Genomic DNA, 113110 nt, shown 5'->3' on the forward strand with positions numbered 1-113110 from the left:
GTCGGTAGAGCAAAGGACTGAAAATCCTTGTGTCGGCGGTTCGATTCCGTCCCAAGCCACCATTTGCGGATGTAGTTTAGTGGTAAAACCTCAGCTTCCCAAGCTGAAGTCGAGGGTTCGATTCCCTTCATCCGCTCCAGCGAAACCGGGCCTATAGCTCAGCCGGTTAGAGCGCACGCCTGATAAGCGTGAGGTCGGTGGTTCGAGTCCACTTAGGCCCACCATGTATTCCGCAGTAGCTCAGTGGTAGAGCAATCGGCTGTTAACCGATCGGTCGTAAGTTCGAGTCTTACCTGCGGAGCCATTTGGAGAAGTACTCAAGAGGCCGAAGAGGCGCCCCTGCTAAGGGCGTAGGTCGGGTAACCGGCGCGAGGGTTCAAATCCCTCCTTCTCCGCCACTTATTGGCCCCTTGGTCAAGCGGTTAAGACACCGCCCTTTCACGGCGGTAACACGGGTTCGAATCCCGTAGGGGTCATCAAGAAAAAAGCAGCCATCCTATAAATATAGGGTGGCTGCTTTTTTGTTTGCGGTTTGCTTATTCCCGGTCAAGGTGTTCGCCGGTATAGCTGTCCACCGCTTTATCCGGGATGTCTCCGATAGGGGACTCGAGGTCCATGTCATCGAGGCCTTCCTCATACTCATCCATTGTATCCGAGCGCATGAAGCCTTTTACGCTGCCGGTTTCATCCGTGCTCGCGAACTCTTCATAGGTTTCAGTTGTGCCTTGTTCCATCGGATCCTTGTATAGATCATTATAGTCATCGTGATCGCCGCTCATATCTGACGGGGTTTCAGATGTACCATATCGGGCGACTTCCTGGAAGCTGTCCTGATAGTCCTCGATGTCGCCTTCCTTGCCGACTTCGAATGAATCAGGCTGCACGGGTGCGGCCACATCTTCCAATACATCTTCCTCGACGGGGCGGTCATCCGGAATCTCGGTATCCGCATGCTCAATGCAACGATTCGTATACGGAATGGCTTCAAGGCGTTCGAACGTGATCTCTTCCCGGCAAATCTCACATATTCCATAATTGCCTTCACGCATCGCTTTCAGCGCTTCCTCGACTTTGTTGAGCTCGTCTTCTGCATGGTTTTCCAGCGCCTGGTCCCGCTCCCGGTCATACAGTTCCGTTCCCATATCGGCAGGGTGATTGTCCGCAAAGGAAAGTTCCCCTGAGTCATCCCTCATGCTATCATCACGATCCCGCTCTTCGCTTGTCTGACGGTATTGCTGCTGCATCTCAATCAGCTCACGCTTAAGGATCGTTTTTTGCTGTTCTGTCAACATGGCTGTCACTTCCTTATCGTATTAAATGATGGATGGTCTGTATTTCATGAGTACATGAATCCTGCCATTGTCCCTCATCTTTTCCTTTTTGGCCTGAACGATAAACCTTGGTTCGAACAACAAAAAACCGCCTGCGATAGAGCAGGCGGTTAAACGATTCATGAATCAGTTGATCCAATATCCGAGAAGGAGGCCGATGCACAGAAGGAAACCGAAAATCGTATTGGTCTGGGCGGTCGCTTTCATGGCCGGCATGACTTTTAGCGGGACGTTCTCTTTCCTGAAGATTCGGATGGCGCTGATTGGCTTTCCAATGCTCAAGAGGACCAGCAATGCCCAAGGCGTCAAGGTTCCGGTAAGTACCAGGGCGAGAATCCACAGGTAAGATACCGCGAAAAACAGGAAAAGGATTGTGACCGCATTTTCTCTTCCTGCCAGGATGGCAAGTGTTTTGCGTCCGCCTTCTTTGTCACCTTCAAGATCGCGGATGTTGTTCGACAACATAATCGCCCCGACGAGGATCATACTCGGTACGGAAAGGGCGATTGCCCATCCGCTTACATGGCCCGTCTGGATGAAATAGGAGATGAGCACGATTGCCATTCCCATCGTGACACCGGAGAACAGCTCTCCCAGGGGTGTATAGGCAATTGGAAGCGGTCCGCCGGTGTATAGGTATCCGATGGCCATGGCTGCGCCACCGACCGCCAGAAGCCACCAGGAAGTGTTTCCGGCGATATAGAGGCCCATCAGTGCGGCGGCCCCGTAAAGCGCCAAAGCAAGGCCGAGAACAGTAGAGGGACTCACGCCGTTCCGGACGATGGTTCCGCCGATGCCGACGGACTGTTCATTGTCGAGACCGCGTTTGAAATCGTAATATTCGTTGAACATATTGGTTGCCGCCTGAAGGAACAGGGTGGCAAGCATCATGAGGATGAACAGCGTGATGTCCGGACGGGTTTCTCCGAGCGCGATGATGGTCCCGAGAAGCACCGGCACAAATGACGCAGTGAGCGTATGTGGACGGGTCAGCTGCCACCAGATGCGCCAGCCTTCGTCAGCTTTTAGTGTTTGCTGCATATGGTTCTCTCCCTAAAATTCTTTCCGCTCATCATTATAACGGAGAAAATAGGGAAAGGACAGAGAAGCTGCGCGGAATCGCGCGGATGTTGGCGAATCGAGCATTGTGGTAAAATAAATGTGCAAGGAAAGACTGTAGCGAATAAGTTGGAGGGGTCTTGGATGAAACGGAAAATGACTCCGGATTTAATAGCGGAGACAGGCCGCATGATGGACGGGCTCCGGTTCTACACGGAGACGGTCGAATCGGGCAGACTGTCACCGCAGGCTTTTTTTGAAGCGGGAGAGACAGAGTTTGCCGGTCGCCGCTTTTATTGGGAGAACCGGGAAAAGACCCGGAAGATGGCGGGCATCGGGCATGCAGCCCGCCTGACCAGCACAGATGGAGATGCACGCTTCGAAGATATCCGTACACAATGGCAGCGTCTCTGTTCCGTCATTGTAAAGGAGGAGGGGGACCAGTCACCGGTGCTGTTCGGCGGGTTCTCATTCGATCCGAAAAATCGGCGTGAGTCGGAATGGGATGGCTTCCCGGCCGCCCTTTTCGTGGTTCCGCAGATCCAGCTGGTCGAAAAAGAAGGGCGTTCTTTTGTGTCGATCAACCTGATATCCGAGGAAGAGGCCGTGGCATCCGATTTTGACCGGCTGCGGGTGATCCGGGACAGACTCATCCACGAGGCACAGGTGAAGGAGCGGGATCCTGCCATTAAGCCGGATGTGCTCCGCATTCATGAATATGCCAAGTCGGATTATCTCCGTGCCGTGGAGGGCGTGCGTGATGGAATTTGTGCAGGCGGGCCGGAGAAGGTTGTCATTGCACGTTCTGTCGGCCTCGATTTCGAGGTCCCGGTCCGTCATTCGGAGGTACTGGAACATCTTGCGGCCGAGCAGCAGGAAAGCTATCTGTTCGGCCTGGAGAACAGCGAAAGCTTCTTTTTTGGAGCGACGCCGGAACGTCTCGTGAAAATTGAAGGGGGCAGGAGCCTGACTGCCTGTGTGGCCGGTTCCATCCGCCGGGGAAAGACCGCGGAGGAAGACAGGATGCTCGGTGAAGGGCTCCTGAAGGATCTGAAAAACCGTGAGGAGCACCAGTTCGTCGTCCGGATGATCGGCGACGTGTTCCGGAGCTTCTGCAGCGAAGTCCGGATTCCGGCCGGGCCGCGGCTGCTTAAGGTGCGGGATATCCAGCATCTGTTCACCCCCATTGAGGGGATGCCGAATTCTGGAACAGACTTGCTGGATCTCGTCCATGCGCTGCATCCGACACCGGCTCTTGGGGGAACGCCCCGCGGTGAGGCGCTCAGGATGATCCGGGAAAACGAGAAAATGGACAGGGGGTTCTACGGTGCACCGATCGGCTGGATGGACACGGAAGGCGACGGGGAGTTTGCGGTGGCCATCCGTTCCGGACTGCTTAAGGGCGACCGGGCCCACCTGTATGCCGGGGGCGGCATAGTGGCCGGCTCGGTCCCGGAAGAAGAGTACGAGGAGACATGGGTGAAGTTCCGTCCGATGATGCGGGCTCTCGGAGGTGTCCTCCATGGATGAGCGGAAGGTGCTGACGTCATATGTACTGAGGATCAGGGAATCCTTGATCCGGGCGGGTGTCCGCCAAGTGGTCGTGAGTCCCGGTTCCCGCTCGACCCCGCTTGCCTATGCGTTTGCCGAATCGGGAAGTGTCCGAATGCATCTTCAGACCGATGAGCGCTCCGCGGCATTCTGCGGGCTTGGCATGGCCAAGGCATCCGGTGAGCCGGTCGCCGTTCTGTGCACGTCCGGGACCGCCGCATCCAATTATATGCCGGCGGTCACCGAGGCCAAGTATGCCCGTGTTCCGCTGATCGTACTGACGGCAGATCGTCCGCATGAACTCCGGGAGGTGGGAGCTCCGCAGGCGATTGACCAGCCGGGGCTGTACGGCAGGATGGTCAAGTACAGTGCTGATTTTCCGATCCCGGAAGAGCGGGCGGAATCATTGGAGTATATCGGCCGTCATGTGCAGCGCGCAGTGTCGATTGCGACGGACGCACCGGCGGGTCCGGTACATCTGAATATTCCTTTCAGGGAACCTCTTCTGATTGAGTTCGGGGCGGAAGATCCCGGGATCTCTTTCAGGAGCGTACGCAGGGGAACGATGATACCGGATCCGGAAATGGTGCATTGGTTCACAAAAACGGCTGCGGACGCAAAACGCGGCCTGATCATTGCCGGTGAACTTCCTCCCGGATTTGACAAAGAGGGTTTCTGGAAGTTCGTCCGTTCCCTCGGCTGGCCTGTGCTGGCCGACCCGCTTTCGGGACTGCGGAGCAATATTTCCGGGGATGCGGAAGGTCTTTGCATCGATCTGTATGATGCCATTCTGAAAAATGAGAGGTTCAAGAGGGAGATGGCGCCGGACACCGTGATCCGTTTTGGTCCACAGCCGGTATCCAAACCGCTCACTCAGTTCCTGAACGGAAACCGCCCGGACGTCTATATCGTCGTGGATGAAAGCCCGTCATTCCGTGATCCTTATCACCTGGCGACAGACCATCTCCAGTGCATGCCGGAAATGCTTCTCGGCATCCGGGCGGAGAATGGCCCTTCCGGGTATGCCTCACTCTGGTCCGAAGCAAACCGTATTGCAGCCGAGGAAACCAGGCGCTCTGTCCATGAGGGAACCGACGAAGGTGCCATGGCAGGCGTCCTGTTTGCCGAGATGCCCGACGGCAGTGACCTGTTCGCAAGCTCCAGCATGCCGATCCGGGATGTCGATACGTTCTTCATGAACACGGAGCGGGATATCGGAATTTTTGCCAACCGCGGCGTAAACGGCATCGACGGGGTCGTATCGACCGCCTTCGGCGTGCAGGCGGCAAGAAAACGGCCGGCTTATCTGCTGATCGGAGATCTTGCGATGCTGCACGATATGAACGGACTGATAGCAAGCCGCTTTGACGAAACAGACCTCACCATCCTCGTCATGAACAATGACGGCGGCGGCATTTTCTCGTATCTGCCTCAGGCGGGAGCCGGGCGGTATTTTGAAGAGTTGTTCGGAACGCCGACCGGGCTGAAATTCAGGAGCCTGGCCGACATGTACGGCTGCCAGTACGACGCGGTGGAATCAGCCTACGGACTCAGGCAGGCCCTTCTTGAACCAAAACAGACTAATGTCAGGATCATCGAAGCCTTCAGCGACCGCCAGGTGAATCTTAATGAGCACCGTAAGCTGTGGCAGGCGGTCGGTGAAAGGCTGGATGCAGAATGGAACCGCTGACGGCGATGGTCCGGGGAATCCGGATCAGCTACCGGGAGGCGGGGGATCCGCACGGAGAGCCTCTTGTCCTGCTGCATGGATTTACTGGAAGTTCATTGTCATGGACCGCATTTGCCGATGAGTTTGGCTCATATCGGCTCATCATGCCCGATATGACCGGCCACGGTAATACAGATGCGCCTCTAGGGTCTGACCGCTACACGATGGATGAACAGGTGGCGGACCTGGATGCGCTCTTCACGCAGCTCGGGCTTGAGCGGTTCAGCCTTCTTGGCTATTCGATGGGAGGGCGTATCGCAATCGGGTTTGCGGCAGCGCATCCTGAGAAAATCAGCCGGCTGATTCTTGAAAGTACATCACCCGGTTTGCGTACAGAGGACGAACGGAAGTCGCGCCGGGAATCCGACGGGAAGCTTGCCGCTTTCATCGAGCGGGAAGGCATACGCGCCTTTACCGGCCGATGGGAGAACATCCCGCTGTTCGCCTCTCAGAAACGGTTACCGGAAGACGTCCGGGATCGTGTCCGGAGCGGCCGCTTAAGTAATGATCCTACAGGCCTGGCAGGAAGTCTGAGAGGCATCGGAACGGGAAACCAGCCTTCCTACTGGGATTGCCTGGAGCAATTCGGAATGCCGGTGACACTGATCACCGGAGCGCTGGATGAGAAGTACGTGAAAATTGCCGGGGACATGGCCCGGCGGCTGCCGGATGCTCATCATGTTACTGTTCCGGATGCCGGGCACACCGTACACGTGGAAAATCCGGCACGCTTTGCTACAATAGTAAAGGAAGCTTTAAAGCCATAGACAGGGGAGGAACCACATGACACGCCAATGGGAAACGATCCGTACATATGACGAGATCAAATACGAGAAGTACAACGGCATCGCCAAAGTGACGATCAACCGTCCGCACGTGCGCAATGCCTTCACACCGAAAACCGTAGAGGAAATGATTGATGCATTCTCCAGGGCACGTGATGATGACAGCATCGGCGTCATCGTCCTGACAGGCGAAGGCGATATGGCCTTCTGCTCCGGCGGGGACCAGAAAGTCCGAGGGCACGGCGGCTATGTCGGCGAGGACCAGATTCCGCGCCTGAACGTGCTGGATCTGCAGCGCCTGATCCGAGTGATCCCGAAACCGGTCGTCGCCATGGTGGCAGGTTATGCCATCGGCGGCGGGCATGTCCTGCACGTGGTATGTGACCTGACCATTGCCGCAGACAATGCCATCTTCGGCCAGACCGGCCCGAAAGTCGGCTCGTTTGACGCAGGATACGGCTCCGGCTACCTGGCTCGCATCGTCGGCCATAAGAAAGCCCGTGAAATCTGGTACCTGTGCCGCCAGTACAACGCACAGGAAGCATTGGACATGGGTCTGGTCAACACGGTTGTTCCGCTTGAACAGCTTGAAGATGAAACGGTCCAGTGGTGCGAAGAAATGCTCGAGAAGAGCCCGACTGCACTCCGTTTCCTGAAGGCAGCGATGAATGCCGACACAGACGGACTTGCAGGCCTTCAGCAGATGGCAGGCGACGCGACACTTCTTTATTACACAACGGACGAAGCGAAGGAAGGCCGCGATGCATTCAAGGAAAAGCGCAAGCCGGACTTTGGCCAGTTCCCTCGTTTCCCTTGATCGCTAATTCAAAGAGCCGCCTTTCGGGCGGCTTTTTCTGATGGGAAGGTGATTATATGAATACGCCGAACTGGATCTTGCAGCGGGCCCGGCTGACACCGGAGCGCGTTGCCATCAGTTGGGGTGAAGAGCAATGGACATTCCGTGAAGTGGCGGAACGATCGATGGACATCGCAAGGAAGATGAGGGGGACCGGCCTGAGGGAAGGCGACCGTGTGGCGCTTCTTACGTCCGGGGGTCCTGAGACTGTCTTTCTGATCCACGGCGGGCTGCTTGCGGGCTTTGAGCTGGTCATGCTGAACATCCGCCTGACAGAGGCCGAGCTGGCTTACCAGATTAAAGACTCGGGAGCGGAGGCCGTGTTCACCGATGATCTCCTGCTGGACCGTGCCCCGGACAGCACGGCCGTCAGCCGTCTGCTGGCCGGGGAAGGGACGGACTTCGAACCGGCCGCACTCTGGGAAGAAGACCGGACGCTGACGATCATGTATACATCAGGGACGACCGGGTTCCCGAAAGGCGTCCGGCAGACGGCCGGGAACCATCTGTCTAGCGCTGTTGCTTCCGTCCTCAATATGGGCCTTCAGGAAGGCGATGTCTGGCTCTGCGCGATGCCGCTGTTTCACATCAGCGGATTCTCGATTCTTTGCCGATCCCTGATCTATGGAATGACGGTGCGCCTGCAGACAAAATTCGATGCTGAAGCGTCTGCCAAGGAAATTGCGGAAGGAAGTGTGACCACGATGTCCGCCGTCTCGGCGCAGCTTGTCCGGGTGCTGGACATCCTGGAATCACAGAACCAGAAGGCATCAGGCAACTTCAGGCAAATCCTGGCCGGTGGAGGACCGGTTCCATCACCCTATATCCGCCGGGCGGAGGCGCTGGGCATCCAGATTCTCCAGACGTACGGCATGACAGAGACTTCCTCTCAGACGGCAACGCTGGCGGCGGAAGACGCACTCAGGAAAACCGGATCGTCGGGCAAACCGCTTTTCTTTAACCGCATCCGGATCGACGGAGCGGAAAGGCCGGGAGACGAGGGAGAGATCCTGATCAGCGGCCCCCATGTGACGCCGGGCTATGTCGGACGATTTGGCGACAGGCCCGCCCAAGAAGACGGCTGGCTCCATACAGGCGATATCGGAAGGGTGGATGAAGAGGGATTCCTCTATGTGCTCGACCGCCGTTCTGACCTGATCATCTCGGGAGGGGAGAACATCTATCCGGCTGAGATTGAACAGGTGCTCGCGGGTCATCCCGCGATTGCGGAGGCGGGCGTTGCCGGAGTGGAAGATGAACGTTGGGGGCAGGTGCCTGCCGCCTTTATTGTGGCACGGAAAGACGTTACAGCGGAAGAGCTTGAAGCCTACTGCCGGGAGCGGCTGGCCCCGTATAAGGTTCCGAAGTATTACCGGTTTGTCGGTGAACTTCCGAGAAACGCATCGAACAAGCTGCTGCGACGCGAGCTCAGGGACAAATTTGAACTGCAGGAATGACAAAAAGCCATCCGGATTACCGGATGGCTTTTGATGTTGACTCAGGGATTCAAAGCCTTGCCAAGCCGTTCAATGTTCTGTTTCATGAGAGTAAAATAATCTTCGCCGTTTTCGATATCCTCTTCCGAAAGGACACTCAGATTATGGAGGGTATCGGAATCTGCTCCGATCTCATTCACAATCACCTGGGTGAGTTTCGATGTGATGTTCTGTTCAAAGAAGATGGTGGTTGCCTGCTTTTCGCGGGCGAGGTCGACAATCCTCGCCAATTCTTTCTGCGAAGGTTCGCTCTGCGGGTTCAGACCTGCGATCGAGATCTGCTCCAGGCCGTATTCATCGGCGATGTAACCAAATGCGGCATGGGAGACAAAGAAGGTTTTCATCTCCGCGTTTTCGGCCATGTTGCGGAATTCCGCATCCAGATCCTTGAGCTCAGCTGAAAGCTCTTCATAACGCTCTGTAAACTCGGCTTCTTTCTCCGGAAGTTCTTCCGAGAGTGCGTCCTTGATAGTTAGTGCGAGCCGGTCGGCAAGGACAGGAGAGAGCCAGACATGAGGGTCCGCGCCGGAATGGTCATGGCCTTCATGGCCTGCGTCTTCTTCATGTCCGTGATCCTCTTCATGTCCATGGCCTTGTAGAAGCTGGTCATCGGAGATGGACGCCGCCGCTGCAACCAGCCGGACACCTTCGCCTGAAAGAGTCTTTTCGGCTTTGCTGACAAAGCCCTCCAGCCCGAGACCTGTATAGATAAACAGATCACTTTCTGCCAGGCTGATCATATCTTTTTGAGTCGGTTCGAATGTATGGCTGTCCGCTCCGGGAGGATAAACGGAAGAGACGCTCACGGAGTCCCCGCCAATCCGTTCCGCGAAGTAGGCGAGCGGGTACACGGTCGTCTTGACAGCAAGTTCCCCGTTTGTCGCCTTTTCGCTTTCTCGTCCCTTATCGGAACTATCGTTGCCGCCGCATCCGGCTAGAACAAGCAGGGATGCGGACAGTATGAATATCAATCGTTTCATGGTCCACCTCTAAATCGGAATGAGTACGATTTGTATCATACCTCACCAGAGGCTTGCTTGGCAACCCGGAACTTATTTCTCCGTATTTTTTCTTTCTGGCCACTTGTCCGGTACCGGATCAAATCCGCCTTCATGGAATGGATGGCATTTGGATATCCGGATGACGGTCATCAGGAAACCTTTGGCGGCTCCATGCTTTTCAAACGCTTCGAGACCATATGAGGAACAGGTTGGATGAAAACGGCAACTTGGGGGCGTGAATGGTGATATGGCCTTTCTGTAGAAGCGGATGATCCATATAAAAAGATGTTTCATTAAAAAACACTCCAATCGCAACGCATGTTTATTGTAGCGCGGGGTGGGGAAGATGAACAGAAGAACGATTGATTATGAAACGGAGTGTTGACGGATGTCTAAAGAGTTGCTTGATGAATTGAATGTCCAGGTGGCGACCTGGTCGGTATTTTACACGAAGCTTCACAATTATCACTGGTACGTGAAAGGCCCTCAGTTTTTCACCCTTCACGAAAAGTTCGAGGAACTCTACAATGAAGCGACCCTACATATGGATGAGATTGCTGAACGTATGCTGACGCTCGGCGGACAACCGCTCGCCACGCTGAAGGAGCACCTGGAAAGCTCCGTGGTGGAAGAGGCCAGCGGAAAGGAATCCGCGAATGCAATGGTCAAGCAGGTGACTGAGGACTTCGACAAGATCATGGACTCCCTTAAAAAAGGCATGGACCTCGCCGCCAAAGATGGGGACGATATGACCGAAGACCTTCTGAACTCAATCTACCAAAGCATCGAAAAGCACCAGTGGATGCTCAACGCCTTCCTGGGTGAAGAAAATAACTAATCAGAAACCCTGCGGGCTAAGAAAGCGGATAGATCAGTTCCGGGATATATCCCTTCGGAACTGATTTATCTTTTTTAGATTGTGGAGCTGAGATTTGTTGATTTCCGTTTTAGTTGCAGCGGAAATCCAGAGGATTTTCCAGTTGGACATTCCCTAAGAGCCTTTTATGCATGGAACTTTCGAGGAAGACCATCCTAATGGGAAACGATTAACCAGGAGGATGGCATGAAAAACAAATTGTATGTATCGATTCTCCACAGACAGGTGTATCCGGCCCCTAATCTGGCGCCTTGGGAGTTTGCCATCGAGGCAGACGGCCGTGTGGAAGAAGCGTTCAGCCGGCTGTTCAGCCAGATCAGCGATGTGGAATTGACAAACTTTGTCCGGTCTCACCTGCCTTTCGTTCCTTACCATTTGGACAAGGAGAACCACCAGATCGACCTGCGCACGATGAAACTTTATGCACTTGTCCACGAATTCGGGGATGAGGAGTCCAAGAAGTTCGTTGAGAGCCTGCCGTATTTCCGTTGAAGATCCGGCACCCTGTCCGCTACACTTGGTAAAGGAGGGGTGCCGATGTTTACATACAAAGACCGTGCGGGACAGCAGATCGACCTGTACTGGGAAAAGGACCAGACCAGGATGGTGCCGACCCATGTGATCGTTGCTATTTTTGATGGCAGCCGGTGGCTGATGACGATCCATCCCGGCAGGGGACTGGAGTGGCCGGGCGGCAAGGCGGAGCCCGGAGAGACGATTGAAGAGGCTGCCCTCAGGGAAGTGTACGAAGAGACCGGTGTCACCGCCGGTAATTTCACATTTGTCGCAGACTATATCGTCCATGCCGATCCGCCTTTCTGCAAAAGGGTGTTAGCTGCGGATATCCTGTCCGCAGATGAAAAATTCCCGCTCCGCGAAACAGAAGGAGCGGCTTACCTTGCGGAAACGGACTGGGAAAAGTCTGCGGCAAAACTGAGCCGGCATATGTCGGACGAAGGAATGGACAGGATCCGGAAGAAGGTGCTGGCTGATGAAAGACGATGGAATCATTGAATACACGAGGACTTACCCGTCTCCCAATCCGAATGTGCGTCTGACCGAAGTCACCTACTGGTCGACAGGATACCGGGTGAAGGGATTGCTTGCCGAACCGGAGGCGGAAGGTATCTATGACGGCATCGTTTACTTGCGGGGCGGCATCCAGCATGTCGGGATGGTCCGGCCGTCCCGGATCGCCCAGTTTGCACAGCAAGGATTCATCGTCTTTGCCCCATACTACCGTGGAAATCGGGGCGGCGAAGGGTTTGACGAATTTGGAGGCAGTGACCGGTTTGATGCGGTTAACGCGGTAGATGTGCTAAAGCAGCATCCAAAGACCGACACAACGAGAATTCATCTGTTCGCCTTTTCAAGAGGCGGCATCATGGCACTCTGGACGGCGATCATGAGGGATGACATCACGTCCGTCGTCGACTGGGCGGGTGTATCGGATATGATTTTCACCTATAAGGAGCGGAAGGAACTCCGCAGGATGATGAAGCGGGTCATCGGGGGAACGCCAAACAATGCCCCGGAAAAATATCGGGACCGCACGGCGCTTTTTCATGTGGATGAAATTCATGCGCCGTTCCTGCTGATTCACGGACGCCAGGATGAAAACGTATCGATCGAGCAGTCCCTCATGCTGGAAGACGCAATGAGGGACGCGGGAAAACCGGTGGAGACCTGGTACTTTGCCGAGTTCAATCATCATTTCCCGCCCGCGGAAGCCGCCCGGGTCACCCGGGATTTGTGCAACTGGATGAAGGGGAAAGGGAACTGAACCTTTTTGCAGCAAAAGAAAAAGCACCTGCGCAATCATACATGCGCAGGTGCCTCTATTTGGCCGATCAGAGGATCGGACCGCCTTTTTCTTCAAACTCCTTGGAGACCGAACCGAATTTCTTGAAGTTTTCCCGGAAAGCCGCTGTGAGTTCTTTTGCTTTCGCATCGTATGCTTCCTTGTCCGCCCATGCATTGCGTGGATTGAGAACCTCGGAAGGAACGCCTTCGATTTCAAGCGGCATGTTCAGGCCGAACACAGAGCCTTTTTCCATTTCTACATCATCGAGCTTTCCTTCGATCGCGGCACGGACCATGGCACGCGTGTAGCTGAGCTTCATGCGCTGGCCGACACCGTATTCACCGCCGGTCCATCCTGTATTGACGAGGAAGACATTGACGTCATGTTCATCGATCTTCTTGCCTAGCATTTCCGCGTAGACTGTCGCATGGAGCGGCAGGAACGGAGAGCCGAAGCAAGTCGAGAACGTCATCTGAGGAGAAGTGATGCCGCGCTCCGTGCCCGCAAGCTTGGATGTGAATCCGCTCAGGAAGTGGTACATGGCCTGTTCCTTCGTCAGCTTCGAGATAGGGGGCAACACGCCGAAAGCATCCGCTGTCAGGAAGAGGATCGTTTTCGGATGGCCGGCTACCGATGGGATGACACTTCCGTCGATATACTCGAGCGGATAGGCCGCACGTGTGTTTTCGGTGAGGGAGCCGTCATCGTAGTCCGGCTTGCCTTCCTCATCAAGCACGACGTTCTCAAGAACCGATCCTTCACGGATGGCTCCGAAGATCTGGGGCTCCTTCTCTTCGGAGAGATTGATGGTTTTTGCGTAGCAGCCGCCCTCGATGTTGAAGACACCATCTTCCGACCAGCCATGTTCATCATCGCCGATCAGGCTCCGGTTCGGATCTGCGGACAGAGTTGTCTTGCCTGTCCCGGAAAGTCCGAAGAAGAGCGCAACGTCGCCTTCTTCACCGACGTTGGCCGAGCAGTGCATAGACAGGATGTCCTGCTTGGGCAGCAGGTAGTTCATGATGGAGAAGACGGATTTCTTCATCTCACCCGCGTATTCAGTGCCGCCGATGAGGATGATTCCGCGCTCGATCGAGATCATGACGAAAGCCTCTGAGTTGGTTCCGTCGACTGCAGGGTCAGCCTTGAAGGTCGGCGCGGAAACGATCGTGAATTGCGGCTCATGATTTTTGAGTTCATCTTCCGTAGGGCGGATGAACAGCTGCTGGCCGAACAGGTTGTGCCAGGCGAACTCGTTAACCGTACGGATGTGAAGGCGGGAAGCAGGGTCGGCACCCGCGAAGCCGTTGAACACATAAAGTTCATTTTTAGCGCCGAGGTGATCGAGCACTTTGGTATAGAGCTTTTCGAACACTTCCGGCTGGACCGGCTTGTTCACACTGCCCCAATCGATGTCTTCTTTGGAAGGAGACTCTTCCACGATGAAGCGGTCTTTAGGAGAGCGGCCCGTATATTTTCCGGTCGTAGCGCGGACCGCGCCTTTGTCCGTCAGCACAGCTTCGCCGCGTTCAACAGCGATCTGCGTCAGTTCCTCGACGGAAAGCTGAGTGCGGATCGAACCTCCTGCCAGAAGATCATTCAGTTTATCGCTCAGTTTAGAAGACATCATCATCTGTACCACCCTTGTCTTGTAATCCCGCCCGGAAGCGGTTTGATTATGATGTGAATTAGTATAACACATTTTGTTTATTAGTCTATACTAATTCGCCGTTTCCGTGAAAACGGCCAAAAATCGTCATGATGCACTGAAATTCATCATTTAGTATTTGACATAAAGTGCGCAATTCATTACTATGAAAAATTGTACGGATACTCTTATCCCGAGCTGGTGGAGGGACAGGCCCTATGAAACCCGGCAACCTGCCGTTCTCCTTATGGAGGCCGAGAAGGTGCCAACCTGAAGCAAGGCGTCTGCCTTGGACGATAAGAGTGAAAGGTGTCAGCGAATCCGGGCCTTTCCTCATGAATGTGAGCGGAAGGCCCTTTTTAAATGGATTGACCACAACCTCAGTAAGCCCAAAACGGCTTGGAGTTCAACCCCGCGGGGAACGGACTTGACAGGGGAACGAGTACCGTAACACTTTCCGGCATCCGCCGGAGCGGAGGAGGAAAACCAATGACCAACCGTCGCCTGTTCACATCCGAGTCGGTCACCGAAGGCCACCCGGATAAAATCTGCGACCAGATATCAGATGCCATCCTGGATGCCATCATCAAAGACGATCCGAATGCCCGCGTGGCATGCGAAACGACTGTGACGACCGGCCTTGTCCTAGTTGCCGGCGAAATCACGACCACCACTTATGTGGATATTCCAAAAGTCGTCCGTGACACGATTAAAGAAGTCGGCTATACACGCGCCAAATACGGCTTTGACAGCGAGACCACTGCCGTTCTGACGGCGATTGACGAACAATCACCGGATATCGCTGCAGGTGTCAATGAAGCGCTTGAGTCCCGCGAAGGTACGATGACCGATGACCAGCTGGAATCGATCGGGGCGGGAGACCAGGGGCTGATGTTCGGCTTCGCCTGCGACGAAACGCCTGAACTGATGCCTCTTCCGATCAGCCTGGCACACCGGCTGTCCCGCCGCCTGACCGCAGTACGCAAGGAAGAGATCCTTCCGTATCTCCGACCTGACGGCAAGACCCAGGTTACTGTTGAATATGATGAAAACAGCAAGCCTGTACGTGTGGATACAATCGTCATCTCCACACAGCATCATCCTGAAATCACGCTTGAGCAGATCCAGAAGGATATCCGGGAGCAGGTCATCGATGCCGTCGTGCCTGCTGAACTGATTGATGCAGAGACTAAGTTCTTCATCAACCCGACGGGCCGCTTTGTAATCGGAGGTCCCCAAGGGGATGCCGGACTCACCGGCCGCAAGATCATCGTCGATACCTATGGCGGTTACGCACGTCACGGTGGCGGCGCGTTCTCGGGCAAGGATCCGACGAAGGTCGACCGTTCCGCAGCTTATGCAGCCCGCTATGTTGCAAAGAACATCGTCGCAGCCGGACTCGCTTCCAAGTGTGAAGTCCAGCTTGCCTATGCGATCGGTGTTGCCCAGCCGGTCTCGATTGCGATCGATACATTCGGCACGGGCAAGGCAGACGAAGCCGATCTCGTAGAGTGGGTGCGGGAACTGTTTGATCTTCGACCGGCCGGCATCATTAAGATGCTGGACCTTCGCCGTCCGATCTATCAGCAGACTGCAGCGTACGGCCACTTCGGACGCACCGATATCGAACTCCCTTGGGAGCGCACCGATAAGGCCGACGAACTGAAAGACAAAGCTGCCAGGTAATCCGGCAGCCGAAAAAATAAAGGGAATCCGCAAATAGATGCGGATTCCCTTATTTTTATCTGTTTGAAGCAGCTCACTTTTGCAGGCTTTTGTAATACTGGCCTTTCTCGGCGTATTCCCGGACAATGCGTTCCATATCCCGGATATCATCGTCATTCAACTCCCGGACGACCTTGGCCGGAGAGCCGAAAGCCAAAGTCCCGGGCGGGATCTTCTTGCCTTGTGGGACGAGGGAACCTGCGCCGACAAATGCGCCTTCACCGATTTCGGCGCCGTCCAGGATGATCGATCCCATCCCGATCAGTGCGTTTTTCCGGATGGTGCAGCTGTGGAGAATGACATTGTGGCCGACCGTCACTTCATCTTCGATGATGAGCGGAAAGGCCGGGCTCTGGTGAAGCATGCACAGGTCCTGGATATTCACTTTCCTTCCGATGCGTGTGGCGTTCACATCGCCGCGGATCACTGTATTAAACCAAACGGACGAGTCCGGTCCGATTTCGACATCACCGGTCACTGTCACGTGGTCAGCAAGGAAAACGGACTCGTCAATCTTCGGCTCGAGGCCGTTGAACGGATAAATCATCGGAAAAACCTCTCTTCCATCGAAACTTGTAGTATCATAATCGTACTACAAAACCCGTTTCCGATGTTCCGGAAGCGGGAAAAAGAAACGAAAGGGCAAGATCCGGAAAGGGGGAGCCGCCATGTGGAAATGGGAAGCGGACGGAAAGGCGACGGCTGTCGTCGTCCTATTGCACAGTGCCTATGAACATCACGGACGACATGCCTGGCTGATCGAACGGTTCAGGACTGCAGGCATGCATGTCATTGCCGGAGATCTCCCGGGCCATGGTAAACGTGGCGCGGAAGTTCACGATGAAGGATTTCATGAATATCGCAGATATGCAAAGGAACTGATCCGAACAGGCATGGCGGAGAATCTCCCGCTGTTTGTCCTGGGCCACGGTCTTGGCGGGGTCCTGGCTGCGGATATGTCCAGGAATGACAGCCTGGCATGTGCAGGGCTGATCCTCACTTCGCCATGGTTCCGTCTGAAGCATTTGCCGCCCAGAATGAAAGGGCCGCTATCAGGGCTCGGGAAAATCGCCGGCGGTCTCAAGTTTAACCACCAGGTTAATGAAGAGATGCTGACGCAAAACCCGGATCCCGGCATGGCCGATTCGGAAAACCTTTATCATTCGGTCGCGACTGCCGCGTGGTTCCGCGAACTGAACTCATACGTCAAGGAAATCAGCGAATCTGTACCGAAACCCGGATCGCCTCCGGTCCTTCTCCATGCCGCAGGGCATGATGAACTGGCAGACCAGGATGCGATGCACGCCTGGCTGACGATGAAAGGACGGGACGAATTTCAGTACAAGTATTGGAAAAATGCCCGTCATGATATTTTCCGCGAACCGGAGCAGGAGGAAGTGTTCTTATACACCGAATCGTTCATCAGAGGAGTTCTCCGCTCGCTCGGCTACGTGGCCTGACTGTATGAGGGGGATGGGGCTTGAAAGAAGCGATGACCCGGGGGTCTGCGAGGGGATCACGGCCATCCTTGTTTTTGTGGCGGGTAATCCTGCTGCATTGGGACTGGATTCCGCCTTTCCCCGTGTAACTTTCCCGAACGTCTTCCCGTCTGTTCCGGCAAGGAGTGGATGAGGCATGAGCAAGATCATGATGGCACTGCTGGCAATTCTTTTTCTTTCGGCATGCGGTACGGAATCGGCAGGCCCGCCGGAGCAGGACCTTCCGGAACTGACCGTCGGGCTTGAGGGAGAAGATCACACGGCAGCACATGGCAGCTACTGCTGGACAGAGGGAGGAACGTCCACATGTGCGGACGCCTCCGGCAATCCGTTTGACTATGAACCATTCTCCGGCATCATTTCCGCTCGGGCAGGGGCTGAAGCGGAACTCGTATTTTCGACTACGCCTCAATCGGCAAGGATTAGCATTCAGCCGGATGGTCATACGGATGCCGAAAAAACCCCGGGGCTTTTCAGGGTTCCGGATAAGCCGGGGCGATACGGCTATACAATATTTGCACAGTGGCCCGAGGGAGACGTCAGCTACTTTTTCATCATTGAGGCTGAGTGAGCGCCCGGGTTAAGAGCGGGGATCGGTGGGTATAGTAAGGGCAGACCGATCAAGATCCAAGGAGGGACTCCCGTGACTGAACACAACAGCAGAACCCCAGAGCAGATGGCCAAGTCCTCTGCGGAAGCGATGAACAAAAGCCAAGAACAGCAGGAATTCATCTCCAGGAAGTCCGGTGGCACCGTGACGGGCCAGCCCGGCAGCGCTTACTCCGACAAGGGACGGAAGACGGACCAGGTGGCCGCTACGGAATATACGGACGGTGACGGCGGATTTGATGAACGGGATAAACTTGAAACCGGTGAATAAAGAAAGGGCCGCGGCATTGCGCGGCCCTTCTTTTTTTGATTAGAATGAATGGATGCGAACAATGGAAGGAATGGATGCAATGGACTTTTTCGAGCGCAAGCGTACGGAGACGGGTGTATCGCTGAATGACGTGCAGAAGCAGGTTGTCCTGAAGACGGACGGTCCGCTGCTCGTGCTGGCATGCCCGGGCTCGGGAAAGACGACGACGATGATCATGCGGATCGGCTACATGATTGCGGAAAAGGGAATCCCCCCGACACGAATCAAACCGATCACGTTCAGCAAGGCCGCCGCAGCCGATATGCGCGACCGATTTACAAAACTCTTCCCCGGGCTGCAGCCGCCGGCATTTTCCACGATCCACAGTCTGGCATTGGATATCGTCCGCCGCCACCTCGACCATATGGGAATTGAATGGGCGCTGATCGAAGGAAAGACGGAACAGGTTCCGCCAAAGCCGGTCCTTCTGAAAAGGAGTTTCCGCGAGGTCACCGGGGAAGATCCCACGGAAGATGAACTGAAATCGATCGGGACATTCGCCAGTTTCGTGAAAAACAGGCTCATTCCCCAGGAAGAATGGACCGGACTTAAGGGGCCGGTCGAGAGGGCGGGAGAGATTCTCCTGAAGTATGAGGCGCTCAAGCGGAGCCGCCGAAGGCTAACGCTGCTTGATTTTGACGATATGCTGACGATTGCCGAAGAAGCGCTTCGCACAGACCCCGACCTATGCATGCGGATGCAGGACCGTTTCGATTATATGATCACCGATGAAAGCCAGGATACATCGCTTGCCCAGCATCGGATCGTGGAGCACCTGGTCCGCCGTCATGTAAATCTCTGCGCCGTCGCTGATGACGATCAGTCAATCTATACATGGCGCGGAGCGGATCCGCAATACCTCATGGATTTCAGGAACCACTATCCGCACGCAGAGATTCTCATGATGGAGACCAATTACCGGTCATCCGAGGAAATCGTGCAGACGGCCGCCGGTTTCATCAAGAGGAACAAAGAGCGGTACGAGAAAGGGATGGTGCCGGTAAACGGCAGTGCCGGCCCTGTGAATCTGAAGAGGTTCCATGACCGCGACGAGCAGGTGCGCTATGTCATCTACGAACTGCTGGCGATGGAAAATCCGGGAGAGGCAGCAGTTCTCTTCCGCAATAACTCCTCTTCGACGGCATTTGTCTCCGAATTGCACCGCCGGGGAATCCCTTTTTATATGAAAGATGCCGACGACCGGTTTTTCGATCATTGGGTCGTCGAAGATCTCCTTAACTTCATGAGGCTGGCTTATCTGCCGGAAAGAAAAGATCTGTTCGCCAGGGTAGCGCTCAAAATGGATCTGTTCATCAGCCGCGCCGCAGTCGAGACATTCGTCAGGAGTGGTCCTGAAGGGAATGTCTTCGACGCTTTTGCACGCTCGCACGCTAATCTGAACGATGACCAGCGCCGAAAACTGACCGCCTACCGGTCGATCTACGACGGACTTAAAGACCGGCGACCAGCAGATATCATCCGGACGGTACGGGAGAATCTGGGGTACGGGGCTTCGCTGAAAAGCCGCTCGGAAAAATTCGGCTACCGTATCGATACACTGACCGGCATGCTGGATACGCTCACTGTCATCGCGGCGCCGCTCCGGTCGATGACTGCATTTGCGGAAAAGCTCGCAGAACTGAAAGAGGCCGTGTCGCAAGCCAAACGGACGCCCCAGGAAGGCGCGGTTACGCTTTCGACTTTCCACAGCGCGAAAGGGCTTGAGTTCAAACAGGTTTTCATGGTCGACCTGAACGAAGGCACCATCCCGGCTTCTGAGGATCTGAAGGATCCGGACATGATGGAAGAATCGAGGAGACTGTTTTACGTCGGGATGACAAGGGCCAAAGAACGGCTTGAACTGCTCAATTATTCCACGGACAACGGCAAAGACCTGACGGAGTCCCGTTTCATAAGTGAAGTCAGGGGACTTCTGGCGATCGGACGGCCGGTGGGCGAAATACCGGAGATTCCCAGGAAATCTGTCCGTAAGCGGACAGCGGTGATTCATGGCCCCGATACGATTTCTGACAGTGGGTCGCTTGTCCCGGGAATGCAGGTAAGGCATAAAGTGTTTGGCAACGGCGAGGTGGAGCAAATCCGGGAGGACCGGGTCCTCATCAGATTCGCAAAGCAGGAAAAAGAGCTGGACCTTGGCATGTGCATCAGCAGAGGACTGCTTGAGGAAAGGGGCTGAGCCGCATGAAGGAATGGATGGCAGTCGGGCTGGCCGGCATGGCGGGTGCCGTCTCAAGAACGGCGATCTCACATGTAATCCCGCATACCGGAGGCATTCCCTATCCGACACTTCTCGTGAATCTGTCGGGCGCTTTCCTTTTGTGCGCACTCATTGCGGCCGCACCGTTCCGTTCGCCTTGGAAGGCTGCGGTCCAGACCGGCTTTCTCGGCTCATTCACGACATTCTCTGCACTCAGCGCGGAACTGTCGGGAATGATGGCTGACGAACAGTGGGGGACTGCTTTCATTTATGGCCTGTTGTCGGTGGGCGGAGGTCTGCTGTCGGGTCTTGCAGGGCAAAGGTTCGGGAAGGGCAGAGTGAAGCCATGACCATCTTCTATTGGCTGTCTGTCGCTGCCGGCGGGATGATCGGAGCGGTCATCCGGTACTTGGTGAGTGGGAAGCTCAACCGTGAGGGAGGATTTCCGGCCGGGACGTTCGCCGTCAATATGGCCGGTGCTTTTCTTGCGGGTGTGTTTTCCGGGCTGGTTGCCGGCAGTCCTGCACAAGCTTTTGTCATCTCCGGCTTAATGGGGGCCCTCACCACCTTTTCAACATGGATCTCCGAAATCCTGTTGATGTGGCAGCAGGGGAGACGGGCGGCTTCCGTCCTGTATGCCGTTTCGACCATCATCTGCGGCATTGTTTTTTATATGGTCCCCTATATATATGTAGGTTCCTGAATTGTAAAATTCCATCCAGTTTATCTATTTTCTCCAGGGGAAGAGTGAAACAGAGCATCCCAGATAAGGAGGATCATAATGGATAAACGACAACAAGGAAAGCGGACCAGCAAGGATCTCCAACTTGACCATTTCAGGACTGACGACCGGAACAAGAAACTCACGACGAACCAGGGCTTGAAAATGGCGGAGGATGAGCATTCCCTAACTGCGGGTGACCGCGGGCCCACACTCATGGAGGATTTCCACTTCCGGGAGAAGATGACCCACTTCGACCATGAGCGGATTCCTGAGCGAGTCGTGCATGCCAGGGGCTTCGGCATGCATGGCGAGTTCGAGGCATACGAGTCGATGGAAGACTATACGAAGGCGGCATTCCTCTCCGAGAAGGGGAAGAAAACTCCGGTTTTTGCGCGGATTTCAACGGTGGTGGGCCAGCGGGGTTCAACCGATATCCCACGTGATGTCCGGGGCTTTGCCGTGAAATTCTATACCGATGAAGGAAACTATGACCTGGTAGGCAATAACATGCCGATCTTCTTTATCCAGGACGGCATTAAATTCCCTGATCTGGTTCACGCAATCAAGCCGGAACCGCATAATGAGATTCCGCAGGCAACCGGGGCCCATGATACGTTCTGGGACTTTGTCGCAAACAACCAGGAAACGGCGAACCAGGTCATGTGGCTGATGAGCCCGCGTGCGCTCCCGAGAAGTTACAGCATGATGGAAGGGTTCAGCATCAACACCTTCCGCTTCGTCAATGCGAAGGGCGAGGCACGCTTTGTCCGGTTCCACTGGAAACCGGTGCTCGGGGTCCACTCCTTTGAATGGGATGAAGCACAGAAAGTGACCGGGAACGACCCTGACTTTAACCGCCGCGAGTTATGGACGAACATCGAAATGGGCAATTACCCGGAATGGGAGCTCGGCGTCCAGATGATCGAAGAAAAAGACGAATTCAACTTTGACTTCGATATACTCGATGCGACAAAGTTCTGGCCGGAAGAGGAGATTCCGGTCAAGATCATCGGCAAGATGACGCTCAACCGCAATGTCGATAACTTCTTTGCGGAGACGGAACAGGCGGCGTTCCACCCGGGCCATGTCGTACCGGGCATCGATTTCTCGAATGACCCGCTTCTGCAGGCGCGCCTATTCTCCTACACGGATACACAGCTGATCCGATTGGGAGGGCCGAATTTCCACGAGCTTCCGATCAACCGTCCTGTCTGTCCGTTCCACAACAATCAGAGGGACGGCTATGGCCGCCAGACGATCAATGTCGGAAATGTTTCCTACCATAAAAACTCACTTGCGGATAACACTCCTTCGCCTGCTTCGGAAGAAGAGGGCGGCTACGTCCACTATCAGGAGAAAGTGGAGGGCAGAAAGGTCCGTGCACGGAGCGACTCGTTCAAGGACCACTTCTCGCAGGCGCGGATGTTCTGGAACAGCCTGGCCGACTTTGAGAAGATGCACATCATCGAGGCATTCAGCTTCGAGATCGGAAAAGTGAAAAATCAAAACGTCCGCCAGCAGGTGATCGATATGTTCGCCAATGTAGACCGGGATATGGCCATGGCCGTTGCAAAGAATATCAACGCCAATCCGCCTAAGGGGAACCATGTACAGTATGATAAAAAGTCCCCTGCAGTCAGCATGGCGGACACTGTCAGAAAACCGCAGACCCGCCGTGCGGGCATCATAGTGGGTGAAGGCTTTGACGGCAACGGCCTCGGTGACGTGCTGGACAAGCTGAAGGAAGCGGGCATCACCGCTGACTTTATCAGTGAACGCCAAGGCACCATCAAAGGGCAGGACGGCTACAAGGCCGAGGCGAATCAGACATTCACAACGACAAATGCCGTGCTTTATGATGGCCTCATCATCGCAGGCGGTACAGGCGAAAACGCGATGAAGTTCAAGATGAATGCTTCAGAGTTTATCAATGACACATTCAAGCACTACAAGACCGTCGGGGTCACCGAAGGAGGCAAGGAGCTGTTCGCCCAGTCGATGGCCCAGGAAGGGCCGGGTGTCATCATGGCAGGAGCCCGTGGAGATTTCGGTAAAGCTCTGGTAGAATCCTTCGCCCGATATAAACATTACGAACGGAAGTTTTAAATCCGGACATATGCAGTGCAGCGCGGCACCGAGCAGGGTGCCGCGTTTCCCGTTGTCGGCGACTGAGCCAGCCGATACAATATAGTCCGGAGGGAGAGTTGCACGATGGTAAGGAGAAAAACGAAGAGCATGTGGTATAGTCCGGCGGGGGCAGTTGCTGCCCTTCTGCTGATTGCGATCATATATTTTATAGCGGAAGATTTTTCCGGTGAAGGCGGACAGGATAGCTCGATGGAGACTGGCCAACAGATTCCGGCAGATGCTCCTGCAGAGGGGCTGATTCCGGTAGAACTTGTCAGGACGATTGATGGAGACACGATCAAAATCCGGTACCGCGGAAAGGAACAGAATGTCAGGTATTTGCTCATTGATACGCCCGAGACGAATCATCCCCGTCTCGGGAAACAGCCGTTCGGTGATCAGGCGAAGGAACGGAACCGGGAGCTTCTCGCGGACGGCGCGGTCGCCATCGAGTTTGATATCGGACAGCGCACCGACAAGTACGGCCGCCTGCTTGCATACGTCTATATAAACGGGGAAAGCGTGCAGGAAAAGCTGTTGGAGGAAGGGCTCGCAAGGGTCGGATATGTCTATCCGCCGAGCACCCGGCATCTCGAACGTTTTGAACAGGCGGAAAAGAGGGCAAAGGATAAGGGAATCGGAATCTGGTCGATCGAGGACTATGCGACCGATCGGGGGTTTGATGCGGAGAAAGCGGAACAGACCGAAAAAGGCGGGCAAAAGACGGAACATGCAGGTCCGTTCGCCAATTGCAAAGAACTGCGTGCGGTTCATCCGAAAGGCGTGAAGAAGGGTCATCCGGCTTATTCAGAACAGCTCGATGGAGACCGTGACGGCATGGCATGTGAAGCTTCATAGGAGGGACGGATATGGAACTGGAGGATATATGGAAAGGAACAGTCGAGTCAACTGCTGACAAAAATAGGTTCAAGTATCATCAGATCGTGACCGGGCCTGATTTCGCGGAAAAAGCTGACATCGCACTGATCGGCTTCTGTTGTGATGAAGGGGTCCGCAGGAATAACGGACGGGCCGGAGCGGCCAAGGCGCCGGATGCGATTCGTGCGGCGTTGGCCAAGATGCCCTGGCACGGAAAAGAGGCTGCACTGTGTGATTACGGTAATGTATCATGCCAGGATAATCGGCTGGAAGAGGCGCAGGACGAGCTGGCCGAAAAGGTGTCGGAGGCCTATGGCCAAGGATCTCACACCGTTATTCTTGGCGGGGGACACGAAACCCTTTACGGCCATTACTTAGGATTGAGACTTCATCTGGGGTCTGAGGCAAGCATCGGCATCCTGAACATTGATGCGCATTTTGATCTGCGCCCTTTTGACGTGGAGTCCTCATCCGGCACGATGTTCCGGCAGATTCTGGAGGAAGACCAGAATGCCGGTTATTTCGTCATCGGCATCCAGCGCTTTGGTAATTCGCGTTCCCTGTTTGAAGCGGCCGGCGAGTTTGATGTGGACTATCTGCCGGAGGAAACGGTCCGGCAGTCGGATCCCGCCCAGCTGTCCAGAAGAATCCAGTCCTTTCTCGGCCAGTATGATGCGGTCATCGTGACACTTTGCATGGATGTGCTGGACATGGCAGCGGCACCTGGTGTCAGTGCACCTTCACCGTTTGGCCTGGAACCCGCATCCGTCAGGGCAATCATCCGCGCCTCCTGCTCTCACCCGGCTGTCCGGTCTTTCGATATCTCTGAAGTTAACCCTGATGTGGATGAGGGGGGCAGGACAGTACGCCTCGCGGCGGCATTGACGAATGAAGCGATCCTTTCGTTCCTTGGCAGGGCACCCGAAATGTAAAATGACCGGACCGGAAAACATTGACGTTTTCCGGTCCGGTTTCTTTATTCAGGATGTCCGGCCGCTTCCCGGGCCGAACCGTTCGTTATAATCGGTCACATCCCGTAGAGCCCGTTCTTCCGCAGGGATCCGGACGGACAGCATCCAGGCGTTCAGGGCCATGAAAATCACGGCTGTAAGATAGGCCTGGAAGATGAGCGGCAAGACGAGAAGTTCGGTGGTGACGATGACATAGTTCGGGTGGCGGAGCCACTTGTATGGTCCGCGCTTCACCACATTGGCACCCGGCAGGATGATGATCTTCGTGTTCCAGAATTCTCCGAGAGATGCGAGGCACCAGACCCGCATTACTTGCATGGCGAGGAATACGGCAAGAAGCACCGGCCAGAGGGTGGACAAGGGACGGTCTGTCAGGAGAACTTCCGCAAGCAGGAAGATGAAGAACCCTGAATGCATGGCGACCATATACGGATAATGGGAGGCGCCTGCCTCGAATGCCCCGCGGCTTTTCAATTTCTGTTCATTGCGCTTCGCAACTCGGAGTTCGACAAGGCGCTGAATGATGACCAGCCCGATCAGAATCCAAAAAAGCATCATGCGGCCTCCTTACTGCCATTCCAGAAGAAGCAGTTCTCCCGAAAATCCCGGTCCGAGGGCTGCCATAAGCCCTTTTTCGCCGGCTGCCTGCTGCTTCTTCATAAACTGCTCCAGCACGAACAGCACCGTCGGGGAAGACATGTTGCCATATTTCCGGAGCACCTGCCTGGAGACTTCGGTCATGCCGGGCTCAAATCCGAGTGCTTCCTCATAAGCCAGCAGCACCTTTTTACCCCCGGGATGTGCCACGAAATGCCGGATATCAGACTGTGAGACCCCCTGATTCCCGAGGAATTCATGGACAAACGGACCGAGCCATTCGGTGATGACGGATGGAATGCTTTTTGAAAAGATCACGTGGAGGCCCGTGTCATCCACGTCCCAGCCCATGACGTCTTCGGAATCCGGCATCAGTTTTGACAGCGTGGAGCGGATGGACGGGACAGTCCCTTGTGAGCGGTGGGCCACTTTGTCTCCGGCCACAACCGCACAGGCCACTCCGTCTGCGAAGAGGGAGGCACCGACCAGATTGCTTTTCGTATAATCTTCCGCCTGGAAGGTGAGGCTGCATAATTCCACGCATAGCACCAGCACGCGGTGATCCGGGTGGGCGAGGCAGTAGTCGAATGCCCGGCTCATCCCGGAGGCTCCTCCCGCACAGCCGAGCCCCCAGACAGGAATCCGCTTGACGTCATCCCGGAAAGGAAGATGGTTCATGATGCGTGCTTCGATGCTTGGTGTCGAGATGCCGCTGCTCGATATGTAGAAGATCGCATCGATCTCTTCATAACTGATAGGCTCCCCGAGCAGTTCGCGATTTTGCAGGCAGCCTGTAATCGCCTCGGAACCCAGGTGTATGGCGTGTTCGATGTACAGATTGTTGCGCTCCCCGAACGGGTGGGATTTCCCATACCAGTCAAGCGGCATGGCAATATAGCGGGTGTCGATGTCGCCGTTGTCAAAAACCCGCAGGAGCCGTTCCGTATCCCTGAACTTTCCGCTGAACAGCTGTTTGGTCAGGCCGGCTGCATCACTCTGGCCGATTTCATGGTCGGGAGTGAGTGTATAGATCGATTCAATGACAGGCATTCCGTTTCCTCCTCGATTCATCTTCCATCTCTATACCCTTGTCCTCCCAAGATATGCGGCAGGGATGCGGTCTATCAGTCCATCAAAGTGGGTTCAGTGAATTCCTTTTTCTTCTCGAAAGCGACAAGAAACGGGGGATGGCCTTTCTGATTGATCAGCTCATACCGGGCCACGTCGACTTCTGCTTCCCGCAGCCGGCGGGCGTAGGAAAGAAGCGCGTCGCGCTCCCGGTCGCCGCCTTCGTGGCCGTCGTACACACAAACCGTGATCAGGCCGCCTTTTTTCAGCAGTCCGAGAAGGACGTGGACCGCCCTGACCGTCGTTTCCGGACGGGTGATCACCGTGCGGTCTCCTGCATTCGGAAGAAACCCGAGATTGAACATCGCGCCGCCGACCGGGCCTTCGACATAGTCCGACACCCGGTCATGGCTGTCCAGGATCAGTTCTGCGCGGTCCGCCAGATTCCCGAGGCGGACCCGTGTCGAATCGAGTGCATCCTGCTGGATATCAAATGCAAGAACACGTCCCTCAGGACCGGCCAGTTCTGCCAGAAACAAAGTGTCATGGCCGTTTCCCGCAGTTGCATCCACGGCTGTCTCTCCGGGCCGGATAGTCCGTTCCATCAGTTTCCTCGCATGCGCGAGTGTGCGTCCGAGTTCCATAAAATCATCTCTCCTCCAATGTCTGGTTCCTCTATCGTATCACCGCAGAAGGCAGGGCTCCATTGCGCAATAGATTGACAATGTTCGGACATAGGGCGTCCGTATTGAAATACCGCTTTGTCGGGAATACAATCATTGAGATGAAATTGAAATAACAGGAGGTGGGGACATGCCAAGAAGCGTCTGGCTGCTCGTCATCGGAATGTTCGTCAACACTGTCGGCAACTCGTTTATCTGGCCGCTCAACACCATCTATCTGCACGACCATCTCGGGAAGTCGCTGTCCGTCGCGGGGCTTGTCCTCATGGCCAACTCCGCAACGGGCATCGTCGGAAATATGCTCGGCGGCTTTCTTTTTGACCGTATCGGCGGGTATCGTTCCGTGCTGTCCGGTATTCTGATCTCGCTTGTTGCACTGGTAGGCCTCGTCTTTTATCACGACTGGCCGCATTATGTCTGGCTTCTCGCATTGCTTGGTTTCGGGGGAGGCATTGTCTTCCCGAGTATGTATGCCATGGTCGGCACCGCCTGGCCAGAGGGCGGGCGGAAAGCATTTAATTCGATCTACCTTGCAAACAACGCAGGCGTCGCGATCGGTCCGGCACTGGCGGGACTTGTCGCTTCCTATAATATCGAATACATCTTTGTCGCCAACACCGTGATGTATGTTCTTTTCCTTCTGATTGCGGCTATTGCCTACAGAGGCTTCAAGATTGATCCTGCGACACACACTTCGGTCATCAAGGAAAAGCGGACGATCCGCGAAAAGGCGCCGCTCTACTCCCTGACGATCATGCTGTCCGGGTTCTTCCTGACATGGCTGGTGTATTCGCAGTGGACGACCACGCTGTCGACCCATGCCATCGACATCGGCATTTCGCTCGGTGAGTACAGCCTGCTCTGGACAATCAATGGTGCACTCATCGTTCTCGGCCAGCCGCTGATCCGTCCGATCATCAAGCGTTTCGAGGACAGGCTGAAAGTCCAGATGCTGATCGGCATCATCATTTTCACCGCATCTTTTGTCGTCGTGGGCTTCGCAGAGTCATTTGCCATGTTCGTGACATCCATGGTCATCCTCACTTTTGGAGAGATGTTTGTCTGGCCGGTCATCCCGACGATCGCCAACTCACTGGCACCGCCGGGACGCGAAGGCTTTTACCAGGGAATTGTGAATAGTGTCTCGACGGGAGGCCGCATGGTCGGGCCGGTCGTCGGCGGCGTCCTGGTCGATCTGTACGGAACGCATGTCATGCTCATCATCCTGACCGCCATCCTCAGCTTCGCCATCCTGACGAGTCTTTTCTATGATATTCCCCTGAAAAGGGAAGCGGCCAGACAGTCGGTCACGCATCGGCCATAAATTATCTCAGCCCGTCAGCCTGCTGCTGCCGGGCTTTTTGATGTTCGCATGGTAGGGTTCCGACCGAAAAGTTCCGATTCCATTGCAACATTAGCAGTGTTCTGATTAAATGAAATTAGCAACGCTTTCATTTAAAGAGGACCGGAGGGGGATTTTATGAAACAGATCTATAACCGGGCGGCCGAGGCTGTCGCGGATATCAAGGACGGATCCACGCTCATGGTCGGCGGCTTCGGCCTGGTCGGGATTCCGGAACAGCTGATCCTTGCGCTTGCTGACAGCGGCGTCAAGGACCTGACTGTCATTTCCAACAACTGCGGAATCGATGATTGGGGTCTCGGCCTGCTGCTGAATAACCGGCAGATCAAGAAGATGATCGGCTCTTACGTGGGCGAAAACAAGGAGTTCGAGCGCCAGGTGCTCAGCGGCGAGCTCGAAGTTGAACTGACGCCACAAGGGACGCTTGCAGAAAAGATCCGTGCAGGCGGAGCAGGCATCCCTGCTTTCTTCACACCTGCGGGAGTCGGTACGCCGATCGCGGAAGGCAAAGAGACCAGGACCTTCAACGGAAAAGAATATGTTCTTGAAGAAGCGCTGACGGCGGATTTCGCACTTGTGCGGGCAGCCAAGGCGGATAAACTCGGAAACCTGATCTACAACAAGACCGCCCAAAACTTCAACCCGATGATGGCTGCGGCCGGCCAAGTGACGATCGCCGAAGCGGAAGAAATCGTGGATGCGGGTGAACTGGATCCGGCAACGGTCCATACGCCTAGCATCTATGTGCAGCGGCTGATCCAGGCAGAGCAGGAAAAACGCATCGAGCGGCTCACAACCCGCTGACGGAAAGGGGAGAACGAGATGGATAAAGCACTGATGAGGGAGCGCATTGCACGACGCGCCGAAAAGGAGATCCACGACGGGGACTACGTCAACCTCGGCATCGGCATGCCGACGCTCGTGGCGAACTATATATCCGACAATAAGACGGTCATTCTCCAGTCTGAGAACGGACTGCTCGGAATCGGTCCGTACCCGGAAAAAGACAAAGTAGACCCGGATCTTATCAACGCCGGGAAGGAAACCGTGACCGCGATTGATGGAGCGGCTTACTTCGACAGCGCGGAGTCGTTCGCAATGATCCGCGGAGGGCACGTCGACGTCGCCATCCTCGGCGGCATGGAAGTTTCGGAAAATGGGGACCTCGCAAACTGGATGATTCCCGGAAAGATGATCAAAGGGATGGGCGGCGCGATGGACCTGGTTCACGGCGCCAAGAAAATCATCGTGATCATGGAGCACGCCGCCAAGGACGGTTCCGCGAAGATCAAGAAAGAATGCTCGCTGCCGCTTACCGGCAAAGGAGTCGTCGATATGATCATCACCGAGAGGTGTGTGATCGAGGTGACAACGGAGGGACTCAAGCTGAAGGAAGTGTTTGAAGGCTTCACGGTCGACGACATCCTCGCCTCCACCGAAGCGGAGCTCGACATCAGCGAAGTAAACCAAAAAGCATAAAAGAAGCCGGAAAAGGAGACTTTTCCGGCTTTTGTCTTCGAAAGGGGTGGAAAACTCGTGCATGACATCAAGTTGCTGGAAGATATGAAGCAGACTGTCGGTCAGCTGCTGTTCGAGAAGGAACAAGAGACGGAGCTGATGCTGACCGCACTTGTGGCAGGGGGACATGTGTTGCTTGAAGATGTGCCGGGCACCGGGAAAACCTTGCTCGCCAAGACGATGGCCGCGGTCATTGATGCCGAATTCAGCCGGATCCAGTTCACGCCGGATGTCCTTCCGGGTGATGTCACCGGCATCCGGTTCTTTAATATGAAAACACAGGAGTTCGAATATCGGGATGGGCCAGTCATGACAAACATTCTGCTGGCCGATGAGATCAACCGGGCGACCCCCCGGACCCAGTCAAGCCTTCTTGAGGCCATGGAAGAGGGACAGGCGACCGTCGACGGGGAAACACACCGGCTTCCGGAACTGTTCTTCGTCATCGCGACACAGAACCCGATTGAGTCCGCACAGGGAACGTTCGATCTGCCGGAAGCTCAAATGGACCGGTTCCTCATGAGAATTCGGCCGGGCTATCCTTCGGAAGAAGGAGAGCGGGCGATGATCCGCACCTATATGCACGGCAGGCCGGCAGTGGCAGAGCGGAAAACGACAGTCGGGAATATACTGGAAATCCGGAAACAGGCCCTGCAGGTTGCAGTCAATGAAGCAGTGGAAAACTATCTGCTCGCAGTGGTCCGGTCAACGCGGGAGCACATGGATATCGAAACAGGAGCGAGCCCGAGAGGGACAATCGCTCTCATGAGGGCAGTGCAGGCACGGGCATTCCTCAGGGGCCGGAACTATGCCGTACCGGATGACGTACGCGCGCTTGCGGTCCCCGTGCTTGCCCACCGCATCGTGCTGTCTGTAGAGGCATCGATGAGAAAGACAGCCGATGAGACCATGGAAGAACTGCTGGACAGGATAGAGGTACCGGTGGAGGAGGTACCGCCGCAATGATGACCGGTGCATTTTTGAGTGCAATATTGGCACAAGCGGTTCCCGTTCCGGAATCCGGTGCCCGGCCTTCCGGGGGGAGAGACCGTTGAATCACGAGTTCCATCACGAGTTGATCACGAAAAAAGGGAGTCTCGCCTATGTTTCGATTTCATCGGTCATCGGGTTGCTAGCCATTCTGGGGAAAAACGTATCGCTCGGAGTCCTTGCCGTTCTGATGTTGGTTTTGTATGGGCTTAATGTGGTGTATGTGCAGAAGGCGGCAAGAAACATCCGGCTCAGGAACGGGCACGAATTCGTCCGGCTGTTTCCCGGTGAGGAAGGTGAACTGACATTTGATTTTATCAATGTGGGAAAGCTGGCCGTCTGGAACGTCCGCTGGGAAGTTTCCGTCCTTGATCATGACGGTGCCACGGAGATCCAGGCGGGAAAAATACCCGGAATCCTTTTCCCCTCTTTTTTCCTTCCCGGAAAAGGAAGTGTCAGGCATCACATCCGTTTTGCCGCAAAGAAGCGTGGCCTTGCAAGAGCCTCCGTGCTCACGCTTCATATCGGTGACCTGCTTGGGGTGTTCCGGATTCGCCTGACATACCAGGGCTATCTGCAGAAAGCAGTCATCGTTTATCCCGGAATATCCGGGTTCAAGCTGCCTTCCCGCCTTGCCGGGCAGTTTCCCGGTGTGACTCCCGCACCCATATCGCTTTTTGAGGAACGGACCAGGCCCCGGGGCACCAGGGAATATGCCGCCGGTGACCCGTTTTCATCGATTGCTTGGAAAGAGACGGCGAGGACAGGGGGGCTGCGGACAAAGGATTTTGACCGGGTGGTCCTCCAGAGATGGATTTTGGTCGCAGATCTCCGAGGCAGCCGGCCCGGGGCGGCGGATCATGTTCTGGCGGAAAAGGTCTTCAGCCAGATCGCCCATGCCGCCATGGCTGCCGAGAAAAGAGGAATCGAGTTTGAAGTCAGGCTGAACATGCGCACTGCGGCAAGGGACGGTCATCTCCATATCCCGCCGGACCATGGCCGTGCTCAGCTGTCAGGGGTGCTGAACCGGCTTGCCAGGCTTCCCGCTAATTCTCCGGTCAGCCCGCCGGCAGGAATGTACCGGTCGATTGCCGTAAATGCCATGCGGGGCCATGTCCTGTTTCATTTCGGGAAGCAGGGTGGAGAGTTCTCAGGACTGGCCGCGCTGCTCAAGAAAAGAGGCGTTACAGTCATACAGGTTTCTGCGGACATGGGGGAGGATGCTGGATGAAGGACCGGAAATCAGAGGCCGTCAAACTGGCAACTCTGCTGTTGGAAGTGAGTGTCATCTATGTGCTTGCAGCACCGCCATACGTGGTGAACGGAAGCTTGCCGCCGGTCCTGCCTCACTTGCTCGCCATCATGGCCGGATATGGGGCCGCCTGTCTGGTGTCCGGCAATGCCGGCATGACGGCGTCCGCAGGGCTTGCTCTTTTCGTAGCCTGGGCAACCGGACTTCCGCTTGTCCATTCCGCGGTTCTGGGCACATGGATCGGGTGGCGCATCAAGTCACTTTCGGAGCGGGAGTCCGGCGGTAAAGAGTGGCTGGCAGTCCTCATATCCATCGCATATACGTTAGGCGTATTTATGATGATCCTCCCGGGGAAAGCAGGGCATATCGTTTATACTCTGCTTGTCTTCCAGTTTGCATCCGCTGTGCTGCTGCGCAATGCAAGGGTCCTTTACCGTCAACCGTTCAGGAGGAAGGAACAGGACAGGGCTTTTCTTCAGCTTTCTGCAGGCCTGCTCGGCATGACAGCTTTGCTGATATTTATCAAGCCGCTTATCGCCTGGGCAAGCGGGCTGGCCGGGAAGTCGCTGGGGAATGTATTTTATAATTTCCTCACCGGGATTACCGGACCGGTCTGGGGACCGCTGGAGCGGTTTTTCCTTAGACTTTCTCAGGAGGACGAGTTGGAAGATAAATCGGGCGAGGGGGGAGCCGGAGAGGAAATGCCGATTATGGAGGCAGCGGAAGGGATCCAGTGGGGGCCGGCGGTATTGTTCGCTGTCCTGCTGCTGCTGGGGGCTGCCGTACTGATCAGTATTTTCAGGAGCCGCTACATGAAGGAACATAATCAGCCGGTTTTCGGGACAGCTGAAGGATTTTCTGATTTTCCAATGGACGCGATGCAGACATCAGGCAATAGCCGGACCGCAGAAATCCGGCGAAACCTGGTCCGGAGGGAGGTATTCCGGCTCGAGCGGCGGATGAGGCGGGCAGGGTTCGGCCGGAATCCTGAAGAGTCCTTCCCGGTATGGCTGGGTCGGTTAGGCCTGGATCCGGAAAACCGCATGCTGTTAGACCGTTTGTATGCCAGAGTCCGCTATGCGGAAGAAGAGATCGGAACTGAAGAAGCGGAATTGTTCCGCCGCATCGTCCGGTCCATCCGTCCTCCGGCGAGTGAGGAGAGCACAGGAAAGAATGGCAAATAAAAGCAATGCCCCGCGATGGCGGGGCATTGCTAGTTTAAGGCAGTTCAGGGGAAACCGGAACGGTTTTCTCATCCCGGCCTGCTTTCAGTCCGGCCAGGCAGAGGAGGACGATCGTCACAATGAACATCCAGAGGGATGCTTTCCAGTTTCCGGACAGGTCATGGAAAGCACCAAACAAGACGGGGCCGGCTGCCGCAAGCAGGTAGCCGATCGACTGGGCCATCCCGGAAAGCGAGGCGGCCTCGGATGGCGTATTCGTCCTAAGTGTGAATAACATCATCGCAAGGCCGAATGAGGCACCTCCGGATATCCCCATCAGGATCATCCAGAGCGGGGCGGCAGTCATGTTTCCGGAGAACAGCCCACCGTAGCCGATCAGATAAATGACCGTGATCAGGATGACAAGAAGCCGCTGGTCCTTCATCCGCCCGGCGATGATCGGGATCATGAACGTGAACGGAATCTGGGAGAACTGGACGAGGGAGAACATCCAGCCCGCCCGTTCCGCATCCATCCCGCGGCCCGTCAGAACTTCCGGCACCCATGCGGCTGTGGTGAAGAACATGACCGATTGAAGCCCCATAAAAAAGGTGACGCCCCATGCAAGCGGTGACTTCCACAATGGCCGCAGGGCAGGTCCTTTGGCAGGACCGGAAGCATCAAGCACCGGCCGCTTGGCCACTTGAGGCAGCCAGACAATGGCTGCAATTATTGCAAGCATGGCCCACACACCGAGCGACAATCTCCAGCCAAGGGATGTTGTAGAGGCGAGCGGTGCACTGACGCCGGCAGCCAATCCGGCGAACAGGTTCATGGAGACGGTGTAGATACCGGTCATCAGCCCGACCTGCATGGGGAAATTCATCTTAACGAAACCGGGCAGCAGGACATTGCCGAATGCAATGGCCACTCCGAGAAGGAAAGTGCCGAAAATCAGAAACCCGATTCCGCCGGAAGAACGGATGATAATACCGATGGTCAGAAGGAGAAGGGCGATGAAAAGGCTCCTCGCCATGCCGATCCTGTCCGCGATCTTCGGCACGACGGGTGAAATGGCTGCAAACGCCAAGAGCGGAATCGTGGTCAGGAATCCGGCGACCGTACCTGAAATCGAGAGGTCCTCCATGACTCTTGAAATAACGGGACCGACCGATGTCAGAGGGGAGCGGAGACTGAAGGCGATAAATATGACGCCCAGGAGAAGGAGGAGCGTAGCAGGTTTGAGATCCAGTTTTTTCGAGCGGTACGACGGAATGTTTCCGTTCAAGCTAAGCGCCTCCCGACTGTTTAGTGAAGATTTTGGCAAAACTGCCCATTGCACATTATCGTACCACCCGGCATCCATATAGTAAACGGCTCCAGGCACTTGCGGCACAACATGGCTTTCGGGTACAATGATGGCAATACTCAAGGGCGTCGAAGGGGAATAGTAGGCGGCCCGATCCTTCCAGAGAGCCGGCGGTTGCTGAGAGCCGGCAGGATCGGTCTGCCGAACTCACCCCAGAGTCTGCATCACCGGCACACAGGTTGCCGGGCGGTGCCGTTTTCCGCGTTAAGGATGAGCTGGACGGCTTGCCGTCAATGTGGGTGGCACCGCGGGAGAATCGACTCTCGTCCCTGACTTTTTTGGGGACGGGAGTTTTTTCATTTCAGGAGGGAGACAAAAGGCATGAGTTACAATCATCGAGAGATTGACAGCAAGTGGCGGAAGTTCTGGGAAGAAAATAAAACATTTAAAACGGTCGATGAGCCGGAAAAACCGAAATTCTACGCGCTGGATATGTTCCCTTATCCATCAGGCGCCGGCCTGCACGTCGGTCATCCGCTCGGCTACATCGCGACTGATATTCTGAGCGGATTCAAGCGGATGCAGGGATATAATGTGCTGCACCCGATGGGCTGGGACGCATTCGGCCTGCCGGCTGAGCAGTATGCGCTCGACACGGGAAATGACCCGGCTGAATTCACCGCGAAAAACATTGCGACGTTCAAGCGCCAGATGCAGGAGCTCGGCTTTTCCTATGACTGGGACCGCGAAATCAATACGACCGACCCGGAATACTACAAGTGGACACAATGGATCTTCATCCAGCTCTATAAAAAAGGACTCGCTTATGTCGATGAAGTGCCGGTCAACTGGTGCCCGGCACTCGGGACGGTACTAGCCAACGAGGAAGTCATCGATGGCGTTTCGGAACGCGGCGGCCACCCGGTTGAGCGGCGCCCGATGCGCCAGTGGGTGCTGAAGATCACGGAATACGCCGACCGGCTCCTGGAGGACCTAGACGACCTCGACTGGCCGGACAGCCTCAAAGAGATGCAACGCAACTGGATCGGCCGCTCGGAAGGCGCCCAGATCACGTTCCCGATCGACGGGACCGATTTGTCTTTCGAGGCATTCACAACACGCCCGGACACGCTTTTCGGCGCGACGTATGCCGTCCTTGCACCTGAACACAAGCTCGTGGGCCAGATCACGACTGACGGGCAGCGGGCAGCGGTGGAAGGCTATCTTGATAAGATCAAGACAAAGAGCGACCTTGAACGGACGGATCTTGCCAAAGAAAAGACCGGCGTCTTCACAGGCGCATACGCCATCAACCCGGTCAGCGGCGAAAAAATGCCGATCTGGATCGCGGACTATGTCCTCGCTTCATACGGTACAGGGGCCATCATGGCTGTTCCGGCTCATGACGAGCGCGACTACGAGTTTGCCAAGGAATTCAACCTCCCGATCGTAGAGGTCGTGGCCGGCGGTAACATCGAGGAAGAAGCCTATACCGGCGACGGGGAACATGTGAACTCCGGGTTCCTGAACGGCCTCGGCAAAGAAGAGGGGATCACGAAGGCGATCGAGTGGCTCGAGGAAAACGGCAAGGGCGAGAGGAAGATCACATACCGCCTGCGTGACTGGCTGTTCTCCCGCCAGCGCTACTGGGGAGAGCCGATTCCGGTCATCCATTGGGAAGACGGTTCCATGACGACCGTTCCGGAAGAAGAGCTCCCGCTCATGCTTCCGAAAACGGACAACATCCGCCCGAGCGGCACCGGCGAATCACCGCTTGCCAATATCGAGGAGTGGGTGAATGTCACGGATCCGAAGACCGGCATGAAGGGCCGCCGCGAAACGAACACGATGCCACAGTGGGCCGGCAGCTGCTGGTACTACATCCGCTACATCGACCCGCACAACTCCGAGCAGCTGGTAGATCCTGAACTGGCGGAACGCTGGCTTCCGGTCGACATCTACGTCGGCGGCGCTGAGCATGCCGTGCTCCATCTCTTGTATGCACGGTTCTGGCATAAGGTGCTTTACGATATCGGTGTGGTCAAGACGAAGGAGCCGTTCCAGAAGCTCTTTAACCAGGGCATGATCCTCGGTGAGGGCAACGAGAAGATGTCGAAGTCGAAGGGGAATGTCGTCAACCCTGATGATATCGTCGAAAGCCACGGCGCCGATGCCCTCCGCCTGTATGAAATGTTCATGGGGCCGCTTGATGCATCAAAAGCCTGGTCGACAAACGGGCTCGACGGCTCCCGCAAATTCCTCGAACGGGTATGGCGCCTGTTCACAGAATCGGACGGTACGCTAGCATCGAAGATCACCGAAGAAAATGACGGTGCACTCGAAAAGGTCTACAACCAGACGGTCAAGAAAGTGACCGAGGATCTTGAGAACATGCACAACAACACGGCCATTTCTCAGATGATGGTGTTCATCAATGAAGCGTACAAGGCCGACAAGCTTCCGAAGGAATACGCGGAAGGCTTCGTCAAGCTGCTGTCGCCGATCTGCCCGTTCATCACGGAAGAGCTATGGCGCGTCCTCGGCCACAATGACTCGATCAAGTATGAATCCTGGCCGACTTATGACGAGTCGAAACTCGTCGACGATGAAGTGGAAATCGCCGTCCAGATCAACGGCAAAGTCCGCTCGAAAGTCGTCGTTCCGGCAGATGTCACGAAGGAAGACCTCGAAGCGGCCGCACTTGCGGAACCGCGTGTCAAAGAGCTCACGGAAGGAAAGGACATCAAGAAAGTCATTGCCATCCCTGGCCGCCTTGTGAACATTGTTGCGAAATAAGTTGTACATGAAGAGAACCCGGAGCGGAATGGCTCCGGGTTCTTTTGTTGGCATGGCATCTTAATGAGGTGAGCGCGCATAGGAAGCAGGTAAGCGCGCATAGAAAGTCGTTGAGCACGCATAGAACTGGCAGAAGCGCGCATAGAAAGTCGTTGAGCGCGCATAGAACTGGCAGAAGCGCGCATAGAGCCACGCAACCATACCAAAACCGCCCGCTGAATCTCAGCAGGCGGTTTCATAGTTTGATATCATACTTCTCTCCCGGCAGCCAGTTTGCCCGCGTTCATGCCGGCGATCCTGCCCGTGACGAGGGCGGATGTGATGTTGTAGCCGCCGGTATAACCATGGATGTCGAGTACCTCACCGCAGAAGAAGAGGCCTTCCTTTTTCTTCGAGGCCATTGTTTTCGGTCCGATTTCTTTGACGGAAACGCCGCCTCCTGTGACGAACGCTTTCTCGATCGGCTGGGTACCGTTTACGGTCATTTCAAACGAATGTAGGGATAGCGCAAGTTTTCTGAGCTTGTCGTGGGCGATCTGTCCGGCGGGAGAGGCGGGATCGATATCCGCGCGGTCCATAAGGAACAGGAGCCAGCGTTCGGGGACAAGGCCTTTCCAGAGATTCTTCGCCGCTTTCTTCGGCTCTTCCTTGCCGGTGCGGACAAGCTGTTGGAAGGTTTCTTCCGTATTTTGGTCAGGCATTGCATCAATCTGTACTGTAACTGGCTTGCCGCCGTTTTTCTTCCGTTCCTTCACGACGAACTGGCTGCACCGGAGGATCGCCGGGCCGCTCAGGCCGAAGTGGGTGAACAGCATGTCCATCCGATGGGTGACGAGCGTCTTGCCTTTCTTGTTCAGGACGGAAACAGCCGTGTCGCGAAGGGCCAGTCCCTGCAATTCCCTTGAACGGATGAATGATTCATCGGAAAGCAGGGGAACTTCCGTCGGATACAGCTCGGTCACAGTGTGGCCTGCCCGCTCCGCCCACGGATAGCCATCGCCGGTCGATCCGGTCTGCGGGACGGCTTTGCCGCCGGTCGCAACGACGACCGCCTTGGAACGGATCTCTTCCCCGTTTTCCAGACGGACACCGAGGGTGTGCTCGTCGTCCATAAGGAGTTTGGCCACACGTGCCCCGAAACGCACCTTTACTCCGAGTTTGTCCAGTTCACCGGTCAGGGCATTGACGACATCCATCGCCTGGTCCGACACCGGGAACATCCGGCCATGGTCTTCTTCCTTAAGCGGAACACCGAGACCTTCGAAAAAGCGGATGATGTCCCGGTTGTCGAAAACGGAAAACGGGCTGTAAAGGAATCGCCCATTGCCGGGGATGTGCCGGATGATCTCATCATATTCGAGGTTATTCGTCACATTGCAGCGGCCGCCGCCGCTGATGGCGAGCTTCTTGCCCAGTTTGTTTCCTTTTTCGATCAGCAGCACGCGTGCGCCTTCAGCACCGGCGGCTGCGGCGGCCATCAGGCCGGATGGCCCGCCGCCGATCACGATTACATCTTGCATATGGAAATGCTCCTTTCGGATGCTCCGTTCTGTTTAACTTGTATATGAATTCTATACCCGCTATGGCCCTTGGCCCGGCCACTATTATACACGGTTTTCTTCAAAAGAATTTGAGATATTGGGCGGGGCGGAGTAAACTGGTCTTTAGCTTATAAGAATGGAAGGGTCACATGTCATCGAATTTAGTCAAAGGGACGGCGATTTTGTCGATCGGCCTGTTCCTGTCCAAGGCACTCGGTCTTTTGTATGTCATTCCGCTCTATGCGATGGTCGGAGAAGAGAATCTTGGCCTCTATCAGTATGCCTATATTCCCTATAACATCATGCTTTCATTTGCAATTTCGGGCATGCCGATCGCCGTTTCAAAATATGTATCGAAATACAACGCGCTTGGTGATTATCAGGCGGGGAGGAAACTGCTTAAATCCAGCCAATGGATCATGATCGGCTCGGGGATCGTTTCATTCCTCCTGCTGTTCTTCCTGGCGGAACCCATCGCGCAGATTGTCCGTGCCGATGATGAGCAGGCGTTCACTGTCGATGAGATCGCAGGCGTCATCCGTCTCGTCAGCTTCGCACTGATCGTGGTTCCGTTCATGAGCCTTACCCGCGGCTTTTTCCAGGGATATCAGCAATTCACACCTACAGCGGTTTCCCAGCTGATCGAGCAGATTGTAAGGATCCTGTTTGTCCTTGCCGGCGTGTATATTGTCCTTAACTTCACGGAAGGCTCAGAGAAGACCGCAATTTCTTTTGCGGTATTCGCGGCATTTGTCGGAGCAGTCGCGGGCCTGGCCGTCCTGTACTTCTACTGGAGACGTGAGAAGCCGGAGATGGACAGTCTTCTTGCCGAAAGCTCCGGCAGTGGAGACGTCCGGCTGAAGGATATGTATCGTGAAATGCTCGTCTATATTTTCCCGATCGTCCTGGTCGGGCTGGCAAACCCCCTGTTCCAGTTTGTCGATATGCTTACATTCAACCGGGCGATGGCGTCAATCGGGCTCGCATCTGTATCCGATGGCCAGCTCGGCATGCTGAACTTCTCGACTCACAAAATCGTCATGATTCCGGTAATGATCGGTACCGCATTTTCGATGGCGATCATCCCCATCGTGACCGGCTACTTTACAAAGGGCGACCGGCTCGGCATGACCCGGTCACTTGATCAGGTGTTCCAAATCACTGCGTTCATGACGCTGCCGATGATTACGGGACTGATGATCCTATCGGACGAGCTGTATCATCTGCTGTTCGAACAAAGCCGTGTCGGGGCAGACATCCTGAGGACATACGCGCCTGCGTCGCTGCTGTTTGCGCTCTATTCGATTTCGGGATCGATTCTCCAGGCAATCGACCGTCATAAATGGATTGTCCTGAACCTGATGGTCGGGCTTCTCCTCAAGCTTGCCCTGAACATTCCACTGATCCGGCTGTTCGAAGCCGAAGGGGCAATTTATGCCACCGTGATCGGATACGGCGTGGCAGTGGCAATGAATATCGGCGTGGCCGTTCATACTCTCCGCTACCGGTCCCGCATGGTCATCCGCAGGCTATTCCTGATCCTGCTGTTCAATGCGGTCATGGGTCTGGCTGCCTGGGGGGTCCTGCGCGGACTTTACCTCTTCGGAGAAGCAGACGGAAAAGGGGATGCTTTCCTCTATATCCTGATCACCGGGATTGCAGGAGCGGTTGTATATGCCTACCTTGCTTTCCGTTCGGGACTTGCACAGAAATTGTTCGGTGACAGGCTTAAGCGAATTACGAAAAAGTTTGGAATGTGAGGTGTGTGGTGATGAGGCTTGATAAATTGCTTGCCAACTCGGGATATGGTTCGAGAAAAGAGGTCAAAGCCCTTCTCAAGCAGGGAGCGGTGTCAGTGGACGGAGACCCGGTGAAAGACCCGGCATTCCACGTCGACCCGGAAATCCGGGAGGTGACCGTGTTCGGAGATCCTGTTGACTACAGGGAATTCATCTATCTGATGATGAACAAGCCGCCCGGCGTCATCTCGGCGACGGAAGACACCCGGGACCGGACGGTGGTCGATCTTCTCCCGTATGAATATCGCCGATTCAAGCCGTTCCCTGTCGGCCGGCTCGACAAGGACACGGAAGGGCTCCTGCTGATCACCAATGACGGGAAGCTCTCCCATGAACTGCTGTCCCCGAAAAAGCATGTCGGGAAAAAGTACTACGCAGTGATAGAAGGGGAAGTGACCGATGCGGACGGTGAGGCGTTTAAGGCGGGGGTAACGCTTGACGATGGCTATGTCACCAAACCGGCCGAATTGAGCATTCTGAGGAGCGGGCCCGAATCCGAAATCGAGCTCATCATCACCGAAGGGAAATTCCACCAGGTAAAGCGGATGTTCGAAGCAAGAGACAAACGCGTCACTTATCTGAAGCGCCTGACGATGGGACCTCTTGGACTGGACCCGGATCTCGCGACAGGGGAATGGCGGGAACTCTCGGATGAGGAACTTCTTGATCTGAAAAACAGATGAATATTTTTCTGCAACAGAAAAGGACGGCACCCGTATCCGTGATCGGGGACCGTCCTTTTCGGTATGTGTACACACTTATGAAGACAGCTTCACTCGTTTGTTCGTCGTTGTCCATTTGCCCCGGCTTGGACTGCTTACCAGGCCATTAAACGCAAGCACGCTCAAATCTCGTTGCACCGTGCGCGGAGTGATGCCGAATGCATCGACCAGATCATCGGTCGAAACGGTGCCCTGATCACGGATGTACATGTACACATCCTTAATGCGGGTCAGCATCCGGTCGGTAGTCGGTTTCAAATCGTAACCACTCCTTCATCATATTCTCCATGTCAAGACCAGCGGACGACCTAAAGCTTCGAGCTCTGCTCGATACTTTTCGGCTGAGGGCGTACACATCCTTTTTTCAATTTGAGCTTTATCGGCTCGCTATCATTATACAATAATAGTTTGACTATTCCAATGCATCTAACATTTTTTACATCTTCTTTACAGGAGTGTTACAATGGGCGGCCAGCTTTCAATTTTCTGCCGAGTGTGTAGAATGGCAGTAAGAAAAGGGAGGAAAGAGCCGAATGGACTGGAAACAAAATGCGGAACATATTGAACAGCAGATGATATCGGATCTGAAGTCGCTCATCTCCATCAAGAGCGTTCTGGATGAATCGGCCTCAACCGAGAATGCGCCATTTGGTCCCGGACCGAAACAGGCATTGGACTGGCTTCTCGACCGCGGCAGGGAAGCGGGCATGTCAGTCAAAGAGGTCGGTGGTGCAGCCGGCCATATTGAAATCGGCGAAGGGGACGGCCTTCTTGGCATTTTGTGCCACGTGGATGTTGTGCCGGCCGGAGACGGATGGGAGACGCCGCCATTCGAAGGCCATGAGCGCAATGGAAGGTTGTATGGAAGAGGTGCCATCGATGACAAAGGCCCGACAATTGCGGCCTTCCATGCGATGAAAATGATCAAGGAATCCGGGATTGCTCTCAATAAACGGATCCGGCTGATTGTCGGCACCGATGAAGAAAGCGGATTCCGATGCATGAAGCGCTATTTCGAGACGGAAGAAATGCCCGGGATCGGATTCGCACCGGATGCCGACTTCCCGATCATCCATGCGGAAAAAGGGATTGCGGACCTTGTCTTTTCACAGTTGCCGGGAAAGGATGCGGGACTGCTCCACTCCTTCCGTTCAGGGGACAGGACGAACATGGTCCCTGACGTTGCCCGGGCTGAGATTTCGGTTCCTGAAACCATATCCGGCCTTGAAGATGCGTTCCGTTCATTTTTGGAAGAGACCGGGGCATCGGGTGAAATCATAAACCATGGCGAGTCTTGGGTGATCATCCTCAATGGGAAAGCTGCACATGCCATGGAACCGGAAGATGGGGTCAATGCCGGTGTCCTGCTTGCAAGGTTTCTCGATCCATACATGGAGGGGGCTTCCGCACGCTTCACTTCCTTTGTCACGCAGGCATTTGGTGACGCGTCCAGGGGACATGCGCTCGGATTGGATTTTTCCGATGAAATTTCCGGAGAGACCACACTCAATGCCGGGATTCTGACGTATAATGGGTCAAAGGGTGGCGAGGTCTCCGTCAGCATGCGCTATTCCGTCACTTTTCCGAAAGAGGAAAAGCTGGCCGCATGCCGGGAAGCCCTTGAAGGCTCCGGCTTCACTCTTGATATCGTGTCCGACTCTCCGCCCCATCATGTGGACGCGGGCGACCCGCTGATCCGCACGCTCAGTGAGGTGTACGAACGGCAGACCGGCGAAAAGGCAGAGCTCCTCGCGATCGGCGGGGGAACTTATGCACGAACACTCGAGAAAGGTGTCGCCTTCGGCATGCTTTTCCCGGGAAGGCCGGATGTCGCCCATCAGGCGGACGAGTATGTGGATATCGAGGATCTCGTGAAGGCAGCCGCAATTTATGCGGATGCCATTGCATCCCTTGCAGGTGAACAGCCAACGGACAATAACAACTAATTCGTATGAAAGAAGGATTAAAAAATATGTCCATGTATCTGATGAATGACCGCTTTGTGAAAGACGATGAAGTGACCGTTTCGATTGAGGACCGCGGCTATTATTTCGGAGACGGCGTGTATGAAGTGATCCGGGTGTACGGCGGTGCCATGTTTACCGCGGAAGAGCATATCGGACGTTTGTATGAGTCTGCGGATAAGATCCGGATCCAGATTCCGTACGGTCCGGAAGAGATGATCGGGAAACTGGCACGGCTTGTTGCGGACAACGGTGTGAAGGAAGGCCATGTGTACATCCAGGTCACACGCGGGGCTGCTCCGCGCGTTCACCAGTTTCCGGGTGAAGGCGTTGCCCCCGTCATCACGGCCTACACAAAAACCTATCCGGATGACGCCCCTGCAGCTGAACCTGCCAAGCTCAAGTCTGTGGCAGACATCCGTTGGCTGCGCTGTGATATCAAGAGCCTGAACCTTCTCGCCAACGTCATGGCAAAGCAGGAAGCTTATGATGAAGGCTGCTATGAAGCTCTTCTTCATCGGGACGGCACGGTCACGGAAGGCTCATCCTCAAATATGTTCGGCGTGAAGGATGGTGTCATCTACACTCATCCGGTATCGAACTTTATCCTGAACGGAATCACACGCCGTGTCATCATGCAATGCTGTGAAGAACTCGGGCAGCCTGTGAATGAGGAGCCGATGGCGCTTGAAGCCGTGTATTCGATGGATGAATTCTTCCTGTCCTCGACAACAAACGGCATCTTGCCGGTGAGTGAAATCGACGGCCGGAAGATCGGTGACGGCCGGCCGGGACCGGTAACCGAACGGCTAATGGCCGCTTTCGAAACAAAGCTTCCGGAGCCGGTCGCCACACGCTGATCAGATGAAGGCGGTCTTCATTGTCAATCCTGCCGCAAGGGGCGGAAAAGCCCTCGGAAAGTGGGCGGAATTCAGAAGAACTGTGGCATTTCCCTATCAGGAATTTATGACGATTGGCCCCGGGCATGCCAAGGCAATAGCCCGGGGCTTTGCCGCACAACCGGGACAGGAGAACATTCTTCTCATCGCATTCGGCGGTGACGGTACTGTCCATGAGATCATCACGGGAGCTGCCGGGGCCGGGCATGTTGTGGTCGGCTCGGTTGGCGCCGGTTCCGGAAACGATTTCGGCAGGGGCTTCAGTTCTTTCGGCAATGCGGAGGAGATCGCGGCCTATCTGGACTTGAGGCAAGACACACCGGCCCTGGACCTGGGTCATGCCGGCTTCAAGGGAGGGCTCATTTTCGTCAATAGCTCAGGAATAGGCTTTGATGCGGAAATTTCCAGAGGCACCGGAAGGTCTTCGATGAAGCCTCTCCTGAACAGGATGGGACTGGGTAAATTCGTCTACGCCCTCTATACAGTGCGGGCACTTTTCACGTTCCGCACATTCAGCCTGGAAGTGATGCATGACGAAGAAAGGTTGAGCTACCGGGATGTCTGGTTTGCCACTGTCAGCAACCAGCCGTATTACGGAGGCGGCATGAAGATCTCGCCGCAGTCTGACCCGGCCGATGGACTTCTGGAACTGACAGTCGTAAGCCGGCTTTCCCGTATGAAGCTGCTGGCTGTCTTCGGAAGTGTGTTTTTCGGTGCCCATACAGCCTTCAGGGAAGTGGATTGCAGAAAAAGCCGCTCGTTTTCCCTGAAGGCGGACCGCGCAGTGCCGCTGCATGCAGACGGCGAAGATGCCGGCGACATCGAACCGGGAAGCCCGGTCGTCTTTACGGTTAAGCAAAAAGCTTGGCGGCTTGCGGGACAACAACGAACAGGAAGGTCAGGGATCAAACATGAGAGCACGCCATAAACCATGGGCGGAATCGTATATCAATGAACATCCGGATGTGGTCATCCAGGAGCCCGAGCGGCTGAAAGGCCGCTGGGCGGAAGAATTCGGCAACGGGCATCCGATCCATATTGAGGTCGGCACCGGCAAAGGCCGGTTCATCACCGGAATGGCGGAAGCCAATCCTGATATCAACTATATCGGTATTGAAATGTTCCGTGACATCATTGTCACGGCAGTCCAGCGGGCGGATGAGGCGGGCAAACCCGCCAATCTCCGCCTGCTGAATGTCAACGCTGAGAGGCTGGAGGATATCTTTGCTTCCGGCGAGGTCGGCCGCGTGTACCTGAATTTCTCTGATCCGTGGCCAAAGGTGCGGCACGCAAAGCGCCGTCTGACACATGACAACTTTCTCGGACGCTATGAGAGGATTCTGCCTCCGGAAGGAGAAGTACATTTCAAGACGGACAACCGCGGACTGTTCGAGTATTCCCTTATGAACGTGACGGACTATGGCATGCGTTTGGTCGATGTATCGCTCGACCTTCATGCTGACAAACCGGAATGGAACATCATGACGGAGTACGAGGAGAAATTCTCCTCCAAAGGCCAGCCGATCTACCGGCTGGAAGCCGCATTCAGGAACGAAGGGAAGTAAGTATGAAAAGGGGGAAACAATGATGGACAACTATCAATTTCACGGTATCGAACTGAACTGGCTGGACGGGGGATTCAACAGGCTGGACGGGGGCGCGATGTTCGGCCCGGTTCCGAAGGTGCTTTGGTCGAGGAAGTATGAAGTGGACGGCGACAACAAGATTCCTCTGGCTACTGAGCCGATCCTTGTGCGGACGCACGGGAAAAATATCCTGATCGAAGCGGGACTCGGATCAGGGAAATTGACGGAAAAACAGATCCGCAATCTTGGTGTCACCCGGGAATCAAGGATTGAAGAAAGCCTCGGAGAGCTCGGCCTGACGCCAGAGGATATCGACATCGTCCTTATGACGCATCTGCATAATGACCATGCGGCCGGACTTACTCGCCGAGAAGGGGAAGGGTACGCATCCGTCTTCCCAAATGCGGAAATACATGTCTCCCAGATCGAGTGGGATGAAATGCGTGAGCCGAATATCCGTTCACGGAATACATACTTCCGGGAAAACTGGGAGCCTGTCCGGGACCAGGTGAAGCCATTCGAGGAACGGGTGGAAGTCGTCCCCGGAATCGAAATGATCCATACCGGAGGCCACAGCGCCGGCCACGCAATCGTCAAGATCACCAAAAATGGGGAGACGCTGATCCATATGGCAGACCTGATGCCGACCCATGCGCACCAGAACCCGCTATGGGTCATGGCATTTGACGATTATCCGATGGACTCCATCTATTCAAAAGAGCGACTCATGAAAGAAGCGCTTGAGAACGGATACCGTTTCATCTTTTATCATGATGCCGTCTACCGTATGATCCAATGGGATGAAAACGGTAAGGAAATCACGGACAGCCTGGAGCGGACTCCTTTTGAAACGCCGGTGGGAGCAGCAACCGAGCAGGAAAAATAATAAACAAAAAAAGCTGCAGACCATCCGGTCTGCAGCTTTTTTATAGCCTGTGAAAAACGTTTACTCTGGAATCAGCCATTGCCAGCTTCAGCGCCCGGCAACTAGCAAACTTCGCTCTTCTCCACTACGATAAGTCAACATCGGTTCATTCCTCACCGTGTTTTCTTTATCTCATTGCGAAGTGCTCCAGTTTGTACGCTGCTGAACGGGCGCTTGCGCTTTTGGTTCAGATTTTGTTGATTTCAACCACGGTGCCGGTACGCGCATCCGCAGCAAATTCGTACTGTTCATAGGAACCCTCGATTTCACGGGAAAGGCCGCCCCGGTACACGTCCATTTCAACGGCTTTCTGGCGGAACGGTTCAGTTTTCATGACGATCCAGGCCCCGTCAATCGGACCTTCTTTTTTGAATGCATTTTTCACATCTTCAAGCACTTTATCCGGCGAGACATTGCGATCCGCGCGGTTCACTGCTTCCACGACGGCTGCGCCTGCCACGGCACCGGCAACTGCCCCAATGGCAAAATCACGAACGTTCATCCCATTTCCCTCCTGTAGACCGCATTTTCACCAAGTATAACAACCGGGGCAGCGGTTGAGCAAGTTTTCATCCAAGAGCCTCTTCGGATTCCGAAAGATTTTCTATGGAAACCCCGGCCCCCTTCGTCTACAATTGGGAAGACAGCAGACTGAAGGGGAGGGCCACAAACATGCAAAATGAAACACTGACGATGTTCAAGACACTGACCGAACTGCCTGGCGCACCGGGCAACGAGCACGCCGTCAGGAAGTATATGCGGCAGGAGCTCGAGAAATACTCAGACGAAGTGATCCAGGACAGGCTCGGAGGGGTATTCGGTGTCCGACACGGCGGTGAAGGGTCCCCGAAAATCATGGTTGCCGGTCATATGGATGAAGTCGGATTCATGGTGTCCTCGATCACGGACAATGGCATGATCCGCTTCCAGCCCCTCGGCGGCTGGTGGAGCCAGGTGCTGCTTGCCCAGCGGGTTCAGATCATTACGGATCAAGGCCCGGTGATCGGTGTGGTCGGCTCAATTCCGCCGCACCTATTGAGCGACAAAGTGCGCAATAAGCCGATGGACATCAAGAATATGCTGATCGACATCGGTGCCGACGACAAACAGGATGCCAAGAAGATCGGCATCCGTCCGGGCCAGCAGATTGTCCCGGTCTGCCCGTTCACGCCGATGGCCAATGAGAAAAAGATTCTTGCAAAAGCATGGGATAACCGGTACGGCTGCGGACTGGCCATCGAACTTCTTAAGGAAGTGAAGGGGGAGGAACTGCCGAACACCCTATACTCCGGTGCGAATGTCATGGAGGAAGTCGGCCTCCGCGGTGCACAGGCGGCTGCCAACATGATTAATCCGGATCTCTTTTTTGCACTGGATGCCAGCCCGGCAAATGATGCATCCGGAGACAAAAATGAATTCGGACAGCTCGGAAAAGGGACCCTTCTTCGCATCTTTGACCGTTCGATGGTGACCCACAGGGGGCTGCGTGAATTCGTACTGGATACTGCAGAAACAAATCATATTCCTTACCAGTACTTTATCTCTCAGGGGGGGACCGACGCAGGCCGCGTCCACCTCTCCAACGAGGGCGTCCCAAGTGCGGTCATCGGCATCTGTTCGCGCTATATCCATACGTCGGGATCGATCATCCACACGGACGACTATGCGGCGGCGCGTGAACTGCTGGTTAAGCTGGTCCGTTCGCTCGACCGGACGACTGTCGAGACGATCCGCAGCAATGCATAAATCCTGAAAGGGGCCGAAGCGGCCTCTTTTTTCTGCATTTAATACGAATTCTGGAGGGCAAAATATGAAAATAATCGTCGGCTCGACCAACAGGGCCAAAATCATTGCGGTACGGGATGCGTTTGCATCACTCGGAATCCAGGCAGAAGTGGAGGGCATTGATACTGATTCAGACGTCTCATCACAGCCTTTCGGGGACAACGAGACGATGGCGGGAGCCAGGAACCGTGCCGTCTCGGCAATAAAGACCGGCAACCATGACCTCGCCATTGGCCTCGAGGGAGGCGTAAAGGAATTGGACGGCCGACTCTACATTTGCAATTGGGGAGCGCTTGCCCTTCCGGACGGCAAGGTGTTCACGGCAGGGGGCGCACAGATTCCGCTTCCTGAGGAAGTGGCACAGCCGGTGCGGAGCGGGAAGGAACTTGGTCCTGTCATGGAAATATTCACATCCAGAGCAGACATCCGGCAGACCGGAGGCGCAGTGGGGGTTTTCACGGATGGAACGGTCAGCCGCTCGGATATGTTCAGTCATGTCGTCCTGCTGCTCGCAGGGCAGTGGCAGTTTGCCGCAGGCAACCACGGGCGTCAGGGGCAGTGAGTTGCAAGCAGGCAAGAACAACTTTAGAATGATGGAGATGAATATACGGAAGCGGGGGGACGAGTATGGGCATGAGACTCCGCCTCATTGCCGGATTCACTCTTGCGGCAATGCTTGCAGGCTGTTCGGCGACAGTTGAAGAGCGTACTTCTGAAGGAATAGAGGAAGCCGGCAGGGTATTCACTGATCAAACAAAGAATCCGAACACCGAAGTCGGTAACGCCAGTTTCTATAAACCGTTCGGATTCAAGGTGCAGGAAGGTTCGGATGAGCAGAATATCGTTCTTGAAAAAGGCGGCGATACCTATGTGCTTTTCATCAATCCGAATGAGGGCAAAGACAGCCGTCTGTTCTACGATCTTCTCTATGCGGACCCTGCAAATGAGATTTTGGAAACCGGCACTTATGAACGCCATGACATGTTCGGATTTGCCGGAGCCACTAAGGTTTCCGAAGAGCGTGTGGAACTGGTTGCGGGAAGCGGCGGCCGGAAAATCACCACTTTCTCTGATAAGGGAGAAATCAAAAAGAACCTGAAGACGATGATGGAAATTGTCCGGTCCGTAAATTATGAGGACGGGGCGGTAGCGAAAGAATAAGACGGGACAGGGGGACGTCCTGTCCGGAAGGGAGGAGCGTCCATGAAAGCATCAGAATTGGTGCGGGAACTGAAGCACCGCCTGGGGGAAGACCGCTTTTCCTGGGATTTCGACCGACAGAACAACCGGCTGAAGATGAAGCACCAGACACTGGGAAAAGGCCTTGAACTGAGCCTGTCTCCGCTTCTGGCCAAAATCCAGAACAATCCGGACACCGCTCTGGATGAAGCTGTCTACACGATCAACGAGACGTTCTCCGCAATGGAGCGCGAAGTGGAAGAAGGGTTCAGCGGAGAAGGCCGGATCTATCCGGTCATCCGTTCGACATCATTCCCGGTGGAATCGAAAGAAGGAAACCGTTTTATCACCTCGGATCATACGGCTGAGACCCGGATTTTCTATGCGCTGGACCTGGGACAGACCTACCGGCTGATTGATGAATCTATGCTGGATAGTCTGGGGCTGACAGACCAGGCCCTGAAGGAATCAGCGCGATTCCGTGTCAGGCAGCTGCCGACCGATGTCAAGACTGACGAAGTCGCCGGCAACATCTATTACTTCGTGAATAACAATGACGGCTACGATGCAAGCCGGATCCTGAACGAGCCGTTCCTGAAAGAGATGGAGCAGAAAATCGAAGGGGTCATGACAGTCTCTGTCCCCCATCAGGACGTCCTCATCATTGGCGATATCCGCAATGATACGGGCTATGATGTCCTGGCCCAGCTGACGATGCATTACTTCACAGTCGGACGTGTTCCGGTGACATCATTGTCCTTCATTTATGAAAACGGAGAACTCGAGCCGATATTCATCCTTGCTAAAAACAGGCCTGAAGGAAAGGAAGAAAAAGAATGAATGCATTTTACAACAATCAGGGCGTCGGCGATGTGCTGATGGTGCAACTGGTGCCTGGTACGCCTGAAGAGATAAAGCCAGAAACAATCGGCGATATCACCCTCATCCGTGACGCGGCTTCCGGCGAAGTGGCCGGTTTTAATCTGTTCCATGCTTCTGAATATGTGAAGCCGGAAGGCCAGGGTAAGATTGAGGCCGATGAAGCGTTCCTCGATCGGCTGAAGGAAGCCTTCTCTAAAAACGGCGCGGAATTTTCTTTTGAGGTGGACCTTTCTCCAAAGTTTGTCGTGGGCTATGTGACTTCCAAAGAAAAGCATCCGAATGCGGACAAACTCAGTATCTGCAAAGTCGATGTCGGCACGGAGACGCTTCAGATCGTCTGCGGCGCACCGAACGTGGACGAAGGCCAGCATGTCGTTGTGGCCAAGCCCGGTGCCGTCATGCCGTCCGGGATGGTCATCAAAGATGCCGAGCTCCGCGGAGTACCGTCCTCCGGAATGATCTGTTCCGCGAAAGAACTTGCCCTGCCGGATGCACCGCAGGAAAAAGGGATTCTTGTCCTGGAGGGCAAGCAGACTCCCGGCGAACCATTCCGGTTCTGAAGTACTATTTTAATTGGCAGGATCAGCCTTTAAACTAATCAGCAGCGGTACCGTGAGCCTTTCAGACAAAGGCCTGCGGGCACCGCTGTTGTTTATTTCTCATCAATCCTTAGCGAATTGTGTGATGGGGGACTGTTTGATTGAAACCCTCCATGCTGATAGAATAAAGTGATTGACGGTGGAAAGAGTGATATCTATTGAACTGGTTTAAACGACTTCTGAACAAAGTCACCGAAGAAGAACAGACGGAAGATCTCGGAAAAACCGATTACATAGAACGAACTGAACCTGCGGAAAAAGCGGATGTCGGACGTCCGAAGTTCCGCTTCCCTTTGATACCCGATGAAGAAGATATGATTGAATCGGACCCACTTCCTCTCCCGGAGCCACCTCAGCTGAGAGAGGACCGCACAATACGCGAACCATTTGCACCTGCCGGCGGCCGCTTGCCGTTGCCGAAACATCTTCGGGCAGGCAGTCAGGAAAGCTGGAAATCCAGGGAGGATCGTTATTCACCGGAGACTCCTGTCCGGCGACAGCCAAGACTGCCGAATTCCTGGGAGGGTGCGTCCCCGATAACATCCAAAGCTCCGGGTTCCAGTCTGGACGAGCGTCCACAGCCTCCGAAACGGGTACGGGGATTTATGCCGTCCGACGTTCCTTCGCCGGTTTACGGCTATAATAAGCCGGTTGCACCGCCAGCTGCTCCTGCCAAAGTCGAGCATCCCGAAACAGGGCTTGCCGACCTGATCAGGGATCGTGAAGATGATAACGGGTCCCGCAGTGCGGATGAAGTGATCGAACAGCATCGTCCCGATACCGCATTGCCGCTGCCGAAATCCGATAAAGAAAAACAAATCGTCCGGAAAGAAAGACTCCAACCGGATGAACCCGTAAATCAACCCGCAGAAAATTCGTCAGAATTGCCACCAGCTCCTGAAGAGCTTGTGATCACTCGAGTTTCGGATCTGAAAAATCACAGTGAACAGGAAACGGCTGAGCAAAAAACGGCAGCAGAAGAATCCGGGTCGGCTGAAGCCTCTCCTTTGAAGGAAACCTTACAGGAACAGGTGGAAGTGGCCGAAGAAGTTCCTGTTTCAACGTTGCCGGAGGAAAGGCACGAAGAAGAACCGGAACAGCCGGAACAGAATTCGGAAAATGCCATTTCCGCGCCGGAAAAAGAGGCGCCAAAACAGAAGGGCGGAACGCCTTTCAATGTCGTCATGCTGAAATCCGACCGCCAGCGGCTTGAACAGCTGGAGCGTCTAAAAGGACTGAAGCCTCCGGCCATCCCGGCAGTGGATCAAAAGCCGTCCGGGATTTCCGAAGAGCGCAGGCCGGTCAAGTCTGTCCGCGAAAAGGAACCGGAAAAGGCAGAAGCCCGGGTTCAGAACGTCAGCGAGTCTGCGGATATCATCAAAAAAGAAGAACCTCCTGTCCGGCAATACCAAGAAAAGATTTCCGAACCGGTACCTGATGTTGCAGATGAACAGTTGCCGCACTATGTATTTCCTGACAGGGAATTTCTCATCGAGCCCGAAGATGAATTACAGGATTCGGAATGGATGGAATCCCAGGCGGCCAAACTGGAAGAAGCGCTGTCCTATTTTTCGGTCAAGAGCAAGGTGATTGGCATGGTCCAGGGACCGGCGGTCACACAGTTCGAACTGAAGGTCGGGCATGGAACGAAAGTGAGCAAAATCCGGAACCTGCAGGATGACCTTAAGCTTGCACTTGCAGCAAAGGATATCCGGATTCAGGCACCGATCCCCGGCAAGAGTTCGATCGGCATCGAAATTCCAAACCGGGTATCCCGCGCGGTCAGGATTTCGGAAGTGATCGGTTCTCCGGCATTCGATGAATCGGATTCCCCGCTCGAAGCGGTACTCGGTTTGGATCTGGCCGGCAGACCTTCGACCATCGATCTCAGGAAAATGCCCCACGGTCTCATAGCGGGTGCGACGGGATCAGGAAAGTCGGTCTGCATCAATTCAATTCTCACGAGCCTGCTTTATAAGGCTACGCCAGATGAACTGAGGTTGCTGCTGATCGATCCGAAAATGGTCGAACTTGCTCCATATAACCGGATTCCGCATCTGGTCAGTCCTGTCATCACGGACGTCAAGGCAGCAAATGCCGCACTGAAGTGGGCAGTGGAAGAAATGGAACGGCGCTATGAGCTGTTTGCCCATGGAGGCGTACGGGACATCGCCAGATATAATCAGAAGGCGGAGGAGCACAGGGAATTCAGCAAAAAGCTGCCGTACCTACTGATTGTGATCGACGAGCTTGCGGACCTGATGATGGTCGCGCCTGCCGAAGTGGAGGAATCGATCTGCCGGATCGCACAGAAAGCACGAGCCTGCGGCATCCATTTGGTGATTGCGACGCAGCGGCCGTCAGTGGATGTAATCACAGGACTGATCAAGGCGAATGTACCGACAAGGATCGCTTTTTCGGTATCTTCACAGGTGGATTCCCGCACGATCATTGACGTGCAGGGGGCCGAGCGGCTTCTCGGGAAAGGGGATATGCTGTATCTTGGAAATGGCATGTCTGCACCCACACGGCTACAGGGGACGTTCGTCACCGATGATGAAATTGAGCGGGTCACGGAATACGTGCGTCGCTCGGGAGAGCCGGATTACCTGTTCCGGCAGGAAGAACTGATCAAGAAGGCGGAGTCTCACGAATCCGAAGATCCGCTTTTTGAGGATGCCTGCCGGTTTATCGCGGAAGCCGGAAGCGCATCGACTTCGATGCTGCAACGAAAGTTCAGCATCGGCTACAATCGTGCTGCCCGTCTGATCGATATGCTGGAAGACAGGGGATTCGTCTCCCCGCAAAAAGGCAGCAAACCCAGGGACGTATATCTGACCCAGGAAGCAGCAACGGCAATCGAACAGCCGGGCGGACCCGCGCATACGATATGAACGGATGGAAAAAATAACACAAATGGCGTTCCGGAAGGGCACGCGTTTGGTGGTATAATCGGAGTATGGCCTTTTTGCGCCGTACACAGGGATTTCAATCCCGGGAGGTTTAGCATGACAGTTTATCATTTCACCGGAATCAAAGGGTCGGGCATGAGCTCGCTCGCCCAGATCCTGCATGACACCGGCTACGAAGTTCAAGGCTCTGACGTCGACAAATATTTCTTCACTGAAGAACCCCTGAAGGAACGGAATATCCCGGTCCTTCCGTTTGATGCGGCAAATATCCGCGAGGGACTGACAATTATTGCGGGCAACGCGTTTCCAGATGATCATCCCGAATTGGTGAGGGCACATGAGATGGGGCTGGATGTCATCCGCTACCATGAATTCCTCGGAACGTACATCGATTCCTTCGTTTCGGTAGCAGTGACCGGTTCACACGGGAAGACATCGACGACGGGCCTTCTCGCCCACGTTCTGGCCGGTTATGGCCCGACGTCCTACCTGATCGGGGACGGGACAGGGAAGGGAGATCCCGATGCGAAGTTTTTTGCGCTCGAAGCTTGTGAATACAAGCGTCATTTCCTTGCCTATGATCCGGACTACGCGATCATGACAAACATCGATTTTGACCATCCTGATTACTTTGCCGATGTCGACGATGTTTTCGACGCATTCCAGGAAATGGCCTATAAAGTGAGGAAATGTATCATCGCATGCGGCGACGATGAACAGCTCCAGCGCATCCAGGCCAACGTTCCGGTCGTCTACTATGGTTTCTCACCGGAAAATGATTTTGTTGCACATAATCTGCAGAGGAGCGAAACAGGAACGACGTTTGACGTAAGAGTCAGAAATGAAGCCTATCAGTCGTTCCATGTACCACAGCCGGGCGACCATGCAGTGCTGAATGCGCTGGCTGTCATTTCGCTCTGCAAGTATGAGAATATTCCCGCAGACATCATCCAGGACCGGCTGGATACATTCGGCGGAGTCAAGCGGCGATTCACCGAGTCGGTGATCGGCAGCAGAGTCATCATTGATGATTACGCGCACCATCCTACCGAAATCCGGGCAACCATCCAATCGGCAAGGCAGAAATACCCCGGACGGGAGCTTGTTGCGATTTTCCAGCCGCATACGTTTTCAAGGACTGCGAAGTTCATGGATGAATTTGCGGATAGTCTGAGTACAGCGGATGAGGTCTATATTGCTGAGATTTTCGGATCTGCCCGTGAACAGAACGGAGACTTGAAAGCAGAAGACCTTGCAGAGAAGATTGATGGAAGCCGGGCGATCCATGTGGACGAAGTCGATCAGCTTCTTGCCCACGAAAACGCGGTCCTCCTGTTCATGGGAGCCGGTGACGTACAGAAATATGAAAAAGCCTTCACTGAACTTGTGAAGGATGGAAAGACTGCCTGAACCACGGAACCAGTCTTCAAAGCCATCTCTCCGGATTATCGGAGTGATGGCTTTTTTTATAATGGAAAGCAAATCCGTCAGTACGCTGTCACCTGATCCAAGTTCCCCAATTCCCCGGATTACCGCTTGGCATGCCCTATTTGCGGACAGTTCCGCCTATTCATATCCGGCAGGCAAATTCGCTGTTTAGGAAGGAGTCGCAGTGGTGTATGTTGAATAGGGGGAAGGAGCGTTTATTCCCAATGGGACAGGGGTACAACGTTAGTATGAAACAGGCTTCATGAATAGGAGGAAATGGCATGGAAAATTTGTTGTACATCGCGGCGATCGTAGCGGCCGTTGCTTTTCTGATCTTATGCATCGCCCTGGCCGTGACCCTCAATTCCGTGAAAAAGACGCTGAATAACGTCGCGTCAACGGTTGATGGTCTGGAAGGCCAGATTCAGGGGCTCACAAAGGAATCAACAGAATTGCTTCACAAGACGAATCTCCTGGCGGAAGACATCCAGGAAAAGAGCCAAAAGCTTAATACAGTCGTCCAAGCCGTTCAAGGCGTCGGCGAGTCGGTCGGAAACCTCAATTCTTCCGTCCGCCGGATCACATCATCCGTAGCAGCCGAAGTAGAGCGCAATGAAGACAAAATTGCCCAAGTTGTTCAGTGGAGCAATGTAGTCATGGAGATACGTGACAAGTGGAAAGAGCGTACAGGCACGGGCAAGGACAAGGACGGCTGGAACCGATATTCCGTCCCGGAGCAGAGACGGCTTCCGGAACCTGAAAGAATTGAATCCTGACAGGCAACCGGTGGGCTGCAATAAATTAATCATTATATTAAGGGAGGAATCAACATGAGCAAAGACAAACACCTGAAACCGAACTACAATGAACCCGGCATGAACCATGATTACTACGAGGCACAGGAACAGACGGCGGCATCCGGCGTCAATACGGACTATGCAACAGATTATCCGGGCAGCAAGCCGGCCACCTATGACATGTACAATCCAAACCAATATGATTACAGCTATCGTAACAACTACAGTGATTCCTTCTATCATGAGGGACAGGAAAAAGAGGACAGCGGCGGCGGATTTATCGCAGGCGCACTGATCGGAGCGCTGATCGGTGCTGGTGCAGCACTCCTTCTTGCGCCGAAGACCGGAAAGGAAATGCGCAATGATGTGAGCAGCCAGGCCGGAACCATCAAGGAAAAAGGGATTGAGCTGACAAACGTCGCAAAAGACAAGACGTCCAACATCACCGGCACTGTGAAGGAAAAGACGGGCGACATCACCAAGAAGGTCCAGGACCAGACGAATAAAGTTGTCGATAAGGTGAAGTCGAAAAAAGGCCAGAACGCGCCTATGGATGACGGTACCGCTTCTTCCGAAGGGGAAGAACCGATTGAGCTCATCGATACAGTAGCTGAAAAAGTGGAATCGGCGATCGAAACCGGGCAGGACAAGGTCAACTCGACAGCAGAAGCACTCAAGACAGCAGTCGAGGAAAAGGAAAGCCAGGCCAAGGATATGGCAAAGAAAGCTGAAAAGAACAGCAAGTCTGCCAAGAATTCCAAGAAATCCGGCAACAGCAAAATGCCCGATACTACTGCCAATGACACCCCTAATGATCCGAGTACGAAGGATCAGCACAGCGGCAATACCCCATACAGTTACGACAACTCCGAAAATACCGGTGACAACAAAGTCATGGCGATGAATCACATCTCCAAAATTGAAAACGACAAAAAAGACAACAAAAACACTTAAATGAAAAGCCCGCCTTGGCGGGCTTTTCATTTATCAGGACATGTAATCGCTTACATCTGAAAAGAATTATTATTCAGCAAATAAGACGTGACAAAACAGTGCATCCTCTACTATAATGGGTTCATTATCTGTAAAAGGCGACTCAATGCCGCCACAGTTAATCCAATAAGAGAGGGGATACGGGAATGGGCCTGAATGATCTTGAAAGCCTTCGGGGCAAGGTGGACGAATTGAACCTGGAAATCCTGCGCCTGATCAATGAGCGTGCAGAAGTAGTCCAGGAAATCGGTAAAGTTAAGGAAAAGCAAGGTGTCAACCGTTATGACCCTCTCCGTGAGCGCCATATGTTGAACCTTCTGAAAGACAACAACAACGGTCCTGTGCCGCAGTCGACTGTTGACCATATTTTTAAAGAAATCTTCAAAACGGCACTGGAACTCCAGGAAGACGATCACCGCAAAGCGCTGCTCGTTTCCCGTAAGAAGAAACAGGAGGATACGATCGTTGAGGTGAACGGCGCTCGCATCGGCAAAGACGTGCCGACGTTCATCTTCGGGCCTTGTGCCGTCGAATCCTACGAGCAGGTGTCAACTGTAGCGGCTGCACTTGCGGCAAAGGGACAGAAACTGATCCGCGGCGGAGCTTACAAGCCACGCACTTCGCCATACGACTTCCAGGGACTCGGCCTTGAAGGTCTGAAAATCCTGAAGCGCGCGGCCGATGAGAACGGTCTCGCAGTCGTATCTGAAATCGTTACGCCGGGCCATCTTGAAGAGGCACTCGACTATGTAGATGTCATTCAGATCGGTGCCCGGAACATGCAGAACTTTGAACTTCTGAAGGCTGCCGGCCAGGTGAATAAGCCGGTCCTGCTCAAGCGGGGGCTCGCCGCGACCATTGATGAGTTCATCAATGCCGCAGAGTACATCATCTCCCAGGGCAATGATCAGATTATGCTTTGTGAGCGGGGCATCCGTACTTATGAGAAAGCGACCCGCAATACGCTCGACATCTCGGCGGTCCCAATCTTGAAGCAGGAAACACACCTTCCCGTATTTGTCGACGTAACGCACTCCACAGGCCGCCGCGACCTGCTGCTTCCGACAGCCAAGGCTGCAATTGCGGTCGGTGCAGATGGCGTCATGGCGGAAGTTCATCCGGATCCGGCAGTGGCTCTATCGGATTCCGCTCAGCAAATGAACCTTGAACAGTTCGACGAATTCTACGGGGAACTCCAAAAATTCATGAAAACCCATGCCGTTATGGCATAAAGGGGAGCCGGAACGAAAAGTTCCGGCTTTTTCGTTTAAGTTCAAGAGAATCTGTCGTAAAATGAAAGAAATAAGAAGCGTTTTCATCGGAGGGATCTTTTCATGACAGTGACGATTTATGATGTGGCGCGGGAAGCCAATGTTTCAATGGCGACCGTTTCCCGGGTGGTTAACGGAAACCCGAATGTTAAGCCGGCAACAAGAAAACGGGTGAAGGAAGCCATCGAGAAGCTCGGTTACCGCCCGAATGCGGTGGCACGGGGTCTTGCGAGCAAAAAGACAACGACGGTCGGCGTGATCATCCCGGATATCTCAAAAGGGTTCTATGCGGAACTGGCCCGCGGGATCAGTGATATCGCCACAATGTACGAATACAATATCATCCTGTCGAACTCCGACGAGAATGAGGACAAGGAGATTCGCCTGATCGAGACGATGCTCGGCAAGCAGGTGGACGGCATTGTGCTCATGAGCGATCAGATCTCTCCGGGACTCAGGGAAGAAATCAGCCGGTCAACGGTACCGGTGGTCCTGGCAGGTACGATTGATGAGACAGGCATGATTCCGTCCGTCAATATCAATTATCGGTCGGCTGCACGCGAAGCAGTTGCAAATCTGCTCGGGAATGGACATAGGGAAGTGGCGCTTGTCACCGGCCCGCTGGATACGACCATCAACCGTGACCATCTTCTCGAGGGGTACAAGGATGCCCTCCATGACTCAGGAATCGATTATGATGAAGGTCTAGTGTTTGAGGTGGAAGATTCGTATGACGCCGCACTTGAGGCGTGGCATGCGACCGATCGGCGACCGACTGCCGTGTTTGCAGGCAGTGATGAGCTGGCTATCGGGGTCATCCACGGGGTGATGGATGCCGGTCAGAAAGTGCCGGAAGACGTGGAAGTCGTAGCATTCGAAAACACGAAGCTCTCAAGGATGGTCCGCCCGAGGCTCACTTCGGTCGTTCTTCCGCTATACGATATCGGGGCCGTCTCAATGCGTCTCCTGACGAAGTACATGAGCAATGAAGAAGTCGGGGACCCGACCTTCATCCTTCCGCACCGAATCGAAGTTCGTGAATCCGCAAAATTCGATAATTGAACCAAAAAGGAGTTGCCCATGCCGGCAACTCCTTTTTCATTCATTTTTTCTCGCTTCGGATAATGTGCAGGGCTTTTTCCATCATCAGCCGGTTTTTTTCCTCGATTTCCGATTTGCGGGGAATCGGCTTGTAAAGCGGATCCGGATCTTCCCAATCCGGCATCAGCGGAACAGGTGATGCCTGGCTGTATTGTTCCAGCCACTTTTCCGGCAAAGGGCCCGTAGGGATTTCTGTTTCATTCATTGTGAGCCAGATAAGCGCCCACGCCCTGGGCACGACACGCCATATATCATAACCGCCTCCGCCTACAGCGATCCATTTGCCGCCGCAGTATTGCTCTGCAAGTTCCATGGCCACTCTCGGGATTTCACGGTAGGTCCTCATGGTCGAGTGCAGATGAGTGAGAGGATCAAAAAAATGGGCATCCGCACCGTTCTGCGTAAGGATGACATCGGGTTTGAAAAACTCGGCAATCTCCCTGACAGAAGTCCGGTACACCTCTAGAAAAGAGTCATCTTCAGTAAATGCGTCAACAGGAAAGTTAAACGAGGTTCCGTAGCCCTGGCCGCTTCCGCGCTCGGTGATCGAGCCGGTACCGGGAAAAAGATAACGGCCTGTTTCGTGGATGGATATCGTGCAGACATCCGGGTCGTCGTAGAAGCTCCACTGAACACCGTCTCCATGGTGGGCGTCGGTATCGATGTACAGGACACGTGCACCGTATTTTTCCTGCATGTATCGGATGGCGACCGAGCTGTCATTGTAGACACAGAAACCGGATGCCTTGCCGCGGAAACCGTGATGAAGGCCACCGCCAAGATTGACAGCCCGTCTGGCACGGCCTTCCATCACCTCGTCCACGGCGGTCAGCGTGCCGCCAACCAGCTGGGCACTCGCTTCATGCATATGCGGGAAAATCGGTGTGTCTTCCGTGCCAATTCCGTAATTCTCCGCGATTACCGGATCAATATCCCCATTTCCGGCCTTTTTTACGATTTCAATATATCGTTCGTCATGGATCAGTGCCAGTTCCTCATCGGTCGCCGTCCGCGGCTCGATGATGGCTGAATCAGGAAGGGCGTTGATGGAGCGCAGGAGATCGGTTGTCAGTACGAGCCGTTTCTGATTGAACGGATGCGTCTCCGAGAACTTATAGTCGAGCTGCCCCTCGGAATAGACGAAGGCGGCCCGTTTCATTGCTGCATTCCGGGTAGATTCGGCCATAGCACGTCATATCCTTCCTTGCGCAGTTCTTCGATGATTGCGAGCGGGTTCATCGTCTTGACCCGGATAACAAGGATTTTATGATCCAGTCTATCTTTATCGGGGTAGACCAGTACGCTCAATACGTTAGCATTGTGCTCGTAAAACACTTTCGAAACGCCAAATAGGACCCCGGCAACATCCGGGACGCGCACTTCAATCTGAGAACCCGGTTTGCTGGCGCCAGTAAGCTCGATATAGCGGTAGAGAAGGTCGGTCTCTGTGATGATGCCGACCACTTTTCCGGATGATACGATGGGCAGGCAGCCGATGCCATTTTCATAAAAGATCACCGCAGCCTCCTCGACGAAATCGAGCGGGTGCCCGGTCAGAGGATCTTTCGTCATGATCTCGGAAAGCGGGGTTTCATAGACGGACAGATCCTGTTTGCCGATGAGTGATGACGGGATGGCTTCCTTAAGGTCGCGGTCCGAGATGACACCGACGATGCCCCCTTCGTCATCAACGATCGGAAGGTGCCGGATTTTTTTGTCTTCCATCAGTTCACGCGCTTCTCGTATGGTGTGGCCGGGACCGAGTGTCACGACCTCCGTATTCATCATTTCCTCCAAAATCATCCCAACAACCCCCTTGAGTGAGTCAGTACATGAACCGGTTCATGAACCGGAGCTGGTCAAACTGCTGGACGGATTCCTGGTCCACGCGGTTGCCGATCCTTGCCATCAGACAGTTTGCAGGATGCGAGCTGATTTCAGGGTCGTCCGTTGCATAATAGGTGAGCCCACCGGCATTCATCATCTTTTCCATCACCTTGCGGTACTCCCATACATTCAGTTTTGTTCCCTTGAGATCCCAGTGCCAATAGTATTCTGTCGTGATGACGATGTAGTCTTCCATCTGGTCATCCATCATTGAGACTTTCAGCAACTGTTTGCCGACGCCACCACTCCGGAAGGCAGGGATGACTTCAATGGCCCCGAGTTCGATCAGGTTTTCCATTTTGCCTTCCGACCAACGCTCCAGCGGATCAGGATAAAGGAATGTCACATAGCCGACAATTGTGTTTTCATGGCGTGCTATGATAATCCGCCCCTCGGGCAGTTTCGAGATACCGATAATGGCCCGGTGCTGCTGTTCCGGCTGGCGGAAGGCAACCAGGTCTTCGTGGAATTCAAGCGATTCCAATGTTTCGGGAGAGATCGGCCCCTCGATGATTAAATCTCCAGACGGATGGGCCAGCTCCGACGAATAGTAGGTTTTCACATGTTCCAAATTGTCACCGCCTCATTATAGTGGCTATTACAGATTATACATGAATGCGCTCACATGATGGGGGAGAATTTTCTCATTTGTGTGACCACGGCCTGTACTGCGGACCAAAGATCCGACAAAAATCCTATTCCCTCTAATAGACGGCAGAATCATCATGTTGACGCTTTCCTATTATTTTAATATTCTAAACATACCGTCCGGTATGTACAATACATTGTCCGATGATGCTTATACCGGAAGGGCTTGATCGAGAAAAAGGGGAAGAGGTGCATGAAAGATGAGTGTATTGGATCTGTTCAGGCTTGACGGAAAAACGGCGATTGTCACCGGGGGAGGCAGGGGGCTCGGTGCGCAGATTGCGGAAGCCTATGCGGAGGCAGGGGCGAATGTGGTCGTCTGTTCACGGAATCTGGAGGCCTGTGAAGAGATGAGCCGAAAGTTGAGGGAGAGGGGGACGGACTCACTTGCTTTCCGCTGTGATGTCACGGACCCCGAAGAGGTAAGGGGTGTCGTGGAAGGAACTCTCGAACATTTCGGCAGAATCGATATACTCGTCAACAATAGTGGAGCCACATGGGGAGCGACCGTTGAGGAAATGCCGATCGAGGCTTGGGAAAAGGTGATTAACGTGAATGTAACAGGAACGTTCCTCATGAGCCAGGAGGCAGGAAAAGCAATGATTTCCCAGAAAGGCGGGAAAATCATTAACATCGCGTCCATTGCCGGATTTGGCGGGACACCGCCTTTTATGCAGACAATCGGCTACAACACAAGCAAAGGCGCGGTCATGACATTCACAAAAGACCTTGCTGTGAAATGGGGACGGCATGGCATTAATGTCAATGCCATCGCACCGGGCTTTTTCCCGACCAAGATGTCAAAGGTGCTGATTGAAAGAGGGAATGATGCCATTATGCAGAATACGCCTCTCGGTAGGCTGGGCAGTGACTCCGATCTGAAGGGAGCGGCTCTATTCCTTGCATCACCGGCCTCAGACTACGTTACGGGGGATATTCTCACAGTAGACGGCGGCATGCATGCTATGTGACCGGAGGAAGTTATAGACAAGTGATACGGTTCACTCAAGCACTCGGGGAGAATGACCGATGAAAGAAAAAATCATACGTGCAAGCATTACGCTTTTTGAACAGAGAGGGTTCAGTTCCACATCTGTCCAGGACATCGTCGACCTGATCGGAGCCACTAAGGGGACCTTTTATTATTATTTCAAGAGCAAAGAACAACTGCTCATGGACATTCATAGGGAGTATATTTCTGACCTGCTCAGACGGCAGGAGGTCATTCTGGAAAACGGTGATTGGTCATCTGGACAGAAACTCTCTGCCATGGTCGACATGTTAATCTCGGATATCCGAAAAAATGGCCCGAGCGCCAGAGTGTTTTTCCGCGATATCCGGCATCTGTCGGAAAAAAATATCCGCATCATTACCGAAGACCGTGACCGTTTCCGTCTGAATTTCGAAGAAATCATCCGTAAGGGGGCCGAATCCGGAGAATTCCGGAAAGACATCAGGCCCGATATGGCAGCGTTTGGAATCCTTGGACTGGCGAACTTCAGCTACAATTGGTTTGATCCGGAGGGTGAAGTAAATCCGGAAGAGTTGGCGGTTATCTATTCAGTCATGATACTTGAAGGGATCGTTGCCCGGAATTGACGACAACGCGCCGGAGGTTGGGAATCAGTGCCGAACGACCGACGCACGGGCTTGCCCGGAAACCAATAGTCCTCTCCAAGAAAGGAAGTAAATGATTCGTTCAGGTCTCTTTCCAAAGGCCCAAAAGTTAAAAGATTGCCACATATGACTCTTTTTCATGTAGAATGGTAGAGTATTCGTATAACGAAAGGGTGATTTTATGGCAACAATGGAAAAGAGCATCATGCCGGTTAAAGAGGGGGACTTTAATCTGGCGGACTATGAAAAGACCGCTAAAGAGTTCCGTTGGGAAGATGCCGAAAAGGAATTCAGCTGGTACGAGTCGGGCAAGGTGAATATCGCCTATGAAGCTGTAGACCGCCACGCCGAATCCTTCCGGAAAAATAAAGTCGCACTCTACTACAAAGACCAAAAACGGAAAGAAGCGTATACGTATGGCCAGATGAAGCGCATGACGAACAAAGCTGCGAACGTGCTGAAAGCGCATTCAACGCTTGAGATGGGTGACCGTTTGTTCATCTTCATGCCGCGCTCTCCGGAGTTGTACTTCGCACTTCTCGGAGGCCTGAAGCTGGGCACAATCGTCGGCCCGCTGTTCGAAGCTTTCATGGAAGGTGCAGTGTTTGACCGCCTGGACGACTCAGAGGCAAAGGCGATTATCACGACGCCAGACCTGTTGGAGCGGATCCCAGTCGATCGCCTTCCGAAGCTCGAGAAGGTCTTCCTGGTGGGTGAAAATATCGACGAAACCGACAAGATTGTCGACTTCAATAAACATCTGAAGGAGGCATCGGTCCACTTCGAACCGGTATGGCTCGGCAAAGAGGACGGCACGGTCCTCCACTATACTTCCGGCTCGACCGGACGCCCGAAAGGCGTGCTGCATGTCCAATACGCCATGGTCCAGCAGCTGCAGACTGCAAAATGGGTGCTGGATCTGAAAGAAACGGATGTTTATTGGTGCACGGCAGACCCGGGCTGGGTTACCGGAACTGCTTACGGGGTGTTCGGCCCGATGCTGGCCGGCGCGACGTCGCTCATTGTCGGAGGACGTTTCAAGACTGAGGACTGGTACCAGGCGATCGAGGACTATGGCGTAACAGTCTGGTATTCCGCGCCAACTGCGTTCCGCATGCTGATGGGTGCCGGGAATGAGCTGATCAAGGACTTTGATCTTTCATCCCTCCGGCATGTTCTTTCGGTCGGCGAGCCGCTGAACCCGGAAGTTGTGAAGTGGGGACTTGAAGTATTCGATAAGCGCATCCATGATACTTGGTGGATGACGGAAACAGGTGCCCAGATGATCGTCAACTTCGGTTCGATGCCGATCAAACCGGGTTCGATGGGCAAACCGGTACCAGGCATCGAAGCGGCGATCGTCGACGATCAGGGCAAAGTGCTCCCACCTAACTCTATGGGGAACCTCGCGCTGAAAAAAGGCTGGCCTGCGATGATGAGGAAAATATGGAACAACCAAGAAAAGTATGACTCGTACTTCCTGAACAACGAGTGGTACGTTTCCGGAGACTCCGCCTATATGGATGAGGACGGCTACTTCTGGTTCCAGGGACGTGTCGATGATGTCATCATGACATCGGGCGAACGGGTTGGTCCATTTGAAGTCGAGAGCAAGCTGATCGAGCACCCGGCGATCGTGGAAGCCGGTGTCATCGGCAAGCCGGATCCGGTGCGCGGTGAAATCATCAAAGCGTTTGTCGCCCTTTATGACGGCTACGAGCCGACGGACGAGCTAAAGGAAGATATCCGCCAGTTCGTCAAGAAGGGTCTCGCTGCCCATGCGGCACCGCGTGAAATCGAATTTAAGGACAAGCTTCCGAAAACCCGGAGCGGCAAGATCATGCGCCGTGTGCTGAAAGCCTGGGAGCTCGACCTTCCGACAGGCGACCTGTCGACAATGGAAGATTAAAATCACCATCATCAACATCATAAAAAGCAGGCAGGGATTTTTCCTGCCTGCTTTTTATGATAGGGAAAACGGGGAGTGGTGCCCCGCTTAACCTGCCTCCATAAAATGTCCGATACCCAGAAAGGTTCCTGATGCATAAAAACCCGGCATCCCTTTTCGGGATGCCGGGAAAATGATGGAGAATCAGTCGCCATTTCCGTTGTTTTCATCTTTCGGTTTTTCTTCTTTTTTCTCTTCTTTCTTGTTGTCTCCATTTTCTTTGCCGCTATCGGAATCGCCGTTTCCGCTTTGGTCGCCGGATTGGTCTTTTTGGGGTTTCTTCTCTTCTTTGTCTTTATCCTTGTCCTTGTCTTGAGGCGGTGTGTCGTTCCCGGAATTGTTATCGCTGTTTTTATCAGCCGGCTTCTCGTCTTTGGGTTCACCTTTTGGTTCAGGCGCATCAGCCTTGATGACGTTTGACGGGCCTGACAGCTGTCCGGTGATATCAACGGCTCGGACGCTGTAGGTGCCAGGTGACGATGCATTTACACTATAGGATCCGCCATATGCCACTGATGCAATTTTCTTGTCATCTTTGTAGACATAGTAGCCGACCACATCAGCGGAAGGGGAGTTGCTCCAGACGATGTTACCTCCCGAGCGTGAGGCGCCGGGTGCGACCGGAGCGCCGTCAATGCCGCTGTAGCTGCGTGCGGAGACGATATTGGTTCCGAACTTGGACCCGTTCGGGAAAAGTCCTGCCGGGTCACCGCCGTAAGGCGATAGCATGCGGTCCACGAAATCTTTGTTGATTCCTGCAGCACCGCTCTGGACGAATTCCTTCGGTGTCGACGGGAGGGCCTGATAGCGGGTTCCGCCTGCTATGACAAAGGAACCTCCTCCTGCACCGAAACTGTCGTCCGGCTTGTTCGGTACGTAAGTGTGGGCGTTGAACAGGTCAGAACGTACGAGCCCGGCCTTCTTGCAGGCCTCGGATGGTGCAAGGCCCGAGATTCCGCAGAAGGAGCGGGTAACGACACCTTCCGGTTGCTGGAACCGTTCGCCTGCCGCCACAATGTCCGGAGCTACTTCATTCATGCCGTTCATGAGCCGCGCGAACAGCTTGTTCACCCGAGTGCTCGGCTGCAGGTCGCCTGATGTCATTCTTCCAAGGTTATACTTCTTCTCGTTATCATAGCCGAGCCAGACACCGAGCGTGACATTCGGGTTGTATCCCATCATCCAGACGTCTCTATAGTTGTTGGTCGTACCACTCTTGGCCGCGAGATCGGATCTGAAATTCAGTTCGCGTCCCATGATGATGGCCGTACCGGATGATACCGTATCTCTCAGCATGTCAGTGACAAGATATGCCGTCTGCGGGCTGAATACGTCAACCGGCTCCGTCTTGTGTTCGTAGACCAGGGTGCCTTCGCTGTCTTCGATTCGCTCGATGATGTATGGCTTCACGAACTTTCCGCCGTTGGCAAGGGTTGAGAACCCGCCGACGTTCTGTTCGACGGATGCCGAGTAGACACCGAGCGCGGCGGAAGGGACGTTCCGCTGCGTATCTGCTATTTTGTTGAAATTCATCTTGTCGAGGAACTGGGTCGGGTCTTTGTCCGCGATCTTACCGAGTGTCCGGACGGCAGCCAGGTTATAGGATTTGGAAAGCGCCTCACGAGCAGGAACAATCCCGTATTGGCGGGCAGCGAAGAAGTTCTTCGGCTCCCAGCCCCCGATATTGGCCCAGACGTCCACGACCGGGCTGCCCGCGCCGATCATGCCAAATTCAATCGCAGGTCCGTATACAAGCAGCGGTTTGACGGATGATCCTACCTGCCTGAAAGCACTGGTCGCATGGTTGGTCTGCTCAATCTCATGGTCACGGCCGCCCACAAAGGCGAGGATGCGGCCGGTGCCGTTTTCCACAGCCATGGATCCGACCTCGACGGGATTGAGCTCTTCGACCGATTCGCCGGTCTCGTTGTCGACTTTTGTCTCGGTCAGCGTAGGCCCGTAATACTCAAAGTTGTTCTTGATTTCCTGGAAGCGGTCATACAGGTCCTTTTTGATAGTTGAGTGGATCCGATAGCCGCCGCTTTCCAGGTCCCGTGCCGCCAGCTGCATATACTTGGCAAGGAGTTCAGATTCTTCGTCGAGCCTTGCCGGATCGATCCCATCCTTTTCAGCGAGGATCCGGGCGATGATCTCTTTTGCACGAGCCTGGATTTCAGGGGTCAGGAACGGATAACGTTCCGTTGCGCGCTGCTCCGGCTGTTTGAAGTCCTTTGTGATGTCATAGACGACAGCCTGTTCATATTCTTCCTGGGTGATGTAGCCGGTCTCCTTCATCCTGAACAGGACGGTTTTCATCCGCTCGATGCCCGGTTCAAGCTCTTCCGGTGTCTTCATACCCCGCTGGCCCGAATAAAACGGGGTGTAGAGGAATGGGGCTTGGGGAAGGCCGGCGATATAAGCCGACTGAGGAAGATTGAGTTCCTTCGGAGTGATGCCGAACAGCCCCTCCGCAGCTGTCGCGACACCGGCGATGTTCTGGCCTGATGCGTTGCGGCCATAAGGGATGATGTTCAGGTAGGCCTCTAGGATCTCATCCTTATTCATGAATTTCTCGAGGCGCATCGCCAGGAGAATCTCCTTCGCCTTCCGCTCGTAGGACACTTCGTTCGTCAGGATCTGGTTCTTGATCAGCTGCTGGGTCAGCGTCGAGCCCCCTGTCTGGGAGTCGGCGTTCGTCACGTCCTGGAACAGTCCCCGGAGAATCGCTTTAGGAACGATCCCCTCGTGTTCGCCGAAGTATTCGTCTTCGGTCGCAAGCACCGCATTGATGAGGTGAGGGGAAACGTCGCCGAGCTTGGTCTCCCTCCGCTCGATATCCGCATTGACTTTGCCGAGATAGACCCCGTCGGCAAAGTACAATTCGGACGTTTCCTCATAGGTCAGAACGGTCTGCCGCATTTCGTCCTTTGTTCGGAGAGGTTCTTCAACAACAAGCGAAGCGAAATAGCCCGCTCCGACAGAACCGGCGAAGATTCCGAGCAGAACCCCCGTGACCCCGAAGAGGAGAAGAAGATTCCAGGCAACGCCCGATCCGATTCTGAGCCGCCTGCCCCATTGCGTTTCCTGGAACTCCGCGACTTTCTCTTCAATATATTTAAATGGATTTTTTGATTCCACAGGATCCCCCCTTAAAATCTCGTCATATTATACCATAATACAACGTGGTTCCGGGAACCTATTGGCAGCACTGGCTCGGCGGCCGATCGGCGTATGGGCTCCCCCAAAATCTCCCCCAATTCATAGATTTAGGGCGTTTGCGAACAGGGTGACGGACTCTTCTTTCAAGTCATCAATAGCATGTCCATAAATCTTCATAATCATTTCGGCAGTGTTTCCTAAACGTTCAGCGACATCATGGACCGGCAGACCCTGGGTGAGTAGCAAGGTGGCATGGGTATGACGCAACCCGTGAAGGGTGATGTTTGGTATCCCTAAGTCGTGGCGCCTCAGAAAATCTTTTAGGTAACGTTGGCAGGCGGAAGCGCTGATCGGGACGCTTTGAGTTGAGACAAAGGCAAAATCACTTTCGGAGTGACCTTTCCCATGCCGCAGTTTTAGAGCCTTGGTCCAAAGCTTGTAGCTCACCAGCATGTCGATGATTTGGCTATCAATCATAATGGTTCGCTGACTGTTTAGCGTCTTCGGGGACCGGACCCCTTTGGTGTCCCGCGTCCTGTTCACTGTGATGGTCCTTTTTTGTGCGTCGATATCCTCCCAGGTGAGACCAAGCGCTTCACCTAACCGCAATCCAGAGTATGCCAGAAGATGAAAGAGGGCGCTATGGGTGGGCAGCGCATGATCACTGACCGCCTTTAAGAAAGCATTTAACTGCCTTGCATCGAGAAAGGCGGTCTTTTTCCTCGTCTCATCGACGGACATCCCACTAAACCGATTCCTCGGAAGGTATTCGTCGTCAACGGCTGCATTCACCACGATCATGAAGGTCTGATGATAAAGGTGAACGGTCCGTTGAGCCAGCTTCTGATGCAGGACATTAAGAAATTCTCGTTCATAGGTGGTCCTGTCGAGAGAGGATAACTTATATCTTCCTATTAAAGGCTTAATATAATTATTAATTATACCCTCCCGATGATCCCGTGTGGATACCTTCCATTTATGTTGTTTCGTGTCGAACCAGATATCTACCCATTCGGATACCGTCATGTTCGATTTTTCGATTTGCCGAGTCTCTCCGTTAAATATGGATGCCTTTACTTCAAGTAGGGCGCGAATGGCCGCATTTTCCGAAGGCAGTCCCTGTTTCGACTTCTCCCGCCGTTTGCCAAGGGCATCGTAATATCGCATCCGGTAGCCCCACTTCTTTTCCTTCTTGCCAGTGTAGTAATAGAAAACTTCCTTCTCCTTCTTCGATGGGAATCGTTCCATCTCATTGATCTCCCTTTCTTTCGCGTGGACAGACGCATGTGGGGGAGGGGACGGAAGTGTTGACATCACCCCCTTTCTGGATACCTATTCATTCGTCATCATCGATCTGTTTCCACCGGCGAGTAGTCGGATCAATCCATTTCTCTACTTCGACAAATGATCTACCGTCCAAGTCTTTAAAACGTCCGAGAATAGGCAAGAGGCCAATTTTATACTTCGGATGCTCCTGGAGTTTTTCGAACTCAACAAATTTTGATTTCTTTTTCAATGGACCCAGCTCCTTTGTAGGTGGTTTCTTATGTACTGGTGCAGTCGTCGACGGGCAAATTCGGGTTCGACGCAAAACGTCGAGCACAGCATATCCACTGCGGCCGCCTCGTGGTCCGGGAGATCCAATTGCATGAGCATGGACGTCGGGATGCAGGCGTGCCGCGCGAATATCTCTGCCTTCTCTTCCTGGTAATCCCGGAATGGGGGAGGCAGCTGGATTTGATTACCGACATGCCAGAGGGCGTGGCAAAGTTCGTGGTTAAAGGCTTGCCATTGTTCAGGTTCAGAAAGTCGCTCGTCTACAGTGATTAAACCATCCATGTAGACTGACGGGGCAGGGGTGTACAGAATGCTCAGGCCAAGCCGGGCGGCGATTGATTCAGGATCGAGCTGGACAGGACGATAAATATCTATGGATTCATACAAGACATGCACGTAATCCTCGATGGTGGTATATGTATATCTCATCGAGATCACTCCTTTTGGGAACGTATGTTCTATTTTAGGTTTAAAAGAAAAGCCCGAAAACGGGCTGGAGAAAACTTACTTCAAATCGATAGTAACAGGATGGTCTTCTGTGAAATCCATATCATCCCATGAGAAAACATGGAGAACCATTTCGATATTTTCTTCTAATGAAGGAAGATCACCTTCGTAGTTTTCGATAGTTAGAACAGCATCGGCTAGCTTTCCACCTGCTACTTCTTGACTCATGTTCAGCATCATATCGTCCACCATTTTGCCGTCTGCAGAAACTTCATTCGCTTGGAATTCAAGAGTATCGTCACGCTTATTTTCTACTTCAAATGTGACGTTGAATTTTTCTTCGTCCCATTCTTTATCTATGATATGTTCTGCTTTCACAAGTGTCGCTTTAATGTTTTCATTATCGACAATTACTTCGTTGTACTCCTTGGAGAAAGCCTCATCAGCTTTATCTTCGGTAGCTTTTTCGTCAGTAGCTTCTTCTGCAGGGGCTTGTTCTTCAGATGCATCGTTTTTGTTAGCTTCATCCTCGGAGCCTTCCTCAGTTGAGCCGCAAGCCGACAGAGTTACGGCGCTACCCATGAGTAATGCAATCAACCATTTGTTCATTTCTATCTCTCCCCTTTAGGTGTTATCTCCTAAACTATACACAATTTGCACCAATTCTTCTATATTCCAGTCACAATTTATCCTTTAGCTTCTCATAAATCGGCGCATACTTCGGAAGTTCTTCTACTATATCCTCTGGCCGGTCATGGAACGCCAGGTCCTTCCGCTGAAGGAACCAGTCGAGAACCTTCTGATAGTACGGAGTAAGTTCCTCATACTTTTCATCCGGAATGCCCATTCGGACGTGCAGCGGGACTTCTTTTGGCTCCGCTGGTTTGCTGCCGGCCATCTCAGGAATGTCGGTGCGGCCCAGGAGGTAGTCGGTAGAGACGCCAAAGTAATCAGCTATTCTGGCCAGGGTTTTGTTGTCTGGCTCTCTATTCCCTTGTTCGTACATGGCATAGGTTGTGCGTGCGACACCAACCTTCTCGGCCATTTGAGCTTGGGTTAACTTTTCTTGGTTTCTTAATAATTTCAATCGTTTAGTCAGCAAGTCGTTTTCCCCCTGTACGACTATTATACCTACACAATATGTGTATTAAATAGATTTACACGAAATGAGTAAGAAATAGTTGACATTACACATAGGGTGTATTATGATTCTATCAACAGCTACACAGACCGTGTAAAAAAGGAGGTGCAATGATGAGAGAGTGGCTGAAAGAGAAGCGAGAAAAGAAAAATCTCACCCAAGAACAGGTCGCTATAAAAGTCGGGGTCGCACGCACCACTTATGCGATGTACGAGCAGGGTCGGCGCAATCCTGATGTGGGTGTGGCTGTTAGAATCGGTGATTTACTCAAATTCAAGTGGACGCTTTTTTTTGAAGAAGAAGTACACGAAGCGCGTAAAAAGCAGGAGGTTTCCTGAACATTTAAGACTGGATGAGGAGGCGAAACAATGAACGAACTGATTCCAACTCAAGAGACCAACGAAGGTCAAATCATCGTGAGCGGTCGTGATCTTCATGATTTCCTGGAAGTAAAAACCGAGTATCGTAAATGGATCGGTCGGATGATCGAGTATGGATTCACAGAGAATGCAGATTTCATAAGGGTGACCCAAAAATGTCCGACCCCTGGTGGTGTACAAGAAATAGCCGATCATCATATCCGCCTCGACATGGCGAAGGAAATCTCCATGCTCCAAAGGAACGAGCGCGGGAAGATGGCCAGACAGTATTTCATAGAAATCGAACGCCGTTGGAACAGTCCGGAAATGGTCATGAAGCGAGCCATGGATTATCTGAACGCTCAGGTTCAAAAGCTGACCACTCAAAATCTCGTGCTTGAACAGCAAGTGAAAGAGTTCCAGCCAAAAGCTAGTTACTATGATTTGATTCTGCAGAATAAGTCGGTGATCTCAGTAAGTCAGATTGCTAAGGATTACGGGATGGGCGCGCCAACACTCAACCGTAAACTCAAGGACCTAGGCGTTCAATACAAGCAGGGCGGTGTGTGGCTGCTTTACGCAAAGTATCAGGACAAGGGATACACCAGCACCAAAACCCACGCTATAGATAGTGAAAAGTCAAAACTTCATACCTATTGGACTCAAAAAGGACGGTTGTTCATCTACGACCTGCTGAAAAGCCAGGGTATCTTGCCGGTCATCGAGCGAGAACAAATTAGCTGAGGGGAGGGGTTCACATGGGTTTGGCTCAAGTCCAACTGGATGAGCAGGAGATCCAGCGACAGATCAATGAGCGCCTGGATCAAATATTCCGAGACACTCTAATTTTGTGGGACATCAATGAGATGAGCAAGCGGCTCTGCATGAGCAAGTCATTCTTGGAAGAGAATATTCTGCACGATCCTCGGATGCGGCTGCTGGAACGCCGGAAGCAAAACGGGAAGCGCTTCTGGTACTACGAACAGTCGGTGCAAGTCATTAAGCAAATCATGGATGAATGGTGATTAAAAACTAAGCGTGGACAGACGTAAAAAAAATGGGGAGGGGGCCGGGAAGACCGGCCATAAGAGGAGCCATGAGAAGAGTGAGTCTTTCGGGGCGTGTGGGAGGTACAACTTTAGATTACATCGTATGGCACTCGCTCACCATTCCATTTTGGAATAAGGGGGTGAGGAGAGATGAAATACGGAGCCATTTTAAAAGCGGCCAGGGTCCGTTCGGGCCTCAGTCAAGAAGAGTTGGCACACATGCTGCACATCAATCAGTCGGACGTCAGCAAATACGAGTCAGACCGCAAAGAGCCACACATGAGCCTGTTCCGAGACTGGACAGCACTCACGCAGGCGCAAGACGTCATGGTGGCCTTTATATGCGGTATGGACGGACTGACGATCTTACAAAACATGATGTCGGTTGTCACGGGATTCATAGGAGGGTGGTTCATTTGATCAAGCGACTTGCAGAAGAGTACGGATTCGTAGCCGCCGGGATGCTGATGATTTTTGTGGTCTTATGGATTGCACTTTGAGGAGGGATGAAGTGGACGAACTAATAGCGGCCAAGATTCGGATCCTGCAAGCGATCCGGATCGCCAAGCAAGAAGACCAATTACTAAGAGAAGCACTCGAACTAATCGACAGACAAATAAAAAAGCGGCCTGACGTTGCACCGCCAGAACCGCCAAAGCCTGTTTTGTAACTCAAGTATACCACGGGAGCTTGGCTCCCATCAAGAAGCGTCGGGGTGCCACATTCCCCCAATAGATGCCTCGGCGTTTCTTGATGGGGTTCAACCATCAGAGAGGAGAGACAACATGCCAAAGATCATCGATGCCCGCATCGCCTATTACACCCGCAAGGTGGCACAGCACTTCGGCCGTAAACAACAATGGTCGCCGGAAAGGATAGCGGCCCGACATGGCCGACTGATGCACTATAAAGCGGCGATGCACAAACAAATTGAAAAGGAGGCACCAGAATGGATCACCCAACCGTATCTCAAATCATGACAACTGGCTACCCGTCACAGACCTACCTCACCTACGAGGACCGGCAGTGGAGCGCTATCGATCACGCCGTAGTCGCGGACCATCCCATCGAGGACATGTATGGCGATGAGGTCCGAACAGGAGACAAGTACTTCATCGATGACGCCGGCCGGATTGTGCTGCAGGAGAACTTCAGGGACTACCTGATAGACCAATGTGGCGCAGTGTTTTACGAAACAAAATAAGCCCGCTGCAGCAACAGCGGACTTCGGGCTCTTCGATATAAGTTCACCTTAAGTATACCCGGAGAGCCCGTCCTAATTCAAGAGGAGGGAAAAAGATGCAAGCTGAATCACTGAAGAATGTGTTGCAGATGGACCGTTCGGAATGGCTTGAGGAACGACGCCGTGGAATTGGAGGTTCGGATGCCAGTGTGATTCTGGGCGTGAACAACTGGAAGTCAAAGTTCCAGCTGTATCTCGAGAAGACCGGTGAATACACCGAGGAAGTCAACAATGAATATATCTACTTCGGAAATATTTTGGAGGATATCGTCGCTCAAGAGTTCGCACGACGGACCGGTAAGAAAGTCCGCCGGAACAACCGGATGCTCGTTCATCCAAAGCACGAGTTCATGAGGGCAAACCTTGACCGGGTCGTCGTCGGGGAGAAAGCAATCCTCGAATGCAAGACGACAAGCGCCTGGAACGCTGATCAATGGGAGGGCGAGGACATCCCGGCCTCTTATATCTGCCAGGTGCAGCATTACATGGCAGTGACCGGTTACGAGAAAGCCTACATCGCTGTCTTGATCGGCGGCAACCGGTTCGTCTGGAAGGAAATTGAACGGGACGAAGAACTGATCGACATCATGATCGAGCGTGAAGCGGATTTCTGGTACAACCACGTGCTCGCCGGTGTACCGCCTGAGATTGATGGCAGCCCAGCGGCCGGCGAACTGCTCGCGAAGCTTTACCCGAATGACGATGGGGAGACGATAATGCTCACTCAGTCCGACGATGAACTGCTCGATGCTCTGGAATCCATCAAAGCCGAATTGAAAGAGCTCGAAACGGTCAAGAAGCAATACGAGAACCGATTGAAACAGACCCTCGAGAACAGCCCTCACGGCGTCTCTCCAAGGTTTGAAGTCACTTACAAGTCACAGGTCCGGAACACCATCGACTCTAAGCGTCTGCGTGAAGAGTTGCCGGATATCGCACAGAAATTCACCAAGGAATCGAAGGCCCGCATTCTGCGGATCAAGAAGCTCGAGGAGGCTAACTGATGGCAACTGTAAACGAACTAAAGAAGCAAGTTTCAAAGGCACCTCAACAGGCTCAGAAGCAGCCGAAGACAATCGAGGACTACCTGAAGCAGATGGCGCCGGCGATGGCCGAGGCGCTGCCGAAGCACATGAATATCGACCGGCTTACGCGAATCGCACTCACCACCATCCGCACGACTCCAGATCTCCGACATGCCGACCCGGCAAGCTTGCTCGGCGCTGTCATGCAGGCTGCACAGCTTGGATTGGAGCCTGGCCTTCTCGGCCACTGCTACCTGCTTCCGTTCAAAAACAGCAAGAAGGGCATCACCGAGGTTCAGTTCATCATCGGCTACAAAGGGATGATAGACCTGGCCCGCCGGTCCGGCCATATCGAATCCATTTACGCCCATTCGGTTTACGAGAACGACGAATTCGAATATGAGCTCGGACTGGATCCGAAGTTGGTCCACCGGCCGACGATGGACGTCAACAAAGGCCAGTTCATTGGCGCCTATGCCGTTGCCAAATTCAAAGATGGCGGCTACCAGATGGAATTCATGAGCCGCGCGGACATCGAGCAACGGAAGAAGCGTTCAAAGGCTGCCAACTCGAGCTACTCACCTTGGACCACAGACTATGAGGAAATGGCTAAGAAGACGGTCGTCCGGCACATGTGGAAGTACCTGCCGATCTCCATCGAGGTCCAGGAGCAGGTCGAGTACGACGGCGGCACAGGGCGCAGTATCAAGGATGTTACACCGGATGATGGAATGTTCCTCGAGGCTCCGGACTACGAAGTTTTGGACATGCCTCAAACGGCTGCTGAGGAGCCGGAGAAAGAGCCGGTACCGGTCGCAGAGGAGAAACCCGGCAAACAGAAGGCCGCTGAAGCTTTAGGGAAACTGGTGTGATGTGAGGGGCTAAAAGCCCCCTCCATCATCAGAAAGGGATGAGCTTTGAATGAGTGGATGGATAAAGTTGCATCGGCAGATTTTTGATAGCGACCTATGGAGTGATGTTGTCGCCTTCCGACTCTTCACATACCTGCTGATGATGGCAGCGCATCAGGATGGTATCAAAATCAACGGTATTGAGTTGAAGCGCGGACAGTACATCAGATCCTACCGAAACCTCGCAAAAGACCTGGGTTATGTAGAAAAAAGAGGGGTCAAACAGCACTCGATTAGCACCATTAAGCGGAACGTCGAAAAACTTGTTAAGTCCGGTAGAGTGAACGCCATCGAAACGGATTACGGAACGCTGTTCACCATCGTTAACTACGATAAGTACCAGGGTTCAAGGGATGCTTCAGAGGATAAACGGAACACCCAAAACGAGTTTTACGGAACGTCATCGGAACGACAACGGAACGCGATTGGAACGTTATCGGAACAAGAACAAGAATGTAAGAACTTAAGAATGCAAGAAGATATATCTACTACACCTACAACAGGCGACGGATTCGTCGAAGCCTACAACTTTATCAATTATCAAATTGTCGGGCTGAATGATTTTCAAAGGCAGGATCTTGAATGCTGGTATGACGATTTCAACCAAGACAAAGAGGTCCTGATGGAGGCCGGTCGGATAGCTGCTGACCGTAACCGTAAAAATTACGGGTTCATCAAAGGGCGCTTAAAAGAGTGGGCTGACAACAAGTGTAACAGCATTCAAGACGTTCGCTTGTATGAGCAGAACAAGTTCAGTAAGCAAACAAACGTCCGTCAATTCGCGCCTCGCAATAAGCAAGCGGTCGGAGGGTCCTTGTACGACCCATCACCCGAAACACTGGAACGCCAACGCCGAGCCATAGAAAACTTCAATCCTCAACAAATCACTGACGACTCTGATCTTCCGTTCTGAGGAGGGACAACATGCAAGCGATAAACGAGGGCACGTTCACCTTCATGGGTCTCCGCATGGTCGACATCTTCTTCAAGGTCCGGCCGGAGATGATTGAACGTGCTGAGGAAGTCGAGATGGGAACCATCACTTGCCCGAGCTGCAAAGAAAAGTCGCTGGATGCCTGGATCTACCTGGAGAACGGGGAGTGGCAGGCAGAGAAGGTCTGGAGTATCTGCAAGCCCTGCCAGCAGGAGGCCCTTTCGAAAAAGATCACCCGAGACCTGATGAAAAAGCGTCAGGAGGTCATAGAGGGCAGCTAGTACCACGTTCCGGATAGTGACGAGTCGGGCTTCAAGAACTTCGAAGCACTCGACGAGCAGACGCGGGTCGCTCTGGAAAACGCCAAAGCATTCGCCCGGGTCATCGCCGCTGGTGGGGTCGGTAACCTCCGAATCGCCGGATCGACCGGCACCGGTAAGACTCACCTTGCCAAAGCAATTGCCCGGACGGCCAAGCATGCTGGCATTAACGTCGCTTTCATCGAAGCTGCCAAGCTGTTCGAAATGATCAAGGCCACATTCGGCAACGATTACGAGCGGCGGAGGTTGGACGAGCAGTTTGCCGGGTTCGACGTGATGGTGATTGATGACATCGGCGTCGAGACCAAAAAGCGGGACGAAATCTCTTGGACCAGTTCGGAATGGGTCAAGCTGATCGACATGCGCAAGGACAAGAGCACGATCTACACCACCAACTTTGATGACGATTCACTCCGCAAGGTGATCGGTGCCCGGGCAGAGTCCCGGATGAGTGTGAATGCCGTAACCATCGACCTGTTCACCAGCAAGGACTACAGAAAACGATCACAGGGGGAGCAATTATGAACCAAATCGAGAAGCAAGCCGACGCCGTCCTGAACACACCGGAATACCTGGCGGGCGCCCTAATCATCGCGGTCGGCCAGTGGAACGACTCCGGCCAGCAGGACGAGCAGCTGGAGCGCGTGGCAACCGAGTACCTGGAAAGGCTGCAGGCTGCACTTAGGACGGATCGGGACGGCGCGGTGGCGTATCTGCTAGGGATGGAGGTGCAGGCGGCGTGAGGGCGATCAAGTTCAGTGCTATCTATAAGCCAACCGGAGAGCATTTTGTTCCTTGGAAGATTGATTTTAATAATCAGTCGGTAGTGGGCAGCTTCGATGGACAAGAAGGTGATTGGTGTAATTTTTCACTGGATGGCAACAGAGGGGATGCGATTTTGCGTCAATTCACCGGGCTGCACGACAAGAAGGAGCGGGAGATTTATGAGGGGGATGTGTTGCACTGCTTTGGCTCTTTCGGCACCAAGCACAAGTACGAAGTGAAATTCGGACTGTACGAGCAGGACGGTAGTGGCGGTGAGTACGGACCAAGTATTTGCCTTGGCGTTTATGCGGAATCTCTCGAGAAAGACAAACGGAATGAATATGGATCGCTCGTAATTCATGAGGAAGATCATACCAAGTCGTTACTCGAGTTTGAAGAATACGAAGTCATTGGCAACATCCACGAGAACCCAGAACTGCTGAACGGCTAATTTTTTTCACCAACTCTATCAATCTCAAAAATTACTAGGGGGAGAACCGGCATGCAAGTAGAGCACAAAGACTGGGCGGCAATCGAAAGCAGGCAAGATCGGTACCGGCCGAATCAACGTTTTTCCAAAGAGGACCTTGCTGCCGCTCGGCTCCACGGAATGAATTATGCCCAGCTCTATTACCGGGTCGCGGTATTGGGGTGGACAGTTGAGCAAGCCATCCGGACGCCGAACGGCGCCAATCGTTGGACAGCTGAGGAAGACGATTTGCTACGGCAGTTACTTCAGCGAAAATACAAGAGCACGCAAATCAAGCGCCGGTTCCCAAACCGGACCCACGCGGCCATAGCTGCTAGGTGCACGATTATCCGCAAGCAATTGCGGGAGGAGGGTTTGCTTCGATGAGTTACGCTACCGACTTCATCCCGAAGGTCGTTAAGAAACGCGCCGATGGCTCCCTGCAGAAAGTCATCTGGGCGGCGACGGATAAGCGACTGGACAAGCTAATTAAAGACATGGTCAAGGGCGGGTGGCGCTTGTCCGGCGAGCCATTCCGCCGAGACCGGCAGATTGTCGCTGTGATGATTCATCCGGGCAACCGAACGAGCACTGTAACACGACCTGGATGGCAGTGACCTTATAGTTTTTTCTCACTGCGGAAATCATGCCGAATTTAGCGGTTTCTGGACGATATACAGGCGTTAAGTACCGGAGATGAACAAAGACTCGCGGAAAAATAGAACGGCTCTGAGAGGGCGAGAGGGCTGTTCAAGAGGGAGATGGATGGTTGGTGGATTGGAATCGAGTAAGAGCCGCACTGGCGCAAGTGGGAAGAGCCAAAAACATCGACGACACACGAAAGCAGATTTATGAAGTCTCCAAGATGTTGCCGGTAGACGAGGGCTACGAACTGCTAAAGAAGTTCGACAGTGCCATTGAATCTGCGAAGCAAATCACGAGAAGGGCGATAGAGGCCGAAAGGGATAAACGAGATGAATCTAACAAAACTGTTTGAAGCACAGAAAGCACTCGACGAACGAATCACCAAAGAAAAGGGGCTGCACGGGCAGGATCTGCTGCATAAAAAGATTCTGGCATTCAATGCGGAGCTCATGGAATGTGCAAACGAGTGGCGCGGATTTAAATACTGGAGTGAGGATCAGGAGCCGCGGACTTCTTTTATACACGAATGTCCGGACTGTGTGGAAGGAAGCGGTTGGGCATATCAAAACGTTGAGATCGAAGGGCCAGAAGGACTTGATTATCATTCGGTGGGTTTTAAGTGCCCTACCTGCAAAGGGACAGGAGGAGCCGGTGAAACCAATCCACTTCTCGAAGAATACGCAGACGTCGTGCATTTCGCACTATCGCTCAATCTGTACGTTTGGAACGGTAATCCCGGCACGGTAAATGCGATGCCAAGAGTATTCGACACCATTGAGCAACAGTTCATAGAGATTGGCGGAGAGGCCTACAAGCTTTATGAAAACGCAGATGTATTCATGCATTCGGGACTGTTGCTCGCCAATGTCCTTGGGCTGGGCCAAGTGCTCGGATTCACGGAGGACCAGATCGAGGCCGCCTACTTTGCAAAGAACCGGACCAATCACAAAAGACAAGCAACTGGCTACTGAGGGAGAGAAGGAACACATGAGCACGGAACAATTCATGGGACTGGCCCTGGGGATGGTGGCACTCATCGTCCTGCTGGCGGTCCTTACGGGAGGGAGCCTGTAATGAGCAACTGCAAACGTTGCAACCGGCCGCTGAAGACCACCCAGAGCATTGAGAGGGGGTACGGTCCGACTTGCAAGAAAAAGCATGACGAGGCCGAGGCGGAGTTTCTTAAACGGCAAATCACCATAGACGAGTATGCCGAGTACGAGGCGAAGGCGGTGGGACGATGAGACAGCGACAAAAAGGCGCCCGGTCCGTCCGGCAGCCGCGGCAATTCGTCTCCAAGATGGTCACGGTGGACGGCATCGAGTTCGACTCAGCAACCGAGGCCGCCTACTACAAGCTGCTGAAAAAGGATCCTGCGGTTAAGGACATCGAGGTCCAGCCGCAGTTCCAGATAATCGAACGGTACAAGGTCGCGTGCAAGCGGTGCTCCGGTACCGGCCGGCAGGTCAGCATCAAGACTGGTAATGCAATCAAGTGCTCCCTGTGCCGCGGGATAGGCGAGCGTGAGAAACCGGGTGCGGTCTATACGGCGGACTTCCGTGTGACCTTTCTCGACGGATACGAGGAAATTCTGGACGTTAAGGGCGGACCGGTTACAAGGGACTTTCCACTTCGCCGTAAGTTGCTGGAGCAAGCGATTGGCAAGGAGCTCATAGTGGTGCGGCTGAAAGGCAAGGAATGGGTGCGGGAGTGATGAAAGGGGGGAGGAGGATGGAAAAGGAGAAGACAATCCTGTTTTATCTTTGCGGCGAGTGCAAGGCAGTCAACATCATCCCTGGCATCGCAGAGACCGCGCTTGATCGCTTGACCTCTCTACGGTGCAACGAGTGCGCGGACGAGCTGACTGCTCTCCAGATGAGGAGCCTGCGAGCGTACTCCAAGTGGACGAGGCTACACCAATGAGCCGGACGAAGTGGGTGCTGATGCACCGGACAGAGTGGATCGATGGCCAGAAGCAAAAGGTGTGGGTCTACGAGCCGGCCGTGCCTGCTGAGGTCGGCCGAAAGAAGCAGAAGGGATGGAGGGTGGAAGCATGGCAGAGGCAAGGCAGATGAGCTTGTTTGGAGTGGATAGGAGTCACGAAAAGGAGACGGATAGGCTTTACACGGTCCTCCTCTCCAATCTCAGCAAGTGGCAGCCCGGCAAGTACGCCGAGGACAAGCCCAATGGTTTCAAGGACGAAAAATTCACGTCGCTGTCCGTGATGTACCTTATGCAGGATGCCGGGGAGAGCTGCACATTTTCTGAGCGACGCGTACTTATAAAGCGCCTGGAGGCCGAGGGGCGGTGTCCGACGGCGTGGTAGGACGAACAGTAAAACAGGCAATCATCCAAGATGCACTGGACCGCATTACGGACTGGGTACTGTCCGGCGGGAGGCTGACTGACCCTTATGTGCAAAGGCAGTACGCATTCGTTCAGGAAGTATTGGGGAGGGAAGATTTATGTGGCGCATCCGTAAGAAAGGAGAGCGGTTCCGTCCGATTGTGACGGTGCTCAAAACAAAAAAGGATGTCCCGACGGTGATCGAGGTGTCCGGCTTCAGGTATGTGCTCAAGCATGAGGACCACCATCGGGGAGGGCGGAAGAAATGACGCATGTCCTTTTCGAAGACCGGAACGTCCGGTGGGTTTACAAGGACAGGGAGATTCAGCATTTCCGACAGCTTTGGAATGATGGTGTATCGCTCAAAGGCATCGCATTTGCCATGAGGAGGACGCAACTGGACATTACGTTGCTGATCATCGACCAGGCGGAAGATGGAAAGATTGGACCGAGGGAGACAGGCATATTCGGGGAGGAGACGGCATGAACATCAAGAAAGACGAGAACGCCGTCTACATCGTGAAAGACGGAAAGGTTAAGAAAGTGGAGGGGCCGCCGCACGGATTTGGAAAACAGACCGTGACCTGGCAGCACGGGAAGCCCTCACACGTTGAACTGAACTATAGCGAAAAAGTGGACTGACGTTATCGGACAAACCGAGACGCTGATCGAACCTCTGGGGAGGGGTATCGAGCAGCGTCTTTTCATTTTCTTTGAAACGGGAGGGGTCAAGATGGAGAAAGAACAGCTGGAGCAATTGCTGAAAGACTACTCGTGGATGATCAATAGTGTCCGGATGAACCGGGAAAGCCTGAACGACATCGCAGAAGGTTTGACAGCTGCCTATGGAACCGAAGCCGCGATGCCGAAAGCCGTCGGCGCTCATAGTGATCCCGTCTTCCGTGAGTACATCCGGCGAGAAAAGCGATGGAAACGAATCAGCCACTATGAGAAAAAGATCATGGCCGTTCAAGAACGGATCTGTATAATCACCGATGATCGGGAGGTCGAAGTACTTCACTGGCTGCTGGAAGGGAAGTCCATGCGATGGATCGGTAGGCACATGGGGCTGTCTCACACGAACATCCAGCGGATCAAAGATTCCATCGTCTCAAAGATGGTAGGTTGATGTGCCAAAAGTGCCACACCTGCCATAGTTTTTTAAAAGCTCATTTCCGGGTATACTGGGAGGCAGGTCGGCGCGGCAGGTAGTTCGGGCAGTTTATCCCGCCGTGCTATGTACATAATGCGAGCGTTCTAGGCACCCATGGCGGTGCCTTTTTGCGTTCATTGGAGGGGGTCAGTAATGGTCAGTAATGGAGACCATCTATGAGAATCCGTTACTTACGACGTGGTTCATCTTCTCGATTGGCTTCTGGCTGGTGGTAGCAGCTGGGCAGATTCACCCGAGAAAATGACAGAATGTTGAAGGATTCCTTTCCAGAGATGGAGAATATTGTCGGAAAGGGGGTGGAGAGATGACACAGGGCATCTTTGTTTTGCAAACGTTAGTCGAGAAGATTCGTAACTCATATCATGGTGCAAACACAGCTCACAGTATCCTTGTAGATTCAGAACACTATACTGAGGAAAAGCCATATGAGCTTGCGATGGCCATGATGAACAATTCAGCGATCTATATTACGGCAGCTCAAGCGTACTATGATCAAAATGAAATTGTACATGGCTTCAGTGAAATTACAGCTTATTTTGATGCGTTTTTCGATTTACAGAATGAGTTATTTGAAGTTCTTGAGGTGAAAGAGCGCAATCTATCTTGGTTCCAATCTAGATATGACAGATTTAGCAATGCCATAGGAGACATTGAGCAACTAATGAAAAGGGAAAATGATAATTTTCAAGTATTACAAGAAGAAAAGAGAACGAATTCAAAAGCTTACAAAGAAAATGCACACAAATTTATTTCAAAAGGAAAATAGGGTTTTCAAGGCATCCTACGGGGTGCTTTTTTGTATTTCAAATCATCATTGGAATTCATTCCTGAAATAGGTAAAATGATTTCAGGAGGGATAACGATGAAAAAGCTAATCTTAATTCTACTGGCAGGAGTTTTTCTGCTTGGGGCTTGTAGCTCAACACCAGAACCAGACTACACAACCGAACAACTTGAGTCCGCCTTGAATGATGGCGAAAATCCTGAAGGGAAAATAGTTTCGGTCAAAGTCGATGAATTGGTTCCTGACAGCGCATTTGGTTATAACATTCAAACGGGTGAGCATTTGAACTTTGTTTCGAGTGAAAACCCAGATGTTAAAGTAGGCGACGAAATCGTTGTTAAGGTCGAGAAGGTCGAAAGCCTAATGGGTTCATACATCATTACTTACGAACAGCAATAATCGTTTTCGAAGGCATCTGCGTTTTGGATGCTTTTTTTATGTCACAAAAAGGGATTACCTTGATGGGGGTGGTGATGTGAAGTGAAACTGACAGAGAAACAGAGACGCTTTGCAGATGAGTATATTCGGTTAGGGAATGCAACTGAGGCTGCGCTGAATGCTGGCTATAGCAAAAAGACAGCTAGAGCGATTGGGAGCGAGAACCTGACCAAACCTGACATTAAAGCATATATCGATAAACGGCTTGACGAACTGAAGAAAGAATCCATCGCCGAACAAGACGAGATCCTTCAATTCCTCACTAAGGTACTTCGTGGCCAGGCAAAAGGAACAGAGCTAGTCGGTCTTGGCATGGGCGAACAGGCAGTCGAGCAAGTCCCTCCAACTGTATCCGAACGAACCAGGGCAGCTGAACTTCTCGGCAAACGCTACATGATGTGGGCAGACAAGCAACAGGTCGAGGTTGTGGTTCCGACGTTTATCGAGGACGTGCCGCAAGATGACGACTAAGGTAACCGGCCCGGTCAGCATTCACAGCCTCATAGGGAAGGGCTATAACCGTTTCTGGCATGACCGCTCATTCTACCGAGTCGTGAAAGGATCCCGGGGGTCAAAGAAGTCCAAAACGGCAGCCCTCAACTTTATCAGCCGCATTATGAAATACCCGTGGGCGAACTTATTGGTAGTCCGCCGGTACTCGAACACGAACAAGCAGTCCACGTTTACGGATCTAAAATGGGCAGCGAACAAACTGGGCGTCGCTCACTTATTTAAGTTCAACGAGTCCATGCCGGAAATCACATACACCCCGACGGGACAAAAGATCCTGTTTCGGGGTCTTGACGATCCTCTCAAGATCACCTCGATCACCGTGGACATCGGTATTCTGTCCTGGCTATGGGTCGAGGAGGCCTATCAACTTGAGTCAGAGGATGCCTTTTCGACGCTTGTGGAATCCATCCGGGGGAGTCACGATGACCCGGAGTTCTTCAAACAAGTCACGATTACATTCAACCCGTGGAGTGAAAGGCATTGGCTCAAGGCGGCATTCTTTGACCCGGAGACAAGGCGGGCGAATACGTTCGCAACCACGACCACTTTCCGGTGCAACGAATGGCTCGACGAGGTGGACGTTCAACGCTATATGGATCTATACGAAACCAACCCACGACGCGCCAGAATTGTTTGCGACGGCGAGTGGGGAGTTGCTGAGGGTCTTGTTTTCAATAATTTCGAGGTGCGCCATTTCGAGCCAGTGGAGGTCATCCGGAAGGTACGGGAAACGACGCACGGCCAAGACTATGGGTTCACGAATGACCCGACCACTCAAGTCTCCTCGGCCGTGGATCTAGAAAATAAGGAATTGTGGATATACGACGAGCATTATGAGTACGGAATGCTAACGGACGATATATTCAACATGGTTCGCGAAAAAGGACTTCTCAAAGCGTCCATAACAGGGGACAACGCAGAGCCTCGAATGATTGAAGAACTACGCAGAAAGGGACTCAGGCGCATCCACGGGGCCATTAAGAAACCGGGCAGCATTAAGCACGGGATTCAGTTCTTGAAGGGGTTCAAGATTTATATACACCCGTCGTGCGAGAACGCGATAGAGGAATTCAACACCTATGTATACCAACGCGACAAGGAAGGAAAATGGCTTAACGAGCCGGAGGATGCAAACAACCACATCATCGACGCCCTACGTTATTCCATGGAGAGGTACCACCTGGGAACACGCCAGGACGCACATGACAAAGCCCGTGCAATCAAATCGCTGGGCTTGTAAGGAGGGATGACCGTGACGACTGACATCAATGAATTTGAAACCGCAGCTGATGAAACGTATACCAGTCCGATTTATAAAGGTGCCGGTGTGCAGTTCAGCGCCGAGGCGAGGATGCACTACACCTACCCGAGCATTGAAGAACTTCTCGCTAATCCAAAAGATTTATCCGATATGCTTCAGCATCACCAACAGCACCAACGGCATCGGCTCGACATTCTAGACGATTACTACGAGGGAGAGAACAGCCGGATCACGCAGGGGCGGCGTCGCCGCGAGGAGCATTTAGCCGACCACCGGCCACCGCACAATTTCGCGGAATACGTGAGCCAGTTTATTCAGGGATACATGACGGGCGTGCCAATCCGCGTTACCTATCCGGAAGATGAGGCGTTAAATAACCTTCTGCTCGACATCAATCGGGAAAATGATGCGGATGCACATAACTCAGAGTTGATTCTCGATCTGTCCATCTACGGACGGGCCTATGAGCTCCTGTTCCGCGATAAGAGCGATCTGGTTCGATTTGTCCGACTGGATGCGTTGCAGACGTTTGTGATCTATGACGATACGGTGGAGAGGAACCCAATTGCCGGTGTCCGGTACTTCAAGCGCGGAGTCGGACAGGACCGCCCTTACACAGTGGAAGTCTATACAGACAGAGACATTATCACGTTTGAGACGAAGAACTTTCTCTCCTCTGAACTCGTGGAAAAGAAGCAAGAGGCACATTATTTCAAGGGCGTGCCGCTGATTGAATACGAGAACAACCGCTTCCGGCAGGGAGATTACGAAAAGGTGCTGCCGCTGATTGACCTGTACGATGCTGCACAGGCCGACACGGCCAACTACATGACGGATCTCAATGATGCTATGTTGAAGATTGTCGGGAACGTCGCTATGCCGGATGCGAAGGCGATGAAAGACGCCAATATTCTACTACTGCAAACGGAAATGTCTGCTGACGGGAAGGAAGGATCCGCAAACGCCGATTACATTTATAAAAAGTATGATGTGGGCGGCGTTGAAGCGTACAAGAGCCGGATAGCGAATGACATCCACATGTTCACGAACACCCCAAACATGAATGACGAGAAGTTCGCCGGGAACGCCTCAGGGGTCGCTATGGTGTATAAGCTGTTCGGGCTTGAGCAGAAGCGAGTCACAAAAGAGCGCTTTTTCAAGCGGTCACTCATGGAACGCTACCGCCTAGTGAATAACGTCCTGAGCGCCGCGCAGGAGGGTTCTTTCGATGTTTCGATGCTGGATATCACCTTCACTCCGAACCTGCCTAAGAACGTCAAGGACGAGCTTGAAATGTTTAGTCAGAACGGCGGCCGGCTTTCGAACCGAACACTTCTGGAACTTCTGTCCTTTATCGACGACCCGGCCGAGGAAGAAGAGCGCATTGAGGAAGAGGAGGAGTCAAAGCGGATTCCGTACGACTTTCCCTCAGATGATGAAGAGCAGCCGGACGCGCCGGCAGTAAAGGATGAACCGAATGGCTGATAACTATTGGGTGGAGCGCGAACAGGAGAACATGAGAAAGCTCCAGAAGTCTGATGCTGAAATCGCTGCCGAACTTGAGGAGGAGTACAACCGGGTCCTTGAAGAGATCCAGAAGCAAGTGGACCGCTTCTACTCCTGGTACTCGGACAAAGAAGGTATCAGCCTTGCCGACTCTCGTATGCGTGTGAAGAAGTTGGAAATCGAAAAGTACTCGGAGCTGGCCAAGCGGTATGTGAAGACAAAAGATCTCACACCGACCGCTAACCGGCAGATGCGTCTTTATAATCTCACCATGAAAATCAATCGACTTGAGCTTCTGATGGAACACATCCGTCTGGAGCTTATTTTATTGTCCAGCAAAGAGGAGAAGATCCTGAGAGAGTCGGCAATGAAGGAAGCGCGCCGGGAGTTTGAACGGATGGCTGGTATTCTTGGGCAGTCGCTTAATGCAAACGAGAAGTTGTTCCGGACATTAGTCGATGCCTCTTTCCATGGGGCGCATTTCTCCGAGAGAATCTGGAACAACCATGAAGAGCTAAAGTCGACCCTTAACCAGGTGTTACATGCGGGTGTTATTCAGGGCAGGAGTTCTAGAGAGATTGCGAGCGAACTAAAGCATCGATTCAACGTGTCTGTCTTTAATGCTAAACGACTTGCACAGACCGAGCTGGCACGGGTGCAGATTGCAGCCCAGGAATCATCATACAAGCGCGGGGGCATCGAGAAGTATGAATATCTGGCGTGGATTGACCAACGGACCACACAGAAATGCAAGAGCCTGAACGGGAAAGTTTTCAACGTGAAAGATATGCAACCCGGCGTGAATGCGCCGCCTATGCACCCGTTTTGTCGGAGTTCGACCATTCCAGTAGTGGAGGGATGACATGAACGCATCAGAGGAAATGAAAGAATTGGAGAAAGCATGGCGACAAATGAAACAGGCCATCACGCAGATATGGGAGGCCTTCACAGAGGCGCTCGGAAAGAGGCTCCGTGGGATTATCTTTGGCGAGGAAGAACATCAGCCCGATAACAGCCGCGAACGCTTGCGGGCTTCCTGGATGATCGATAAGGACACTCGCCGGCCGCACCAGGTCATGATGAGACGCCCTGTTCATACGCCGAGAAAAATTATCCCGTGAAGGAGGCGGTCCGCTTTGCTTTACGCTATCCCCGCGACATGCGGAGAAAGGGCATGGTGATCCAGACTATCTCCGGATCGGCCGCCCGGTAATGCGGCCGGTACATGTTTGAAGGAACAAAGCTGTGACCGGCAAGTCGTTAAACTGCAGACCACCTCACCACTAAATCAATCGTGCGCGGGCACGGAAGGAAGCGGAATACAACCAATCAGGACAGCACTGGACGGGCCAATGGGCGTGGACGGGGCTGTTTTCTGTTTGTGCGGAAACGTAACCGGAAGAGCGTGCGTGGGATAAGGAGAAATGGACATATGAAATTCAAAACGAAATGGCCTTTGCGCCTTGACATTCAATTCTTTGCTGAAGATCCACCGCCTGCTGACCCTCCTGCCGATCCGGGTAAAGGCGATCCGGAAGAAAAGCCGGCAATCTTCACGCAATCCGAAGTGGACAGCAAGATCTCAAAAGCGGTGGACAGCGCCCTCGAAAAGGCGCGGAAAAAGTTCGAGGACGAAAAGAAACAGGCTATTGAGGACGCAAAGAAAGACGCCGAGGACTATGCCAAAATGTCCGCCAAAGAGCGCGAAGAGGCGGAGATCCAAAAGCGGCTGAAAGCCATTGAGGAACGAGAGCGTGAGCTTAATGAGAAGCAGCTTCTGTCCGAAATCGAATCAGACCTTAAGGAACAGGCACTCCCGCTGTCATTTGCTCAGTCTCTCCTACGTCTTGGAGAGAACGAGGAAATCAAGAAGGCAATTACGAGCATCAAGAAAGATTTTGACGCTGCCGTTAATGAGCGCGTCAAAGAAGAGCTCCGACAAGAAACGCCGGGCGTAGGGTCCGGCCGAAAACAGACACACTCCGCATCAAGCATGGCGGAGAAAGCACGTAAACACCGACTCATTAAATGATTGGAGAGATCAATTTGAAAACTTACCGAAAAATGAAGGCACCACTCCGCCTGAACATCCAGCATTTCGCTGACACGAAGTCCGCAACTTTCAACCCTGACAATGTTGTGATGTCCGACTTCCTTGCAGGGGAAATCCCTTCTGAGTTCCAGGAGGTCATCGTAGAGGACATCATGGCGAACTCTGTGACTATGCAGCTGGCGCAGTATGAAGAAATGAATCAGCAGCGCAAAGAATTCACCTACCTGACTGGTCCGGTTGGCGCTTACTGGGTTGGAGAAGGTAAGAAGATCAAGACGACCAAGCCAACTGTCGTCCGTGCCGTAATGGAGGCCCACAAGCTCGGCGTTATCGTCCTGGCTACTCGAGAGGCCCTGAACTACACGGTCCGTCAATACTTCGAGCAGATGCGTCCCCAGATTGCCAAGGCTTTCTATATGAAGTTTGACGAGGCTGCCATTCTAAACGTCGACAATCCATTCCCACAGTCGCTTGAGCAGTCCGTAGCAACGGCAAAACATGTCGTCACCGCTGAACAGCTGAATCGCATTTCTGCCGGAGATTTCTTTGCACTGACTGACCTGGTCAACGACGAAGGGTATGACGTGAACGCTTTTATTTCGCGTACACAGAACAAGTCGCTACTGCGCGGTGTGGTCGATGGTGCCGACACGACAGACCCAGTTCGCCTGTACAACCGCGCGGCAAATACACTTGATGGCCTGCCGATCGCAACGCTTGATTCTGACTCGATGAAGAAAGGAACGCTTTACGCGGGAGACTTCAACTACCTACGTTACGGCATTCCGTTCAACCTGAATTTCAAGATTGCAGAAGAAGGCCAGATCTCCACAATCGTTGATGAGAATGGTGATCCGATCAACCTGTTCGAGCGTGAAATGATCGCCATGCGCGCAACGATGGATGTCGGCTTCATGGTTCTCAAAGACGACGCTTTCGCAAAACTTGAGCCAGCGGCAGAAGTGCCAGGAGCATAAGGGAGGGTTTCTGAATGACCAAATACAAGGTTGTCGCTGATTTCCGTGATCTCCAAGACGGAGATCACATTTACCGTGAAGGACACGTCTACCCTAGGAAGGGTAAGCGGCTCGACGAAGACCGGGTTGCTGAACTTGCCGGATCAGATAACGCTCAAGGAAAGCCCCTTATCGTGGCTGTCAGCGACGAGGGTGAGCAGGAGACTTCAGAGGGTGAGGTTTCTGTCGATTCGACGCGCTACCCGAAACATAATGGTGGCGGCTGGTATGAGCTGTCCAACGGCGAAACCGTGCAGGGCAAAGATGCAGCCATTGATGCTGAGGCCAAACTCCAGAAATGAGGTGAGCCTGCATGGATAAAAACCAAATCCTGATGCGGGTGCGCACGCTACTCGACATTAAGGACGGCCTGCAGGATGATGCGCTCGAAGAGATAGTCGGAAGCCGGATCGAGCACCTGAAATTGGAGCTTGAATCGGATACGGTGCCCGAGGCGCTCTCCTTTATCATCGTCGAGCTGGCTGTCCGGCGCTTCAACCGACTCGGCAGCGAAGGGATGAAAGGGGAAAGCGTGGAAGGCCACTCGGTCAACTTCTACGGCTTGGAGGATGAATTTAAACCCTACCAGCGTCTGATTGACCGGTTCCGTCCGAAAACACAACACCCTCCCGGTCGTGGGAAGGTGTTTTTCTTATGAGATATTCCGACCGAGTAACATTCATCCGAAACACAGAGGGCTATTATGATCCGGATCTCTCTGAATATGTGGAGGGAGCCGAGGAACGTGAGACGCTGCCATGTAACCATTCTTATCTCGGCATCGATCGGCAGCGGGAGCTTTTCGGCCGGGTTGACCGGACCACTGCGGTAGTGCGCTTGATGCGGCCGTACAATCTCCCATTTGACTACGCCGAGATAGAAGGGCGCCGGTATGAACTCCTTCGAGAGACGCCGCTTCGCTCCGAGTCCGTTTTCTATTTCGAGGAGGTGGCCCAGTGAAACTGAAAGGTATGAATCCGCTGTTAAATAAACTGAACAGCGCCCAGAACATTCAAGGACCGGTTCGGCAGATTGTCAAAAAGCACTCGACCAATATTAACCGACACGCACAGAAACAGGCTCCTGTGGACACAGGAGAGCTCAGGCGTTCCATCCGCACTGAATACCAGGACGGAGGGCTCACCGGAGTCACCAGGGCGGGGGCGCACTATGCACCGTATGTTGAATACGGGACACGATTTATGACCGCACAGCCGTTCATGCGTCCCGCATTCTACAATTTTGCATGGGATTTTAAAGAGGATCTCGAGAAGTTGGTGAAATGATGAAGTCGCCACAACAGACGATTTATGACGCCGTATTCAAAGCATCACTGGACGCGGGGTTCCGGACGTTCGATTTCCTGCCTGCGAAAGATGAGGCTTATCCTTTCGTGTTCATCGGTGAGCAACTCGATGGTGACCGGATTCTAAAAACCGCCGTTCTGGGAGAAGTACGGCAGACTATTCACATTTACCACAAGCACACGGAACGGGGCGAACTCTCGGCAATGGTCCACGAGTTGCGCCGCCGTATGTGGAATTTAGGCAAAACCGAGGGGAAGCCCTTTCGGTGTACAGCAGCAAGCGGCCAGATGATACCGGACAACACGGCGGGATCCCCCCTGTTGCACGGAATCATTGAGGCCGTTTTTGAATTCTGATAAAGGAGGCAGCAAGTATGAACCCAATCACTGAATTTCAAGACCAATATGCCTCCATCCTGACCGATACGGCACTGGATGGAGTGATTCACGGGAAGGACAAGATTCTCCTGTTCCGCCTGTTGGGTGATACGGATCCGGCGACGAAACTGGCATTCCAGACCACTCACACATTCACATTCTCCCCTGACCGGGAAATCATCAAGACGAAAGACGGGGACGTGACCCGTAATAACGGCACGGGCACTGAAGTCTCCATCGAAGCGATTCAGAAGCGGGGAGACAAGCTACTAGGCATGTTGACGGTGGCAGCTATAGAAGACCTTACCGTTGAAGTCTGGGAGGTCACAGTTGACGAGGGGCTGAAAGACGAAGCCGGCGCTTACCCGGCCGTCTACGCTCGCGGAAAACTAGACTCCTGGGAGCTGCCTGCCGGAGCAGAGGAAGAAGCAACGGTCACATCCACACTCACGGTAGAAGGTAAACCGAAATTCGGCTATACGCCGCTTACAGCAGATCAGGAGGCGGCAGTAGACTACGCCTTCCGGACGGCTGAAGCAATTCCGTCGGGGGTTTAAAACAGTCGAGGGGGCAACCCCTCTTTTTTATTTGCTTTCGATTGATCAATAAGGAGGAAATCACCCATGAAATTCACGATTAATGGCAAGGAATTCGATCTCAGGTTTGGCATGTTGTTTCTTCAGGAGCTGGATAACCGCTACACGATGAAGGTGCAGGGCGGCATGGAGTTTTCAATGGGTATGAAGTTCGCCATCCCATACCTCAAAGCCGGCAATATCACAGCGCTCTGGAACGTCCTCTCAGCGGCTCTCAAGTCTCATGGCATCAAACCCCAACAGGTGGAGAAAGAGATCGAGCGCATCGCTGAGGCGGACGCCGAGGAAGGCACAGACAAGCTCGGGGAGCTTTTCGAGGAGCTGCTGGATGAGATGGGAAAGCAACCGCTGTTGAGGAAGGAATTCTCCCAACTGGAGGCGGCAGAGGCTCAAGTGAAAGCCGAGCAGAACGCCTAACCCTCGACAGGATTGTCATCAACTGTTTCCGCTATCTCGAGGTTCGGGATATGCGCGAAGTGGAGGAGATGACATTGAGGGAGTATCTTCTCCGGATGCATGCCTATCGCCTCAAAAGGATTGATGAAAACCGGAACATCCACCTGCAAGCCTGGCTCAATTTTCTCGCTACGTCGACGAAGGAGAAAGGATCTAAGCAGGTGCCGGTCTATCCGAAATTCGAGGACTTCTTTGATTACGAGAAAGAGCTCAAAGAGGTGGAAGGCGTGAAGAAAAATCCGAGAAATCTCCGCCTCGCAAACCTTGCCGCGAGTGTGAACGGGTGAGAAAGGAGGTCACACTATGGCCCAAACTTACGCGGTGGAAGCCATACTCAAAGCGAATACTACAGGTTTCGAGCAGGGTTTTCGCGCCGCCGCGGAAGCCGCCCGGAATTTCCAGTCCTCAATAGATAGGATTAGCACCGCTGGCATCGAGAGGGCCGGACGGGAGTTCCAGACAGCAGGGAACAACATGAAATCTGCCGGAAAGAGTGTCATGGGTATCGGTGCCGGCTTGACTGCTGGTCTGACCGTTCCGATCGTCGGTGCGGCTGCAGCCGCTTCTAAGCTCGGCATGGATTTCGACGATTCAATGGCTCAAGTATCGGCGGTCTCGGGAGCCACAGGGAGTGACTTGGACAAGCTCAGGGGTCTTGCCCGGGAGATGGGAGCTACGACTCGATACTCCGCTTCCGAAGCCGCTGAGGGTCTGAATTACATGGCAATGGCGGGCTGGAAAACGGATCAGATGATGGCCGGACTTCCGGCAATCCTGAATCTCGCCGCTGCTGCCGGTGAGGATCTTGGCGTTACTTCGGATATTGTGACCGACGCCTTGACCGGGTTCGGGCTGAAGGCAGAGGATGCCGGGATGTTTGCTGACGTTCTGGCCGCCGCGTCGTCGAACGCCAACACCAACGTCGCTATGCTTGGGGAATCGTTTAAGTACGTTGCTCCGGTTGCGGGTGCACTCGGTTACTCAGCTCAGGACGTAGCGGTTGCCCTCGGGCTGATGGCGAATGCGGGCATTAAGGGGTCGCAAGCTGGTACGTCTCTCAGAACGATGATGACAAACCTTTCGGCCCCGACAAAGCAAATGCAAGAGGCGATGGACGACCTCGGAATTTCCATCACCGACTCAAGTGGAGAAATGAAGCCGTTCGCGACGCTGATGGAAGAGCTTCGGACTAAATTCTCCACGCTTGACGAGGCTCAACAGGCTCAATACGCATCTACCATTTTTGGCAAGGAGGCAATGGCCGGCGCGCTCGCCATCATCAATGCCTCATCTGACGATTATGACAAGCTGACCACAGCTATCAACGAGTCAGAAGGGGCAGCGGCAAAAATGGCTGCGATCATGGAGGGGACACTCGGCGGAACGTGGCGAAGCATCCGGTCAGCGGTCGAGGAACTGGCATTGAAATTGTATGAACAACTCCGGCCGGCTTTGCAGGCTATATCTGACGCTATCCTCACTTTCATCAATTGGCTGAACACAGCATCGCCGGCCGTGCAGAAGGTCGCAGTTGCGCTCGGAATCTTCCTTGCAGCCATCGGTCCTCTTATTGCCGGGATTGGACTATTAATCTTTATCGCTGGCTCATTGATTGGAAATTTCGGGGTGCTCGCTACGAAGTTTGCGCCACTCATTGCGAACTCTGCTCTTTTGCGCGTCGGGTTCGCCGGTATTTCACGGGCCATCAGTTTAATTTTCGGGCCTGTAGGCGTTCTGATCGCGGTCCTGTTGTCGCTCATTCCGGTGTTCGTCCGGCTCTACCAAGAAAATGAGACCTTCCGGAACGTGGTGCAGACGGTCTGGTCTTTTATACAAAATATTATCACCCAGGTAGTTTCCGCAGTGGTCTCTTTCGTGATGGATTTGTGGGGCCAATTGGTCGCTTTCTGGAACGAAAACGGACAAATGATCCTGCAAGCGACACAGAACGCATGGTCTGTTATTTCATCGGTGATTTCCGTGGCGCTATCCGTTATTGCCGGGGTTTTCCGCGCGGTCTGGCCTGCATTGCAAATTATAGTATCTGTTGTCTGGTCCGCCATAAAGGGCGTGATTCAAGGAGCGCTAAATATCATTCTTGGATTGGCGAAAACTTTTGCCGGCCTGTTCACCGGGAACTGGTCGAAAATGTGGTCCGGAGTGAAGCAATTATTCAGCGGCGCCCTTCAATTCGTCTGGAACCTACTGCAACTGACCTTCCTCGGCAAGATGATGGGGGCTGTCCGGACGTTCGCTGGCCTGTTGCGCGGCGGGGTTAGTTCAATGTGGTCCGCGGTGCGTGGTATTTTCACCTCAGCGCTCAATTCTATTCGGAGCTTTTTCTCTAATTCATTCAACACTATGAAAAATATAGCGAATACGTCGCTCAGTACCATTCGCTCAACCGTGAGCAACGTCCTATCCGCTATTCGGAGTGTTTTCTCCTCATCACTATCGACTATTCTTTCGACGGTGCGGTCAAAGTTTCTCCAGATGGTTTCTGCAATACGAAGCGCACTATCAACTGCAGTTAGCACGGTGCGCTCGATGATTACCAACATGATAACCGCCGTCAAATCCGGAGCATCTCGGATGGTAACAGCCGGGAAGGATCTGATCCGCGGTCTCATCAACGGTATCAAGAACATGGGAGCTGCAGCTATAGGGGCCATTACCCGAGTCGTGGATGGGGTCATCAACAAGGCGAAAAGCCTGCTGAAAATCAAGTCTCCGTCCCGGGTATTTCGACAGTTCGGGGAATACACTTCGGAGGGATTGGCAATCGGCGTAAGTTCCGAGGCTGGAGCCGCTATTCGTGCAGTGTCAGACATGGCGAGCGGCATGACTAAGGCGTTTGTTCCAGACCTTGCGATGCCGGAGGGTGACTATGCAAAGCAGATTCGCACAATCAACAGTCAAGCCGAGCGACAGTTGACGGCACAATTTGATAGCGAACTAAGCGTCAGCCGTCAGCCAGCATACATCAGTCTCAGGATCGGAAGCGGTGACTTTGAGGCTTTCGTCGAAGATATTTCAAGATCACAGGACCGTATGACCTTCCGACGGCGGAGACGACCATGAGAGGGGAGGGAAACCTATGTATGAATTTACGAAAGTCTCAGAAGTAGCATCAGAAACAAGCAACAGTCTAATGACCATCTTTAACGGAGTGAACCTGGACACTGAACTTTCGGATTCAGCCGGTTTTTTCAGGACTCTCTCCGTTTCAGGGCGAGGCGTGTCGAGCAGGCGTTTGCTCATGAGTGAACAAAGCCTCCGACACGGATCTCGGGAAAGGGGATACTCGCTGGACGTTAGGGAGATAGTAGTCCGCTTTCAAATTAAAGACCGAACATCGGAAGGTCTGAGAGAAAGGTTCAACAGACTGAACGGCCTCCTTATCGGTAGCAAAAAGGAACTCCGATTCACTGATGAGGAAGCTTATTTCATCGGAACTCTTTCAGGGGGTGAAACTCCAGAGGAAACCTCGAATGACATTATTGGTACGCTCAATTTCATCTGTTCAGATCCCGTTAAGAGAAAGGCTCAAAAAGTCCTGCCAGTCACCACCACTTTTTCACCGTTCACCATCACCGGCCAGGATAAGACGCCGTGGATCAGCCGCACAACCTTCCCGGCTCCGGCGTCTTCTTATGTTCTCGAAACCAACAAAGGCGGCCGCATCGAACTGAAATACTCGTTCATTGCTGGAGACGTCCTGGAGATCGATTACGAAAAACGGAAGATCACGCTCAACGGGAAGAACATCCAGACCGCGATGCAGATCGTGCCGACGCGGTGGTTTATGTTGGTGCCGGGGGCAGTGGAGATGAAGGCGAGTCATGCGACTACGGTTGAGTACACGGAACGATTTTATTGAGGAGGGATTGGAATGAGTGAAAAAGAGGTTAATTACGAACCAATTCGTAGCGATATTTACATCGGATCTAGAAATGCAGATGTAGTTTGGTCAAGGGCAGAGGAGACAACAAAGCTGGACCGCATCGAGCGGAAATTGGATAAGCTCCTCAACCTTGTGGAAGGCAAAGAGCTTTCAGTGAAAATTGATGGTGCCGAAATCATTGATGCTATCACAAAAGCTGACCGTCTAAAACGAGCCCGGATTTAAATAATCAATTAGGAGCTCCAACTTGCCGAATCCATGGAGGAACGAGTGGAGCTCCTCGTTTTAATCTAGGTATGGAATCTAGGTGTGGAAAGGTTACAAGAGTGAATTAATTAATGACAAATTCGATTGATCTGATTTCGTTTACTTTTAGCGGGATCTGACCGTTAGAACCATAAACAACAACATCAGAATTATTTGCTTGAGTTGTTTTTAATTTTTCGAAAAAATTCTTATCGAAATAGTCTGGAACTCCGTCGATAATTATCGATTGTCCATTTTTTAAATTCACCCGGGTCTCTATTTTCATTATGTCTGACCACCTTTTCATTTTTATTGGAGTGAGTTGAATGATAAATGATTTTATCGACCTAACACAGGGACAACTATTGTTGAAATACTGGTGGCTTTGGTTGATTATCGTGATAATTGGCGTGGTAAATTTAAAGAAAAGTTCATCATGATAGACAAAACTCTGCAAAGTTGCGCCCTAACTTAGAGAGTTTGACGCTTTCAGCAAGCGCATTGTCTACGCCACCACCAACGTTCATATTACCTGTATAGACTTCGAGAAGCCCTAAGGTTCTAAACTTATTGATCGAAGCCAAGATGATATAAGGGTCATCAATGAAAGGAGATTCTATGTTGGAAACGGGAACGGCATGTTCTTGTTTGTATAGCAATACAAGCATCTCAATATCCAATTCAGAGAGAGAATCAAGTGCATCTAAGTAGTATTCTTCGTTCTGATAAGTGGAGCTATTTACACCTTGAATTAAAGCATTTATGAAGAAAGTCTTGAATTTCTCTTGTTTTATTTCACGAGCTTCCCTTTCAATCTTCCTGGACACCTTTTCAATCAACATGGAGAGATATTCATCGTCGTGATAGCTATTTCTTACAACGTCGGTGAGTTGTTCATCAAAACTTTTAATAGTACTAGCAACATCAGAATAAAACTTTTCCAGCCGTTCTTTTTCCTTTTTGGCTTTGGTAGAAGAATATACAGTCGCCAAACTTCCGCCAACGTAGGGGATTAAGCTTAAGCCTGCAGCAATAACGGTAACCTTGTTATCCTCTTGAATAATAATCACCTCCCTCCCGTCTGTCACCATTCGACAGCAGGATAGGAAATCCTTCAAGAAAGGAGGAAATCAGTGGAAGTTCACTGAATTGATGACTAAAGGAGGGGGACTATGAAAGAAGTTAATGGTGAGGTTTTTTACCATATCAATTCAAAGAGCAACCACAACCCTTATGATCTTTTGAGGATAGGTGACAAATTCAAAGTTGGAGATAAGTTAAATCCTTTCATGAAATTGTACGAAGACGAGGCACCACCACTTGAACTAGATCGGAAAGTATTATTTAATGCAGCAGTTTTCTATTGGCACTATACAAGGGAAATAACTCTTGAGCAGATCAGGCTATCGATTAACAATGAATTGCCTTCCAGGTTTAATTCCTTATGGGTCACTGATTACGATCGAATCCAAAGATGGCGACAGCAATTTGCAAAATCAGAGCATCAGGTTTTAGAACTCTCGCTGACCGGTCAAATCTTTCAATGTGATGCAGGTTGGGTTGAGGGCAACCCCATTCCGTTGTCTACTTTACGACAGAAAGCCGGGTATTACTGGTCTGGGGAAATAGTTAAGCCTGACAGCTTAGAGTATTTATTCGAAGGTGAAGCAGAAGTGATAAGAATTTTATAGCACTCGTTAGAGTGCTTCCTTGATTCTAAAAGAAAGGAGGAAACCAATGGAAAACAATAGTGTGGAACTATACATCTTCGGGCCGGACGATCAGTTGATGACGTCCATCACAGAAGAAACCGGACTATACGCAGCACGGTTCAAAGAGGGCATCAATCAGGTGTCCTCTTTCACATTTACTGTGGACGCCACAGCTGAAGCGGCCGCCCATGTAGTTGAGGAAAACCAAGTCGTGTTTCGTGACAAGGAAGGCGACTTCCGTCTATTTGTCATCAAGGAGCCGACGGACCGAGATGGCCCGGACGGACCGGAAACAGAAGCCGTCTGCGAGCCTTGGTACATGGAACTCAAGGAGCATATCGTCCTGGACCGTCGATTCGTGAATCAAACGGCTGACGTTGCGCTCAATGCGGCACTCGAAGGAACCCGGGCAACCGGCCGTGTGATCGGAGAGCTTGGTAGAGCAACTACAAACTTTTACCGTTTGCCCGCTATCGATGCGATCTGGGAGATCCCCAATGTCTGGGGCGGCGAGCTGAAGGATGTAGTTGAGTTTGACGGCAGCCGAATAAAGGCCCGGCGAATAGAGCTGCACATGCGGCGTGGCGCCGACCGGGGCAAGGTCTTCGAAATCGACCATGACATCGAGGAGATTGAACGTACCGTGCTGTCCTACCCGCTGACCGCGATGTACGGCTGGGGTGCGTCACTCGAGATTGAGGACGAGCAGGGAGAGCATACCGGCGGATATACGCGCTATATCGATTTTGCTGATGTTGAGTGGTCGAAGGCAAAAGGTGATCCAGTCGACAAACCGAAAGGTCAGAAATGGGTTGGTGATCCAGCTGCTTTGCAACGATACGGCCGGCTGCACAACGGGAAGCGTCTGCATAGGGAAGGACAGTACAGCAATCATGACATCGAGGATCCCGCGGAACTGCTCGAGGCCACATGGCTCCACTTGCAGGACGTCAAAGAACCGGAGGTCAACTATCGCTTGTCTGTGGCATTGCTGGAACGGTTGGCAGGCTACGAGCATGAGCACGTCCAGTTGGGAGATACTGCCGCTGCCATCGACCGGGAGTTTTCCCGGGAGATTGTCATCCAGTCCCGCGTCATTTCAATCGAGTACGACATCATCGATATTGAGGCGACGGGCATTGTGGAGATGGGACAGTTCCTCTCCGCCTATGAACAGAACCTCGGCCGTGAGATTGATGAAATCCGGAACGAATTGAATGACACACGATCCCGTGCAGACCGGCCTGTTACCAATGACCGGTTCCTGGACGTCAAACCCGGGACGCCATCCAATGTACTGGCAGCGGGCGGCTTTCGGGTCATCCAGCTCTACTGGAATTACGACAGCAACGTCAATATAGCTCACTACGAAGTCTACGGCTCGCAAGTCGCATCGTTCGTGCCTGATTCTCAGCACCTGCTTTACCGTGGGCGGACGTCAGCCTTTTCTCATGAAGTAAATACTGATGAAACCTGGTATTACTACGTCCGGGCGGTCAATCAACGCGGCACGCCGGGAGAATACAGTGTACGGGCATCCGCAGCTACTGTTCGTCTCCTCAGCGATGACATTTTATTCGGCGAGATATTGGCGGAGCATCTTTCCGACAACCTCGACATCGCTGAAAAGCTCGCACAGGATACAATCGACCGAATCAACGCCGGGCCTCTCGAAGAAGTCGAAACGGCCAGGGCTGAGGCGATCGAAAACGCAAAGGCTGCGCTTGAGGCCGCTAAGAAAGATGCGACTGAGAAGGCGAACACCGCCCGGTCCGAAGCGATCAGCGCTGCAGAACAGGCGCTAGAGACAGCCAGGGCAGCCATTCTTGATGCCGCGGCAACTGACGCCTACACCAAAGCGTCCGCTGCGCAGAACGCCGCCATAAAGGATGCTGAAAGGAAGATCTCGGCGGCGGAAACCCGGCTCAATACGGCGATCGGCGGCAAGGCGGATGCGAACTCTGTTTACACGATTACCGAAGTGGACAATGCCCTCAAGGGCAAAGTCTCCACGTCAACATATACAACGGACCAAAACGGCATTATCAACCGCCTGGACAATGCAGAAACAAGCATCGAACAGAACGCAACGGCCATCACGTCGAAAGCATCCACGGAAGTCGTCAACGGCATCGCCGGCCGTGTAGAGACAGCCGAGACGACGATCACGCAGCAGGCCGGGATGATTTCCAGCAAAGCCGAGAAAGCGTACGTTGACACGGTTTCAGGCGTGGCCAGCAGTGCGAAGACAACCGCAGAACAAACGGCCGAGGGTTTGAGGTCCAAAGCGGAGACAGCGACAGTAAATGCGTTGACCGGCCGAGTTGAAACGGCTGAGACTACCATCAGCCAGCATGCCACCGCGATATCGTCGAAAGCAGAGAAATCAACCGTGGACACTGTCAGCGGTGTCGCCAATAGCGCAAAAACCCTTGCCGAACAGACGGCCGAGGGTTTGAAGTCTAAAGCCGAGACAAAGACCGTGAACGCGCTCTCGGGCAGGGTCGAAACTGCGGAAAGCACAATATCTCAGCATGCAGGACTGATCAGCTCTAAAGTAGATGCAAAGTATGTAACTGGTGCAATCGCGGACCTTAACATCAACGACAGGAACTTGATTCGTAACAGTGGTTTATTCAAAAACAGACATGGTTGGACATCAGGTACAGTAGTCATGAAAGATGGTGTTCCTGTTCTTCAAACCACTGGCACCTTGTCTAACGTTGATGATCTTGCTCTAGAACCAGGCACAGAATATGTAATAACGATGGTATTCATGCTCAGCTTCGATTTCAATGCCACCAATAACGTCCCTAACCATATCTATGTACGCTATCCTGGAGAGTCAACTCAATCTGCAATGGATGGATCGCCAACGTTAATCGGCGGAAATCGTCTCTTGAAAGCAAACGAATGGCATACCGTATCTCTTAGATTCAAGACAAAAGCAGATACAACAAAGATTCCGTATATCAAGTATCATCTATATCCGTCGACGGTAGCAGGCACTCGGACGCTGAAATCAATCAAGTTGCAGAAAGGTAGCAAAGCAACAGACTGGACACCGGCTCCGGAAGATTTCCAAACTCAAATCGATTCGCACTCAACACTGATTGAGCAAAACGCCAAGTCAATCACTTCCAAGGCTTCTCAGTCTTCTGTTGATACGCTATCTGGAACAGTGTCGTCACACACCACGACGCTATCACAGCACGCTAGTTCAATTGCATCGAAGGCAGAAAAGTCGTATGTAGATACGGTGAGTGGAGTTGCAAACTCGGCCAAGTCTACTGCAGAGCAGACAGCGGAAGCAATTAAGACGAAGGTAGAATCCTCGACATTCAATGCACTTGCAGGTCGCGTAGAAACTGCGGAATCTACTATTACTCAGCACGCAGGTTTAATCAGCTCTAAAGTTGATGCGACATATGTCGATAGGGCTACATCAATCGTGGACGGCGATGTAGGTTCTGTGAAGATTTTCAAGGATGTTCTTGCATGGCAACAAAGTGCTGTGACGTTGACAGGTATGCTGGTTATCCGAACACCTATAACTGGACGACAGATGACCCATATGTCAATTTCGGGTTACAACTACCGGAATAACAATGCGGTCATTGACCTTGAAATCTCGTTCTACAATTTCACGACGTCAATCACATCGCACGGATTTGTGAGCAAAGGCTCAAGGGAAATCACGAAGGTCAGAGCAGCACGAGCCGCAGATGGTAGCGTTATACTCTTCATCGGTGATGAGACAGATACTTGGTCATACCCGCACATTACTATCGACAAAGTGAAGTTCGGATATGTTTCGACGCCTGACTCGTATGCCAACGGTTGGAGCGCTGAAATTAGTCAATCGATGCCATCCGATATAACTTTACTCACCAACTTGGGTGGAATGGATTACGGATCGACACTGACAAAGCATTCATCTGAAATCTCTCAGAACGCCATAGCAATTACTCAGAGGGTTACGACATCAACATTTAATGCTCTTTCCGGAAGGGTATCGACAGCAGAAGGTAAGATCACGACGATGGCTGGAGAAATTGATCTCCGTGTTACAAAGAACGGCGTCATCGCCGGCATCAATGTCACTCCTGAGACAATCCGAATAAATGGTGCGAAAATCCACCTAACCGGCCAGACGCTCATTGATGACGCCATCATCGGCACAACGGCCATTGCGAATGCGGCCATCACGAATGCAAAGATTGGGAACCTTGCAGTCAGCACCGGACAGATCCAAAACGGAGCCATTACCAACGCCAAGATTGGAAACCTGGCCGTCGACGACGCGAAGATTGCCAGTCTGTCCGCGACCAAGCTCATTGCAGGAACCCTGGACACCTCGAAGGTCACAGTGCGGGGTGGCAGCTCTACGTCCTACACGCGAATCGACGGACCTCTCATTGAATCGCGAGGCCAGTTTACACGGACCTGGCAGGGCAAGACCGCGACCCATGACGTTATAATGTCTTTCCGTGACGGCTACTTCAGGGCAAGCAACGCAGCGGCGGATCGGAATCTCTATTATTCCGATTTCGGAATTTCCACCTATGCGAGCGGAAACCAAGATGAGTCGTCCGGTACGATTGAGTTCTTCTCTTATGATTACCACCCAACGAGAAAAGGTTTGACGATTTCTTCCGTTGGCGGTGTCGCCGCGCTTCGCTCAGGTCTGGAAAAAGTCATCATTGACGCCTATGATCACGCCTATATCAGATCCAATCGGCAGCAGATCAGGATCCAGCCCCGAAATCACGTAGCAGGGAATAACACATTCACGATGCACGTCGTCGACAACGGCGATCCAAGTCTACAAGACGGCATCTTGTTCTTCGGTTCGGAGAGTAACCCGAAATGGTCATCCGGCCTCCGATTCAGTAAGCAGCTGAACAGCAATACTGTTTCAATCACGGATGGGGATGGCGGATGGGGTACCGGTAACCTTGAAGCCTTGAACGTCAAAGTCAACAACCGAATGACGGGAGCCATGGAAGCTCCGGTGGATAACGCCTTTATCCATGTCAACAACGCATTGAAGGTTGTAGACAAAGGAGCCGGAAACAGTCTTAGAGACCTCGAGGTCAGGAACGCTATCATGAACGAAGTGATCTTCGGAAGCCTGCGGACTGGCGACGTGAACTCCAACACCTATATCGGCGTAGGATCCTATGAACTCCGGGTGACTAATAACCAATTCTACAACGGAGGAAACACGGTTTACCGGGCCGTTCGCGCCTCGGCATTTAATCAGGGTTCATCCCGAGCATTTAAGACTGACATCAAGCCGGTCGATGACATCGGCCTTGAAGTCGTTCGGTCGCTCACGGTAGTCGATTATATGCTTAAAGAAGAGGCCGAAAGAGGATTGATGGACAGGCACATTGGCTTCATCGCAGAGGATAGCGCACCCATTGCGACGAGTGACAAAAAGGCTGTGAATATGTATGCCGTGTCTGCCTACAACACCAAAGCCATCAAAGAGCTGGACAGCAAGCATTCAGATTTGGAGGGTGAGGTTTCCATAATGAAACTTGAAATCCAGTATCTAAAACAAAAAATCAAGAAATTGGAGTGTGCATGATTATGAAGATTGCAATTGAAAACGGAAAGCTCGGGCAGGCGATCAGCCTGCTTTTTGATTTGCCTTTGAAAGGCAAGCAGTCTCGCCATCGGACAAAGTTTATCGGGAAGCTGAACGCCCGCCTGGAAGAGGTGGAAAACGACAGGATCGCATTGGCAAAGGAACACGCCAAGAAAGATGCTGACGGCGAGGCCGTTCAAACGGATGGCAACTTCGACATCGTGGATGTGGAGGCGTTCTCCAAAGACCTGAAAGAACTTTATGCCGAGGAGATGATCATTGAGGGAGGTGATGTCAGTGGGATGTTAAAGACGGTGAAGGCAATCCTGGAGGATTGCGATAAAGAGCTATCGGGTCAAGAGGCCTTTATCTACGATTATCTGTGCGACCAATTTGAAAAAGGAGTGGATGAAGAATGATTACTAACATCAATATTCAGCGCGAGGACGGACAGGTTACAGGTATTACGGCGTATGTATCAGGGCAAATGTTCCCGGGGTTGACGCTTAACGGCAGTATTCCGCTGGAGGCCGGTGAGTTTGGTAATTCGCTCGACCTGACTAAGTTGGAGGCAGCGGTGAAGCAAAAGATCATCAATCGTCTAGTGAGCGGAGATTCGCCGACTGAAGAGCAGTCTGTTTAAGGAAAATTAGTATTAGAGCGTCTAAACCGGGCGCTCTCTTCTTTGTTGAAGGGTTAATCACCTAAAAGCGATAGGTTAACTCAAAAAAATTCTTTCAATAAGATAAGATGTATAAAGGATTCCACTTTTAGGTGTCGAAATATGACACTTGAAGGGGGATCGTCCGATGATAAAAAGAGTATTTCGGAAAATTGCATTCGGTGATTGGGTAAGAATTGCACGAGGAACAATCGAGGAAAACGCCAGTTACCTGGAGATCGGGACGGATAACGAGGCCGTATTGTCCTTTCTCTGTCGTTGTAGGAGAAGCGGAGAAGTTATTTCGAATCCAGTTGTCTGGGTTGAAGAAAGCTATTCCGTCTACACAGGTGATTACAAAGTCATCCACATGGACGATCAAGGCACCGTATTGCGCAAGTTTAAATAGTAAGAAACGGCCTACGCAACATTTCTACCACTTTTGGGAAGGAATCCCTTCTTATTTGTCGAATTGTGACGCTGGAGGGGGGACTCCAATGACAGATATAGAATTTTGGAGGATTTCGTTTAACGATTGGGGTTGTAATGTAAACGGCACAATCAGGAGATCTGCAAGCAGTCTCGAATTGTTGACTAAGAGTGAGGAAGTTAAGTCGTTCCTTACCCGCTGCATGGAGACTCAAGAGGTAATTAGCAATCCTTTAGTACATGTTGGACAAGGCTTCTACTGCTATGCGGGAAACTACAAAGTCAGCCATGTTGACGAGGAGAAAATGATTCTAAGAAAGTTATTGAAGAAATAACTGATTTGTAGAGAAGAGCATCCATCTTAGGTGCTCTTCTTAATATTGCTTGAAGGAAAAAGGGAAGTAGGTGACGAAATGAGGGTAGGAACCAAATTAATTTGTCGACAATAGTGTCGTAAGGAGAACAAAAGTTATGAACGACGAAGTGCACAAAAAGCTAGAAGAGAATGAAACGACATATCTAGGAGAATCCCGAGAACGAATTAGGAGAAAACTTGAACTCCTACTCGAGGGTATTCCTGAGGGAATAGAAAAGGCAGAATCAGGTGACGCGGAATATGCTGCAGTCTACCTTTCGGCCATTGAAAAGATAATTGTCGCGATACTAGAAGAAGAAGCAATTGCATTTGAACGGTTCGTGATTAGGCAGGATTAGATCAGACCCATAGAAGGATAAAGTGAGCGTCCATGAGGGCGCTCTTTTCTATTGCAATGATTCTGAGTAAAGGGGGGAGAGGATGCCTGAAAAAGAAGGGAAGGATCTCTCCATGTTTGCAAGAGTCGAGAACCACGAAGAGCGGATTTCCAACCTGGAAGAGGCAGATCGTAAACACGAAGAGCGGTTCGTGCTCAACGAACAGCGCATGGATGCACTAGAAGGACAATATACCAAACTTCAAAACACCGTCATGATGGAGTCACGCGAGACCCGCGAACAGGTCAAGAACACTGAAGTGAAAATGGAAAGCAAGTTTGACCGGTTGTTTGGAGTCGTCGAGACTGCGCTCGGAATCGGGGACAGACGGGACGAGCGGAAACACGTCGAGCGCATGGCCAAGTGGGATAAAGTGTCGACTATCCTTCTTAAATGGGCCGGCGCCGGAGGGGTCATCTATCTCATGGCAGAACATTTCTTTTCAAAATAAGGAGGAAACCAAATGGATCCACGACATGCCGCCCTCGCGCGGCTTTTTGTATTGCTATTTTTAATCGTCAACCAGACACTCATCACACTCGGGTGGTCCCCGCTACCATTTGACGAGCAGGAAGTCGAGGCAGGCGTTAATGCCGTGCTCCTGGCCGCGGCATCGGTTTGGGCGTGGTGGAAGAATAGCCCAATGACACAGGAGGCACGGAAGGTGCAAGAAGAACTAGAACGCAGGAAGCGTATCAAGAAAGGGGAATGGTAAGATGAAAATCGTGGACATCAGGCACAAGACACCGCGAACAAACGGCACCCGGTTGCTTTCCCGTATCAAGAACATTGCTCGTCACCATTCAGCAACACCGACAGGGAGCTGGGAAAGCTTCTGGCCGCATTGGAGGGACGTCAAGAAATGGGGGACTGGCGGCTACCATGAAATCATCTTGAGGGATGGTACCATTCAGCTCTGCTACGATCCGGAAGAAATTACGAACGGCGTAGGAGGACAGAACAGCTACATCTACCACATCTGTGTCGTCGGCAACGGGTCCTTCACAGCGGCGCAGGAGCGAGCGTTTGAGGAGCGTGCCCGGTACTGGATGACACGCTTCAATCTCCCTGTCAGCGCTGTTAAGGGTCACCGGGAGTTCCCGGGGGCGAATACGACCTGCCCTGGAATCAATATGGATACGGTCCGTGCGCGGCTTGCCGGTGGAAATGTGACCCATGCGACTACACCATCCACGCCAGCAGTCAAGTCAGCGGTTAAGCCATCCACACCGTCTAATGGATCCATCGTGGACTACCTTAACAAGCAAGGCCGGGATAGCTCACTGGCGGCGCGGAAGAAGCTCGCGGCACAATACGACATTAAAGGTTATACGGGTACAGCGTCGCAAAACCTGCAGCTCCTGGGCAGGCTCAAGAGTGGGGCAAAACCGGTGGCCAAGCCTGCCCCGAAGGTTCCTGCCTACAATGGCGAATCCATCGTTGATTATCTCAACATGCAGGGCCATGACAGTTCCCTCTCTGCACGTAAACGCCTGGCCGAGCAGTACGGCATCAAAAACTACACCGGCACCGCTGCACAAAATACGCAGCTGCTGGAAAAGTTGCAGTCAGGATCCGCACCGAAATCCAAGCGGATCGATACAGACTCGATTGTCGACTTCCTCAAAGCGACCGGCCAGTCGTCCAGTCTTTCACATCGAAAGAAGCTAGCGGAGAAGCACGGCATCAAGAACTACAAGGGAACTGCCGCTCAAAATAAGAAGTTGCTGGATATTCTGAATAAGTGATACAATAGGCTCTGCAGCGAGTCTGTTATGGCAGAATTGACTGTGCGACAGCCGGTGACAAAGGTCCGTCAAAACCTGACAGCCCGGCTGTCGTAATACATAGTAAAGCGGCCTTCCCGGTAGTGGGTTGACCGCTTTCTTATTTTTTAAAGAATTATTTGTTTTATTCTTCGGTAATGCAATTTGCACCTCTGTTCTATATAATAGATATATAGAATGCGGGAGGTGAATGATGATGAATTCATATGATGCAACTATCATCGCAGGCTATATTGCACACCGCGCATTGGAAACTGGGAAAAGATTAACAAACCTGCAATTGCAAAAAATATTATATTTTCTGCAGGCTTATTGGCTTAAGAATTTTGATACCCCTTTGTTCTCCGATGAAATCCAAAAGTGGAAGCTGGGTCCAGTGGTACCAGATGTATATCATGAGTACAAGGTGTTTGGATCTAGTCAAATATCTTACATACCAAAGATATTTGACATTGATGCAGAGAACTCGACATTTAAAATTGTTAACTTTTCACCTAATATGGTACATGATAACGATCGTCGTATTCTCGAGCGCATCACCGACAACTTGAGTAATTATAGCGGGCGCGAACTCGTCAATATTACACATGAACATGAGCCTTGGTCAAAAGATGAGAAGAAGATTCTTAGCGGAGAAATGAAAATCCCTTATGACATTGAAGAAATAAAAGCATACTTCAAAGAAAATCCTGAAAAACTGGAGATTTGTAATGTATGATCTTATTAGTATTATGAGAGAGCTTTCATCTGAATGGATTGGAAACGACGAGACTAAGGTTGCGTCGTTTCTTTCACGTTTCAAGGATTTTTATAATTTCAATGAAAGGCACCAGTATAGCCAAATTACCGCATTTATTTATACCGGCATTAGTGACCCGGAAAGAGATCTCTTAGGAGAAAACCTACAATTAGTATTGGAAGAGGCAATTCTGGAAGAGGCACTCGGCGAGATAAGTGTAGCTAAGCAGATTGGAAAAATAATTGATCATATTAACTTAGCCGCAAGTCAAAAAACTTTAATTGAGAACCTCTCATACAATGCATTGGAATTAGTAGAACGGCGTGCGGAATCCTTGAAAACACAAGAAAAAAAGATTCAAGAGCAAGCAAAAATTTTGGATGATGAGATTAAGGACTTGAAGGAAAAAGAACGTTCACTTGTTACTCAATTTGTGACTATACTTGGGATCTTTGCTTCTATCATTTTCGCTGCATTCGGCGGTTTCCAAATCATATCTAATACAATAAACCATTTGTCATCCGATTTAAGAATTGGGATGTTAATGATTTTCTCAAGTATGGTTATGATAGGCGTCGTAGTCCTTCTTTATGTGTTATTGAATGGTATAGCAAAGATTACTGGCCAAAATTTCAGATCTTGTGGGTGCGACGGCAACAATAATGTTGACTGCGACCATTCAATGCTCGAGAAGTATCCTGTATTTTGCGTGGTACTAGTTATCTTGTTTTATTTCTTCTTCCTCGGTTTATCAGCTTTTGTTTTTGATTACGGTTTAATATTTAATCGCATTTTTGAAATTAATTTTATATCCTCTTTATTAAAGGTTATAGCAATAGGAATACTTATGTTGTGGCCTGCCCCGTTGCTATGGAAACACTTTTTCCCACGCAACAAACTAAAGAAAGAACGTTCCCGAGTAAAGTTTATTTATCAACTTCTTCTTCAAGCTCTATTAAAATTCAGGAATATATTCGGTTCTAATGAACCAGAAGACAAAATTAATAAAGATAATACTAAGACATCTCAAAATTCCCTTGGTGCAACTTCGGAGCAATCAGCGACTAATGAAGACTCTAATTCAAGAGAACAACAATAAGGAGTTGTCCAAAAGCTACTGATTCCTTCTGCTTACACAAGTTAAAACATTAAGAATCTGTAGGGTTTTCCGATGTTATCCGGAACCTGGTTTTCAAACTTGCTTCTATCACAATAACGAAAGCGGCCATTATGGCCGCTTTTCTGTTTGTCTGTCCACATGATATAAACGTCCCCCAATAACTCCCCCAAATGGTTGGTGTAAAATAAGCCCTTTTGGAAAACTGGCCTGCAGTCCAATTTCTTTAAAAACGCGTCATCTCAACGTCTCACTAAACACAAATTGACCCTTCAAATTCCGGCATTACTATATACCATATAGCGACAGGGTCCCGGGAATCTATTAATAGAGTTATATGGGACCCCTAAAATTCATTGTGGATTGGGAAACAATGCCCGTTCCGGCCAATGGGAATTCGCCTCGGCCGAGTCAGTTTTCATTTCTCTGCAAAACGAACGATTCCGTATTATGCTGCCGGAAAGGGAGGCGGAGGAGAAATCAGTGTTGACATCGTATCGGATTCGGATAAAATGAGGATTATTATAATAAACAACCAAGCGAGGATGGGGCCGGAGTAGCGCCGTCCGCCGAGCAATCAGAGAGGCAGCGGAAGGTGTAAGCTGCCCGGCGGACGATCTGTGAATTACAGCCCCGGAGCAAGGCGCCGGCATGGCGTTACCATGCATAAGCGGGGAAGCGTTTGCGCTTCCCAAGCCGGGTGGTACCGCGTTGATGGAATCAGCGCCCCTGCAGGATCTTCGGATCCGCAGGGGCTTTTATTATTTTCTGGAGGGATGAACAATGACGAACGAACTGATCGAAGACCTGAAATGGAGAGGCCTGCTCTACCAGACGACCGACGAAGAGGCGCTGGCCGAACTGCTGAACAAAGAAAGCATCTCCCTCTACTGCGGGGTTGACCCGACAGCAGACAGCCTGCATATCGGGCATATTGTGCCTTTCCTGACACTGCGCCGTTTCCAGAGGCACGGGCACCGTCCGATCGTGCTCGTCGGCGGAGCGACCGGCATGATCGGGGACCCGTCGTTCAAGGCCGATGAGCGGCAATTGCTTTCGGAAGAACAGCTCAGCCACAACGTAGCCGGCATCCGCGGGCAGCTTGAGCAGATTTTTGACTTCAGCGACAAGAATGCCGCGGTCATGGTCAACAACAAAGACTGGTTCGGCAAAATGACTGCGATCGACTTCCTGCGCGATTACGGAAAGCTTCTGAGCGTGAACTACATGCTGGCAAAGGAGAACGTCGCGACACGCCTTGAGACCGGCATCTCGTTCACCGAGTTTTCCTACATGCTTATCCAGGGCTCGGACTTTAACCATCTGTACGATAATTACAACTGCCGCGTGCAGGTCGGCGGATCCGATCAGTGGGGCAATATCACCACAGGCCTTGAGATTATCCGTAAAACCCATGATGAGCATGCAAAAGCATTCGGGCTGACCATCCCGCTTGTCACGAAAGCCGACGGAACAAAATTCGGCAAGACAGCCGGCGGCAGTGTCTGGCTCGATCCCGAGAAAACTTCGCCATATGAGTTCTACCAGTTCTGGATCAATACGGCCGATGCGGATGTCATCAAGTACCTGAAGATCTTCACGTTCCTCGCCAAAGAGGAGATTGCGGAACTGGAAAAGGCAGTTGAAGCCGAACCGCATCTCCGCAAGGCCCAAAAGACACTGGCGGAAGAAATGACGCGCCTGATCCACGGAGACGAAGCGCTGGCACAGGCCGAACGCATTACAGCGGCATTGTTCAGCGGCGACCTGAAAGCCCTGTCCGTGTCCGAAATGAAAGATGCATTCAAGGATGTGCCAAGCTTCGAGATGGCGAAGGAAGACAGGAACATTGTAGACCTGCTCGTCGAGGCGGGTATTTCCTCTTCCAAACGCC

The 113110-nt window shown here is 52.7% G+C and carries 129 protein-coding genes, 5 tRNA genes, 1 pseudogene, 1 riboswitch and 1 other annotated feature (1 of these 137 cut by a window edge); of the genes and pseudogenes, 112 read left to right on the forward strand and 23 right to left on the reverse strand.

Annotation, left to right across the window (positions count from 1 at the left end; translation table 11 throughout):
* Nucleotides 1–65: 65 nt before the first annotated feature.
* The 5 genes from DZC51_RS14820 to DZC51_RS14840 all read left to right on the forward strand — a co-directional run bounded on the left by DZC51_RS14820 (nt 66) and on the right by DZC51_RS14840 (nt 476).
* Nucleotides 66–139 (forward strand) — tRNA-Gly (locus DZC51_RS14820).
* 8 nt (nt 140–147) lie between these two features.
* Nucleotides 148–224: transfer RNA gene (locus DZC51_RS14825), tRNA-Ile, on the forward strand.
* 5 nt (nt 225–229) lie between these two features.
* Nucleotides 230–304: transfer RNA gene (locus tag DZC51_RS14830), tRNA-Asn, on the forward strand.
* Between the two features lie 3 nt (nt 305–307).
* Nucleotides 308–398: transfer RNA gene (locus DZC51_RS14835), tRNA-Ser, on the forward strand.
* 6 nt (nt 399–404) lie between these two features.
* Nucleotides 405–476: transfer RNA gene (locus tag DZC51_RS14840), tRNA-Glu, on the forward strand.
* 60 nt (nt 477–536) lie between these two features.
* Here the strand turns inward: DZC51_RS14840 and DZC51_RS14845 are convergent.
* Both DZC51_RS14845 and DZC51_RS14850 read right to left on the reverse strand, forming a co-directional pair.
* Nucleotides 537–1292, reverse strand: a complete 756-nt coding sequence (locus DZC51_RS14845) for a TraR/DksA C4-type zinc finger protein (RefSeq protein ID WP_157297233.1) — start codon at nt 1290–1292, stop codon at nt 537–539.
* 165 nt (nt 1293–1457) lie between these two features.
* Nucleotides 1458–2372: a 1,4-dihydroxy-2-naphthoate polyprenyltransferase gene (locus tag DZC51_RS14850; protein ID WP_157297235.1), complete on the reverse strand. Its 915-nt coding sequence runs from the start codon at nt 2370–2372 to the stop codon at nt 1458–1460.
* A 162-nt stretch (nt 2373–2534) separates the two neighbouring features.
* Between DZC51_RS14850 and DZC51_RS14855 the strand changes: the two genes are divergently transcribed.
* The 5 genes from DZC51_RS14855 to DZC51_RS14875 are packed head-to-tail and all read left to right on the forward strand — an operon-like array spanning nt 2535 to nt 8768.
* Nucleotides 2535–3920, forward strand: a complete 1386-nt coding sequence (locus DZC51_RS14855; protein WP_157297236.1) for an isochorismate synthase — start codon at nt 2535–2537, stop codon at nt 3918–3920.
* The gene (gene menD, locus DZC51_RS14860; RefSeq protein WP_157297237.1) at nt 3913–5631 is read left to right on the forward strand and encodes a 2-succinyl-5-enolpyruvyl-6-hydroxy-3-cyclohexene-1-carboxylic-acid synthase; all 1719 of its coding nucleotides are present in this window, start codon (nt 3913–3915) and stop codon (nt 5629–5631) included. Before DZC51_RS14855 ends, menD begins: the two co-directional genes overlap by 8 nt.
* Entirely contained in the window at nt 5619–6437 is an 819-nt protein-coding gene (gene menH, locus DZC51_RS14865) for a 2-succinyl-6-hydroxy-2,4-cyclohexadiene-1-carboxylate synthase (RefSeq protein ID WP_157297238.1), read from the forward strand. Before menD ends, menH begins: the two co-directional genes overlap by 13 nt.
* A 16-nt stretch (nt 6438–6453) precedes the next feature.
* The gene (gene menB / locus DZC51_RS14870; RefSeq protein ID WP_157297239.1) at nt 6454–7272 is read left to right on the forward strand and encodes a 1,4-dihydroxy-2-naphthoyl-CoA synthase; all 819 of its coding nucleotides are present in this window, start codon (nt 6454–6456) and stop codon (nt 7270–7272) included.
* A 56-nt stretch (nt 7273–7328) separates the two neighbouring features.
* The gene (locus DZC51_RS14875) at nt 7329–8768 is read left to right on the forward strand and encodes an o-succinylbenzoate--CoA ligase (protein ID WP_157297240.1); all 1440 of its coding nucleotides are present in this window, start codon (nt 7329–7331) and stop codon (nt 8766–8768) included.
* Between the two features lie 41 nt (nt 8769–8809).
* On the opposite strand, the gene DZC51_RS14880 is transcribed toward DZC51_RS14875, so the two are convergent.
* The gene (locus DZC51_RS14880) at nt 8810–9787 is read right to left on the reverse strand and encodes a metal ABC transporter solute-binding protein, Zn/Mn family (protein WP_157297242.1); all 978 of its coding nucleotides are present in this window, start codon (nt 9785–9787) and stop codon (nt 8810–8812) included.
* A gap of 72 nt (nt 9788–9859) precedes the next feature.
* Nucleotides 9860–10102, reverse strand: coding sequence for a membrane protein insertion efficiency factor YidD (gene yidD / locus DZC51_RS14885; RefSeq protein WP_157297244.1), 243 nt, complete (start codon nt 10100–10102; stop codon nt 9860–9862).
* A gap of 94 nt (nt 10103–10196) precedes the next feature.
* Here yidD and DZC51_RS14890 point away from each other — a divergent pair, with 94 nt between their 5' ends.
* From DZC51_RS14890 to DZC51_RS14905, 4 genes are all read left to right on the forward strand, one after another.
* Nucleotides 10197–10646: a Dps family protein gene (locus DZC51_RS14890; protein ID WP_157297246.1), complete on the forward strand. Its 450-nt coding sequence runs from the start codon at nt 10197–10199 to the stop codon at nt 10644–10646.
* A 225-nt stretch (nt 10647–10871) separates the two neighbouring features.
* A complete protein-coding gene (locus tag DZC51_RS14895; RefSeq protein ID WP_157297248.1) occupies nt 10872–11177 on the forward strand; it encodes a transposase in 306 nt (101 codons plus the stop codon).
* 45 nt (nt 11178–11222) lie between these two features.
* Nucleotides 11223–11699 carry an NUDIX domain-containing protein gene (locus DZC51_RS16355; protein WP_157297250.1) on the forward strand — a complete coding sequence of 159 codons (477 nt, stop codon included), beginning with the start codon at nt 11223–11225 and terminating at the stop codon, nt 11697–11699.
* On the forward strand, nt 11677–12468 hold the full coding sequence (locus DZC51_RS14905) for an alpha/beta hydrolase family protein (RefSeq protein ID WP_157297252.1): 792 nt from the start codon (nt 11677–11679) through the stop codon (nt 12466–12468). The genes DZC51_RS16355 and DZC51_RS14905 overlap by 23 nt, the downstream gene beginning before the upstream one ends.
* Before the next feature lie 67 nt (nt 12469–12535).
* Here the strand turns inward: DZC51_RS14905 and pckA are convergent, their stop codons facing one another.
* Complete coding sequence (gene pckA, locus DZC51_RS14910) at nt 12536–14119, reverse strand: phosphoenolpyruvate carboxykinase (ATP) (protein WP_157297254.1); 1584 nt, start codon at nt 14117–14119, stop codon at nt 12536–12538.
* Between the two features lie 203 nt (nt 14120–14322).
* A riboswitch (SAM riboswitch) is annotated at nt 14323–14440 on the forward strand.
* A gap of 186 nt (nt 14441–14626) precedes the next feature.
* Here pckA and metK point away from each other — a divergent pair.
* Nucleotides 14627–15823: a methionine adenosyltransferase gene (gene metK / locus DZC51_RS14915; protein ID WP_157297256.1), complete on the forward strand. Its 1197-nt coding sequence runs from the start codon at nt 14627–14629 to the stop codon at nt 15821–15823.
* A gap of 73 nt (nt 15824–15896) precedes the next feature.
* Here metK and DZC51_RS14920 read toward each other — a convergent pair whose 3' ends face one another.
* Nucleotides 15897–16409 (reverse strand): gamma carbonic anhydrase, encoded by a 513-nt coding sequence (locus tag DZC51_RS14920; RefSeq protein WP_157297258.1) that lies wholly within the window; start codon nt 16407–16409, stop codon nt 15897–15899.
* Nucleotides 16410–16530: 121 nt separating this feature from the next.
* On the opposite strand from DZC51_RS14920, the gene DZC51_RS14925 reads away from it, so the two are divergent.
* The 9 genes from DZC51_RS14925 (at nt 16531) to hutG (ending at nt 25160) form a co-directional block, all read left to right on the forward strand.
* A complete protein-coding gene (locus DZC51_RS14925; protein ID WP_157297259.1) occupies nt 16531–17322 on the forward strand; it encodes an alpha/beta hydrolase in 792 nt (263 codons plus the stop codon).
* Between the two features lie 175 nt (nt 17323–17497).
* Nucleotides 17498–17932 carry a hypothetical protein gene (locus tag DZC51_RS14930; protein WP_157297261.1) on the forward strand — a complete coding sequence of 145 codons (435 nt, stop codon included), beginning with the start codon at nt 17498–17500 and terminating at the stop codon, nt 17930–17932.
* A gap of 72 nt (nt 17933–18004) precedes the next feature.
* A complete protein-coding gene (locus DZC51_RS14935) occupies nt 18005–18241 on the forward strand; it encodes a hypothetical protein (protein ID WP_157297262.1) in 237 nt (78 codons plus the stop codon).
* Between the two features lie 61 nt (nt 18242–18302).
* Nucleotides 18303–20477, forward strand: a complete 2175-nt coding sequence (locus DZC51_RS14940) for an ATP-dependent helicase (RefSeq protein ID WP_232524159.1) — start codon at nt 18303–18305, stop codon at nt 20475–20477.
* A 5-nt stretch (nt 20478–20482) separates the two neighbouring features.
* On the forward strand, nt 20483–20848 hold the full coding sequence (locus DZC51_RS14945; RefSeq protein ID WP_157297264.1) for a fluoride efflux transporter FluC: 366 nt from the start codon (nt 20483–20485) through the stop codon (nt 20846–20848).
* Nucleotides 20845–21201, forward strand: a complete 357-nt coding sequence (locus DZC51_RS14950) for a fluoride efflux transporter FluC (RefSeq protein WP_157297266.1) — start codon at nt 20845–20847, stop codon at nt 21199–21201. Before DZC51_RS14945 ends, DZC51_RS14950 begins: the two co-directional genes overlap by 4 nt.
* Before the next feature lie 78 nt (nt 21202–21279).
* Entirely contained in the window at nt 21280–23328 is a 2049-nt protein-coding gene (locus DZC51_RS14955) for a catalase (protein ID WP_157297268.1), read from the forward strand.
* Between the two features lie 105 nt (nt 23329–23433).
* Nucleotides 23434–24207: a thermonuclease family protein gene (locus DZC51_RS14960; protein WP_232524160.1), complete on the forward strand. Its 774-nt coding sequence runs from the start codon at nt 23434–23436 to the stop codon at nt 24205–24207.
* 11 nt (nt 24208–24218) lie between these two features.
* On the forward strand, nt 24219–25160 hold the full coding sequence (gene hutG, locus DZC51_RS14965) for a formimidoylglutamase (RefSeq protein ID WP_157297271.1): 942 nt from the start codon (nt 24219–24221) through the stop codon (nt 25158–25160).
* A gap of 48 nt (nt 25161–25208) precedes the next feature.
* Here the strand turns inward: hutG and DZC51_RS14970 are convergent, their stop codons facing one another.
* The 3 genes from DZC51_RS14970 to mnmM form a co-directional block, all read right to left on the reverse strand.
* Nucleotides 25209–25754, reverse strand: coding sequence for an isoprenylcysteine carboxyl methyltransferase family protein (locus tag DZC51_RS14970; RefSeq protein WP_157297273.1), 546 nt, complete (start codon nt 25752–25754; stop codon nt 25209–25211).
* 12 nt (nt 25755–25766) lie between these two features.
* On the reverse strand, nt 25767–26846 hold the full coding sequence (locus tag DZC51_RS14975) for a type III polyketide synthase (protein ID WP_157297275.1): 1080 nt from the start codon (nt 26844–26846) through the stop codon (nt 25767–25769).
* Between the two features lie 74 nt (nt 26847–26920).
* Nucleotides 26921–27508, reverse strand: coding sequence for a tRNA 5-(aminomethyl)-2-thiouridylate-methyltransferase MnmM (mnmM, locus tag DZC51_RS14980; RefSeq protein WP_157297277.1), 588 nt, complete (start codon nt 27506–27508; stop codon nt 26921–26923).
* 169 nt (nt 27509–27677) lie between these two features.
* On the opposite strand from mnmM, the gene DZC51_RS14985 reads away from it, so the two are divergent.
* From DZC51_RS14985 to DZC51_RS15010, 6 genes are all read left to right on the forward strand, one after another.
* Nucleotides 27678–28871 (forward strand): MDR family MFS transporter, encoded by a 1194-nt coding sequence (locus tag DZC51_RS14985; protein WP_157297279.1) that lies wholly within the window; start codon nt 27678–27680, stop codon nt 28869–28871.
* 156 nt (nt 28872–29027) lie between these two features.
* Nucleotides 29028–29714 (forward strand): CoA transferase subunit A, encoded by a 687-nt coding sequence (locus DZC51_RS14990; protein WP_157297281.1) that lies wholly within the window; start codon nt 29028–29030, stop codon nt 29712–29714.
* Nucleotides 29715–29732: 18 nt separating this feature from the next.
* Nucleotides 29733–30389, forward strand: coding sequence for a CoA transferase subunit B (locus tag DZC51_RS14995; protein ID WP_157297283.1), 657 nt, complete (start codon nt 29733–29735; stop codon nt 30387–30389).
* Nucleotides 30390–30473: 84 nt separating this feature from the next.
* The gene (locus DZC51_RS15000) at nt 30474–31394 is read left to right on the forward strand and encodes an AAA family ATPase (RefSeq protein ID WP_157297514.1); all 921 of its coding nucleotides are present in this window, start codon (nt 30474–30476) and stop codon (nt 31392–31394) included.
* Between the two features lie 85 nt (nt 31395–31479).
* On the forward strand, nt 31480–32649 hold the full coding sequence (locus DZC51_RS15005) for a DUF58 domain-containing protein (RefSeq protein WP_157297285.1): 1170 nt from the start codon (nt 31480–31482) through the stop codon (nt 32647–32649).
* Nucleotides 32646–33854 carry a hypothetical protein gene (locus tag DZC51_RS15010; RefSeq protein WP_157297287.1) on the forward strand — a complete coding sequence of 403 codons (1209 nt, stop codon included), beginning with the start codon at nt 32646–32648 and terminating at the stop codon, nt 33852–33854. Before DZC51_RS15005 ends, DZC51_RS15010 begins: the two co-directional genes overlap by 4 nt.
* Before the next feature lie 34 nt (nt 33855–33888).
* On the opposite strand, the gene DZC51_RS15015 is transcribed toward DZC51_RS15010, so the two are convergent.
* Entirely contained in the window at nt 33889–35121 is a 1233-nt protein-coding gene (locus tag DZC51_RS15015) for a CynX/NimT family MFS transporter (protein ID WP_157297289.1), read from the reverse strand.
* A 140-nt stretch (nt 35122–35261) separates the two neighbouring features.
* Nucleotides 35262–35476: a binding site (T-box leader), on the forward strand.
* A gap of 47 nt (nt 35477–35523) precedes the next feature.
* Between DZC51_RS15015 and leuS the strand changes: the two genes are divergently transcribed.
* Complete coding sequence (gene leuS / locus DZC51_RS15020; protein ID WP_157297291.1) at nt 35524–37938, forward strand: leucine--tRNA ligase; 2415 nt, start codon at nt 35524–35526, stop codon at nt 37936–37938.
* A gap of 248 nt (nt 37939–38186) precedes the next feature.
* Here the strand turns inward: leuS and DZC51_RS15025 are convergent, their stop codons facing one another.
* A complete protein-coding gene (locus tag DZC51_RS15025) occupies nt 38187–39458 on the reverse strand; it encodes a BaiN/RdsA family NAD(P)/FAD-dependent oxidoreductase (protein WP_157297293.1) in 1272 nt (423 codons plus the stop codon).
* 170 nt (nt 39459–39628) lie between these two features.
* On the opposite strand from DZC51_RS15025, the gene DZC51_RS15030 reads away from it, so the two are divergent.
* Nucleotides 39629–41239, forward strand: coding sequence for a putative polysaccharide biosynthesis protein (locus tag DZC51_RS15030; RefSeq protein WP_157297294.1), 1611 nt, complete (start codon nt 39629–39631; stop codon nt 41237–41239).
* Between the two features lie 11 nt (nt 41240–41250).
* Complete coding sequence (locus tag DZC51_RS15035; RefSeq protein WP_157297295.1) at nt 41251–41961, forward strand: pseudouridine synthase; 711 nt, start codon at nt 41251–41253, stop codon at nt 41959–41961.
* A gap of 75 nt (nt 41962–42036) precedes the next feature.
* Here DZC51_RS15035 and DZC51_RS15040 read toward each other — a convergent pair whose 3' ends face one another.
* Nucleotides 42037–42258, reverse strand: coding sequence for a DeoR family transcriptional regulator (locus DZC51_RS15040; protein WP_157297296.1), 222 nt, complete (start codon nt 42256–42258; stop codon nt 42037–42039).
* A gap of 275 nt (nt 42259–42533) precedes the next feature.
* On the opposite strand from DZC51_RS15040, the gene pepV reads away from it, so the two are divergent.
* Genes pepV through DZC51_RS15065 form a run of 5 tightly spaced genes read left to right on the forward strand, consistent with a single transcriptional unit; the run spans nt 42534 to nt 47335 of the window.
* Complete coding sequence (pepV, locus tag DZC51_RS15045; protein WP_157297297.1) at nt 42534–43946, forward strand: dipeptidase PepV; 1413 nt, start codon at nt 42534–42536, stop codon at nt 43944–43946.
* Between the two features lie 26 nt (nt 43947–43972).
* Nucleotides 43973–44824: a D-amino-acid transaminase gene (gene dat / locus DZC51_RS15050; protein ID WP_157297298.1), complete on the forward strand. Its 852-nt coding sequence runs from the start codon at nt 43973–43975 to the stop codon at nt 44822–44824.
* A 4-nt stretch (nt 44825–44828) separates the two neighbouring features.
* Nucleotides 44829–45791 (forward strand): diacylglycerol/lipid kinase family protein, encoded by a 963-nt coding sequence (locus DZC51_RS15055; RefSeq protein ID WP_157297299.1) that lies wholly within the window; start codon nt 44829–44831, stop codon nt 45789–45791.
* Nucleotides 45775–46428 carry a tRNA (guanosine(46)-N7)-methyltransferase TrmB gene (gene trmB / locus DZC51_RS15060; RefSeq protein ID WP_157297300.1) on the forward strand — a complete coding sequence of 218 codons (654 nt, stop codon included), beginning with the start codon at nt 45775–45777 and terminating at the stop codon, nt 46426–46428. Before DZC51_RS15055 ends, trmB begins: the two co-directional genes overlap by 17 nt.
* A 22-nt stretch (nt 46429–46450) precedes the next feature.
* The gene (locus DZC51_RS15065) at nt 46451–47335 is read left to right on the forward strand and encodes a YtnP family quorum-quenching lactonase (protein WP_157297301.1); all 885 of its coding nucleotides are present in this window, start codon (nt 46451–46453) and stop codon (nt 47333–47335) included.
* A 226-nt stretch (nt 47336–47561) separates the two neighbouring features.
* Here DZC51_RS15065 and DZC51_RS15070 read toward each other — a convergent pair whose 3' ends face one another.
* Nucleotides 47562–47876, reverse strand: a complete 315-nt coding sequence (locus tag DZC51_RS15070; RefSeq protein WP_157297302.1) for a PepSY domain-containing protein — start codon at nt 47874–47876, stop codon at nt 47562–47564.
* A 170-nt stretch (nt 47877–48046) separates the two neighbouring features.
* On the opposite strand from DZC51_RS15070, the gene DZC51_RS15075 reads away from it, so the two are divergent.
* The 11 genes from DZC51_RS15075 to ccpA all read left to right on the forward strand — a co-directional run bounded on the left by DZC51_RS15075 (nt 48047) and on the right by ccpA (nt 60282).
* Nucleotides 48047–49120, forward strand: coding sequence for a M42 family metallopeptidase (locus tag DZC51_RS15075; RefSeq protein ID WP_157297303.1), 1074 nt, complete (start codon nt 48047–48049; stop codon nt 49118–49120).
* A gap of 64 nt (nt 49121–49184) precedes the next feature.
* On the forward strand, nt 49185–49721 hold the full coding sequence (locus DZC51_RS15080) for a DUF84 family protein (RefSeq protein WP_157297304.1): 537 nt from the start codon (nt 49185–49187) through the stop codon (nt 49719–49721).
* Between the two features lie 65 nt (nt 49722–49786).
* A complete protein-coding gene (locus DZC51_RS15085) occupies nt 49787–50320 on the forward strand; it encodes a hypothetical protein (protein ID WP_157297305.1) in 534 nt (177 codons plus the stop codon).
* 42 nt (nt 50321–50362) lie between these two features.
* Entirely contained in the window at nt 50363–51178 is an 816-nt protein-coding gene (locus DZC51_RS15090; RefSeq protein WP_157297307.1) for a DUF1444 family protein, read from the forward strand.
* A complete protein-coding gene (gene ytpR / locus DZC51_RS15095) occupies nt 51175–51780 on the forward strand; it encodes a YtpR family tRNA-binding protein (RefSeq protein ID WP_157297309.1) in 606 nt (201 codons plus the stop codon). The genes DZC51_RS15090 and ytpR overlap by 4 nt, the downstream gene beginning before the upstream one ends.
* A gap of 197 nt (nt 51781–51977) precedes the next feature.
* Nucleotides 51978–54713 carry a DNA translocase FtsK gene (locus DZC51_RS15100; RefSeq protein ID WP_157297311.1) on the forward strand — a complete coding sequence of 912 codons (2736 nt, stop codon included), beginning with the start codon at nt 51978–51980 and terminating at the stop codon, nt 54711–54713.
* 114 nt (nt 54714–54827) lie between these two features.
* The gene (gene murC, locus DZC51_RS15105) at nt 54828–56141 is read left to right on the forward strand and encodes a UDP-N-acetylmuramate--L-alanine ligase (RefSeq protein ID WP_157297313.1); all 1314 of its coding nucleotides are present in this window, start codon (nt 54828–54830) and stop codon (nt 56139–56141) included.
* 299 nt (nt 56142–56440) lie between these two features.
* Complete coding sequence (locus DZC51_RS15110) at nt 56441–56935, forward strand: DUF948 domain-containing protein (protein ID WP_157297315.1); 495 nt, start codon at nt 56441–56443, stop codon at nt 56933–56935.
* Between the two features lie 54 nt (nt 56936–56989).
* Complete coding sequence (locus DZC51_RS15115; protein WP_157297317.1) at nt 56990–57910, forward strand: YtxH domain-containing protein; 921 nt, start codon at nt 56990–56992, stop codon at nt 57908–57910.
* A gap of 185 nt (nt 57911–58095) precedes the next feature.
* A complete protein-coding gene (locus tag DZC51_RS15120; RefSeq protein WP_157297318.1) occupies nt 58096–59181 on the forward strand; it encodes a bifunctional 3-deoxy-7-phosphoheptulonate synthase/chorismate mutase in 1086 nt (361 codons plus the stop codon).
* A 102-nt stretch (nt 59182–59283) separates the two neighbouring features.
* A complete protein-coding gene (ccpA, locus tag DZC51_RS15125) occupies nt 59284–60282 on the forward strand; it encodes a catabolite control protein A (protein WP_157297319.1) in 999 nt (332 codons plus the stop codon).
* A gap of 40 nt (nt 60283–60322) precedes the next feature.
* On the opposite strand, the gene DZC51_RS15130 is transcribed toward ccpA, so the two are convergent.
* Genes DZC51_RS15130 through DZC51_RS15140 form a run of 3 tightly spaced genes read right to left on the reverse strand, consistent with a single transcriptional unit; the run spans nt 60323 to nt 62779 of the window.
* Complete coding sequence (locus DZC51_RS15130) at nt 60323–61480, reverse strand: acetoin utilization protein AcuC (protein WP_157297320.1); 1158 nt, start codon at nt 61478–61480, stop codon at nt 60323–60325.
* On the reverse strand, nt 61477–62124 hold the full coding sequence (locus tag DZC51_RS15135; protein WP_157297321.1) for an acetoin utilization AcuB family protein: 648 nt from the start codon (nt 62122–62124) through the stop codon (nt 61477–61479). The genes DZC51_RS15130 and DZC51_RS15135 overlap by 4 nt, the downstream gene beginning before the upstream one ends.
* Nucleotides 62125–62146: 22 nt before the next feature.
* Nucleotides 62147–62779 (reverse strand): GNAT family N-acetyltransferase, encoded by a 633-nt coding sequence (locus DZC51_RS15140; protein ID WP_157297322.1) that lies wholly within the window; start codon nt 62777–62779, stop codon nt 62147–62149.
* A gap of 277 nt (nt 62780–63056) precedes the next feature.
* On the opposite strand from DZC51_RS15140, the gene DZC51_RS15145 reads away from it, so the two are divergent.
* The 3 genes from DZC51_RS15145 to acsA all read left to right on the forward strand — a co-directional run bounded on the left by DZC51_RS15145 (nt 63057) and on the right by acsA (nt 66382).
* Nucleotides 63057–63827, forward strand: coding sequence for an SDR family oxidoreductase (locus DZC51_RS15145; protein ID WP_157297323.1), 771 nt, complete (start codon nt 63057–63059; stop codon nt 63825–63827).
* Between the two features lie 58 nt (nt 63828–63885).
* Complete coding sequence (locus tag DZC51_RS15150; protein ID WP_157297325.1) at nt 63886–64455, forward strand: TetR/AcrR family transcriptional regulator; 570 nt, start codon at nt 63886–63888, stop codon at nt 64453–64455.
* Between the two features lie 199 nt (nt 64456–64654).
* Nucleotides 64655–66382 (forward strand): acetate--CoA ligase, encoded by a 1728-nt coding sequence (acsA, locus tag DZC51_RS15155; protein WP_370513702.1) that lies wholly within the window; start codon nt 64655–64657, stop codon nt 66380–66382.
* Nucleotides 66383–66565: 183 nt separating this feature from the next.
* On the opposite strand, the gene DZC51_RS15160 is transcribed toward acsA, so the two are convergent.
* The 6 genes from DZC51_RS15160 to DZC51_RS15185 all read right to left on the reverse strand — a co-directional run bounded on the left by DZC51_RS15160 (nt 66566) and on the right by DZC51_RS15185 (nt 72686).
* On the reverse strand, nt 66566–69559 hold the full coding sequence (locus tag DZC51_RS15160) for a transglycosylase domain-containing protein (protein WP_157297327.1): 2994 nt from the start codon (nt 69557–69559) through the stop codon (nt 66566–66568).
* A gap of 120 nt (nt 69560–69679) precedes the next feature.
* A complete protein-coding gene (locus DZC51_RS15165; protein ID WP_198304135.1) occupies nt 69680–70828 on the reverse strand; it encodes a tyrosine-type recombinase/integrase in 1149 nt (382 codons plus the stop codon).
* A gap of 88 nt (nt 70829–70916) precedes the next feature.
* Nucleotides 70917–71096, reverse strand: coding sequence for a hypothetical protein (locus DZC51_RS15170; RefSeq protein ID WP_157297330.1), 180 nt, complete (start codon nt 71094–71096; stop codon nt 70917–70919).
* Nucleotides 71093–71566, reverse strand: a complete 474-nt coding sequence (locus tag DZC51_RS15175; RefSeq protein WP_157297331.1) for an ImmA/IrrE family metallo-endopeptidase — start codon at nt 71564–71566, stop codon at nt 71093–71095. Before DZC51_RS15175 ends, DZC51_RS15170 begins: the two co-directional genes overlap by 4 nt.
* Nucleotides 71567–71641: 75 nt before the next feature.
* Nucleotides 71642–72193: a hypothetical protein gene (locus DZC51_RS15180; RefSeq protein ID WP_157297332.1), complete on the reverse strand. Its 552-nt coding sequence runs from the start codon at nt 72191–72193 to the stop codon at nt 71642–71644.
* A 70-nt stretch (nt 72194–72263) separates the two neighbouring features.
* Complete coding sequence (locus tag DZC51_RS15185; protein ID WP_157297333.1) at nt 72264–72686, reverse strand: helix-turn-helix domain-containing protein; 423 nt, start codon at nt 72684–72686, stop codon at nt 72264–72266.
* 152 nt (nt 72687–72838) lie between these two features.
* Here DZC51_RS15185 and DZC51_RS15190 point away from each other — a divergent pair, with 152 nt between their 5' ends.
* The 48 genes and pseudogenes from DZC51_RS15190 (at nt 72839) to DZC51_RS15415 (ending at nt 98401) form a co-directional block, all read left to right on the forward strand.
* Nucleotides 72839–73063, forward strand: coding sequence for a helix-turn-helix transcriptional regulator (locus tag DZC51_RS15190; RefSeq protein WP_157297334.1), 225 nt, complete (start codon nt 72839–72841; stop codon nt 73061–73063).
* A 30-nt stretch (nt 73064–73093) separates the two neighbouring features.
* Entirely contained in the window at nt 73094–73828 is a 735-nt protein-coding gene (locus DZC51_RS15195) for a phage antirepressor KilAC domain-containing protein (protein WP_157297335.1), read from the forward strand.
* A 14-nt stretch (nt 73829–73842) separates the two neighbouring features.
* The gene (locus DZC51_RS15200; RefSeq protein ID WP_157297336.1) at nt 73843–74109 is read left to right on the forward strand and encodes a hypothetical protein; all 267 of its coding nucleotides are present in this window, start codon (nt 73843–73845) and stop codon (nt 74107–74109) included.
* Between the two features lie 174 nt (nt 74110–74283).
* Nucleotides 74284–74553 (forward strand): helix-turn-helix domain-containing protein, encoded by a 270-nt coding sequence (locus tag DZC51_RS15205; protein WP_157297337.1) that lies wholly within the window; start codon nt 74284–74286, stop codon nt 74551–74553.
* A gap of 91 nt (nt 74554–74644) precedes the next feature.
* Nucleotides 74645–74803: a hypothetical protein gene (locus DZC51_RS15210; protein WP_157297338.1), complete on the forward strand. Its 159-nt coding sequence runs from the start codon at nt 74645–74647 to the stop codon at nt 74801–74803.
* Nucleotides 74804–74918: 115 nt separating this feature from the next.
* On the forward strand, nt 74919–75113 hold the full coding sequence (locus DZC51_RS15215; RefSeq protein WP_157297339.1) for a hypothetical protein: 195 nt from the start codon (nt 74919–74921) through the stop codon (nt 75111–75113).
* Nucleotides 75110–75337 carry a YqaI family protein gene (locus DZC51_RS15220; RefSeq protein ID WP_157297340.1) on the forward strand — a complete coding sequence of 76 codons (228 nt, stop codon included), beginning with the start codon at nt 75110–75112 and terminating at the stop codon, nt 75335–75337. Before DZC51_RS15215 ends, DZC51_RS15220 begins: the two co-directional genes overlap by 4 nt.
* A gap of 95 nt (nt 75338–75432) precedes the next feature.
* A complete protein-coding gene (locus DZC51_RS15225; protein ID WP_157297341.1) occupies nt 75433–76380 on the forward strand; it encodes a YqaJ viral recombinase family nuclease in 948 nt (315 codons plus the stop codon).
* Nucleotides 76380–77273 (forward strand): recombination protein RecT, encoded by an 894-nt coding sequence (gene recT, locus DZC51_RS15230; protein WP_157297342.1) that lies wholly within the window; start codon nt 76380–76382, stop codon nt 77271–77273. The genes DZC51_RS15225 and recT overlap by 1 nt, the downstream gene beginning before the upstream one ends.
* A 49-nt stretch (nt 77274–77322) precedes the next feature.
* A complete protein-coding gene (locus DZC51_RS15235; protein WP_157297343.1) occupies nt 77323–78225 on the forward strand; it encodes a DnaD domain protein in 903 nt (300 codons plus the stop codon).
* Nucleotides 78226–78236: 11 nt separating this feature from the next.
* Nucleotides 78237–78527 (forward strand): hypothetical protein, encoded by a 291-nt coding sequence (locus DZC51_RS15240; protein WP_157297344.1) that lies wholly within the window; start codon nt 78237–78239, stop codon nt 78525–78527.
* 63 nt (nt 78528–78590) lie between these two features.
* Nucleotides 78591–79091: pseudogene (locus DZC51_RS15245) on the forward strand (ATP-binding protein); the annotation flags it as partial.
* Nucleotides 79088–79309, forward strand: coding sequence for a hypothetical protein (locus DZC51_RS15250; RefSeq protein WP_157297345.1), 222 nt, complete (start codon nt 79088–79090; stop codon nt 79307–79309). The pseudogene DZC51_RS15245 and the gene DZC51_RS15250, both read left to right, overlap by 4 nt.
* Nucleotides 79306–79782: a YopX family protein gene (locus DZC51_RS15255; RefSeq protein WP_157297346.1), complete on the forward strand. Its 477-nt coding sequence runs from the start codon at nt 79306–79308 to the stop codon at nt 79780–79782. Before DZC51_RS15250 ends, DZC51_RS15255 begins: the two co-directional genes overlap by 4 nt.
* A gap of 51 nt (nt 79783–79833) precedes the next feature.
* The gene (locus DZC51_RS15260; protein ID WP_157297347.1) at nt 79834–80187 is read left to right on the forward strand and encodes a hypothetical protein; all 354 of its coding nucleotides are present in this window, start codon (nt 79834–79836) and stop codon (nt 80185–80187) included.
* Nucleotides 80184–80417 carry a hypothetical protein gene (locus tag DZC51_RS15265; RefSeq protein ID WP_157297348.1) on the forward strand — a complete coding sequence of 78 codons (234 nt, stop codon included), beginning with the start codon at nt 80184–80186 and terminating at the stop codon, nt 80415–80417. The genes DZC51_RS15260 and DZC51_RS15265 overlap by 4 nt, the downstream gene beginning before the upstream one ends.
* A gap of 152 nt (nt 80418–80569) precedes the next feature.
* A complete protein-coding gene (locus DZC51_RS15270; protein ID WP_157297349.1) occupies nt 80570–80797 on the forward strand; it encodes a hypothetical protein in 228 nt (75 codons plus the stop codon).
* Nucleotides 80775–81416, forward strand: coding sequence for a dUTP diphosphatase (locus tag DZC51_RS15275; protein ID WP_157297350.1), 642 nt, complete (start codon nt 80775–80777; stop codon nt 81414–81416). Before DZC51_RS15270 ends, DZC51_RS15275 begins: the two co-directional genes overlap by 23 nt.
* A gap of 102 nt (nt 81417–81518) precedes the next feature.
* Nucleotides 81519–81689 (forward strand): DUF6011 domain-containing protein, encoded by a 171-nt coding sequence (locus DZC51_RS16230; RefSeq protein ID WP_198304136.1) that lies wholly within the window; start codon nt 81519–81521, stop codon nt 81687–81689.
* Nucleotides 81686–82159 (forward strand): DUF1064 domain-containing protein, encoded by a 474-nt coding sequence (locus DZC51_RS15280; RefSeq protein WP_232524161.1) that lies wholly within the window; start codon nt 81686–81688, stop codon nt 82157–82159. The genes DZC51_RS16230 and DZC51_RS15280 overlap by 4 nt, the downstream gene beginning before the upstream one ends.
* A gap of 17 nt (nt 82160–82176) precedes the next feature.
* On the forward strand, nt 82177–82368 hold the full coding sequence (locus tag DZC51_RS15285) for a hypothetical protein (protein ID WP_157297351.1): 192 nt from the start codon (nt 82177–82179) through the stop codon (nt 82366–82368).
* A complete protein-coding gene (locus DZC51_RS15290; RefSeq protein ID WP_157297352.1) occupies nt 82365–82520 on the forward strand; it encodes a hypothetical protein in 156 nt (51 codons plus the stop codon). Before DZC51_RS15285 ends, DZC51_RS15290 begins: the two co-directional genes overlap by 4 nt.
* On the forward strand, nt 82499–82771 hold the full coding sequence (locus DZC51_RS15295; protein WP_157297353.1) for a hypothetical protein: 273 nt from the start codon (nt 82499–82501) through the stop codon (nt 82769–82771). The genes DZC51_RS15290 and DZC51_RS15295 overlap by 22 nt, the downstream gene beginning before the upstream one ends.
* On the forward strand, nt 82765–82956 hold the full coding sequence (locus tag DZC51_RS16400; protein ID WP_370513703.1) for a DUF6877 family protein: 192 nt from the start codon (nt 82765–82767) through the stop codon (nt 82954–82956). Before DZC51_RS15295 ends, DZC51_RS16400 begins: the two co-directional genes overlap by 7 nt.
* Nucleotides 82911–83060: a hypothetical protein gene (locus DZC51_RS15300; protein ID WP_157297354.1), complete on the forward strand. Its 150-nt coding sequence runs from the start codon at nt 82911–82913 to the stop codon at nt 83058–83060. The genes DZC51_RS16400 and DZC51_RS15300 overlap by 46 nt, the downstream gene beginning before the upstream one ends.
* Nucleotides 83057–83278, forward strand: a complete 222-nt coding sequence (locus DZC51_RS15305; protein WP_157297355.1) for a hypothetical protein — start codon at nt 83057–83059, stop codon at nt 83276–83278. The genes DZC51_RS15300 and DZC51_RS15305 overlap by 4 nt, the downstream gene beginning before the upstream one ends.
* Nucleotides 83275–83433, forward strand: a complete 159-nt coding sequence (locus tag DZC51_RS15310; protein WP_157297356.1) for a DUF3954 domain-containing protein — start codon at nt 83275–83277, stop codon at nt 83431–83433. The genes DZC51_RS15305 and DZC51_RS15310 overlap by 4 nt, the downstream gene beginning before the upstream one ends.
* A gap of 91 nt (nt 83434–83524) precedes the next feature.
* A complete protein-coding gene (locus DZC51_RS15315; protein ID WP_157297357.1) occupies nt 83525–83920 on the forward strand; it encodes a LuxR C-terminal-related transcriptional regulator in 396 nt (131 codons plus the stop codon).
* Nucleotides 83921–84269: 349 nt separating this feature from the next.
* Entirely contained in the window at nt 84270–84731 is a 462-nt protein-coding gene (locus tag DZC51_RS15320; RefSeq protein WP_157297358.1) for a hypothetical protein, read from the forward strand.
* Nucleotides 84732–84827: 96 nt separating this feature from the next.
* The gene (locus DZC51_RS15325; RefSeq protein WP_157297359.1) at nt 84828–85148 is read left to right on the forward strand and encodes a hypothetical protein; all 321 of its coding nucleotides are present in this window, start codon (nt 84828–84830) and stop codon (nt 85146–85148) included.
* 81 nt (nt 85149–85229) lie between these two features.
* Nucleotides 85230–85658 (forward strand): terminase small subunit, encoded by a 429-nt coding sequence (locus DZC51_RS15330; RefSeq protein WP_157297360.1) that lies wholly within the window; start codon nt 85230–85232, stop codon nt 85656–85658.
* The gene (locus DZC51_RS15335) at nt 85648–86940 is read left to right on the forward strand and encodes a PBSX family phage terminase large subunit (RefSeq protein ID WP_157297361.1); all 1293 of its coding nucleotides are present in this window, start codon (nt 85648–85650) and stop codon (nt 86938–86940) included. Before DZC51_RS15330 ends, DZC51_RS15335 begins: the two co-directional genes overlap by 11 nt.
* Nucleotides 86941–86952: 12 nt before the next feature.
* Nucleotides 86953–88446 (forward strand): phage portal protein, encoded by a 1494-nt coding sequence (locus tag DZC51_RS15340; RefSeq protein ID WP_157297362.1) that lies wholly within the window; start codon nt 86953–86955, stop codon nt 88444–88446.
* The gene (locus tag DZC51_RS15345; RefSeq protein WP_157297363.1) at nt 88439–89329 is read left to right on the forward strand and encodes a minor capsid protein; all 891 of its coding nucleotides are present in this window, start codon (nt 88439–88441) and stop codon (nt 89327–89329) included. The genes DZC51_RS15340 and DZC51_RS15345 overlap by 8 nt, the downstream gene beginning before the upstream one ends.
* 1 nt (nt 89330) lies before the next feature.
* Nucleotides 89331–89588, forward strand: a complete 258-nt coding sequence (locus tag DZC51_RS15350; RefSeq protein ID WP_157297364.1) for a hypothetical protein — start codon at nt 89331–89333, stop codon at nt 89586–89588.
* Nucleotides 89589–89899: 311 nt separating this feature from the next.
* Nucleotides 89900–90499 carry a DUF4355 domain-containing protein gene (locus tag DZC51_RS15355; RefSeq protein WP_157297365.1) on the forward strand — a complete coding sequence of 200 codons (600 nt, stop codon included), beginning with the start codon at nt 89900–89902 and terminating at the stop codon, nt 90497–90499.
* A gap of 32 nt (nt 90500–90531) precedes the next feature.
* Nucleotides 90532–91497 (forward strand): phage major capsid protein, encoded by a 966-nt coding sequence (locus DZC51_RS15360; RefSeq protein ID WP_157297518.1) that lies wholly within the window; start codon nt 90532–90534, stop codon nt 91495–91497.
* A gap of 14 nt (nt 91498–91511) precedes the next feature.
* Complete coding sequence (locus DZC51_RS15365) at nt 91512–91838, forward strand: hypothetical protein (protein ID WP_157297366.1); 327 nt, start codon at nt 91512–91514, stop codon at nt 91836–91838.
* Between the two features lie 11 nt (nt 91839–91849).
* Nucleotides 91850–92194, forward strand: a complete 345-nt coding sequence (locus DZC51_RS15370; protein ID WP_157297367.1) for a phage head-tail connector protein — start codon at nt 91850–91852, stop codon at nt 92192–92194.
* Nucleotides 92191–92496 (forward strand): hypothetical protein, encoded by a 306-nt coding sequence (locus tag DZC51_RS15375; RefSeq protein WP_157297368.1) that lies wholly within the window; start codon nt 92191–92193, stop codon nt 92494–92496. The genes DZC51_RS15370 and DZC51_RS15375 overlap by 4 nt, the downstream gene beginning before the upstream one ends.
* Nucleotides 92493–92822, forward strand: a complete 330-nt coding sequence (locus DZC51_RS15380; protein ID WP_198304137.1) for an HK97-gp10 family putative phage morphogenesis protein — start codon at nt 92493–92495, stop codon at nt 92820–92822. Before DZC51_RS15375 ends, DZC51_RS15380 begins: the two co-directional genes overlap by 4 nt.
* The gene (locus tag DZC51_RS15385; RefSeq protein WP_157297369.1) at nt 92819–93199 is read left to right on the forward strand and encodes a hypothetical protein; all 381 of its coding nucleotides are present in this window, start codon (nt 92819–92821) and stop codon (nt 93197–93199) included. The genes DZC51_RS15380 and DZC51_RS15385 overlap by 4 nt, the downstream gene beginning before the upstream one ends.
* Nucleotides 93200–93216: 17 nt before the next feature.
* Nucleotides 93217–93777: a phage major tail protein, TP901-1 family gene (locus tag DZC51_RS15390; protein WP_232524162.1), complete on the forward strand. Its 561-nt coding sequence runs from the start codon at nt 93217–93219 to the stop codon at nt 93775–93777.
* Nucleotides 93778–93843: 66 nt separating this feature from the next.
* Nucleotides 93844–94233, forward strand: a complete 390-nt coding sequence (locus DZC51_RS15395; RefSeq protein WP_157297370.1) for a tail assembly chaperone — start codon at nt 93844–93846, stop codon at nt 94231–94233.
* A gap of 50 nt (nt 94234–94283) precedes the next feature.
* Nucleotides 94284–94559 carry a hypothetical protein gene (locus tag DZC51_RS15400; RefSeq protein ID WP_157297371.1) on the forward strand — a complete coding sequence of 92 codons (276 nt, stop codon included), beginning with the start codon at nt 94284–94286 and terminating at the stop codon, nt 94557–94559.
* Nucleotides 94560–94575: 16 nt separating this feature from the next.
* Entirely contained in the window at nt 94576–97353 is a 2778-nt protein-coding gene (locus DZC51_RS15405) for a phage tail tape measure protein (RefSeq protein ID WP_157297372.1), read from the forward strand.
* A 16-nt stretch (nt 97354–97369) separates the two neighbouring features.
* Entirely contained in the window at nt 97370–98152 is a 783-nt protein-coding gene (locus DZC51_RS15410) for a distal tail protein Dit (RefSeq protein ID WP_157297373.1), read from the forward strand.
* Nucleotides 98153–98164: 12 nt separating this feature from the next.
* A complete protein-coding gene (locus DZC51_RS15415) occupies nt 98165–98401 on the forward strand; it encodes a hypothetical protein (protein WP_157297374.1) in 237 nt (78 codons plus the stop codon).
* Between the two features lie 455 nt (nt 98402–98856).
* On the opposite strand, the gene DZC51_RS15425 is transcribed toward DZC51_RS15415, so the two are convergent.
* Nucleotides 98857–99492, reverse strand: coding sequence for a hypothetical protein (locus DZC51_RS15425; protein WP_157297376.1), 636 nt, complete (start codon nt 99490–99492; stop codon nt 98857–98859).
* Between the two features lie 102 nt (nt 99493–99594).
* Here DZC51_RS15425 and DZC51_RS15430 point away from each other — a divergent pair, with 102 nt between their 5' ends.
* The 12 genes from DZC51_RS15430 to tyrS all read left to right on the forward strand — a co-directional run.
* Nucleotides 99595–100113 (forward strand): DUF2441 domain-containing protein, encoded by a 519-nt coding sequence (locus DZC51_RS15430; protein WP_157297377.1) that lies wholly within the window; start codon nt 99595–99597, stop codon nt 100111–100113.
* Nucleotides 100114–100159: 46 nt separating this feature from the next.
* Nucleotides 100160–105730, forward strand: a complete 5571-nt coding sequence (locus tag DZC51_RS15435; protein WP_157297378.1) for a phage tail protein — start codon at nt 100160–100162, stop codon at nt 105728–105730.
* A gap of 2 nt (nt 105731–105732) precedes the next feature.
* On the forward strand, nt 105733–106149 hold the full coding sequence (locus tag DZC51_RS15440; protein WP_157297379.1) for a DUF1617 family protein: 417 nt from the start codon (nt 105733–105735) through the stop codon (nt 106147–106149).
* Entirely contained in the window at nt 106146–106373 is a 228-nt protein-coding gene (locus tag DZC51_RS15445) for a hypothetical protein (protein ID WP_157297380.1), read from the forward strand. The genes DZC51_RS15440 and DZC51_RS15445 overlap by 4 nt, the downstream gene beginning before the upstream one ends.
* A 515-nt stretch (nt 106374–106888) precedes the next feature.
* Nucleotides 106889–107155, forward strand: coding sequence for a hypothetical protein (locus tag DZC51_RS15450; protein ID WP_157297381.1), 267 nt, complete (start codon nt 106889–106891; stop codon nt 107153–107155).
* A 136-nt stretch (nt 107156–107291) separates the two neighbouring features.
* The gene (locus DZC51_RS15455; RefSeq protein WP_157297382.1) at nt 107292–107534 is read left to right on the forward strand and encodes a hypothetical protein; all 243 of its coding nucleotides are present in this window, start codon (nt 107292–107294) and stop codon (nt 107532–107534) included.
* 82 nt (nt 107535–107616) lie between these two features.
* Complete coding sequence (locus tag DZC51_RS15460) at nt 107617–108024, forward strand: hypothetical protein (protein ID WP_157297383.1); 408 nt, start codon at nt 107617–107619, stop codon at nt 108022–108024.
* A gap of 12 nt (nt 108025–108036) precedes the next feature.
* Nucleotides 108037–108288, forward strand: coding sequence for a phage holin (locus DZC51_RS15465; RefSeq protein WP_157297384.1), 252 nt, complete (start codon nt 108037–108039; stop codon nt 108286–108288).
* A 1-nt stretch (nt 108289) separates the two neighbouring features.
* Complete coding sequence (locus tag DZC51_RS16235) at nt 108290–109321, forward strand: N-acetylmuramoyl-L-alanine amidase (RefSeq protein ID WP_198304138.1); 1032 nt, start codon at nt 108290–108292, stop codon at nt 109319–109321.
* Between the two features lie 235 nt (nt 109322–109556).
* A complete protein-coding gene (locus tag DZC51_RS15475; RefSeq protein WP_157297385.1) occupies nt 109557–110078 on the forward strand; it encodes a Panacea domain-containing protein in 522 nt (173 codons plus the stop codon).
* A complete protein-coding gene (locus tag DZC51_RS15480) occupies nt 110071–111198 on the forward strand; it encodes a hypothetical protein (RefSeq protein WP_157297386.1) in 1128 nt (375 codons plus the stop codon). Before DZC51_RS15475 ends, DZC51_RS15480 begins: the two co-directional genes overlap by 8 nt.
* Before the next feature lie 801 nt (nt 111199–111999).
* Nucleotides 112000–113110, forward strand: the 5' portion of a protein-coding gene (tyrS, locus tag DZC51_RS15485) for a tyrosine--tRNA ligase (protein WP_157297387.1). It continues 155 nt past the right edge of the window; the window shows 1111 of its 1266 coding nt (coding positions 1–1111); its start codon is at nt 112000–112002; its stop codon lies off the right edge, out of view.

The sequence above is a fragment of the Bhargavaea sp. CC-171006 genome, from assembly GCF_009761675.1.
GTDB classification, from domain to species: Bacteria; Bacillota; Bacilli; order Bacillales_A; family Planococcaceae; genus Bhargavaea; species Bhargavaea changchunensis.

Coding starts and splice junctions, on each gene's coding strand:
- DZC51_RS15075 (WP_157297303.1), top strand. CDS start 48,047: ATGCAAAATGAAACACTGACGATGTTCAAGACACTGACCGAACTGCCT.
- DZC51_RS14950 (WP_157297266.1), top strand. CDS start 20,845: ATGACCATCTTCTATTGGCTGTCTGTCGCTGCCGGCGGGATGATCGGA.
- DZC51_RS15315 (WP_157297357.1), top strand. CDS start 83,525: ATGGAGAAAGAACAGCTGGAGCAATTGCTGAAAGACTACTCGTGGATG.
- trmB (WP_157297300.1), top strand. CDS start 45,775: ATGAGAGCACGCCATAAACCATGGGCGGAATCGTATATCAATGAACAT.
- DZC51_RS15480 (WP_157297386.1), top strand. CDS start 110,071: ATGTATGATCTTATTAGTATTATGAGAGAGCTTTCATCTGAATGGATT.
- DZC51_RS15335 (WP_157297361.1), top strand. CDS start 85,648: ATGACGACTAAGGTAACCGGCCCGGTCAGCATTCACAGCCTCATAGGG.
- DZC51_RS15360 (WP_157297518.1), top strand. CDS start 90,532: ATGAAGGCACCACTCCGCCTGAACATCCAGCATTTCGCTGACACGAAG.
- DZC51_RS15115 (WP_157297317.1), top strand. CDS start 56,990: ATGAGCAAAGACAAACACCTGAAACCGAACTACAATGAACCCGGCATG.
- DZC51_RS14875 (WP_157297240.1), top strand. CDS start 7,329: ATGAATACGCCGAACTGGATCTTGCAGCGGGCCCGGCTGACACCGGAG.
- DZC51_RS14955 (WP_157297268.1), top strand. CDS start 21,280: ATGGATAAACGACAACAAGGAAAGCGGACCAGCAAGGATCTCCAACTT.
- DZC51_RS15290 (WP_157297352.1), top strand. CDS start 82,365: ATGAGCCGGACGAAGTGGGTGCTGATGCACCGGACAGAGTGGATCGAT.
- DZC51_RS15295 (WP_157297353.1), top strand. CDS start 82,499: ATGGCAGAGGCAAGGCAGATGAGCTTGTTTGGAGTGGATAGGAGTCAC.
- DZC51_RS15165 (WP_198304135.1), bottom strand. CDS start 70,828: ATGGAACGATTCCCATCGAAGAAGGAGAAGGAAGTTTTCTATTACTAC.
- DZC51_RS15225 (WP_157297341.1), top strand. CDS start 75,433: ATGCAAGCTGAATCACTGAAGAATGTGTTGCAGATGGACCGTTCGGAA.
- DZC51_RS14985 (WP_157297279.1), top strand. CDS start 27,678: ATGCCAAGAAGCGTCTGGCTGCTCGTCATCGGAATGTTCGTCAACACT.
- DZC51_RS14905 (WP_157297252.1), top strand. CDS start 11,677: ATGAAAGACGATGGAATCATTGAATACACGAGGACTTACCCGTCTCCC.
- DZC51_RS14960 (WP_232524160.1), top strand. CDS start 23,434: ATGGTAAGGAGAAAAACGAAGAGCATGTGGTATAGTCCGGCGGGGGCA.
- DZC51_RS15400 (WP_157297371.1), top strand. CDS start 94,284: ATGCGCGAAGTGGAGGAGATGACATTGAGGGAGTATCTTCTCCGGATG.
- DZC51_RS15385 (WP_157297369.1), top strand. CDS start 92,819: ATGATGAAGTCGCCACAACAGACGATTTATGACGCCGTATTCAAAGCA.
- mnmM (WP_157297277.1), bottom strand. CDS start 27,508: ATGGAACTCGGACGCACACTCGCGCATGCGAGGAAACTGATGGAACGG.
- menB (WP_157297239.1), top strand. CDS start 6,454: ATGACACGCCAATGGGAAACGATCCGTACATATGACGAGATCAAATAC.
- DZC51_RS15180 (WP_157297332.1), bottom strand. CDS start 72,193: ATGAACAAATGGTTGATTGCATTACTCATGGGTAGCGCCGTAACTCTG.
- DZC51_RS14920 (WP_157297258.1), bottom strand. CDS start 16,409: ATGATTTATCCGTTCAACGGCCTCGAGCCGAAGATTGACGAGTCCGTT.
- pckA (WP_157297254.1), bottom strand. CDS start 14,119: ATGATGTCTTCTAAACTGAGCGATAAACTGAATGATCTTCTGGCAGGA.
- DZC51_RS15415 (WP_157297374.1), top strand. CDS start 98,165: ATGAGTGAAAAAGAGGTTAATTACGAACCAATTCGTAGCGATATTTAC.
- yidD (WP_157297244.1), bottom strand. CDS start 10,102: ATGAAACATCTTTTTATATGGATCATCCGCTTCTACAGAAAGGCCATA.
- DZC51_RS15080 (WP_157297304.1), top strand. CDS start 49,185: ATGAAAATAATCGTCGGCTCGACCAACAGGGCCAAAATCATTGCGGTA.
- DZC51_RS15310 (WP_157297356.1), top strand. CDS start 83,275: ATGAACATCAAGAAAGACGAGAACGCCGTCTACATCGTGAAAGACGGA.
- DZC51_RS15365 (WP_157297366.1), top strand. CDS start 91,512: ATGACCAAATACAAGGTTGTCGCTGATTTCCGTGATCTCCAAGACGGA.
- pepV (WP_157297297.1), top strand. CDS start 42,534: ATGGACTGGAAACAAAATGCGGAACATATTGAACAGCAGATGATATCG.
- DZC51_RS15345 (WP_157297363.1), top strand. CDS start 88,439: ATGGCTGATAACTATTGGGTGGAGCGCGAACAGGAGAACATGAGAAAG.
- DZC51_RS15410 (WP_157297373.1), top strand. CDS start 97,370: ATGTATGAATTTACGAAAGTCTCAGAAGTAGCATCAGAAACAAGCAAC.
- hutG (WP_157297271.1), top strand. CDS start 24,219: ATGGAACTGGAGGATATATGGAAAGGAACAGTCGAGTCAACTGCTGAC.
- DZC51_RS15190 (WP_157297334.1), top strand. CDS start 72,839: ATGAGAGAGTGGCTGAAAGAGAAGCGAGAAAAGAAAAATCTCACCCAA.
- DZC51_RS14970 (WP_157297273.1), bottom strand. CDS start 25,754: ATGCTTTTTTGGATTCTGATCGGGCTGGTCATCATTCAGCGCCTTGTC.
- ccpA (WP_157297319.1), top strand. CDS start 59,284: ATGACAGTGACGATTTATGATGTGGCGCGGGAAGCCAATGTTTCAATG.
- ytpR (WP_157297309.1), top strand. CDS start 51,175: ATGAATGCATTTTACAACAATCAGGGCGTCGGCGATGTGCTGATGGTG.
- DZC51_RS15025 (WP_157297293.1), bottom strand. CDS start 39,458: ATGCAAGATGTAATCGTGATCGGCGGCGGGCCATCCGGCCTGATGGCC.
- DZC51_RS15145 (WP_157297323.1), top strand. CDS start 63,057: ATGAGTGTATTGGATCTGTTCAGGCTTGACGGAAAAACGGCGATTGTC.
- DZC51_RS15440 (WP_157297379.1), top strand. CDS start 105,733: ATGAAGATTGCAATTGAAAACGGAAAGCTCGGGCAGGCGATCAGCCTG.
- DZC51_RS14990 (WP_157297281.1), top strand. CDS start 29,028: ATGAAACAGATCTATAACCGGGCGGCCGAGGCTGTCGCGGATATCAAG.
- DZC51_RS14895 (WP_157297248.1), top strand. CDS start 10,872: ATGAAAAACAAATTGTATGTATCGATTCTCCACAGACAGGTGTATCCG.
- menH (WP_157297238.1), top strand. CDS start 5,619: ATGGAACCGCTGACGGCGATGGTCCGGGGAATCCGGATCAGCTACCGG.
- DZC51_RS15215 (WP_157297339.1), top strand. CDS start 74,919: ATGCCAAAGATCATCGATGCCCGCATCGCCTATTACACCCGCAAGGTG.
- DZC51_RS15460 (WP_157297383.1), top strand. CDS start 107,617: ATGCCTGAAAAAGAAGGGAAGGATCTCTCCATGTTTGCAAGAGTCGAG.
- DZC51_RS16355 (WP_157297250.1), top strand. CDS start 11,223: ATGTTTACATACAAAGACCGTGCGGGACAGCAGATCGACCTGTACTGG.
- DZC51_RS14930 (WP_157297261.1), top strand. CDS start 17,498: ATGAGCAAGATCATGATGGCACTGCTGGCAATTCTTTTTCTTTCGGCA.
- DZC51_RS15325 (WP_157297359.1), top strand. CDS start 84,828: ATGAAAAAGCTAATCTTAATTCTACTGGCAGGAGTTTTTCTGCTTGGG.
- DZC51_RS14925 (WP_157297259.1), top strand. CDS start 16,531: ATGTGGAAATGGGAAGCGGACGGAAAGGCGACGGCTGTCGTCGTCCTA.
- DZC51_RS15200 (WP_157297336.1), top strand. CDS start 73,843: ATGGGTTTGGCTCAAGTCCAACTGGATGAGCAGGAGATCCAGCGACAG.
- recT (WP_157297342.1), top strand. CDS start 76,380: ATGGCAACTGTAAACGAACTAAAGAAGCAAGTTTCAAAGGCACCTCAA.
- DZC51_RS14975 (WP_157297275.1), bottom strand. CDS start 26,846: ATGCCTGTCATTGAATCGATCTATACACTCACTCCCGACCATGAAATC.
- DZC51_RS14940 (WP_232524159.1), top strand. CDS start 18,303: ATGGAAGGAATGGATGCAATGGACTTTTTCGAGCGCAAGCGTACGGAG.
- DZC51_RS15265 (WP_157297348.1), top strand. CDS start 80,184: ATGAGTTACGCTACCGACTTCATCCCGAAGGTCGTTAAGAAACGCGCC.
- DZC51_RS15370 (WP_157297367.1), top strand. CDS start 91,850: ATGGATAAAAACCAAATCCTGATGCGGGTGCGCACGCTACTCGACATT.
- DZC51_RS14850 (WP_157297235.1), bottom strand. CDS start 2,372: ATGCAGCAAACACTAAAAGCTGACGAAGGCTGGCGCATCTGGTGGCAG.
- DZC51_RS15000 (WP_157297514.1), top strand. CDS start 30,474: ATGAAGCAGACTGTCGGTCAGCTGCTGTTCGAGAAGGAACAAGAGACG.
- DZC51_RS14945 (WP_157297264.1), top strand. CDS start 20,483: ATGAAGGAATGGATGGCAGTCGGGCTGGCCGGCATGGCGGGTGCCGTC.
- DZC51_RS15450 (WP_157297381.1), top strand. CDS start 106,889: ATGACAGATATAGAATTTTGGAGGATTTCGTTTAACGATTGGGGTTGT.
- DZC51_RS15250 (WP_157297345.1), top strand. CDS start 79,088: ATGAACCAAATCGAGAAGCAAGCCGACGCCGTCCTGAACACACCGGAA.
- DZC51_RS15150 (WP_157297325.1), top strand. CDS start 63,886: ATGAAAGAAAAAATCATACGTGCAAGCATTACGCTTTTTGAACAGAGA.
- DZC51_RS15305 (WP_157297355.1), top strand. CDS start 83,057: ATGACGCATGTCCTTTTCGAAGACCGGAACGTCCGGTGGGTTTACAAG.
- leuS (WP_157297291.1), top strand. CDS start 35,524: ATGAGTTACAATCATCGAGAGATTGACAGCAAGTGGCGGAAGTTCTGG.
- DZC51_RS15035 (WP_157297295.1), top strand. CDS start 41,251: ATGAGGCTTGATAAATTGCTTGCCAACTCGGGATATGGTTCGAGAAAA.
- DZC51_RS15065 (WP_157297301.1), top strand. CDS start 46,451: ATGGACAACTATCAATTTCACGGTATCGAACTGAACTGGCTGGACGGG.
- DZC51_RS15455 (WP_157297382.1), top strand. CDS start 107,292: ATGAACGACGAAGTGCACAAAAAGCTAGAAGAGAATGAAACGACATAT.
- DZC51_RS15220 (WP_157297340.1), top strand. CDS start 75,110: ATGACAACTGGCTACCCGTCACAGACCTACCTCACCTACGAGGACCGG.
- DZC51_RS15435 (WP_157297378.1), top strand. CDS start 100,160: ATGGAAAACAATAGTGTGGAACTATACATCTTCGGGCCGGACGATCAG.
- DZC51_RS15135 (WP_157297321.1), bottom strand. CDS start 62,124: ATGATTTTGGAGGAAATGATGAATACGGAGGTCGTGACACTCGGTCCC.
- DZC51_RS15320 (WP_157297358.1), top strand. CDS start 84,270: ATGACACAGGGCATCTTTGTTTTGCAAACGTTAGTCGAGAAGATTCGT.
- DZC51_RS15235 (WP_157297343.1), top strand. CDS start 77,323: ATGAGTGGATGGATAAAGTTGCATCGGCAGATTTTTGATAGCGACCTA.
- DZC51_RS15110 (WP_157297315.1), top strand. CDS start 56,441: ATGGAAAATTTGTTGTACATCGCGGCGATCGTAGCGGCCGTTGCTTTT.
- DZC51_RS16235 (WP_198304138.1), top strand. CDS start 108,290: ATGAAAATCGTGGACATCAGGCACAAGACACCGCGAACAAACGGCACC.
- DZC51_RS15030 (WP_157297294.1), top strand. CDS start 39,629: ATGTCATCGAATTTAGTCAAAGGGACGGCGATTTTGTCGATCGGCCTG.
- menD (WP_157297237.1), top strand. CDS start 3,913: ATGGATGAGCGGAAGGTGCTGACGTCATATGTACTGAGGATCAGGGAA.
- DZC51_RS15195 (WP_157297335.1), top strand. CDS start 73,094: ATGAACGAACTGATTCCAACTCAAGAGACCAACGAAGGTCAAATCATC.
- DZC51_RS15285 (WP_157297351.1), top strand. CDS start 82,177: ATGGAAAAGGAGAAGACAATCCTGTTTTATCTTTGCGGCGAGTGCAAG.
- DZC51_RS15240 (WP_157297344.1), top strand. CDS start 78,237: ATGCAAGCGATAAACGAGGGCACGTTCACCTTCATGGGTCTCCGCATG.
- DZC51_RS15405 (WP_157297372.1), top strand. CDS start 94,576: ATGGCCCAAACTTACGCGGTGGAAGCCATACTCAAAGCGAATACTACA.
- DZC51_RS15205 (WP_157297337.1), top strand. CDS start 74,284: ATGAAATACGGAGCCATTTTAAAAGCGGCCAGGGTCCGTTCGGGCCTC.
- DZC51_RS15475 (WP_157297385.1), top strand. CDS start 109,557: ATGAATTCATATGATGCAACTATCATCGCAGGCTATATTGCACACCGC.
- metK (WP_157297256.1), top strand. CDS start 14,627: ATGACCAACCGTCGCCTGTTCACATCCGAGTCGGTCACCGAAGGCCAC.
- DZC51_RS15275 (WP_157297350.1), top strand. CDS start 80,775: ATGAATCTAACAAAACTGTTTGAAGCACAGAAAGCACTCGACGAACGA.
- DZC51_RS15280 (WP_232524161.1), top strand. CDS start 81,686: ATGAGACAGCGACAAAAAGGCGCCCGGTCCGTCCGGCAGCCGCGGCAA.
- DZC51_RS15445 (WP_157297380.1), top strand. CDS start 106,146: ATGATTACTAACATCAATATTCAGCGCGAGGACGGACAGGTTACAGGT.
- DZC51_RS16230 (WP_198304136.1), top strand. CDS start 81,519: ATGAGCAACTGCAAACGTTGCAACCGGCCGCTGAAGACCACCCAGAGC.
- DZC51_RS15010 (WP_157297287.1), top strand. CDS start 32,646: ATGAAGGACCGGAAATCAGAGGCCGTCAAACTGGCAACTCTGCTGTTG.
- DZC51_RS14845 (WP_157297233.1), bottom strand. CDS start 1,292: ATGTTGACAGAACAGCAAAAAACGATCCTTAAGCGTGAGCTGATTGAG.
- DZC51_RS15300 (WP_157297354.1), top strand. CDS start 82,911: ATGTGGCGCATCCGTAAGAAAGGAGAGCGGTTCCGTCCGATTGTGACG.
- DZC51_RS15355 (WP_157297365.1), top strand. CDS start 89,900: ATGAAATTCAAAACGAAATGGCCTTTGCGCCTTGACATTCAATTCTTT.
- DZC51_RS15260 (WP_157297347.1), top strand. CDS start 79,834: ATGCAAGTAGAGCACAAAGACTGGGCGGCAATCGAAAGCAGGCAAGAT.
- DZC51_RS15085 (WP_157297305.1), top strand. CDS start 49,787: ATGGGCATGAGACTCCGCCTCATTGCCGGATTCACTCTTGCGGCAATG.
- DZC51_RS15070 (WP_157297302.1), bottom strand. CDS start 47,876: ATGAACGTTCGTGATTTTGCCATTGGGGCAGTTGCCGGTGCCGTGGCA.
- DZC51_RS15175 (WP_157297331.1), bottom strand. CDS start 71,566: ATGAGATATACATATACCACCATCGAGGATTACGTGCATGTCTTGTAT.
- DZC51_RS14855 (WP_157297236.1), top strand. CDS start 2,535: ATGAAACGGAAAATGACTCCGGATTTAATAGCGGAGACAGGCCGCATG.
- dat (WP_157297298.1), top strand. CDS start 43,973: ATGTCCATGTATCTGATGAATGACCGCTTTGTGAAAGACGATGAAGTG.
- DZC51_RS15055 (WP_157297299.1), top strand. CDS start 44,829: ATGAAGGCGGTCTTCATTGTCAATCCTGCCGCAAGGGGCGGAAAAGCC.
- DZC51_RS15375 (WP_157297368.1), top strand. CDS start 92,191: ATGAGATATTCCGACCGAGTAACATTCATCCGAAACACAGAGGGCTAT.
- DZC51_RS15130 (WP_157297320.1), bottom strand. CDS start 61,480: ATGAAACGGGCCGCCTTCGTCTATTCCGAGGGGCAGCTCGACTATAAG.
- DZC51_RS14890 (WP_157297246.1), top strand. CDS start 10,197: ATGTCTAAAGAGTTGCTTGATGAATTGAATGTCCAGGTGGCGACCTGG.
- DZC51_RS14995 (WP_157297283.1), top strand. CDS start 29,733: ATGGATAAAGCACTGATGAGGGAGCGCATTGCACGACGCGCCGAAAAG.
- DZC51_RS15395 (WP_157297370.1), top strand. CDS start 93,844: ATGAAATTCACGATTAATGGCAAGGAATTCGATCTCAGGTTTGGCATG.
- DZC51_RS15120 (WP_157297318.1), top strand. CDS start 58,096: ATGGGCCTGAATGATCTTGAAAGCCTTCGGGGCAAGGTGGACGAATTG.
- DZC51_RS15350 (WP_157297364.1), top strand. CDS start 89,331: ATGAACGCATCAGAGGAAATGAAAGAATTGGAGAAAGCATGGCGACAA.
- DZC51_RS15430 (WP_157297377.1), top strand. CDS start 99,595: ATGAAAGAAGTTAATGGTGAGGTTTTTTACCATATCAATTCAAAGAGC.
- DZC51_RS14880 (WP_157297242.1), bottom strand. CDS start 9,787: ATGAAACGATTGATATTCATACTGTCCGCATCCCTGCTTGTTCTAGCC.
- DZC51_RS15465 (WP_157297384.1), top strand. CDS start 108,037: ATGGATCCACGACATGCCGCCCTCGCGCGGCTTTTTGTATTGCTATTT.
- DZC51_RS15390 (WP_232524162.1), top strand. CDS start 93,217: ATGAACCCAATCACTGAATTTCAAGACCAATATGCCTCCATCCTGACC.
- acsA (WP_370513702.1), top strand. CDS start 64,655: ATGGCAACAATGGAAAAGAGCATCATGCCGGTTAAAGAGGGGGACTTT.
- murC (WP_157297313.1), top strand. CDS start 54,828: ATGACAGTTTATCATTTCACCGGAATCAAAGGGTCGGGCATGAGCTCG.
- DZC51_RS15090 (WP_157297307.1), top strand. CDS start 50,363: ATGAAAGCATCAGAATTGGTGCGGGAACTGAAGCACCGCCTGGGGGAA.